The following is a 115343-nucleotide window of genomic DNA, read 5'->3' as shown; positions in this document are numbered from 1 at the left end:
CGGGCGTGCAGTACCAGACATGACGGTGTCAGCGTAGGAGCCGATCGCTGAGAAGCCGCTGAGAAGAGTGCTGACCTCGGTGTTTCCCAACGGTGCGCGGCCCTGCAGAATCGGAGGGGTGCTGTCGCCTCGCCTCCCGCACGGGGGCATCGCCGCTCGCTCGGCCGCTGTGTCGGCTGTCGTCGTGCTCTGTGCCCTTGCCCTCGCCGGCGCGGGACTGGACGCGATCCTGTACCGGTCGCTACTGGTGGGCGTCGATTATGCCGCCGCCGAAAGAGTTCGCGACCTGGCGAACGCGCTGCAGGCCGAGCTGCCGGCCGGCCTCGACAACGCCCTGTTGACCACCGACCCCAGGGTGGTCGCCGTGCAAGTGATCGCCCCCGACGGCAGGGTGGTCAAGCGGTCGCGTTCCGCACCCGCCACGCCGCTCGTTCCCGTGAGCGAGTTCGACTTCGCGCTGCGTCGCGGCCTGTCTGACGACGCGGTGGCGGGTGACGACATGCGCGTCAGCGGTCGGCGGGTCGCAACCCCGTCCGGCGATTACACGGTGCTCGTTGGCGGGGGGAGCGAGGCGGTCGAGGAGACCGCGCGGACCGTCGCCCTGCTCCTGGCGGCCGGTGCGCCCATCGTCATCGCGGGGGCGGCGGTCGCGACGTTCGTGCTGGTTCGCCGGTCGCTGCGATCGGTGGACGCGATCCGCGCGCGGGTGGCCGAGATCTCGACCTCCGACCTGGCCGAGCGGGTGCCGGTGCCCAACGGCCGCGACGAGATCGCCGCTCTGGCGGTGACCATGAACCGGATGCTGTCCCGTATCGAAGCCGGCCACCGTGCGCAACAGCGCTTTATCGGCGACGCGTCGCATGAACTGCGCAGCCCGCTGGCCACCATCATCTCCGGGCTGGAAGTCGCCGAGGCCCACCCAGACCTGCTCGACGCCGAGTTGGCGGTCAACACCCTGCTTCCCGAGGCGCAACGCATGCACGCGCTGATCGAAGACCTGCTGCTGCTGGCCCGCGCCGACGAGCAGAGCCTGGTGCGGCGCAAGGAAGTACTCGCCCTCGATGAGGTCGCCGACGTCGAGGTCGCCCGCGTGCGACGGGAGGCGCGCTGCGCAATCGACACCGACATCGGCCCGGTGCGCTGCACCGGCGACCCGATGGCCATCTCGCGAATGATCCGCAACCTGGTGGAAAACGCTGTCCGCCATGCCACTTCGCGTGTCGCCGTGGAAGTCGGCAGCGGCAACGGGACGGCCACCGTTACCGTCAGCGATGACGGCCCGGGGATCTCCCCGGCCGACCGGACCCGGGTGTTCGAGCGCTTCGTGCGTCTGGATTCCGACCGTGCCCGCAGCGGCGGGGGAGCCGGCCTGGGCCTCGCGATCGTCGCCGAGGTGGTCGCCGCTCACGGCGGCTCGGTCGCCATCGAGGACCGGGCGGGCGGCGGAACCCGGATGGTGGTGTCCCTGCCGCTACACGACCCTCAGCACAGCAGCCGGTAGCCGACGCCCCGAATCGTTTCGATGGTGTTGGTGCCGAAGGGAATATCGATCTTGCGACGCAGATATCCCACGTAAACCTCCACCACGTTGTCGGGCCCGCTGTAGTGCGCATCCCACACGTTGCGAAGTATCTCGGCCTTGGTCACGACCATGTCCTTGTTGCGCATGAGGAATTCGAGCACCCCGAATTCCCTGGGGGTCAACGTGATCGGGGCGGAGTCACGGTGGACGGTGTGCCGCGCTGGGTCCAGGCGCAGCGATCCCGCGGCCAGCACCGCGGGCCGCTCCGGCACGCCGCGGCGCATCAGGGCCCGCAGCCGCGCCACCAGCACCCGAAACGAGAACGGTTTGGTCAGGTAGTCGTCGGCTCCCAGGTCGAAAGCGTCCGTTTCGTCGTACTCACCGTCCTTGGCCGTCAGCATCAGGACCGGCGTCCAGACGTTTTGCGCCCGCATCCGGCGCAGCACCTCGTATCCGCTGTGGCCGGGCAGCATGATGTCGAGGATCACCACGTCGAAGCCGGTGTCAACCGCCTCCCGTAGGCCGTCGACGCCCGTGCCGACGGCCACGACGACGAATCCCTCCGCCTTGAGCCCCCGAGCGAGAGTGGCCGACAGCCGCGCCTCGTCCTCGACGAGAAGGACTCTCATGCCATCACGCCTCTTCGTGGGCCGCGCCGGGGTGGTGTCCCGGACGCTGCGGCAGGACGGCGATCAACGCCACGATGATCGCCGCGATCACGGCCGAGGCCAGCGGGCGGCTCAGGTTGAGGCCGCCGTCGGCGACCGGCTTGTCGATGAAGTCGCCGATCGTCGCGCCCAATGGGCGGGTCAGGATGAACGCAACCCAGAACAACGCGACCCGCGATACGGCGGTCCAGTAGTAGAGCGCGATGACGACGGCAAGGCCGGCGGCGAACACCAACGCCCCACGCTCGTAACCGAATCCGCGAGTGTCGGCGAGCCAGTCGCCCAGCGCGGTGCCCAGGGTCTGCGAGAACGTGATGGTTGCCCAATAGAAGGCCTCGACTTTCGGCGTCGAGACGGTGGTAACCGACACGGTGCCCTCCGACCACCACCACAGGCCCAAGGTGGCCAGGAGGCAACCCAGGAGCAGGAGCGACCCGCCGGTGTAACCGATGCCGAGCGATCGGTCGGCGAAGTCGGCCAGCGTCGTGCCGAACGTCGTCGACGCCACGATCGTCGTCCAGTACAGGCTCGCGTGGAAGCGTTTGGCGACGATCTGAGCGGCAACCAGCACCACCAGCGCGACGCCGAAAAGGGCGACCCCGGCCGCGTAGCCCCAGTTCAGCGTCATCGTGACGGTGTCGCCGCCCGTCTCGCCCAACGTGGTCGCCAAGATCTTGATGATCCAGAAGCCCAGGGTGACCGCCGGCACCTTGGTCAACGCTTGCCGCGAAACGTCACTCATCCACAGTCATCTTCCGGTGTCGTCGTTGATGCATTCCTAGGGTAGTCGCGCTGAGAAGACGCTGAGGGCCCGGATAAGAAACCGCTGTGTCCACACTGTGAATCGCCGTGTCGAATGGCCGTCCCACCGGGATCCCAAAAGGCCAGGCGCACAATGCAGTTCCGCACTTCGGGCCACGGGGGCCGGTGCGTGGACGCTGAGCTTTTTGTGTCAATTACCTTAGCGTTCAATAAGTTACAGCGATCTTGGCGCCAGGCGCCGGGTGAACGTCGTGCCACGATGGATTGCATGCTTTCCGGGGCCGGTAGCGCTAGCCGACTGGGCGCGGGTGCGCGCTGGTCGGTCATGATCGTCTCCTTGGGGGTGACGGCAACGTCGTTCCTGTTCATCAATGGCGTTGCGTTCCTGATCCCGTCGCTGCAGGCCCGCCGCGGCATCCCGCTTACCGAAGCCGGCCTGGTGTCGTCCATGCCGAGCTGGGGGATGGTGGTGACGCTTGTGCTCTGGGGCTGGGTGCTGGACCGCGTCGGCGAGCGGCTGGTGCTGACGGCAGGCTCGGCGCTCACGGCGGCAGCGGCCTACGCCGCGGCGTCTGCCCATTCGATGGTGGCCATCGGTGTCTTCCTCTTTCTCGGTGGGATGGCCGCGGCCAGCTGTAACACCGCCGGTGGGCGTCTGGTGTCCGCGTGGTTCCCGGTGCACCAACGGGGCCTGGCGATGGGCGTCCGCCAGGCCGCGCAGCCGTTGGGCATCGCGTTGGGCGCGTTGGTGATTCCGGAGCTGGCCGAGCGCGGCCCCCGGTCGGGGCTGATGTTCCTCGCGCTCATGTGCACGGTGGCGGCAGCGGCCAGCGCGCTGGGGATCGTCGATCCGCCGCGGAAATCACGCCAGGCAGCCACCGACACGGAACTGGCGAGTCCATATCGCGGGTCGTTCGTGCTGTGGCGGATTCACGCGGTGGGCGCCCTGCTGATGATGCCGCAAACGCTGACCGTGACGTTCATGCTCGTGTGGCTGATGAATCGCCATGGCTGGTCGGTCGCGGCGGCCGGCGGTCTGGTCACCCTGTGCCAGCTGCTGGGCGCGGTGGGCCGAATCGCGGTCGGGCGCTGGTCGGATCGCGTCGGCTCGCGGATGCGGCCGGTCCGCGCCATCGCCATCGCCGCCGCGCTGGCGCTGTTCCTGCTTGCCCTCACCGACGGCACCGGGTCGGGCTACGACGTGTTGCTCATGGTCGCCATCGCGGTGATCGCGATGCTCGACAATGGGCTCGAGGCCACCGCCATCACCGAGTTCGCCGGCCCGTTCTGGAGCGGGCGCGCCCTGGGCGTGCAGAACACCACTCAGCGGCTGATGGCCGCCGCCGGCCCGCCACTCTTCGGCGCGCTGATCGTCGCCGCCGAATACCCGCCCGCCTGGGCGCTTTGCGCGCTGTTCCCGTTGGCGGCCGTCCCGCTGGTGCCCGCCCGGCTGCGACCGTCGGGACCGGAGAACCCGAAAAGTGCTGCGCCATCACGATTTACGCTGAATCGGGAGGTGACTGCCGCTAAGTGATCGCGCTCGACGAAGCCGGGCGCTGGGCGAAGCCGGGTAGCCGGCGATCGAGTGTGCGCTGACGGCTTTCAGTGTGCGTTCACGGCGGCGACACGCCGGTGACTCCCGCCCTGGACGCACACTGGACTCAGCGCAGAATCCTGGCGTAGAGCAGGCTGTCTTGCGGCTCGGGCCCCAAGTTGGGGTAGACGGCATGGCGGGCCAGCCGGCCCTCCAACACGAAACCGGCCCGCTCCAGCAACCGCGCCGAACGCACGTTCTCCACATTGCAGGTGGCCCACACCCGATACACCGCCCGGTCGCTGTCGAGCGCGGTCAACAGCATGTCGATCACCTCGGCCATCAAACCCTTGCCCCACCACCGGCGACCCAGGCAATAACCGATTTCGACCGAGTGCGGCACCGGACGCCTGCAACTGGCCAGCCCGACGACCTCACCGCTGTGCCGCAACTCGATCGCCCAGGTCCGCTCGTCGGCCGTGGCGTTGAGCTTCTCGGTGATCACCCGCCGCGTCGCCGCCACGTCGGGATGCGGCGCCCACATCAGGTACTTGGTGACCTCGGGGTCGCGGGCGACCCGCTGGAACAGTGCCCCGGCGTCGTCGAGCACGGGCCGGCGCAACACCAGCCGGGGCCCGGTGATGCGGTCGGGTGGGTAATCGGCCACGGCGCTAGAGGCCGAGCGCTTGATAGGTGCGGCGGACGAATTTCGGCTGCGCCGATTGGAGCTTCGCCAGCGAGGTGTTACCGGCTACCGCCGCCGCCACGTCCGCGGACATGTCGGGCAGGTTCTGCACCAGATAGATCAAGACCAGGTCGGCGCTCGGATCGGCCTGCCACCACGTCCCGTAGGCACCCGGCCAGCTGAACGTCCCGAGGCCGCCCGGCCCGAACAACGGCGCGCTCTTGGCGGGGTCGGTCACCACCGACAGGTTCAGGCCGAAGCCGCGGCCCACCCAATACGGCGCCCCGAGGAAGTTGTGCCGCTTCTGTTCGTCGGTGAGCCGGTCGGTGCGCATCAGGCGGGCGGATTCGGGTGACAACACCCGCACGCCGTCGATCGTTCCTTCGCCGAGCAGCATCCGCACGAACCGCAGGTAGTCGTCGGCGGTCGACCACAGGCCGCCACCGGCGTTGGGGAAGGACGGCGGCGTGATGTGCGGCGGCCCCATCACGTCGTGGTGCAGTTGGCCCTGCCCGTCGAGCCGGTACATGGTCGCGGCGCGCCGGCGTGCCTCGGGGGACGCGAAGAACCCGGTGTCGGGCATGCCCACCGGGCCCAGCACGCGTTCGTCGAGAACCTGGTGGAACGGCTTGTCCTCGACGCGTGCCGCGATGACGCCAAGCAGGTCGATGGAGTGGCTGTAGGTAAGTCGGTCGCCGGGCTGATGCACCAGCGGCAGCTTGGCCAGCTCGGCCAGCCAGGCGTCCGGGCCCTGGTTGAACGGCAGCCGCACGTAGGCCTTGGCGATCGGCCCGGACACCGAGAATCCGTAGGCCATGCCGCTGGTGTGGGTGAGCAGATCCTCGATGAGGATGGCGCGCCGCGCCGGATGCGTCCGGTCCAGGGGGCCGTGCGGGCCGTCGAGCACCCGTACGTCGGCCAGCTCGGGCGTCCAGCGCACGATCGGGTCTTTCAGCGTCAGCTTGCCCTCGTCGACCAGGCTCATCACCGCCGCGACGGTGACCGGCTTGGTCATCGACGCGATCCGGAACAGCGTGTCGCGCTGCATCGGCAGGCCCGCGTCCACATCGCGATGACCGATTTCGTTGACCTGCAGCACTTCTCCGCGCCGCCACACCAGCGTCAGCGCACCGGCGAGCAGTCCCGTGTCGCACACTTCGCGGATGGAGGCCGCATTGGCGTCGAGATTCACCCGAATCAGGTTAGCGTCGGGCCCGGGGGAGCCGCGGCCAAGGCTTCATCCACGGTGGGGTAGAGGTCTATGAACTCGTCGAGGCCCACGATGCGCAGCGGCCGGCTGGTGGCCGAGCCGTCGGCGGCCACCCGCAATGACGTCGGGCTGTTCTCGGTCAGGCGATGCACCTCGACGAGCACGGTGATGCCGGCAGAGGACAGGAAATCGACCTCGGTGAGGTCGATGACGAGCACCGCGGGCGTGTCGGCCAGCGCAATGTCGATATGCGTGGCGAGCGAGGGCGCGGTGATGATGTCCACCACACCACTGACCTGCAACACCACCGCGTCACCGGCATCGCGGCGGTTGACCCAGAATTCCTCGCTCCTCACCATCCGAACGTACTGTCTGCCCCGCAACGGGCCATCACCCGGGCCGGCTCTTGGCCGGGAGGGTTCGGTCAGCGCCGCTGCGCGCGGACGTACCAGAACGCCATTTCGACCTGCGCGCCCTCGACCTCGCGGCGCATCGTGGCGGGCTCCAGCGACGCGATGTCCCAGCCTGCGCCGCCGAGGACGTCGCGCAGCGTGGACTCCGGGACCGCGGGTCGGGGCCACCGCTCGTCCGGGGCGTTGGCGTCGGAGAAGCAGCTGATCAGCAGCGTGGCGCGGGGCCTGGTCGCCCGGTGCACCGCGGCGGCGTAGTTGCGCTTGCCGTCGTCGTCGAGGCAGTGGAACATCCCGCTGTCGATAACGGTGTCGAACGCATCGGTATAGCCCTCCAGCTTGGTGGAGTCAGCCACCGCGAACGTCACGTCGACCCCAGCGTCATGGGCCCGGCGCTGGGCGGTGACCAGCGCGGTGGGCGAGATGTCCAGCCCGGTGACCCGGAACCCGTTCTGCGCGAGGTAGATGGCGTTGTCGCCGAGCCCGCAGCCGATGTCCAGGACGTCACCGTGGACCCAGCCGCCGGCGTGCCACGCGATGACGTTGTCCTTGGGCGCCTTGGTGTCCCACGGGGGTGTGGCCATCGGCGGGATGCCTTCGCCGGGGCTCTCGCCGCGGTAGAGCGCGTCGAAGTCCATTTGCTGCAATCTGGAGAAGCCCGAGCCCGTCATTTTCGCCAGGGTAGCGCGGCACGGTGTCGCCGTGTGTTCACACATCGCCACGTATCGCGGCCAAATTTCATGACGGTTTCGGTTGCGCAAAGGTACTGCAGCGTACCCGCGATGCAAGGGCCGGTACCGCCTCCTTGGCTTTAGTGTTGACTGCATGGCCGAACTGAACACTTACGTGAAGCGCTGGCGCACAGCGCTTCACGTATCCGTGTCGGCATTGATGGTTGCCATCCTCGGACTCGCCGGCACCCCGGTAGCTCATGCGGCTGCGGCCTCGGCGACGTTGTCGGTGGAACATGCGTGGCAGACGGGTTTCATCGCCAACTTCACCGTCACCAACTTGAGCATGGCGCCGCTAACCGATTGGCGGCTCGACTTCGACATGCCGGCGGGACAATCCGTCTTGCACACGTGGAACAGCACCGTCACCCAATCGGGCACCCACTACGTTCTCACCCCCGCGAACTGGAATCGCAGCATCGCACCGGGTGGCTCAGCCACAGGGGGCCTGAGAGGCGTGGTGAGCGGTTCCTTCTCGCCACCGTCGAATTGTCTGCTCAACGGGCAATACCCCTGCACCTAGCGGTGCCGCGCACTGAGGACGCGCCGTAGAGCGCGTCGAAGCCGCTTCGCTGCAGCGGGAGAAGCCCGAGCCCGGCGGGACACCTGGGACGGGTGGGGTGCAGCGGGCCTTCGGGGACGGCGCCACCCGTGCCTCGCGCCGTCGCGCCTTCGAAGAAGTGCTACGCTGCCGGGCAGTCGACATCCTTTAACGATCCGTCCGGCGAGGCGGAGAAGGAGGTCAAGTCTCGTATGGGTGCTTTGGGTGAGAGCGGCGTGGGCCGCGAATCCCGGGAATTGATGTCGGCGGCCGACGTGGGTCGCACCATTTCCCGTATCGCACACCAGATCATCGAAAAGACCGCTCTGGATAATCCCGACGCGCCGCGGGTGGTGCTGTTGGGCATCCCGACCCGCGGCGTGATCCTGGCCAAGCGCCTGGCCACCAACATCGCCGAGTACAGCGGTGTTCAGGTCGGCCACGGCGGGCTCGACATCACCCTCTACCGCGACGATCTGATGCAGAAGCCGCCGCGGCCGCTCGAGGCCACCTCGATTCCCGCCGGCGGCATCGACGACGCGCTGGTGATCCTCATCGACGACGTGCTGTACTCCGGGCGCTCGGTGCGCTCCGCGCTGGACGCGCTGCGCGACGTCGGCCGCCCGCGGGTGGTGCAGCTGGCGGTGCTGGTCGACCGCGGCCACCGCGAGCTGCCGCTGCGCGCCGACTACGTCGGCAAGAACGTCCCCACCTCCCGCAGCGAGAGCGTGCACGTGCTGCTGGCCGAGCAGGACGGTCGCGACGGGGTGGTGATCTCGCGATGACGCGTCACCTGCTGGCCGCCGGCGACCTGAGCCGTGACGAGGCCACCGCCATCCTCGACGACGCGGACCGGTTCGCCGAGGCGCTGGTGGGCCGCGAGATCAAGAAGCTGCCGACGCTGCGCGGCCGCACCGTGATCACGATGTTCTACGAGAACTCCACCCGTACCCGGGTGTCGTTCGAGGTGGCCGGCAAATGGATGAGCGCCGACGTGATCAACGTCAGCGCGGCCGGATCGTCGGTGGGCAAGGGGGAGTCGCTGCGCGACACGGCGCTGACGCTGCGGGCGGCCGGCGCCGACGCGCTGATCATCCGGCACCCGGCGTCCGGGGCGGCGCACCTGCTCGTCGACTGGACGTGCGCCGGCGACGACTCCGGCCCCTCGGTGATCAACGCCGGGGACGGCACCCACGAGCACCCGACGCAGGCGCTGCTGGACGCGCTCACCATCCGCCAGCGCCTGGGCGGCATCGAGGGCCGGCGCATCGTGATCGTCGGCGACATCCTGCACAGCCGGGTCGCCCGCTCCAACGTCATGCTGCTGAACACCCTGGGCGCCGAGGTGGTGCTGGTGGCGCCGCCGACGCTGTTGCCGGTCGGCGTCGACGGGTGGCCGGTCACCGTGACCAACGACTTCGACGCCGAGTTGCCCGCCGCCGACGCCGTGTTGATGCTGCGGGTGCAGGCCGAGCGGATGAACGGCGGCTTCTTCCCGTCGGTGCGCGAATACTCCTCCCGCTACGGGCTTTCCGATCGCCGCCAGGCCATGCTGCCCGCCCACGCCGCGGTGCTGCACCCTGGGCCGATGCTGCGCGGCATGGAGATCGCATCGTCGGTGGCCGACTCGTCGCAATCGGCCGTGCTGCAACAGGTTTCCAACGGCGTGCACGTGCGGATGGCGGTGCTGTTCCATGTACTGGTGGGAGCGGAATCCGCCGGAAAAGAGGGCGTGGCATGAGCGTGCTGATCCGCGGGGTCCGGTTGTACGGCGAGGGTGATCGGGTCGACGTGCTGGTCGATGACGGCCAGATCGCCGAAATCGGTGCCAAGTTGGCGATCCGCGACACCGCCGACGTCATCGACGCCACCGGCCACCTGCTGCTGCCGGGACTGGTCGACCTGCACACCCATTTGCGCGAACCGGGCCGCGAGTACGCCGAGGACATCGAAACCGGTTCGGCCGCAGCGGCGTTGGGCGGCTACACCGCGGTGTTCGCGATGGCCAACACCAACCCGGTCGCCGACAGCCCGGTGGTCACCGACCACGTGTGGCACCGCGGCCAACAGGTCGGCCTGGTCGACGTGCACCCCGTCGGCGCCGTCACCGTCGGACTGGCCGGCGCGGAGCTCACCGAGATGGGCATGATGGCGGCCGGGGCCGGCCAGGTCCGGATGTTCTCCGACGACGGCATCTGCGTGCACGACCCGCTGGTGATGCGCCGCGCCCTTGAGTACGCCACCGGCCTGGGGGTGCTCATCGCCCAGCACGCCGAGGAACCCAGGCTTACCGTCGGCGCCGTCGCCCACGAGGGACCGACCGCCGCCCGGTTGGGGCTTTCGGGATGGCCGCGGGCCGCCGAGGAATCGATCGTGGCCCGCGACGCGCTGCTGGCGCGCGACGCCGGCGCCCGCGTCCACATCTGCCACGCGTCCACCGCGGGCACCGTCGAGATCGTGAGATGGGCTAAGGACCAAGGGATTTCGATCACCGCCGAGGTCACCCCGCATCACCTGATGCTCGACGACGGCAGGCTGGCCAGCTACGACGGGGTGAATCGCGTCAACCCGCCGCTTCGCGAGGCCGCCGACGCGGTGGCGTTGCGGCAGGCCCTGGCCGACGGTGTCATCGACTGTGTGGCCACCGACCATGCCCCGCACGCCGAGCACGAGAAGTGCGTGGAGTTCGCCGCGGCCCGTCCCGGCATGCTGGGTCTGCAGACCGCGCTGTCGGTCGTGGTGCAGACGATGGTGACGCCCGGGCTGTTGACGTGGCGTGACGTCGCGCGGGTGATGAGTGAGAACCCCGCCCGCATCGTCGGCCTGCCCGATCACGGCCGCCCGCTGGAGGTGGGGGAGCCGGCCAACCTGACGGTGGTGGATCCCGACGCCACCTGGACGGTCGCCGGATCGGATCTGGCCAGCCGGTCGGCCAACACGCCATTCGAGTCGATGGTGCTGCCCGCCACCGTGACGGCGACCCTGTTGCGCGGCAAGGTCACCGCGCGAGACGGGAAGTGCCCGGCATGAATTCAGGCACGCTGGTGGGGTCGCTGATCTTCGCGGCCGTGCTGGTGGTGGTGATCGCGGTGGTGATCCAGCTGATGATGCGCAGCTGGCGGCGCCGCTCGCTGCGGCAGGCGGAGCTGATCGGCGACCTGCCCGACGTGCCCGACCAGGTGGGCGCGGCGATGGTCACCACCCGCGGCCACTATTGCGGTTCCATGATGGCGCCGGATTGGCACGAGCGGATCGCGGCCGGCGATCTGGGTTATCGAACCAAAGGGGTGCTGACCCGCTATTCCGGCGGAATCATGGTGGAACGGCTGCGGGCCCAACCGATTTGGATTCCAAAGGACTCGATCAGCGCTATCCGCATGGAGCGCAGCATGGGAGGCAGGACGCCGGCCCGGATCGGGATATTGGCGATTCGGTGGCGGCTGCCATCAGGAGTCGAGATCGACACCGGCTTTCGCGCAAACCACCGCGAAGACTACGCCGAGTGGCTGGAAGAGGAAGCAGCGTGACGAACAAGGCCCTACTGGTACTCGAGGACGGGCGGGTCTTCACCGGCACGCCGTTCGGCAAGGTCGGCGAAACGCTGGGCGAGGCCGTGTTTTCCACCGGCATGTCCGGCTACCAGGAGACGCTGACCGATCCCAGCTACCACCGGCAGATCGTGGTGGCCACCGCGCCTCAGATCGGCAACACCGGCTGGAACGCCGAGGACGGTGAGAGTCGGGGCGACAAGATCTGGGTCGCCGGCTACGCGGTGCGCGACCCGTCGCCGCGCGCGTCCAGCTGGCGCGCCACCGGCACCCTGGAGGACGAGCTGGTGCGCCAGCACATCGTCGGGATCGCCGGCATCGACACCCGGGCGGTGGTGCGCCACCTGCGCACCCGCGGATCGATGAAGGCGGGGGTATTCTCCGGTGAGGCGCTGGCCGACACCGCCGAGTTGGTCGAGCGGGTGCGGGGGCAGCAGTCCATGCTGGGTGCCGACCTCGCCGGCGAGGTCAGCACCCCGGACCGCTACATCGTGGAACCCGAAGGGCTGCAGCGCTTCACGGTGGTCGCGCTGGACCTGGGAATCAAGACCAACACCCCACGCAATTTTGCGCGCCGTGGCGTCCGCAGCCACGTGCTGCCGTCGTCGACGAGCTTCGAGCAGATCGCCGACATCAAGCCCGACGGCGTGTTCTTGTCCAACGGCCCCGGCGACCCCGCGACCGCCGACCACGTCGTCGGGCTCACCCGCGAGGTGCTGGGCGCCGGGATCCCGTTGTTCGGCATCTGTTTCGGCAACCAGATCCTGGGCCGGGCGCTGGGCCTGTCCACCTACAAGATGGTCTTCGGTCACCGCGGCATCAACATCCCGGTCATGGACCACGCCACCGGGCGGGTGGCGGTGACCGCACAGAATCACGGCTTCGCGCTGGAAGGCGAAGCGGGCCAATCCTTCGACACGCCGTTCGGGCAGGCTGTCGTAAGCCACACCTGCGCTAACGACGGGGTGGTCGAGGGCGTCAAACTCGCTGACGGGCGGGCGTTCTCGGTGCAGTACCACCCCGAGGCCGCCGCCGGTCCACACGACGCGGAATACCTGTTCGACCAATTCATCGAGCTGATGGCCGCCCAACAGAGCGAAAGGGGGCGCTAGTGCCGCGTCGCACCGACTTGCGTCACGTGCTGGTGATCGGCTCGGGGCCGATCGTCATCGGCCAGGCGGCCGAATTCGATTACTCCGGCACCCAGGCCTGCCGGGTGCTGCGAGCGGAGGGGCTGCAGGTCAGCCTGATCAACTCCAACCCGGCCACCATCATGACCGATCCGGAATACGCCGACCACACCTACGTCGAGCCCATCACCCCGGCGTTCGTGGAACGGGTGATCGCCCAGCAGGCCGAGCGCGGCAACAAGATCGACGCGCTGCTGGCCACGCTGGGCGGGCAGACCGCGCTCAACACCGCGGTCGCGCTGTACGAGAACGGGGCGCTGGAGCGCCACGGTGTCGAGCTCATCGGGGCCGACATCGACGCCATCCAGCGCGGCGAGGACCGGCAGATGTTCAAGGACATCGTCGCCAAGGTCGGCGGTGAATCCGCCCGCAGCCGAGTGTGTTTCACCATGGAAGAGGTTCGCGAGACGGTCTCCGAGCTCGGCCTGCCGGTCGTGGTGCGGCCCAGCTTCACCATGGGCGGCCTCGGCTCGGGCATGGCGCGGTCCGTCGAGGAGGTCGACCGGATGGCCGGCGCCGGTCTGGCCGAAAGCCCCAGCGCCAACGTGCTGATCGAGGAATCGATCTACGGCTGGAAGGAATTCGAGCTCGAGCTCATGCGCGACGGCAACGACAACGTGGTCGTGGTGTGCTCGATCGAAAACGTCGACCCGATGGGCGTGCACACCGGTGACTCGGTCACAGTCGCGCCGGCCATGACGCTGACCGACCGGGAATACCAGCGGATGCGCGACCTGGGCATCGCAATCCTGCGCGAGGTCGGCGTGGACACCGGCGGCTGCAACATCCAGTTCGCGATCAACCCGACCGACGGCCGGCTGATCGTCATCGAGATGAACCCCCGGGTGTCCCGGTCCAGCGCGCTCGCCTCCAAGGCGACCGGCTTCCCGATCGCCAAGATCGCGGCCAAGCTGGCCATCGGGTACAGCCTCGACGAGATCGTCAACGACATCACCAAGGAAACGCCGGCCTGCTTCGAACCCACCCTCGACTACGTCGTCGTCAAGGCGCCGCGGTTCGCGTTCGAGAAGTTCCCCGGTGCGGACCCCACCCTGACCACCACGATGAAGTCCGTCGGCGAGGCAATGTCGTTGGGCCGCAACTTCATCGAGGCGCTCGGCAAGGTGATGCGGTCGCTGGAGACCACCCGCGCGGGTTTCTGGACCAAGCCGGACCCCGACGGGGACGTCCACGAGGTGCTCGACCGGCTCCGCACCGCGACCGAGGGCCGGCTCTACGACATCGAACTGGCCCTGCGGCTGGGCGCCTCGGTCGAGCAGGTCGCCGAGGCCAGCGGCGTCGACCCGTGGTTCGTCGCCCAGATCGGCGAGCTGGGCAAGCTGCGCACCGAGCTGCTGGACGCCCCGGTGCTCGACGCCGACCTGCTGCGCCGCGCCAAGCACAACGGGCTGTCGGACCGCCAGATCGCCGCGCTGCGGCCCGAGTTGGCGGGGGAGAACGGGGTGCGCTCGCTGCGTTCGCGGCTGGGCATCCACCCGGTGTACAAGACGGTGGACACCTGCGCGGCGGAGTTCGAGGCCAGGACGCCCTACCACTACAGCAGTTACGAACTCGACCCGGCGGCCGAGACGGAGGTGGCCCCGCAGGCCGAGCGCCCCAAGGTGCTGATCCTCGGGTCCGGACCCAACCGCATCGGCCAGGGCATCGAATTCGACTACAGCTGCGTGCACGCGGCAACCACGTTGAGCCAGGCCGGTTTTGAGACCGTGATGGTCAACTGCAACCCGGAGACGGTGTCCACCGACTACGACACCGCCGATCGGCTGTACTTCGAGCCGCTGACCTTCGAGGACGTGCTGGAGGTGTTCCGCGCCGAGCAGCAGTCGGCCGGCGCGGGTCCCGGGGTGGCGGGCGTCATCGTGCAATTGGGCGGCCAGACCCCGCTCGGGCTGGCGCAGCGCCTCGCCGACGCCGGGGTCCCGATCGTGGGCACCCCGCCCGAGGCGATCGATTTGGCCGAGGACCGCGGTGCCTTCGGCGACGTGCTGCTGAGCGCCGGCCTGCCGGCGCCGAAATACGGCATGGCAACGACTTTCGCGCAGGCCCGCCGGATCGCCGACGAGATCGGTTATCCGGTGCTGGTGCGGCCGTCGTACGTGCTGGGCGGGCGCGGGATGGAGATCGTCTACGACGAGGAGACGCTGGAGGGCTACATCACCCGCGCCACCGAGCTCTCACCCGAGCACCCGGTGCTGGTCGACCGCTTCCTCGAGGACGCGGTGGAGATCGACGTCGACGCGCTGTGCGACGGCAGCGAGGTCTACATCGGCGGGATCATGGAGCACATCGAGGAGGCCGGCATCCACTCCGGCGACTCGGCATGCGCGTTGCCCCCGGTCACGTTGGGCCGCAGCGACATCGAGAAGGTGCGCCACGCGACGGAGGCCATCGCGCACGGCATCGGGGTGATCGGCCTGCTCAACGTGCAGTACGCCCTCAAGGACGACGTGCTCTACGTCCTGGAGGCCAACCCGAGAGCGAGCCGTACCGTTCCTTTCGTATCCAAGGCCACCGCAGTCCCGCTCGCCAAGGCGTGCGCCCGGATCATGTTGGGCGCCACCATTCCCCAGCTCCGCGCCGAAGGCATGCTGGCGGCTTCCGGGGACGGCGCCCACGCGGCGCAGAACGCCCCGATCGCGGTCAAGGAGGCGGTGTTGCCGTTCCACCGCTTCCGTCGCGCCGACGGGGCCGCCATCGACTCACTGCTGGGCCCCGAGATGAAATCGACCGGCGAGGTCATGGGCATCGACCGCGACTTCGGCAGCGCCTTCGCCAAGAGCCAGACCGCCGCGTACGGGTCGCTGCCGGCCGAGGGCACCATCTTCGTCTCGGTCGCCAACCGGGACAAGCGGTCGCTGGTGTTCCCGGTCAAGCGCCTTGCCGACCTGGGCTTCCGCGTCCTGGCCACCGAGGGCACGGCGGAGATGTTGCGCCGCAACGGGATTCCCTGCGACGAGGTTCGCAAGCACTTCGAGCCGGCGCAGCCGGGCCGCCCGGCCGTGTCCGCCGTCGACGCGATCAAGGCCGGCGAAATCGACATGGTGATCAACACGCCCTACGGCAATTCCGGCCCCCGCATCGACGGCTACGAGATCCGTTCGGCCGCGGTGTCGGTCAACATCCCCTGCGTCACAACGGTGCAGGGCGCGTCGGCCGCCATCCAGGGCATCGAGGCCGGCATCCGCGGCGACATCGGCGTGCGGTCCCTGCAAGAACTGCACAGCCTGATGGGGCAGGGCGCCGCGCCCGGCGAAGGCACCCGGTGACAAGGTTCGGCCTCCGGCTGGCCGAGGCCAAGGCGCAACGCGGCCCGCTGTGCGTGGGAATCGACCCGCACCCCGAGCTGCTACGCGCGTGGGATTTGCCGACCACCGCCGACGGGCTGGCCGCGTTCTGCGACATCTGCGTCGAGGCGTTCGCCGGGTTCGCCGTCGTCAAGCCCCAGGTGGCGTTCTTCGAGTCCTACGGCGCCGCCGGGTTCGCCGTGCTGGAACGCACCATCGCGGCCCTGCGGTCGGTGGGCGTGCTGGTTCTGGCCGACGCGAAGCGCGGCGACATCGGCACCACGATGGCGGCGTACGCCGCCGCCTGGGCGGGGGACTCGCCGCTGGCCGCCGACGCCGTGACGGCCTCGCCGTACCTGGGGTTCGGCTCGCTGCGGCCGCTGCTGGAGGCCGCCGCCGCGCACGATCGGGGTGTGTTCGTGCTGGCCGCCACCTCCAACCCCGAGGGGGCGACCGTCCAGCGCGCCGCGTTCGACGGCCGCACGGTCGCCCAGCTGGTCGTCGACCAGGCGGCGGTGGTGAACAAGTCCGCCACGCCGGACGGGCCCGGATACGTCGGCGTGGTGGTGGGCGCGACGGTCCTCGAGGCCCCCGACCTCGGCGCGCTGGGCGGACCGGTCCTGGTGCCGGGGCTGGGCGTGCAGGGCGGCCGGCCGGAGGCGCTCGCCGGGCTGGGCGGGGCGCATCCCGGCCAGCTGCTGCCCGCGGTGGCGCGCGAGGTGCTGCGCGCCGGGCCGGGAGTCCCCGAGCTGCGGGCGGCCGGCGAGCGGATGCTGGACGCGGTGGCCTATCTGGGAGCCCTCTAGACGCCCCGCTGGGCGCCGAGTGTGGCCCCTACGCACCGGAAACGCCACGGGGCCGCGTCCGGGGCCCCAGGCGCGCGTCAGTCCGACGCGATCGACGTGCTGGGCCGGGCGGTCTCCACGATCACCGTGGTGGCCTTGACGACCGCCACGGCGACGCTGCCGGGCCGCAGCTGCAATTCCTCGGCGGCCTCGGTGCTCATCAGCGAGACGACGGTGAACGGGCCGCACTGCATCTCCACCTGGGCCATCACCTTGTCGCTGGTGACCTTGGTGACCAGGCCGACAAAGCGGTTGCGGGCCGAGCTGCCGATGCTGAGCGGGTCCGGCGGCGGGGCGGGCGCGTTGGTCCTGGAAAACCGGGCCAGGTCCTCGCTGGCGATCACCTTGCGGCCGGCCGCGTCGTGACTGACCGACAACGATCCTTGGTTGATCCATCGCCGGACGGTGTCGTCGCTGACTCCGAGCAGCTCAGCGGCCTGACGGATCCGCAGGTTCGACACCGCTAGATGGTAACCCGGCCGGTATTAGCTGGGGCTGCTACCAGCAATCGTCACCTGGTCGAACCGCGCCGGACGGCAGCGACGCGACACGCGCGACACGCGACGAAAAATGCGTGATCCCCGGCACGAGGGGTTTTCGGCCGTCGAGACCGCCCTTCGCCGCCGCCCCGGCGACGGTGACCCCGCCACCCCGATGTGCTAAAACCGCTGGTCAGAGCGCTGATTTCGGCGCCCGACAAGGCGATGCCGCCGCGCGGAGGGCACCGGTCGCGGACGTCGTCGGCGACGTTCGGCGAACCGGATTTTCGGGCCGCGCGCGGGGCTCATGCTGGGAGTTTGCCCCCCGAACCAGGGGGTCGGGTTAGATTTCGTCAGGAGGCCTGAGTACGGTCGTCTGCGCTGGCTGAAGTGCCGGCGGAGACAAAAAGCGATCGATTGAGATTGATTGATCAGATACGGAGGAATCGTGGCCCTTCCCCAGTTGACCGACGAGCAGCGCGCGGCCGCGTTGGAGAAGGCGGCTGCCGCACGTCGAGCGAGAGCAGAGCTCAAGGACCGGCTGAAGCGCGGCGGCACCAACCTCACGCAGGTGCTCAAGGACGCCGAGACCGACGAAGTCCTGGGCAAGATGAAGGTTTCCGCGCTGCTTGAGGCGTTGCCCAAGGTGGGCAAGGTCAAAGCACAGGAAATCATGACCGAGCTGGAGATCGCCCCCACCCGCCGCCTGCGCGGCCTGGGCGATCGGCAGCGCAAGGCCCTGCTGGAAAAGTTCGGCTCCTAACCCGGCCTCGGCCAACCCGCCCTGTGGGCGCACCGGCCCAGGAGCGCCAGTGAGCGCCGGCGGGGGACCGGACGTCGAGCACGGGACGCGTCCCAAACCACCTGGCAAGGGACGCGTGGTCGTGCTGTCCGGTCCCTCCGCGGTCGGCAAGTCGACAGTGGTCCGGTGTCTGCGCGAGCGGATACCGGACCTGCATTTCAGCGTCTCTGCCACGACGCGGGCGCCGCGGCCGGGTGAGGTCGACGGCGTCGATTACCACTTCGTCAGCCCCGCCCGCTTCCAGCAGCTCATCGACGACGGCGCGCTGCTGGAGTGGGCCGACATCCACGGCGGACTGCACCGGTCGGGCACCCTGGCCGAGCCGGTGCGGACCGCCACCGCCGCCGGGATCCCGGTGCTCATCGAGGTCGACCTGGCCGGCGCCAGGGCGGTCAAGAAGGCGATGCCCGAGGCAATCGCCGTTTTCCTGGCCCCACCCAGCTGGGAAGACCTGGAGTCCAGACTCGTCGGCCGCGGCACCGAAACACCGGAGGCCATGCAGCGCCGCCTCGAGACCGCCCGCATCGAAATGGCGGCCAAGGACGACTTCGACGAGGTCGTCGTCAACAGTCAATTGGAGTCTGCGTGCGCAGAATTGGTATCCTTGCTGGTGGAAACTGCGCCGGCTCGGCATGAGGCGCCCGGCCAGACCAGTCAGACCAGATCCAATCGAGACTGAGCATCGAATTGCCAGCGGTAGTTAAGCCGTTTCGGGGCTCTGACCGCTTCGAACGTTGAGGAGATTGACCTAAGTGACCATTCCGCAGTCCGACGCCGCGTTGGCCGCCGTCCCCGATCGGTTTGACCCCTCGGCGGGAGGGCAGGGCGCCTACGACACCCCGCTGGGCATCACCAACCCGCCCATCGACGAGCTGCTGGACCGCGTGTCGAGCAAGTACGCCCTGGTGATCTACGCCGCCAAGCGGGCCCGCCAGATCAACGATTACTACAACCAGCTCGGCGAGGGCATCCTCGAATACGTTGGACCGCTGGTCGAGCCGGGGCTTCAGGAGAAGCCGCTGTCGATCGCCCTGCGCGAAATCCACGCCGACCTGCTCGAGCACACCGAGGGCGAGTAACTAGGGCAGGGCCGGGCAGGCTGTGGACCGTAAACGGATCGTCGTCGGCGTCTCCGGTGGCATCGCCGCCTACAAGGCGTGCACGGTCGTTCGTCAGCTCTCCGAGGCCGGCCACCTGGTCCGGGTCATTCCCACCGAATCCGCGCTGCGGTTCGTCGGGGCCGCCACCTTCGAGGCACTCTCCGGCCAACCGGTGCACACCGGGGTTTTCGAGAACGTCCCGGAGGTGCCGCACGTTCAGCTCGGCCAGAAGGCCGACCTGGTTCTGGTGGCGCCGGCCACCGCGGATCTGCTGGCGCGCGCGGTGCACGGCCGCGCCGACGACCTGCTGACCGCAACCCTGCTCACGGCGCGATGCCCGGTGTTGTTCGCGCCGGCGATGCACACCGAGATGTGGTTGCACCCGGCCACCGTCGACAACGTGGCGACGCTGCGGCGCCGTGGCGCGGTGGTGCTGGAACCCGCCTTCGGCCGGCTCACCGGCGCCGACAGCGGCTCGGGCCGGCTGCCCGAGGCGGAGGAGATCACCACGCTGGCCCAGCTGCTGCTGGAGCGCCACGACGCGCTTCCCTACGACCTCGCCGGATGCAAGGTGCTGGTGACCGCCGGCGGCACCCGCGAACCGATCGACCCGGTGCGCTTCATCGGCAACCGCAGCTCGGGCAAGCAGGGCTACGCGGTGGCCCGCGTCGCCGCCCAGCGGGGCGCCGAGGTCACGCTGATCGCCGGTCACACCGCCGGACTTATCGACCCCGCGGGCGTCGAGGTGGTCCACGTCAGCTCCGCGGAGCAGCTCGGTGACGCGGTGGCCAAGCACGCCCCCGCGGCCGACGTGCTGGTGATGGCGGCCGCCGTCGCCGACTTCCGGCCCGCGCAGGTTTCCGCCGCCAAGATCAAAAAGGGTGACGAAGGGCCACCGACGATCGAGCTGGTGCGCAACGACGACGTGCTGGCCGGCGCGGTGCGGGCGCGCGCAAGCGGCGAGCTGCCCAACTTGCGGGCCATCGTCGGGTTCGCCGCGGAGACGGGCGATGCCAACGGCGATGTGCTGTTTCACGCCCGCGCCAAGCTGCGCCGCAAGGGCTGCGACCTGTTGGTGGTCAACGCGGTGGGCGACGGCAGGGCGTTCGAGGTGGACAGCAACGACGGGTGGCTGCTCGCGTCCGACGGCACCGAGTCCGCACTGCAGCATGGCTCCAAGACGCTGATGGCCAGTCGTATCGTGGATGCGATCGCCACGTTCCTGCACGGCGGCGGGTAATAAGGTTCGGTTCTCCTGTGGCGCCAGGCCAGGTGCTGGCCGAAAGACGCCCGCCGATATAATTCGGTTAACTAATTATTCGGAAGGATTGAGATTGTGAGCGAAAATGGTCGCCTGTTTACCAGTGAGTCGGTGACTGAGGGACATCCCGACAAGATCTGTGACGCGATCAGCGACTCGGTTCTCGACGCCCTGCTGGCGCAGGACCCCCGCTCACGTGTCGCGGTCGAGACGCTGGTGACCACCGGCCAGGTGCACGTCGTCGGCGAGGTGACGACGACGGCGAAGGAGGCATTCGCCGACATCACCAACACGGTCCGCGAGCGCATCCTCGAGATCGGCTACGACTCGTCGGACAAGGGTTTCGACGGGGCGTCCTGCGGGGTGAACATCGGCATCGGCGCGCAGTCGCCCGACATCGCCCAGGGCGTCGACACCGCCTACGAGGCCCGGGTCGAAGGTGAGCAGGACCCGCTGGACGCGCAGGGCGCCGGTGACCAGGGGCTGATGTTCGGCTACGCGATCGCCGACACCCCCGAATTGATGCCGCTGCCCATCGCGCTGGCCCACCGCCTGTCCCGGCGGCTGACCGAGGTACGCAAGAACGGCGTGCTGCCCTATCTCCGCCCCGACGGCAAGACTCAGGTCACCATCGAATACGAGGACAACGTTCCGGTCCGGCTCGACACCGTGGTGATCTCCACCCAGCACGCGGCCGACATCGACCTGGAGCACACCCTGACCCCCGACCTCCGGGAAAAGGTGGTCAACACCGTCCTCGACGACCTGGCCCACGACACGCTGGACACCTCGTCGACGCGGTTGCTTTTCAACCCGACCGGCAAGTTCGTCCTGGGCGGCCCGATGGGCGACGCGGGGCTGACCGGCCGCAAGATCATCGTCGACACGTACGGCGGGTGGGCCCGCCACGGTGGCGGCGCCTTCTCCGGCAAGGATCCGTCCAAGGTGGACCGCTCGGCGGCCTACGCGATGCGCTGGGTGGCCAAGAACATCGTCGCCGCCGGCCTGGCGGAGCGGGTCGAGGTGCAGGTGGCCTACGCCATCGGCAAAGCGGCCCCCGTCGGCTTGTTCGTCGAGACCTTCGGCACCGCCACGGTCGACCCGGTCAAGATCGAGAAGATCGTCCCGGAGGTGTTCGACCTGCGGCCGGGCGCCATCATCCGCGACCTGGACCTGCTGCGCCCGATCTACGCGCAGACCGCCGCCTACGGCCACTTCGGCCGGACCGACATCGAGCTGCCGTGGGAGCAGCTGAACAAGGTCGACGACCTCAAGCGCGCCGTCTAGGGGATTCGACGAGAAGACACGAAATCGCGCGAATCACCAAGGCAAAAGGTGATTTTGCGTCTATTCGCGGGCACCGGCGTCAGCCGGTGAATCCATAGTCGTCGAGGTCGAACCGCCGGCTGCGCCAATAGGCTTCCACCGTGGTGGTGGGGCGCAGCGGCACGTCGCCGTTCTTGTCGAAGTAGTAGCTGTTGGCCAGCCGGCAGCTGTCCTGCCAGAAGATCTGCCGGTGCCGTCGCCGCATCATCTCGTCGAAGTACCGGTCGTTGGCTTCCTCGGTGACCTCGACCCGCGTCGCGCCCTCACGCTCGGCCCGTTTCAGGCACCGCACGATGTGGTGGGTCTGCGTCTCGATCAGCGCGAAATATGAAGAGCCGACGTAGCCGTAGGGGCCGAACACCGTGAACAGGTTGGGGAAATCGGGGACGCTGACGCCCTCGTAGGCCTGCAACCGGTGTTCGTCCCAGAACCGGCTCAGGGATTTGCCGCCGCTTCCGGTGACCGCGAACGTCGGGACGTCGTCGGGGTCCATCACTTTGAAGCCGGTGGCCAGGATCAGCACGTCGATTTCGTGGTTCTCGCCGTCGGTGGTGGCCACCGCCGACGGGGTGATCTTGTCGATCGGCTCGGTGACCAGCCGCACGTTGTCCCGGTTGAACGTGGCCAGGTACTCGTTGTGGAAACCGGGGCGCTTGCAGCCGACCGCGTAGCGCGGGGTGAGTTGATCGCGCACCGTCGGGTCGTGAACCTGTTTGCGCAGATAGGCCAGCCCCGCCGACTCCATCCTCTTGGCCAGCGGGATGACCGTGAAGTAGTGCGCGGAGATCGGGAAGGTGACTTCGACGAAGGCCTGGCTCAGTAACCGCTGCACGACCTTTCCGCCGGGGATCCGCATCGCCCAGCGGGCCGGCGCGGGTAACGCGACGTCCAGCTTGGGAAAGCACCAGATCGGGGTGCGCTGAAAAACGTCGAGTTGCTTGACAATCGGCGCGATTTCGGGAATGACCTGGACGGCCGAGGCGCCGGTGCCGATGATCGCGACGCGCTTGCCGCTCAGGTCCTGGTCGTGATCCCAGCGCGCGGTGTGCATCGTGATGCCGCCGAAGGTGTCCACGCCGTCGATGTCGGGCAGGTTGGGGACGGTGAGTACCCCGCAGGCGCTGATCAGGAATCGGGCGGTCACCGTGCCGCCGGGGTCGGTCTGCACCCGCCACAGGCAATGCTCGTCGTCGAACTCGGCGGCTTGGACCTTGGTGTTCAACCGGATTCGGGATCGGAGCCCGTATTTGTCGACGCAGTGTTCGGCATACGCCTTGAGCTCGCGGCCCCGCGCGTAGGTTCGCGACCAGTCCGGGCTCTGCTCGAAGGAGAACTGGTAGGAGAACGACGGAATGTCCACGGCGATACCGGGATAGGTGTTCCAGTGCCACGTCCCGCCGACCCCGTCGCCGGCCTCGACGACGAGATAGTTCGACAGTCCGGCGTTGTCGAGCTTGATGGCGGCACCGATTCCGGAGAAGCCGGCGCCCACGATCAGCGTGTGGTAGTCGGGAGTGCTGCTCATCGGTGTCCGCCTAGGGGTGTAGTGCCTTCTTGAGTGCGGCCAGCCCCCGCTCGGTGGCGTCGCCGGCCGCGGGTATCACCAGAGCGAAGCTGGCGTAGCCGTGCACCAGGTCCGGCTCGTTGCTCAATTCCGCGGGCACGCCGGCGCTGTCCAGCAGCTCGGCGTAGCGGGCCCCGTCGTCGCGCAGCGGATCGTGTTCGGCGGTCCCGATGTAGGCGGGCGGCAACCCGGACAGGTCCGTCGCGTTCGCCGGGGCGAGGGTGACGGGCAGCGCCGTCGGGTCGCTGATGTCGAGGTCGGGCAGATACCAGGACAGGAAGGCGTCGATCACGTCGCGGTCCAGGATGGGCGCGTTGGCGTTCTCGGTGAACGACGGCAGCGACAGGTCCGCGGTGACGACCGGGTACCACAGCAGCTGAAAGCTGAGCTCGGGTCCCGCGTTCTCGTTGGCCAGATGCGCCATCACGGCGGCCAGGTTGCCGCCGGCCGAGTCGCCGGCGACGGCGATGCGGGTGGGGTCACCGCCCAGCTCGGCGGCGTGCTCGGCGACCCACTGCAACGCCGCCCAGGAGTCGTTGACCCCGGCTGGGAACGGATGCTCGGGTGCCAGCCGGTAGTCGACGGACACCACGATGGCCTCGGCGCCGACGGCGTGCGCGCGGGCCAGGGGGTCGTGGGTGTCCAGGCCGCCGAGGCAGAAGCCGCCGCCGTGGTAGAAGACGACGACCGGCAACGCCTCCTCCGGCTCCAGGGGCGGCCAGTAGATGCGCACGGGGACGTCGGTGAGCTCTCCGTGACCGATCGTGCGGTCCTCGATGCGCAGGTCCGGCAGCATTTCGGGGGGCACCTGGAGCAGCCGCAGGCGCGAGCGCGCGACCTCCACGCCGTCGGCTGCGCTGAAGGTCATCGGGAAGGCGTCGAGCAACGCCTTGAACGTCGGATCGATGCCGGGTCGGGCGAAGGTGGGCTCCGTCATGGATTCACCGTACGCCCCACATTTACCCGCGCAGCCCGGTTCGCAGGGCCCTCAGGCCGCGTTCCATCGCGGCGGTGGCCGCGGGCACCACACCGCCGTAACCGAGGTAGCCGTGCACCAGGGTCTCGGCGTTGTGCACCTCGACCAAGACGCCCGCTTCGGCCAGCAGCTCGCCGTACCGAATGCCGTCGTCGCGCAGCGGGTCGTGACCCGCGACGGCGATGTAGGCGGGCGGCAGGTTGGACACGTCTGCGGCGCGTCCCGGCGCCATACCCGGTGGCGGGGCGGACAAGTCGACTTCGCCCGCGTACCAACGCGAAAACTCGGCGACGGCCTTGACGTCCAGGATCGGAGCGGCGGCGTTTTCGGCGAAGGACGGCAGCGAGGCGTCCCACATCGTGGAGGGATACCAGAGCAGCTGGAACGCGATGAGCGGTGCGCCGCTATCGCGCGCCCGCTGTGCCATCACGGCCGTGATGGTTCCGCCGGCTGAATCCCCGGCCAAGGCCAACCGATTCGGGTCACCGCCCAGCTCGCCGGCGTGCTCGGCGGTCCAAAGCATTGCGGCCCAAGCGTCTTCGATGGCCGCGGGGTAGGGATGCTCGGGCGCCAACCGGTAGTCGACGGACACCACGATCGAGTCGGCGCCCACCGCGTGCTGGCGGGCCGTGCCGTCATAACTGTCGAGGTCACCCACGACGAAACCGCCGCCGTGGAAGTACAGCACGACGGGCGGCGCGGTACTCCCGGTGCTCACGTCCGAATCGATTGTCGGCCAATAGATCCGGATGCCGATCGGCCCCGCCGGACCGGGGATGGCGCGGTCTTCGACGCGCAGCTCGGGATGCAGTGGCCGGCGGGGCAGGTCACGGAACCGCTGCCGCGCCGCATCAACACCGTCGTCGGTGGATAGCCGGAAGGGAACCGCATCCAGTACCTTCTGCAGGATGGGGTCGATCGCGGGCTTTTCGTCGGCTGTGTTATCCAAGCTTGGCATGGACGTACCGTACGCACCGCGTCTGGTGTTCGGCGGCTGGGTGGTGGCCGGCTGGGCGGCCCTGGGCTATGGCGTCTACCTGACGGTGTTGGCGTTGGGTTCGCCGCCGGGAACCGAGCTGACCGGGCACTGGGTGCTCCAGCCGCTGTTCAAGGCGTCGATGGCGTTGTTGCTGACCGCCGCCGCGGTCGGCCACGCCGTCGTCCGCGAGCGGCGGTGGCTGATGCCGGCGCTGCTGCTGTCGGCCACCGGCGACTGGGCGCTGGCGATCCCGTGGTGGGAGCAGTCCTTCGTCGTGGGCCTGGCCGCATTCCTGTTGGCGCACTTGTGCTTCCTGGGCGCGCTCCTGCCCTTGGCGGCGAGGCGTCCGTCGAAGCCGCGCATCGCCGCCGTGGTGGCCATGTGCCTGGCCACCATCGCGCTGCTGGCGTGGTTCTGGCCGCACCTGGACAAACTGAAGCTTCCGGTGACGGCCTACATCCTCGTGCTGACCGCGATGGTGTGCGCCGCCCTAGTGGCGCAGCTGCCGACGATCTGGACGGCGGTGGGGGCGGTGTGTTTCGCGGCGTCCGATTCGCTGATCGCCATCGGTCGCTTCATCCTGGGCAACGAGGCACTGGCGGTGCCGATCTGGTGGTCGTACGCCGCCGCGCTGATCCTGATGACGGCCGGGTTCTTCTTCGGTCGTGAGGCACCGGTCGACGCCGGCACCCCGGAACCGGCTGAAAGCTGACCCGGACGGTAAAGGCGTTGAGCACCAGCCTGTTTCGGCGCGCGGGGGTGCCGTGAGCGGCGCCGCGCGCACACCCGTGCAGGTGGAACCCATCGCCCGGGTGCTGCCGATGCTCTCGGTGCCGCATCTGGACCGTGAGTTCGACTACCTGGTATCGGCCGAGCAGTCCGACGACGCCCAGCCCGGGGCGCGGGTGCGGGTGCGGTTTCACGGCCGCCTGGTGGACGCGTTCGTGCTGGAGCGCCGCAATGACACCGACCACCAGGGCAAACTCGGCTATCTGGACCGCGTCGTGTCTGCCGAACCCGTGCTGACGCCGGAGATCCGTCGGCTGGTTGACGCGGTGGCGGCGCGTTACGCCGGGACCCGGCCGGACGTGCTGCGCCTGGCGGTGCCGGCCCGGCACGCCCGGGTGGAGCGGGAACCGACGGCGTCCCACCGGCTGCCGGTGCCCGCGCCCGTCGACCCGTCGGCGTGGGATGGGTACGCCCAGGGCGCCCAGTTCCTGGCCGCCCTGGCCGAGTCCCGGGCCGCGCGTGCCGTCTGGCAGGCGCTGCCGGGGGAATCGTGGGCGGACCGATTCGCCGAGGCCGCCGCGCAAACCATCCGCGCCGGACGGGCGGTGCTGGGGATCGTGCCCGATCAGCGGGACCTGGACGCGCTGTGGCGGGCCGCGACCGCGCGGATCGACGAGAGCGGCGTGGTGGCGCTTTCGGCCGGGCTGGGGCCGGCCGCCCGCTACCGGCGGTGGCTCGCGGCGCTGCGCGGTCAGGCGCGGCTGGTGATCGGCACTCGCAGCGCGGTTTTCGCGCCCCTTGGCGACCTGGGGCTCGTCATGGTGTGGGCCGACGCCGACGACTCACTGGCCGAGCCGCGGGCGCCCTACCCGCACGCCCGGGAGGTGGCGATGCTGCGGGCGCATCAGGCGCGCTGTGCGGCGCTGATCGGTGGCTACGCGCGCACCGCAGAAGCCCAGGCGCTGGTGCGCAGCGGGTGGGCGCACGACATCGTCGCGACCCGGGCGGTGGTGCGCGCCCGCACGCCGCGGGTGGTCGCCCTCGACGACACGGGCTACGCCGACGAACGCGACCCGGCCGCGCGCACCGCGCGCATCCCGTCGATCGCGCTGCGCGCCGCCCGCTCGTCGCTCGAGGCCCGGGCGCCGGTGCTGGTGCAGGTCCCGCGGCGCGGGTATGTCCCGTCGCTGGCCTGCGCGCGCTGCCGCACGATCGCCCGGTGCCGGCACTGCACGGGACCCTTGTCGTTGCAGGAGGGCGGCCAGGCGCTGATCTGCCGGTGGTGCGGGCGCATCGACCCGACGCGGCGGTGCGCGCGCTGCGGTTCGGACGCGGTGCGCGCCGTGGTCGTCGGGGCCCGCCGCACCGCCGAGGAGCTTGGGCGCGCGTTTCCCGGTACCGCGGTGGTCACCTCGTCGGGGGAAGGTGTCGTGCCGGAGGTCGCCGCCGGCCCGGCCCTGGTGGTGGCCACCCCGGGGGCCGAACCCGCCGCGGCGGGCGGCTATGGCGCGGCACTGCTGCTGGACACCTGGGCGCTGCTGGGGCGACAAGACCTGCGTGCGGCCGAGGACGCGCTGTGGCGCTGGATGACCGCTGCCGCGTTGGTGCGTCCCCGCGGTGACGGCGGGGTGGTGCTGGTGGTGGCCGAATCATCAATCCCCACAGTCCAATCGCTGATCCGCTGGGATCCGGTAGGTCACGCGGACGCCGACCTGGCGGCTCGGGCCGAGGTGGGCTTGCCACCGAGCGTGCACATGGCGGCGCTCGACGGCGCGGCCGATGCGGTGGCGGCACTGCTCGACGAGGCCGGGCTGCCGGACGGGGCCGACGTGCTGGGGCCGGTGGATTTGCCGGCGGGCGTGCGCCGCCCGGCGGGAACGCCGGCCGGCGTCCCGGTGACGCGGATGCTGGTGCGCGCCCGGCGAGAGCAGGGCCTGGCGCTGGCCGCGGCGCTGCGTCGCGGCGTTGGCGTGCTGTCCGCCCGCCAGACCCACGAGCCGGTCCGGGTGCAGATCGACCCCCTGCACATCGGGTGACCTCGCCAAATCCTGCCCGAGGGGATAGTATGCGTCGGAAATAATGCCTGACTACGACATTGGAAGGTTGTTACACTTCCTGATCTTTAGCCGCCGATAGCCGGAGACGGCCCGGAGAAGGGGCGACATGGCAGCGGACAACGCGACGACGGCGGACGAGTCGCTGGACGTCATCACTGACGCTTTGCTGACGGCTTCCCGCTTGCTGGTTGCCATTTCGGCGCGCTCGATCGGTCAGGTGGACGAGACGATCACGATCCCGCAATTCCGGACGCTGGTGATCCTGTCCAATCGGGGCCCGGTCAACTTGGCCACCCTGGCCGGTCTGCTCGGGGTGCAGCCATCCGCAACCGGGCGGATGGTCGACCGACTGGTCGCGGCAGGGCTGATCGATCGCCTACCGCACCCGACGTCCCGTCGCGAGCTGTTGGCCGCGCTGACCAAGCGGGGGCGGGAGGTCGTTCGTCAGGTCACCGCGTACCGGCGCAACGAAATCGCCGTCATCGTGGAGAAGATGCCGCCGCCGGAACGCCACGGCCTGGTGCGGGCCCTGACCGCGTTCACCGCCGCCGGCGGCGAGCCGGACGTGCACCTGGATGCCGAGCTCGATCTCTAGCGCTTCTCGGCGGTGACCAGCAGATACTCCCAGGCCATGGTGCCGTTGGCGAGGTAGTGCTGCGCGAGCTCGACGAGTTGGGCGTCCAGCTCGGCGGCCAGCACCCGGTTGTGGCCGATGTTCGCGTAGGCCTCGATCGTCGGACCGTAGTGGTTCTTGAAGTACGCGTGCACGGCGTCGGCGCCGTCGAACCGGTTCACTTCCAGCATTCCCCGCACCGCGTTCATCGGGCCGACGCGCTCGCCGAGCAATCCGGTGACGTAGCCCGCACGCCCCCACAGCGCGGCCGGCGGCACGGCCTGCGACAGGCTGGGCCGGTACGGCCGAATGGTGGCAAGCATGCGGCCGAAGAACCCGTCCGGCGTCCAGCTGATCACGCCGATCGTCCCGCCCGGCCGGCAGACCCGGACCAGTTCGTCGGCGGCCCGCTGCTGGTTTGGCGCGAACTGCACGCCGATCGCGGAGATGACGACGTCGAACTCGCCGTCGCCGAACGGCAGCGCGTGCGCGTTGGCCTCCCGGTAGTCGATCGTCAGGCCCTGGGCCGCGGCGCGGGCCTGCGACCGCTGCAACAGCTCGGGGGTCAGGTCACTGGAAACCACGGCGGCGCCCGTCGCGGCGGCCGGAAGCGAGATGTTGCCCGAGCCGGCCGCGACGTCGAGCACCCGCATGCCCGGCCCGATGCCGGTGGCTTTGACCAGGACCGGACCCAGCGGGGCCATCACTTCCTCCGCCATCAGGGCGTAGTCGCCGAGCGCCCATACCGCGCGATGGGGAGCGGCGTCGCTGATCGTGGTGTCGAGAGTCATCAGGCCTCCTTGAAGGTAAGGAAAGGGCTGCCCACTCGACCTCGTTGTCCCTAGCACGGCAGTGCGGTCACCGAGATAGATAGTGACCTATATCAACAGTATGGATTAGAAACAATATACATGCGCAACTTTGGGCGGGACGGCCGTCCTGGCTTTCTAGACTGTGCCGGTGCGCCTAGTCTTCGCCGGCACCCCCGAACCCGCGCTGCCCGCGCTGCGCCGCCTCATCGACTCGCCGCGTCACGAGGTGATCGCCGTGCTGACCCGGCCCGACGCGGCAGTCGGCCGGCACGGCAAGCCGCAGCCCTCGCCGGTGGCCCGCGAGGCGCTCGACCGTGGCATCCCACTGCTGCGACCGGCGCGGCCGAACGCGCCAGAGTTCGTCGCCGAGCTGTCGGAGTTGGCACCGGACTGTTGCGCGGTGGTGGCCTACGGCGCGTTGCTGCGCGACGGCCTGCTCGCGGTGCCCCCGCGCGGGTGGATCAACCTGCACTTTTCGCTGCTGCCGGCCTGGCGCGGGGCGGCCCCGGTGCAAGCGGCGATCGCGGCCGGGGACACCATCACCGGGGCGACCACCTTCCAGATCGAGCCCAGCCTGGACTCCGGCCCCGTCTACGGTGTCGTCACCGAGACGATCCGGCCCACCGACACCGCGGGTGAACTGCTTGAGCGGCTGGCCGTTTCGGGTGCGGCGCTGCTGTCGACCACGCTGGACGGCATCGCCGATCAGACGTTGACGCCACGGCCGCAACCCGCCGACGGCGTCAGCATCGCCCCGAAGATCACCGTCGAGCAGGCCCGGGTGCGCTGGGACCTGCCGGCGCTAGTCGTGGAGCGCCGGATCCGTTCGGTGACACCCAGCCCGGGCGCCTGGACGCTGGTCGGCGACCTCCGCGTCAAGCTCGGTCCGGTGCACGTCGACGCGGGCGGCCCAGAATCATTGGCGCCCGGCGCTATTCACGTCGACCGTAAAAGCGTGTGGATCGGCACCGGTTCGCAAGCCGTGCGGCTGGGCCAGATACAGCCGCCCGGAAAGAAACTCATGGATGCCGTCGACTGGGCGCGCGGCGCCCGACTCGACTCCGCTGTGCGGGCGACGTGAGCCGGCCCCGACCGCCGGATCGCGGGCGCGGCAAGCGGCGCCGGCCGCTCGACCCCGCGCGTGCCGCCGCGTTCGAGGTGCTGCGGGCGGTCAGCGAGCGCGACGCATACGCGAACCTGGCGCTGCCCGCGCTGCTCCGCGAGCGCGGGATCAGCGGCCGCGACGCCGCGTTCGCCACCGAACTGACCTACGGCACCTGCCGGAGCCGGGGCCTGCTCGACGCGGTCATCGGCGCCGCCGCCGGCCGCTCGCCGGACACCATCGACCCGATACTGCTCGACCTGCTACGACTCGGCACGTACCAGTTGCTGCGCACCCGGGTCGACAAGTACGCCGCCGTGTCCACCACGGTCGAGCAGGCCGGCATCGAATTCGATTCGGCCCGAGCGGGTTTCGTCAACGGCGTGCTGCGTGCAATCTCCGCGCGCGACGAGAAGTCCTGGGTCGAGGAACTGGCGCCCGACCCGTCGCGAGACCCGGTCGGGCATGCCGCCTTCGTGCATGCGCACCCGCGCTGGATCGCGCAGGCCTTCGCCGACGCGCTGGGAGTGGACGCCGGTGAACTCGACGCGGTGCTGGCCAGCGACGACGAACGGCCTCAGGTGCACCTGGCGGCCCGCCCCGGGGTACTGACGGCCGCGGAACTGGCCGACGCCGTGGGTGGCACGGTCGGCCGGTATTCGCCCTATGCGGTGTACCTGCCGGGCGGCGACCCCGGGCGGATGGCGCCGGTGCGCGACGGCGCCGCGCTGGTCCAGGACGAGGGCAGCCAGCTGGTGGCGCGGGCGCTGACGCTGGCGCCGGTCGAGGACGACACCGGGCGGTGGCTCGATTTGTGCGCCGGACCGGGCGGCAAGACCGCGCTGCTGGCCGCCCTGGGCGCCGGTTCCGGGGCCCGCGTCACTGCGGTGGAGCCGAACCCGCGCCGCGCCGACCTGGTGGCCGAGAACACCCGAGGGCTCCCGGTCGACGTGCTGCGGGTCGATGGGCGGCAGACCGAACTGGAGCCGACCTTCGACCGGGTGCTCGTGGACGCGCCGTGCACCGGGCTGGGCGCGTTGCGGCGCCGGCCCGAGGCGCGGTGGCGGCGGCAGCCGGCCGACGTGCCGATGCTCACGAAGCTGCAACGCGAGCTGCTGGGCGCCGCGATCGCGCTCACCCGGCCCGGCGGTGTGGTGCTCTACGCGACCTGTTCGCCCCACCTCGCCGAAACCGTCGGGGTGGTCGCCGACGCGCTGCGCCGGCACCCGGTGTGCGCGTTGGACACCCGGCCGCTGTTCGAGCCCGTCACCGGGCTGGGGGATGGGCCGCATGTCCAGCTGTGGCCGCATCGGCAGGGCACCGACGCCATGTTTGCCGCCGCGCTGCGCCGCGAAGCGTGAACCCTCCGGCGCGGCTCAGTAGTGTGGCGCACATGCCTGGTAACACCGGTAGGCCCCTGATCGCGCCGTCCATTCTGTCCGCCGATTTCTCGCGGCTGGCCGACGAAGCGGCCGCGGTGGTGGGCGCCGACTGGCTGCACGTCGACGTGATGGACAACCACTTCGTGCCCAACCTGACCATCGGCCTCCCGGTGGTCGAGAGCCTGCTGACCGCCACGGCCATCCCGATGGACTGCCATCTGATGATCGAGGACCCCGACCGATGGGCGCCCGGTTACGCCGAGGCGGGCGCCTACAACGTCACCTTCCACGCCGAGGCCACCGACCACCCGGTCGCGGTGGCGCGCGACATCCGCGCCGCGGGCGCCAAGGCGGGCATCAGCGTGAAGCCGGGAACCCCGCTGGAGCCGTACCTGGAAATCCTGCCGCAGTTCGACACCCTGCTCATCATGTCGGTCGAGCCCGGCTTCGGCGGCCAGAGCTTCATCCCCGAGGTGCTGAGCAAGGTCCGCACCGCGCGCAAGCTGATCGACGCGGGGGAGCTGACGATCCTGGTCGAGATCGACGGCGGCATCAACGACGACACCATCGAGCAGGCCGCCGAGGCCGGCGTCGACTGCTTCGTCGCCGGGTCGGCCGTCTACGGCGCGGAGGACCCGCAGGCCGCCATCGCGGCGCTGCGGAGGCAGGCCGCCGCCGCGTCGCCGCACCTGCGCCGATGAATCAACCCGCCGGCGGCCTCGACGCGGCCATGCGCCTGGCGATCGAGCAGTCCAACCACGTCAAGGGCGCCACATATCCGAATCCGCCGGTGGGCGCCGTCATCCTGGACGCCGACGGCGTGGTGGTCGGAGTCGGCGGCACCGAACCCGCCGGGGGCGACCACGCCGAGGTGTTGGCGCTGCGGCGGGCCGGCGAGCTGGCGGCCGGCGGGACCGCGGTGGTCACCCTGGAGCCTTGCAACCACCACGGCAAGACCCCACCCTGCGTGAACGCCCTGCTGGAAGCCAAGGTGGGGGCGGTGGTTTACGGCGTCGCCGACCCGAACCCGATCGCCGCCGGCGGCGCGGCCCGGCTAGCCGAAGCGGGCGTGCGGGTGACGTCCGGGGTGCTGGCCGACGAAGTGGCCGGCGGACCGCTGCGGGAGTGGTTGCACAAGCAGCGGACCGGGCTGCCGCACCTGACCTGGAAGTACGCCAGCAGCGTCGATGGCCGCAGCGCGGCCGCCGATGGCACCAGTCAGTGGATCTCCAGCGAGGCCTCCCGGTTGGACCTGCATCGCCGCCGCGCGGCCGCGGACGCGATCGTGGTGGGCACCGGCACCGTGCTGGCCGACGATCCGGCGCTGACCGCGCGGCTGCCCGACGGATCGCTGGCCAACCGGCAACCGCTGCGCGTGGTGGTGGGCATGCGCGAGATGCCGCCGGAGGCAAAGGTTCTCAACGACGATTCGCGGACCATGGTGATTCGCACGCACGATCCCATGGAGGTGATCAAGGCGCTTTCGGACCGCACCGACGTCCTGCTGGAGGGCGGCCCCACCCTCGCCGGCGCGTTCCTGCGGGCCGGGGCGGTCAACCGCATCCTGGTTTACGTCGCGCCGATGCTGCTCGGCGGCCCGGTCTCGGCGGTCAACGACGTCGGGGTGCCTACCATCGCGCGGGCGTTGCGCTGGCAATTCGACGGAGTCGACCGCGTGGGGCCGGATCTGCTGCTCAGCCTGGTGCCGCGCGGCGAGTAGGAGCGCCTAGCGCTCGCCCAATGAGATCGTCTGCGGCTCGGGCACTTCCGGTTCCTCGGCGTGTTCCTTGCGGCCACCGATCAACAGGCCCAGCAGCGCACCCACGATGCAGATGACCACGGTGGCGCTGAAGATGTCGCCGTACATCATCGCGAACGCCTTGAGGTACATCGTGCCTTGCGCGGCGATCCGCTCCAGCAGGGAGGCGTTGGGAGGTATGGCGGCCGTCAACCCGGCGACGATCTGGTTGAACCGGTAGAGGCCCCACGCGCTCAGCGCGGCCACACCGATGAGCATGCCCGTCATCCGGGCCACCACCACCGCCGCCGAGGCGATGCCGTGCTGGGCCGAGGGCACGACCCGGAGGGCGGCCGAGGTCAGCGGCCCGATCACCAGGCCGAGGCCCACACCGGCTACCAGCAGGTCGGCGTGCAGCACGGGGACGCTGAACACCCCGAAGATGTCGTGCTTCTGGCTCAGCACGTCTTGGCGCCAGTAGTGAATCAGCCAGTAGCCGTAGGCCGCGATCATCAGCCCGATGAAGGTCATCACCCGGTCGCCGACCCGGGTGGCGATCCAGCCGCCCAGCACGGCGCCGATCGGCAGCGCGATCAAAAACCACAGCAGCAACCCGGCAGCTTGCGTCTGGTCCATCTGCAGCACGCCCTGGCCGAACAGCTCCACGTCGACCAGCGTCACCATCAGCGCCGCGCCCGCGGCCAGCGACGCGCCCAGCGCGGCCAGGAACGGGCGGAAGTGCACCCCCGCCGGCTCGATCAGCCGAGTGCGCGAGAACCGTTCCCAGAGCAGGAACAGCACCGCGACGATGACCGCCCCGATGACCAGCGGCAGCCCGTAGCTCGGCAGGATCTGTTTGCCGTCGGGTTGCGGGTTGTACAGGCCGATGACCGCAAGGCCCAGGGCGACCGCGAGCAGCACACCGCCGACCAGGTCGACCTTCTCAGGGTTCTCGACCTTTTCGTGCGACGGCAGGCTGAACTGGATCATCGCCATCGCGATCAGGGTCAGCGGGACGTTGATCCAGAACACGTAGCGCCAGTCGTGGAACAAGTACACGATGAAAATTCCGTACAGCGGGCCCAGCACGCTGCCGAGCTCCTGCGCGGCGCCAATACCGCCCAGCACGCCGGCGCGGTTGCGCTGTGCCCACAGGTCGGCGCCCAGGGCGAGCGTGACCGGCAGCAGCGCGCCGCTGGCCACACCCTGGATGGTGCGGCCGGCGATCAGCAGGTGGAAATCGCCCCAGTGCCCGGCCAGCGCCGTCACCACCGACCCCACCATGAACAGGGTCAGGCTGACTTGCAGCACCAGCTTGCGGCCGAACCGGTCGGAGGCCCGCCCCAGCAGCGGCATGGCGGCGATGTAGCCCAGCAGGTACATCGTGATGATCCAGGTGATGCGCTGCAGCTGGTTGATCGGGATGTGAACGTCGCTCATGATGTCGCGCATGATCGTCACGACGACGTAGGCGTCCAGGGCGCCCAGCAGGACCGCCAGACTGCCGGCGCTGATCGCGACGCGGCGGCCGGTCTGCGAACTCATGAACTCACCGGGGGCTTGGTGACCTGAACCTGCTCGCCCCAGTTGGACAGTGTCACCTGGATGGAGTTGCCGGAACTCTTCTGCATGTTGGCCTGGACCAGCTGGTGGTCGCCGGTCTCCTGGATCCACACCGTGCTCGGCACCGGCTGTGTCGCGTTGAACTGCGGCATGATCTTGTTCACCGCATCCGCCGAGACGTTCCCGCTGACGCGAATCGTGCTCTGACCGTTGATGGTGTCGCGGCCCTCGGCCTTGGCGTTGGTGAAGTTCACCAACGCGTTGGCCAGCCCGGTGTCCGGGTTCAGCAGCACCGAAACGTCGTAGATGTCGGACGCCTTGCCGAAGTCGCTCCATTTGTTGGGCGTCAGGGTGGCGTACAGGTTGCCGTCGACGACCACGAAGTTGGCGTCGATGTCGGATCCGCCGAGGGTGATCGTGGCGTTGCCCGACGCGGCGGTGGCCGGCGCCGTGGTGAGGTCACCGGTCAGCGTTTTGATGGGCAGCCCCTGGATCTTGCCCTGAATGCTCAGCACGAGGTGCACGCTCTTCACATTCTTGGTGGCATCGGCCGACTGCTTGACCAGGGTCGTGGCGTCGGGCAGCGGGGCGCCGCTCTGCTTTGAGCCGGACGAGCAGCCGGCGATCAAGGCGGTGGCGAGGGTCAGGGATGCGAGGACGGCCGATAGACGGCGGCGGGTCTGCATACCTTGCATCGTAGAGGGTGCCCATGACCGGCTTGGGAGACGTGGGGCCGCGGTGTCGGCACGGCGCTGACGCTTTGGCCTGCTCACCAGTGCGGCTGCGGCATCTGGACGGCCGATTAACCTGATGGAATGTTCACCGGAATTGTCGAGGAGCTCGGGGAGGTGACCGGCCGCGATGTGCTCGCCGACGCCGCCCGGCTCACCATCCGCGGACCGGTCGTGACCTCCGACGCCGGGCACGGCGACTCGATCGCCGTCAACGGCGTCTGCCTGACGGTCGTCGAGCTGCTGCCGGACGGCCAGTTCACCGCCGACGTGATGGCCGAAACCCTCAACCGGTCCAACCTGGGCTCCCTGCAGGTCGGCAGCCCGGTCAACCTGGAGCGCGCCGCGGCGATCAACAGCCGGCTCGGCGGGCACATCGTGCAGGGGCACGTGGACGGTACGGGCCACGTGGTGAGCCGGGAGCCGTCCGAGCACTGGGAAGTGGTGCGGATCGAGATCCCCGCGGAGGTGGCCCGCTACGTGGTCGAGAAGGGGTCGATCACCGTCGACGGCATCTCATTGACGGTCTCCGGGCTCGGTGCCGGACCGGGGGACTGGTTCGAGGTTTCGCTGATTCCCACCACCCGCGAGCTGACCACCCTGGGCCGCGCCCCGGTCGGAACGCAGGTCAACCTCGAAGTCGACGTGATCGCGAAATACGTTGAGCGGCTGCTGACCCCGCGTTAGGCCGCGTTCGGGGAAGTGCGCCGCATGCCGGTTCGGTCAGCAGGGCTCGCCCGGCGGCGTCCAGTACGGCTCGCCGGACGGGGTGTAGCACGGCGGGGGTGCGTCGGGTGGCGGGACCGTCATCGCGCCCGCCGGAAGGACCCAGTTGCCCCAGCGCCCCGGATCCGTGCACCCGCCGACGCTCACATGCCGACCGCCGACGTCAGCGCACGCGTCGGCCGTGGCCCGTTGCGGGCAGGCGATACCCGCTGCAAGTCCGGCCGCGAACATCGAGGTCACGACCGGTACCGCCAGTCTCACTGCGATTCTCATGCCGCTCAGCGTAGATTGCTGGCGCCCGATCGGGAGCCGTTTCGCCGCGCCCATCCGCAGCGGCAGTTGGTTGCCGGCCGAAGCGCTCGGACGGACTATTGCTGGGGGACGCCCGGAGCAGGGGGCGCGGGCGTGGGCGGCCGCGTGCGGTTGCGGAATTGCCCACAGTTCAGGCCGATTATGCAGTGCGAGCCGACGGCCTGGGGTTGGACCGGATCGCAGCATTGGTCGTCCGGCGCCGAGGGCGCCGGGTCCACGGTCGGCGAAGGGTCCGCGTACGTGCGCGGGGCACCAGCGCCGCCGGGGCCGACAGCACCGACGACACCACCGAACGCCAGCGCAGCAACACCACCACACACTGCGGCAATCGACCTGGCGGTTCGATTCGCCATGAAACCCATTGTCGACCTCGCCGCGCTGGATGTACATAGCCGAACGCGGCAATGTGCCGGGGGTGGCCCGGTCCCTCGCGGACGCCGCGGCAATAACGCGGCCCGCGCGGTGGTTCATACTGAATGCAACACTTGGGCTCTTCCTGCGGACCCCTGAGACAGCAAGGTAGCGACGATGACGAGGTTGGACTCCGTCGAGAGGGCGGTTGCCGACATTGCGGCCGGAAAGGCCGTGGTCGTCATCGACGACGAGGATCGCGAGAACGAAGGCGACCTGATCTTCGCCGCCGAAAAGGCGACGCCGGAGCTGGTGGCGTTCATGGTCCGCTACACCTCGGGGTACCTGTGCGTCCCGCTGGACGGCGCGATCTGCGACCGGCTGGGGCTGCTGCCCATGTACGCGGTGAACCAGGACAAGCACGGGACGGCCTACACCGTCACCGTCGACGCGAAGAACGGTGTGGGCACCGGCATTTCGGCCTCCGATCGCGCCACTACCATGCGCCTGCTGGCCGATCCCGCCAGCATCGCCAACGATTTCACGCGCCCCGGCCACGTGGTTCCGTTGCGCGCCAAGGACGGTGGCGTGCTGCGCCGCCCCGGCCACACCGAGGCCGCCGTCGACCTGGCCCGGATGGCGGGATTGCAACCCGCGGGCGCGATCTGCGAGATCGTCAGCCAAAAGGACGAAGGCTCGATGGCGCAGACCGACGAGCTGCGGGTCTTCGCCGACGAGCACGACCTCGCGATGATCACCATCGCCGACCTGATCGAGTGGCGGCGCAAGCACGAGAAGCACATCGAGCGGATCGCCGAGGCCCGCATCCCCACCCGGCACGGCGAGTTTCGCGCCATCGGCTACGCCAGCATCTACGAGGACGTCGAACACGTGGCGCTGGTGCGCGGCGAGATCGCCGGGCCGAACGCCGACGGTGACGACGTTCTGGTGCGCGTGCACTCCGAGTGCCTGACCGGTGACGTGTTCGGTTCCCGCCGCTGCGATTGCGGGCCCCAACTCGACGCCGCGATGGCGATGGTCGCGCGGGAGGGCCGCGGCATCGTGCTCTACATGCGCGGCCACGAGGGCCGCGGTATCGGCCTGATGCACAAACTGCAGGCCTACCAGCTGCAGGACGCCGGCGAGGACACCGTCGACGCCAACCTCAAACTCGGATTACCGGCCGACGCAAGGGATTACGGAATCGGGGCGCAGATTTTGGTCGATCTTGGCGTCCGCTCGATGCGGCTGCTGACGAACAACCCGGCCAAGCGGGTCGGGCTGGACGGGTACGGCCTGCACATCATCGAGCGGGTGCCGCTGCCGGTCCGCGCCAACGCGGAGAACATCCGTTACCTGATGACCAAGCGCGACAAGATGGGCCACGACTTGGCCGGCCTCGACGACTTTCACGAATCGGTTCATCTGCCAGGCGAATTCGGCGGCGCTCTGTGACCGCCGGCGACGATGCAGAGCGAAGCGATGAGGAGGAGCGGCGCAGGTGAGCGGTAGCGGGGAGCCGGCGATCCCGGCGCTCGACGCGTCCGGTCTGCGGCTCGGCATCGTGGCGAGTACCTGGCACAGCACGATCTGCGATGCCCTGCTCGCCGGCGCCCGCAAGGTGGCTGCCGAGTCGGGCATCGACAATCCGACGGTGGTCCGCGTGCTTGGCGCGATCGAGATCCCGGTGGTGGCGCAGGAATTGGCCCGCAACCACGACGCGGTCATCGCCTTGGGCGTCGTAATACGTGGCGGAACACCACATTTCGAGTATGTCTGCGATGCGGTGACCCAGGGTTTGACCCGGGTGGCGCTGGATGCGTCGACGCCCGTTGCCAACGGGGTGCTGACCACCAACAACGAACAGCAGGCGCTCGATCGCGCCGGGCTTCCGGAGTCGGTCGAGGACAAGGGCGCCCAGGCGGCGGGGGCGGCCCTGACCGCGGCGCTGACGCTGCGTGACCTGCGCGCACGGTCGTGACTGAGCGCGACGGGTGGGACGTCGTATTGCGTCCGCACCGCACACCGATGTTCGTCTACGGCGCGGCCTTCACCATCGCCGCGGTGCACATCGCGATCGGCTTTTTGCTCAAGGTCGGATCCACCGGAGTGGTATTCCAGACGAGCGACCAGGTGGCGATGGCGCTGCTCGGCCTGGTGCTCGCGGGCGTGGTGCTGATGTTCGCCCGGCCCCGGCTGCGCGTGGGGGCGGCCGGCATATCGGTGCGTAACTTGCTGGGCGACAAATTGATCGAGTGGCCGGACGTCGCCGGTATCTCGTTCCCGGTGGGGAACCGCTGGGCGCGCATCGACCTGCCCGACGACGAGTACATACCCGTGATGGCCATCCAGGCCGTCGACAAGGAGCGCGCGGTCGACGCCATGGACACCGTGCGGTCGCTATTGGCGCGGTATCGGCCCGACCTGCACACCCACTGAGCGGGCTATCCGTGTGCGCAGGATAGCCCGTCAGGTGGATGGGTCAGAAGTTCTTACAGTCGGTCATCATCTGCTGGAAGATCGGCAAAGCCTGCTGCGCGCCCTGGTTGTGCTCGATGGCGTGCAGCAGGTTCACGCGCTGATCCGGCGATGACGCCAGGTACTGCTGCAAGAACTGCTGGTTCGGCGGCGACTGGTCGAGGTACTGAGCGGCCATCGGATTCTCCGCGTGCACCGCCCGCATCGCCTGGTCGTAGCTGCAGGTTGTGTTGATCATCGGGCCGTAATCGGGGGCAGCCGATGCGACCCCGGCGGCGGCGGTCGACGCCAATGCCAGACCGCCAACCCCGATCGCGAGCCTGGTCAACGAGCGCTTGAACATCTGTGGACTCCCTCCATTGATTGCCACCCACTGTAACGTCCAGCTACCCCCTTGGTAACCAGAACAAGGGCCGCCCAAACCGTCCACACCGTCGGTTAGTCGTCGTAACCCCAGGTCGTCGGCCCTTTTGGGAAATGGCGGATCCCTCGGCGGCCGACTTGTATATCGAACAAGCGCTCGAATGCGTTACGGGTGGCATGGGTGCGGCGCTCGAACCAGGGGTGCCGAATCCGGCGTGCCGAGCGGTGCTCCCGACGGGCCGGCACCCCCTTCGCGACTACTAGCCTGGATGGGTGCCAGATCCCGCCACGTATCGCCCCCCGCCCGGGTCCATCCCGGTCGAGCCGGGCGTCTACCGATTCCGGGACACGTACGGGAGAGTCATCTACGTCGGGAAGGCCAAGAGCCTGCGGAGCAGGCTGACGTCATACTTCGCCGACGTCGCCGGCCTGCATCCGCGAACCCGGCAGATGGTGACCACCGCCGCCAAGGTCGAGTGGACGGTGGTCAACACCGAAGTCGAGGCGTTGCAGCTCGAATACAACTGGATCAAGGAGTTCGACCCGCGCTTCAACGTCCGCTACCGCGACGACAAGTCCTACCCGGTGCTGGCCGTCACCCTCAACGAAGAATTCCCCCGCCTGATGGTCTACCGCGGCCCGCGCCGCAAGGGCGTGCGCTATTTCGGGCCCTACTCCCACGCCTGGGCGATCCGGGAGACGCTGGACCTGCTCACCCGCGTGTTCCCGGCCCGCACCTGTTCGGCCGGTGTGTTCAAGCGGCACAAGCAGATCGACCGTCCGTGCCTGCTCGGCTACATCGACAAATGCTCGGCGCCCTGCGTCGGCCGGGTCAGCGCCGAGCAGCACCGCCAGATCGTCGACGATTTCTGCGACTTCCTGTCGGGCAAGACCGATCGCTTTGCCCGCGAACTGGAACAGCAGATGAACGCCGCCTCCGAGCGACTCGACTTCGAGCGGGCCGCGCGGCTGCGTGACGACCTGTCCGCGCTCAAGCGCGCGATGGAGAAGCAGGCCGTGGTGTTCGGCGACGGGACCGACGCCGACGTGGTCGCCTTCGCCGACGACGAGCTGGAGGCGGCGGTCCAGGTGTTCCACGTCCGCGGCGGCCGGGTGCGCGGTCAGCGCGGCTGGATCGTCGAAAAGTCGGCGGAGGCGGGTGATTCCGGCGAGGAGCAGTTGGTCGAGCAGTTCCTGACGCAGTTCTACGGCGAGCAGGCCGAACTGGGCGGCGCCGCCGACGAAGCCGCCAACCCGGTGCCGCGCGAGGTGCTGGTGCCCTGCCTGCCGTCCAACTCCGATGAATTGGCCAGCTGGCTGTCCGGCCTGCGCGGTTCTCGGGTCGCGCTGCGGGTGCCGCGCCGCGGCGACAAGCGGGCGCTCGCCGAAACCGTGCAACGCAACGCCAAAGACGCGCTACAGCAACACAAGCTGAGAAGGGCCGGCGACTTCAACGCCAGATCGGCTGCGCTGCAGAACATTCAGGAAGCCCTCGGGTTGGCCGATGCGCCGCTGCGCATCGAATGCGTCGACATCAGCCACGTGCAGGGCACCGACGTGGTGGGCTCGTTGGTGGTGTTCGAGGACGGCCTGCCGCGCAAGTCCGACTACCGCCACTTCGGGATCCGCGAAGCCGCGGGGCAGGGGCGCTCCGACGACGTTGCCTCCATCGCCGAGGTGACGCGGCGCCGGTTCGCACGACACCTGAGTGAACAAAACGACCCGAATATGCTTTCGCCCGAAGGAAAGTCGCGCCGATTCGCCTATCCGCCCAACCTCTACGTCGTCGACGGCGGCGCACCTCAGGTCAACGCGGCCAGCGCCGTGCTCGAAGACCTCGGCGTCACCGACGTCGCGGTGATCGGTCTGGCCAAGCGGCTGGAAGAGATATGGGTGCCGTCCGAGCCGGATCCCGTCATCATGCCGCGCAACAGCGAAGGGCTTTATCTGTTGCAACGGATTCGCGACGAGGCGCATCGGTTCGCCATCACATACCATCGCAGCAAGCGATCCAAGCGAATGACCGCCTCGGCGCTGGATTCGGTGCCAGGATTGGGGGAGCATCGCCGCAAGGCGCTGGTAACCCATTTCGGATCCATAGCCCGCCTCAAGGAGGCCACCGTCGACCAGATCACGGCCGTTCCCGGTATCGGTGTGGCCACCGCCACCGCCGTCCTGGAGGCGTTGCGACCTGACCCGCCCGGAGAAGCCGAATGACGGGTGAATTGGCGGAGGGCCACACCAGAGATGCCCCGGCCGGCATCGATGTCGTTCTGGTGACCGGGTTATCGGGTGCCGGGCGGGGTACTGCGGCCAAGGTGCTCGAGGACTTGGGCTGGTATGTGGCCGACAACCTGCCGCCCCAGCTGATCACGCGGATGGTGGATTTCGGCATGGACGCGGGGTCGCGGATCACCCGGCTCGCGGTGGTGATGGACGTGCGGTCGCGCGGCTTCACCGGTGACCTCGATGAGGTGCGCAACGAGCTGGCCACCCGCAACATCAGGCCCCGGGTGGTGTTCATGGAGGCATCCGACGACATGCTGGTGCGCCGCTACGAGCAGAACCGCCGCAGCCATCCGCTGCAGGGCGACCAGACCCTGGCCGAGGGCATCGCCGCCGAGCGCCGGATGCTGGCCCCGGTGCGCGCCACCGCTGACCTGATCATCGACACGTCGACGCTGTCGGTGCGGGGCTTGCGGGAGAGCATCGAGCGCGCGTTCGGTGGCGAAGCCAGCACGTCGATCAGCGTCACCGTCGAATCGTTCGGCTTCAAGTACGGCCTGCCGATGGACGCCGACATGGTGATGGACGTGCGGTTCCTGCCGAACCCGCACTGGGTCGACGAGCTGCGCCCGCTCACCGGGCAGGACCCGGCCGTAAGTGAATACGTGTTGAGTCAGCCCGGCGCCGCGGAGTTTCTCGACGCCTACCATCGGTTGCTGTCTCTGGTCGTCGACGGTTACCGCCGGGAGGGCAAGCGCTACATGACGGTCGCCATCGGTTGCACCGGTGGCAAGCACCGCAGCGTTGCGATCGCCGAAGCGCTGATGCAGGTCCTCAAGGCCCATCCGGGCGAAGCCCAACTTTCGGTGCGGGTGTTGCACCGGGATCTGGGTCGCGAATGAACGCGCCGACGAATCAGGGCATCGTCGCGCTGGGCGGCGGGCACGGCCTGTACGCGACGCTGTCCGCGGCCCGCCGGCTGACGCCGCACGTCACCGCCGTGGTGACCGTCGCCGACGACGGTGGCTCCTCCGGGCGGCTGCGCAGCGAATTGGATGTGGTGCCACCGGGTGATCTGCGAATGGCGTTGGCGGCCTTGGCATCCGACAGCCCGCACGGTCGCCTTTGGGCGACCATCCTGCAGCACCGCTTCGGCGGCAATGGGGCGTTGGCCGGGCACCCGATCGGCAATCTGCTGCTCGCCGGGCTGTCGGAGGTGCTGGCCGATCCGGTGGCCGCCCTCGACGAGCTGGGCCGCATCCTCGGCGTCAAGGGCCGCGTGCTGCCGATGTGTCCGATCGCGCTGCAGATCGAGGCGGACGTGTCCGGCCTCGAGACCGATCCGCGGATATTCCGGCTGATTCGCGGCCAGGTGGCGATCGCCACCACACCGGGCAAGGTCCGGCGGGTGCGCCTGCTGCCGTCCGATCCGCCGGCGACCCGGCAGGCCGTCGACGCCATCATGGCCGCCGACCTGGTGGTGCTGGGTCCCGGCTCGTGGTTCACCAGCGTGATCCCGCACGTGCTGGTGCCTGGTCTGGCGGCGGCGCTGCGGGCCACCACCGCCCGGCGGGCGCTGGTGCTCAACCTGATGGCCGAGCCGGGGGAGACGGCCGGCTTCTCCGTCGAGCGTCATCTGCACGTGTTGGCCCAGCACGCCCCGGGGTTCACCGTGCACGACATCATCATCGACGCCGAGCGGGTGCCCAGTGAGCGGGAGCGGGAGCACCTGCGCCGCACCGCGACGCTGCTTTCCGCCGAGGTCCACTTCGCCGACGTGGCCCGACCTGGTACACCTTTACATGATCCAGGCAAACTCGCGGCGGCCCTGGACGGGGTCCGGGCGGCCCGCAAGGGTCCGGGGGCGCCTCCGGTCACGGCCACCGCGGATATTCGGGTCGACGGTGCAAGTCCACAGACCGGTGGAGATGGACCGGGCGGCAGCGGACCGAGGAGTGACGACGCGTGGCGATGACGACCGAAGTCAAGGACGAGCTCAGCCGCCTGGTCGTGAAATCGGTCAGTGCGCGTCGCGCGGAAGTCACGTCCCTGCTGAGGTTCGCCGGCGGTTTGCACATCGTCGGCGGTCGGGTGGTGGTGGAGGCCGAGGTGGACCTGGGCAACGTCGCGCGGCGACTGCGCAAGGACATCTTCGAGCTCTACGGCTATAACGCGGTCGTGCATGTGTTGTCGGCCAGCGGGATTCGCAAGACCACCCGCTACGTGCTGCGCGTGGCCAACGACGGCGAGGCGCTGGCACGCCAGACCGGACTGCTCGACAACCGCGGCCGGCCCGTGCGTGGTCTGCCCGCCCAAGTCGTGGGCGGCAGCGTCGGCGACGCCGAAGCCGCCTGGCGCGGAGCCTTCCTCGCGCACGGGTCGCTGACCGAGCCGGGACGGTCGTCGGCTCTGGAGGTCAGCTGCCCCGGCCCGGAGGCCGCGCTGGCGTTGGTGGGCGCGGCGCGCCGGCTCGGGGTCAGCGCGAAGGCCCGCGAGGTGCGTGGCGCCGATCGGGTCGTGGTGCGCGACGGGGAGGCGATCGGCGCGTTGCTGACCCGGATGGGCGCCCAGGACACCCGGCTGATCTGGGAGGAGCGCCGGATGCGCCGCGAGGTGCGGGCGACGGCCAACCGGCTCGCCAACTTCGACGACGCCAACCTGCGCCGCTCGGCGCGGGCCGCGGTCGCGGCCGCCGCCCGGGTGGAACGCGCGCTGGAGATTCTCGGCGACACCGTGCCCGACCATCTGGCCTCGGCCGGCAAGCTGCGCGTCGAGCACCGGCAGGCCTCGCTGGAGGAGCTCGGCCGGCTCGCTGACCCCCCGATGACGAAAGACGCTGTGGCGGGGCGCATTCGACGGCTGCTGTCGATGGCCGACCGCAAGGCCAAGATCGAGGGCATTCCAGACACCGAGTCGGCGGTGACGCCGGATTTGCTGGAAGACGCGTAACTGGTCGCGTCATTTGCTGTTCGCAACGAGTAGGCGGGGGCTACGGTCGGGGGATGAAGCGGCTTTCAAGCGTTGATGCGGCGTTTTGGTCGGCCGAAACTTCGGGCTGGCACATGCATGTGGGCGCACTGGCGATTTGCGACCCGAAGGAAGCGCCCGAATACAGCTTCCAGCGGCTCCGCGAACTGATCATCGAGCGGCTGCCCGAACTGCCGCAGCTGCGGTGGCGGGTCACCGGCGCGCCGCTCGGGCTGGACCGGCCGTGGTTCGTCGAAGACGAGGACCTGGACGTCGACTTCCACATCCGGCACATCGCGGTGCCCGCACCGGGCGGCCGTCGCGAGCTCGAGGAGCTGGTGGGCCGGTTGATGTCCTACAAGCTGGACCGCGCCCGGCCGCTGTGGGAGATGTGGGTGATCGAGGGCGTCGAGGGCGGCCGGATCGCGTCGCTGACCAAGATGCACCACGCCATCGTCGACGGCGTCTCGGGTGCCGGCCTAGGTGAAATTCTTTTGGATGTCACGCCGGAACCGCGGCCGCCGCAACAGGAAACGGTGGGATCGCTGGTGGGATCGAAGATTCCGGGCCTGGAGCGGCGCGCGGTGGGTGCGCTCATCAACCTCGGAGTCAAGACGCCCTTCCGCATCGCCCGGCTGATGGAGCAGACCGTGCGCCAGCAGATCGCCGCGCTGGGTGTGAGCAGCGACCGGCCCCCGCGCTACTTCGAGGCGCCCAAGACGCGGTTCAATGCGCCCGTGACGCCGCACCGGCGGATCACCGGGTGCCGCATCGAGCTGGCCCGGGCCAAGGCCGTAAAAGATGCCTACGGCGTCAAGCTCAACGACGTGGTGCTGGCGCTCGTGGCCGGCGCGGCCCGCGAGTACTTGCAGAAGCGCGGCGAGCTGCCGGCCAAGCCGCTCATCGCCCAGATCCCGGTCTCCACGCGCACCGACGACGACAAGGACGACGTCGGCAACAAGGTGAGCTCGATGACCGTGTCGCTCGCGACCGACGTCGACGATCCCGCCGAGCGGCTGCGGGCCATCCACGAGAGCACTCAGAACGCCAAGTTGATGGCCAAGGCGCTGTCGGCGCATCAGATCATGGGGCTGACGGAGACCACGCCGCCGGGGTTGCTGCAGTTGGCCGCGCGGGCCTACACGGCCAGTGGGTTGTCGCGAAACCTGGCCCCCATCAACCTGGTTGTGTCCAATGTGCCGGGTCCGCCGTTCCCGTTGTACATGGCCGGCGCCAGGCTTGATTCGCTGGTGCCGCTCGGCCCGCCCGTCATGGACGTCGCCCTGAACATCACCTGCTTCTCCTACACCGACTATCTGGACTTCGGTTTCGTGACGACGCCCGAGGTGGCCAACGACATTGACGACATGGCCGACCGCATCGAGCCGGCGCTCACCGAGCTGGAGAAGGCCGCCGCGCGGGAGTGAGTCCTCGGCGGGTCGCCGCCATCAGCCCTAGTCGCGATCGGGTGGGTTCGTCGCGTACACCCAGGACAGGAACCGCGCGACGGCCTCGGCGGATCGATGCGCCCGGGGCGAACTGAAGATGTCGAAAGCGTGCTGCGCGCTTGGTAATTCGGCGTAGGCGACGGGGGACTTCGACACCGCGCGCAGCTCCTCGATGAATTCCTGGGCCTCGCCGACGGGAATCAGCGAATCGTCGCAGCCGTGCAGCACGAAGAAAGGCGGCGCGTCGGCCCGCAGCCGCCGGATCGGCGAGGCGTCGACGTAGACGTTGCGGTGCGCGTCGTATTCCCGCTTCACCACGAACTTTTCGAGCAGGGAGACGAATTCGGGGCGGCCTTCGCCCTCGGTCGAGAACCAGTCGTAGCGACCGTAGATCGGGACGGCGGCCGCCACCGAGGTGTCGACGTCTTCGAAGCCCGGCTGGAATTGCGGGTCGTTGGGGGTCAGCGCCGCCAGTGCGCACAGGTGTCCGCCCGCGGAGCCGCCGGTGACCGCGACGAAGTCGGGGTCACCGCCGTAGTCGGCGATGTTCTCCTTGACCCACGCCAGCGCGCGTTTGACGTCGACGATGTGGTCGGGCCAGGTGTGGCGGGGGGAGACGCGATAGCCGATCGAGACACACACCCAGCCGCGGGCGGCCAGGTGGCTCATCAGCGGATAGGCCTGCGGCCGGCGCATCCCGATCATCCAGGCCCCGCCGGGCACTTGCAGCAGCACGGGCGCCTTCGCGTCCCGCGGCAGGTCGCGGCGGCGCCAGATGTCGGCGAGGTTCGCGCGGCCGTTCGGGCCGTAGGACACCACATTCGTCTTCTCGACGTAGCGCCGGCGGGCCACGGTGTTGCCCAGCGGCAGGCTGCGCCGCCCGCTGCGCGTGGGCTTGGCGTGCGGCAGCTTGCTCAGCGCCTCTTCGTAATCGTGTCCGAGCTGCTCGCGCAGCCCGGCCTCGAGCACGGGGCCGGGGGTGGTGATGGCGCGGTATCGGATCACCCCCAGGATCGCCCACGACGCGGCCGTCAGGGCCAGCGCCGCCTTGCCGCGCCGTCCCGCGAAGTGGCCGCGCCGCGCGCGCCGCAGCGCGTCCAGCAGCGAGACGGAGAAATAGACGCCGGGCACCTCCGACGTCGGCCAGCCGAACCAGAAGACCAGCACGGTGCTGTAGCCCTTGCGCGCCAGCGGCCGTAATCCGTTGGCGGCGTTGGCCAGTTCCAGTGTGGCGCGCGCCAGCGGCCGGGGGCGGACGAGGCGGCGCATCAGCCGTTGACCCGAGATTGCAGTTCGTTGCGCTGGATCTTGCCGGTGCTGCCGCGCGGGAGTTCGTCGAGGACGGCTATCTCGCGGGGGACTTTGTAGTTGGCCAGGTTTTCCCGGACATGCTGTTTGAGCGTCTCGGGCGTGGCCTGGGCGCCCGCGCTCAAGACCACGAATGCCGCCAGGCGCTGGCCGTACTGCTCATCGTCGACGCCGATGACCGCGGCCTCGGCCACGTCGGGGTGCGCCGCCAGCGTCTTCTCCACCTCGATCGGATAGACGTTCTCGCCGCCGGAGACGATCATCTCGTCGTCGCGGCCGACCACGAATAACCGGCCGGCCTCGTCGAGGTAGCCGACGTCGCCCGACGACATGAACCCCGCGTGAAAATCCTTGGTGGTGCCCGAGGTGTATCCCTCGAACTGGGTGTCGTTGCGGACGTAGATGGTGCCGACCTCACCGGTGGGCAGTTCGTTGAATTCGCTGTCCAGGATCCGGATTTCGGTCCCGCCCGCCGGGCGGCCCGCGGTGTCGGGTGCCGCGCGCAGGTCCTCCGGGGTGGCGGTGGCGATCATGCCGGCCTCGGTGGCGTTGTAGTTGTTGTAGATCACGTCGCCGAACTCGTCCATGAACGCGGTCACGACATCGGGCCGCATCCGCGAGCCGGAAGCCGCCGCGAATCGCAATGACTTGCAGCTGTACCGCTTTCGCACCTCGGGCGGCAGCTCCATGATGCGGTCGAACATCACCGGCACCACCGCCAGGCCGGTCGCCTTGTGCCGGTCGATGAGGTCCAGCGTCGCCTCCGGGTCGAACTTGCGCCGGGTGACCACCGTGCACGCCATCGACGCCGCGAAGATCAACTGCGAAAAGCCCCACGCGTGGAACATCGGCGCCACGACCACGACCGTCTCTTCGGCCCGCCATGGCGTGCGGTCCAGGATGGCCTTGAGCGTGCCGATGCCGGCGTTGCCGCCGGTTTGATTGGCGCCCTTGGGAGTTCCGGTGGTGCCGGACGTCAGCAGGATCATCCTGCCCTTGCGGCCGGTGCGCTCGGGCTGTTGGCCGGTGTGATCGGTGATGAGTTTCTCGACCGTCAGCTCGTGGTGCCCGTCGGTCCAGGCCACGATGCGGGTGGCGTCCGGTTTGTCGGCCAGCGCGCGGTCCACCGTTTCGGTGAACTCCTCGTCGTAGATGACGGCGTCGACGCCTTCGCGGTTGACCACCTCGGCGAGCGCCGGTCCGGCGAACGACGTGTTGAGCAACACCACGTCGGCGCCGATCCGGTTGGCGGCCACCACCGCTTCGACGAAGCCGCGATGGTTGCGGCACATGATCCCGACGACCTTGGGTTGGCCTGGGGGCAGGTCCTGCAGCGCCGCGCCGAGCGCGTTGATCCGCTCGTCGAGCTGGCGCCAGGTCAGCGTGCCGAGCTCGTCGACCAGGCCCGGCCGGTCCGGGCAGCGTTGCGCCGCGCCGGCGAAGCCCACGGTCATCCCCATGCCCTCGCGGCGCATGGCGGCGGCGATCTTCAGGTAGCGGTCGGGCCGCATCGGCGCGATCATGCCGGCGCGCCGCAGCGTGGTGATGAGCCCGAGGGCTTGATTGATCGGAGAGGCCACGGTTCAGCCCAGGATCGGGAAACGTCGCTTGGCGGCCAGGTCCTTGAGGGCCTGCTGCATCACCGACCGCACATGCTCGTCTACCGCGTCGACGTCCGGGTCATCGCCGAATTGCGCGGTGATGTCGATCGGCTTCAGCACCTGCGTGACGATCTTGGTCGGCAGCGGCAGGTTGGGCGGGATCACCGCACTGAAGCCGAAGGGGAAGCCGAACGACAGCGGCAGGATGGCGCTGCGCAGCAAGCGCTTCACCCCCAACCGCTCGGCCAGCCAGGTGCCGCGCGACAGGTAGAGCTGCGTCTCCTGTCCGCCGATGGACACCGCGGGCACGATGGGGACCCCGGCCTCGATGGCCGTCCTGACGTATCCCTTGCGGCCGTCGAAGTCGATGACGTTCTCCGAGAGCGTGGGCCGGTATGCGTCGTAGTCACCGCCGGGGAAGACGATGACCACCCCGCCGGACCGCAGGGCCTTGGCCGCGTTCTCCCGGCTGGCCCGGATGTATCCGGTGCGGCGGAAGAACTCGCCCGTGGGGCCCGTCATGAGGATGTCATGGCTCAGTGTGTAGATCGGCCGGTCATAGCCGAACTTCTCGTAGAAGTGGACGCTGAAGATGGGGACATCCATCGGGAACATGCCGCCGGAGTGGTTGCCGACGACCAGCGCCCCGCCGGGCGGGAACGAACCCAGGCCGTGCACCTCTGAGCGGAAGTATGTCTTCAGGGCCGGGCGCATCACGCTCATCAGGCGCTGGGTCAAGACGGGGTCGAATTTGCCGATGTCGCCGACATCGGGGTGATCGTTGTCGGTCACGTTCCTCCCTTGACGCTCCCGCGAGGCCGCTCTAGGTATGAGGAGCCGCGTCGAGTTCCTCGATGGTAGCGACCGGGGCGCGGCGGCCGTCATGGTGTTTATCTCTTTCCGCGTCTGCGGATATGGTGCCCGCCGGTTCCCGGCGCTATTGTTACGACGCCCTCAGTGAAATCTCGAGAAACGGGACCCGATGGACGTTGCCGGTTTGTCCCCCGAGCGCAACGCCCGCTCGGGTGGCGCGCGCAGGGGTAGCCCCAACGACCGGCGCTCCCGGCGGCCCCACGCCAGCGTCGTCCGCACCGAACCGGTCCGTCGCAGTCCGGGACCCTCGCCGTCCGCACCGGCCACCGAGCGCCCGGCCGGTGACGTCGATCCGGCCACCCCGGACGCGGCGGACCACCGCCAGGCCGACTACTTCGTGCGGCTGCTCTCGCAGAACCGCAGGCTCATCGAACAGCGGCTCGACGACTACCAGAAGGCGATCGTCACCGCCCAAGCCAACGGTGACGTCGATGCCGTCTGCAACCTTCGCCGCATGGCGCGGATCGAGGAACAGGACCGGGACAATCTCGACGGCATGCTCGAGAAGTTGCGCCGCAGATTCGCCCGCCGGACGCCGGGGGACCCGCAAGCCCTCTCCGCGCGGCCCCGCTCCGCGGTCCGGTAGCAATTCGCCTATCGCGCAGCGATTTTCGTTGCTCGCGCGACCGGCGAAGGGGTGCGTCGCGCCGATTCGGCCACACCCGCGCGGCGGTGCCGATACATTTGACGGGCCAACTGGTTCTTCCGACACCGAACGAGGCCGCCCATGGGATTCATGACCCCGGACCTTCCCGACGTCGATCGCAAGACCTGGCCCACACTGCCCCGGGCCACCCGGCTGCAGGTCGTGACGCGGCACTGGGCGGAACACGGCTTCGGGACACCCTATGCCGTGTATCTGCTGTACCTGATCAAGATCGCCCTGTACATCGCCGTCCCCGCCGCGATCATCTCGCTGACCCCGGGCCTCGGCGGGCTTGGCCGCATCGCCGACTGGTGGACGCAGCCGATCGTCTACCAGAAGGTCATCGTCTTCACGCTGCTGTTCGAGGTGATGGGCCTGGGTTGTGGGTCCGGCCCGCTGACCGGACGGTTCATGCCGCCCATCGGCGGAATCTTGTACTGGCTGCGGCCCAACACGATTCGGCTGCCGGCGTGGCCTGGAAAGGTGCCGTTCACCGCCGGTGACAGCCGCACCGTCGTCGACGTCGCGCTGTACGCAATCGTTTTGGCCGGCGGGGTGTGGGCGCTGCTGTCGCCCGGCCACGGCGGGCCGGTCACCGCGGTCGGCGACGTTGGCCTGATCGACCCCGTCCGCGTCATCCCGACGATCGTCGCGCTGGCGGTACTGGGCCTGCGCGACAAGACCATTTTCCTGGCCGCGCGCGGCGAGCACTACTGGCTCAAGCTGTTCGTGTTCTTCTTCCCGTTCACCGATCAGATCGCGGCATACAAGCTCATCATGCTGTTGTTGTGGTGGGGCGCCGCAACATCCAAGCTCAACCACCACTTCCCGTATGTGGTGTCGGTAATGACGAGCAATAACGCGCTGCTGCGGCCCAAACTGTTCAACCCGATCAAGCACATGCTGTACCGCGACCACATCAACGATCTGCGTCCCACCTGGTTGCCGAAGATGATGGCCCACGTCGGCGGCACCACAGCCGAATTCGTGGTTCCGACGGTGCTGGTCTTTTTCGCCGGCGATCACCCGTGGCGGTGGTTCCTGATCGGATTCATGGTGATCTTCCACCTCAACATCATTTCCAACCTCCCGATGGGAGTTCCGTTGGAGTGGAACGTCTTCTTCATCTTCTCGCTGTTCTATCTGTTCGGGCACTATGCCTCGATCCAGGCCACCGACTTGCGTTCGCCGCTGCTGTGGGCCCTCGTCATCGCCGCGGTGGCAATCGTGATCGCGGGAAACATGTTCCCCAAGAAGATTTCGTTCCTCCCCGCAATGAGGTATTACGCCGGCAACTGGGCATCCAGCGTGTGGTGCTTCCGCGCCGGCGCCGAGGAAAAGATCGACGCCGAGATCGTCAAGAGCTCCGCCCTGGTCATCAACCAGCTGGCCCGGCTTTACGACCCCGAGACCGCGGAGATCATGGCGGACAAGACCGCCGCCTTCCGGGCCATGCACGTGCACGGCCGCGCGCTCAACGCCCTGGTGCCTCGCGCCATCGACGACGAAGCCAATTACAAGATCCGCGAGGGTGAAATCGTCGCCGGGCCGCTCGTCGGCTGGAACTTCGGCGAGGGCCACCTGCACAACGAGCAGCTGCTCGAAGCCGTGCAGCGCCGTTGCCACTTCGAGGACGGCGACGTGCGGGTGATCGTCCTCGAGGGACAGCCCATCCACATCCAGAAGCAGTGGTACCGCATCCTCGACGCCAAGGCTGGACTGATCGAGGAAGGCTATGTCAACGTCGAGGACATGCTCGCCCGCCAGCCGTGGCCGGAGCCCGGTGACGAGTTGCCCGTGCATGTCATCGATGGCGGCAACCGCCCGGCTTCGCCGCGGACGATCCGGCGCAACGGCTTATGAGCAGAGCCGTGGTGGTCGGCGCCGGCCCCAACGGCCTGGCCGCGGCGATCCACCTCGCCCGTCACGGCGTCGAAGTCCAGGTGCTCGAGGCGTGCGACACCGTCGGCGGGGGAGCCCGCTCCGGCGAACTGACGATGCCCGGCGTCATCCACGACCACTGCTCGGCGTTTCACCCGCTGGGCGTCGGCTCGCCGTTCTGGAAGGAGATCGACCTGCAGCGCTACGGGCTGCGGTGGAAGTGGCCGGAAGTCGACTGCGCGCACCCGCTCGACGACGGCACCGCCGGCGTGCTCTACCAGTCGCTCGATGAGACGGTGGCCCGGATGGGGGCCGACGGCGCCCGGTGGCGACGGGCGATAGGGGACCTGGCGGCGGGATTCGATGAGCTGGCCGAGGATCTCATGGGTCCGGTGCTGGGCATCCCGCGTCACCCGCTCCGCCTGGCCGGCTTCGGCCCGCGGGCGCTGCTGCCGGCCACCACCATGGCCCGCTGGTTTCGCACCGAGCAGGCGCGCGCGCTGTTCGGCGGCGCGGCCGCGCACGTCTACACCCGGCTCGACCGGCCGCTCACCGCGTCCCTGGGGTTGATGATCCTGGCCAGCGGGCACCGCTACGGCTGGCCCGTCGCGCAAGGGGGGTCCGGGTCGATCAGCCATGCGCTTTCCGTCGCCCTGCAGGAGTACGGCGGCTCGGTGGCGACCGGGGTGACCGTCAGCAGTCGCAAAGACATCCCGGACGCCGACATCGTCATGCTCGACCTCAGCCCGGCCGCGGCGCTCGCCATCTACGGCGACGCCATGCCGGACCGGATCAGGCGGTCCTATCGGCGTTACCGCGAGGGCTCGTCGGCGTTCAAGGTCGACTTCGCCATCGAAGGCGACATCCCGTGGACCAACCCCGACTGCACCCGGGCCGGCACCGTCCACCTGGGCGGCACGTTCGCCGAGATGGCGGACACCGAACGTCAACGCGCGCAGGGAAAGATGGCCGACCGGCCCTTTGTGCTCCTCGGGCAGCAGTACCTGAGCGACCCGTCCCGCTCGGCGGGCAACGTCAACCCCATCTGGGCTTACGCGCACGTGCCGTTCGGCTACGACGGCGACGCCACGGCCGCCGTCGTCGGCCAGATCGAGCGGTTTGCGCCGGGTTTCTCCGACCGCGTCCTGGCGATGGTCAGCAAGGGGCCCGCCGAGCTGCAGGCCTACAACGCGAACTTCATCGGCGGCGACATCATCGGCGGCGCCAACGACGGGCTGCAGGTGATCTTCCGCCCCCGCATCGCCGTCGATCCCTACGCCACCGGCGTGCCCGGCGTCTACCTGTGTTCACAGTCGACGCCTCCGGGGGCGGGCATCCATGGGCTGTGCGGTTACCACGCCGCCGAGTCGGCGCTGAAGTGGCTGAAGAAGACCCGCCGCGACTGAGGTCACATCGTCCGCGGGAACCGGGGCGGCAACCGCGCATGTTGCTCATCTAGGCTGACCACGAGCGCGTATTCAGCGGACTCAGTAAAGACATCGCCAAGACAGGGAGAGATCAAGTGACGGTCCGAGTAGGCATCAACGGCTTCGGTCGAATCGGACGCAATTTCTACCGTGCCCTGCTGACCCAACAGGAGCAGGGCACCGCCGACATCGAGGTGGTGGCGGTCAACGACATCACCGACAACCACACACTGGCGCATCTGCTCAAATTCGACTCCATCCTGGGCCGGCTGCCCTACGACGTCAGCCTGGAAGGCCAGGACACCATCGTGGTGGGTCCGCACAAGATCAAGGCACTCGAGGTCAGGGAGGGCCCGGCAGCGTTGCCGTGGGGCGACCTGGGCGTCGACGTCGTCGTGGAATCCACCGGCCTGTTCACCAACGCCGCCAAGGCGAAGGGGCACCTGGACGCCGGCGCCAAGAAGGTGATCATCTCGGCGCCCGCCACCGACGAGGACATCACCATCGTCCTGGGCGTCAACGACGACAAGTACGACGGCAGCCAGAACATCATCTCCAACGCGTCGTGCACCACGAACTGCCTCGGGCCGCTGGCCAAGGTCCTCAACGACGAGTTCGGCATCGTCAAGGGGCTGATGACCACCATCCACGCCTACACCCAGGACCAGAACCTGCAGGACGGGCCGCACAAGGACCTGCGCCGGGCGCGCGCCGCCGCGCTGAACATCGTGCCGACCTCCACCGGCGCGGCCAAGGCCATCGGCCTGGTGCTGCCGGAGCTGAAGGGCAAGCTCGACGGGTACGCGTTGCGGGTGCCGATCCCCACCGGCTCGGTGACCGACCTCACCGCCGAGCTGTCCAAATCCGCCAGCGCCGAAGACATCAACGCCGCCTTCAAGGCCGCAGCGGAGGGCAAGCTGAAGGGCATCCTGAAGTACTACGACGCCCCGATCGTCTCCAGCGACATCGTCACCGACCCGCACAGCTCGATCTTCGACTCCGGTCTGACCAAGGTGATCGGCAACCAAGCCAAGGTGGTGTCCTGGTACGACAACGAGTGGGGCTACTCCAACCGCCTCATCGACCTCGTCGTACTGGTCGGCAAGTCGCTGTAAGCATGGCCGTTCCTACTCTGAAAGACCTACTGGCCGAAGGTGTTTCGGGTCGGGGCGTGCTGGTGCGTTCAGACCTGAACGTCCCTCTCGACGACGAAGGCGCCATCACCGACCCGGGCCGGATCACCGCGTCGGTGCCGACGTTGCAGGCGCTCGTCGACGCCGGCGCCAAGGTGGTGGTCGCCGCGCACCTGGGTCGGCCGAAAAACGGGTCCGACCCGAAGTTGTCGCTGGCGCCGGTGGCAGCGGCGCTCGGCGAGCAGCTCGGCCGGCACGTGCAGCTGGCCGGCGATGTCGTCGGCGGGGACGCGCTGGCCCGGGCCGAGGGGCTCACGGACGGCGACGTGCTGCTGCTGGAGAACATCCGCTTCGATTCCCGCGAAACCAGCAAGGACGACGGTGAGCGGCTCGCGCTCGCCCGCGAACTCGCCGAATTGGTTTCGCCCGGAGGGGCTTTCGTCTCCGACGGGTTCGGGGTGGTGCACCGCAAGCAGGCTTCCGTGTACGACGTGGCGACGCTGCTGCCGCATTACGCCGGCACGCTGGTGGCCGACGAGATCCGGGTGCTGGAGCAGTTGACCAGCTCGACCACCCGCCCCTACGCGGTGGTGCTCGGCGGATCGAAGGTGTCCGACAAGCTCGGCGTCATCGAGTCGCTGGCGACCAAGGCCGACAGCATCGTGATCGGCGGCGGGATGTGCTTCACCTTCCTTGCCGCACAAGGCTTTCCGGTGGGAAAGTCGCTGCTGGAAGAGGAGATGGTCGACACCTGCCGCCGGCTGCTGGACACCTACGTCGACGTGCTGCGGCTGCCCAGGGACGTCGTGGTGGCCGAGCAGTTCGCCGCCGACTCGCCGCCGCAGACGGTGGCCGCCGACGCCATCCCGGACGACATGATCGGGCTGGACATCGGCCCGGAATCGGTGAAGCGCTTCGCGGCCCTGTTGTCCAACGCCCGGACGGTCTTCTGGAACGGCCCCATGGGCGTGTTCGAGTTCCCGGCGTTCGCCACGGGCACCAGGGGCGTCGCCGAGGCCATCGCCGCGGCGACCGGCAAGGGCGCGTTCAGTGTGGTGGGCGGCGGTGACTCCGCGGCCGCGGTGCGTGCGCTGGGCATCCCGGAGGGCGACTTCTCGCACATTTCCACCGGCGGTGGCGCGTCGCTGGAATACCTCGAGGGCAAGACGCTGCCGGGCATCGAGGTTCTCGGGCGGCCGCAACCAAGTGGAGGAGACGCGTGAGCCGCAAGCCGCTGATCGCCGGCAACTGGAAGATGAATCTCAACCACTTCGAGGCGATCGCGCTGGTGCAGAAGATCGCGTTCGCGCTCCCGGACAAGTACTACGACAAGGTCGACGTCACGGTCTTGCCGCCGTTCACCGACCTGCGCAGCGTGCAAACCCTGGTCGACGGCGACAAGCTGCGGCTGACCTACGGCGGCCAGGATCTGTCTCAGCACGACTCGGGCGCCTACACCGGTGACATCAGCGGGGCCTTCCTGGCCAAGCTGGGCTGCAGCTTCGTCGTGGTCGGCCACTCCGAACGGCGCACCTACCACAACGAGGACGACGCGCTGGTGGCCGCCAAGGCCGCAGCGGCCCTCAAGCACGAGCTGACCCCGATCGTGTGCATTGGCGAGCACCTCGACGTCCGGGAGGCCGGCGGACACGTCAGCCACTGCGAGGAGCAGCTGCGCGGCTCGCTGGCCGGGCTGTCCGCCGAGCAGATCGACAAGGTGGTGGTCGCCTACGAGCCCGTTTGGGCCATCGGCACGGGCCGGGTGGCCAGTGCCGCCGACGCCCAGGAGGTGTGCGCCGCGATCCGGACGACGTTGGCGACCCTCGCCTCCTCCAAGGTCGCCGACACCGTTCGGGTGCTCTACGGCGGCTCGGTGAACGCCAAGAACATCGGTGACATCATCGCCCGCGACGACATCGACGGCGCCCTGGTCGGCGGCGCGTCCCTGGACGGTGAGCAGTTCGCGACGCTGGCGGCGATCGCCGCCGGCGGGCCCCTGCCGTGACGCCGCGGCCCCGCCGGTAGGATTTAGCGTCATGGAGCTGGCCCTGCAGATCACCCTGGTGGTCACAAGCGTGCTCGTGGTGTTGCTGGTGCTGCTGCACCGCGCCAAGGGTGGCGGCCTGTCGACGCTGTTCGGCGGCGGTGTGCAGTCCAGCCTGTCCGGTTCGACGGTGGTGGAGAAGAACCTGGACCGGTTGACGCTGTTCATCACCGGCATCTGGCTGGTTTCCATCATCGGGGTGGCCCTGCTGATCAAGTACCGGTGACCCGTCGGCGGGCGGAGCGCGTGATCCGCACCGATACTGGGACGCATGGTTGACGTTTCCGACATCGCGCTCGAACCCATCGGCGCCGTGCAACGCACGCTCGTCGGTCGCGAGGCGACAGAGCCGATGCGCGCCGACATCCGGCTGCTGGGCGCCATCCTCGGCGACACCGTGCGCGAGCAGAGCGGGGACGAGGTTTTCGACCTCGTGGAGCGCGCCCGGGTGGAGTCGTTTCGGGTGCGCCGCTCCGAGATCGAGCGGGTCGACTTGGCGCGCATGTTCGACGGAATCGACATTCACCAAGCGATCCCGGTCATCCGGGCATTCAGCCACTTCGCGCTGCTGGCCAACGTGGCCGAGGACATCCACCGGGAGCGTCGCCGCGCCATCCACGTCTCCGCAGGCGAGCCGCCGCAGGACAGCAGCCTAGCCGCGACCTACGCGAAACTCGATGGGGCCGAACTTGATTCGGCGACGGTGGCCGACGCGCTGCGAGGCGCCCTGATCTCCCCGGTGATCACCGCCCACCCCACCGAGACCCGGCGGCGCACCGTCTTCGTCACCCAGCACCGGATCACCCAGCTGATGCGGTTGCACGCCGAGGGGCACACCGAAACCGATGAGGGGCGCAACATCGAGCGTGAGTTGCGCCGCCAGGTCCTCACCCTGTGGCAGACCGCGCTGATCCGGTTGTCCCGCTTGCAGATCACCGACGAGATCGAGGTCGGGCTGCGTTATTTCGCCGCGGCGTTCTTCCAGGTCATTCCGCAGGTCAACGCCGAGGTCCGGGACGCGTTGCGGGCGCGGTGGCCCGACACCGACCTGCTCGCCGCGCCGATCCTGCGGCCCGGCTCCTGGATCGGCGGCGACCGCGACGGCAATCCGAACGTGACCGGCGACGTGGTGCGCCAGGCCACTAGCAGTGCCGCGTTCACCGCGCTGTCGCATTACCTGGAAGAGCTCACCGCCCTCGATCAGGATCTGTCGATGTCGGCGCGACTCGTCCCCGTCACCGCGGGGCTGGCGGAACTGGCCGAGGGCTGCGGGGAGAAGGCCCGTGCCGACGAGCCGTACCGGCGGGCGGTGCGGGTGATCCGCGCCCGGCTCACCGCGACGGGCGCCGAGATCCTGGACAGCCGGCCGCAGCACGAGCTGGACCTCGGCCTGGCACCGTATTCCGCCCCGGCCGAGCTGCAGGCGGACTTGGACACCATCGACGAGTCGCTGCGCGCACACGGCAGTGCACTGCTGGCCGACGACCGTCTCGCCCTGCTACGAGAAGGCGTGAGCGTCTTCGGGTTTCACTTGTCCGGGCTGGACATGCGGCAAAACTCCGACGTCCACGAAGAGGTGGTGGGGGAGCTGTTGGCGTGGGCCGGGGTGCACCCGGACTACGCCTCGCTTCCCGAGGACGAGCGGGTCGAGCTGCTGGCCGGCGAGCTGGGTACCCGCCGCCCGCTGGTCGGCGACCGCGGGGGCCTGTCCGACCTGGCCCGCAAGGAGCTCGACGTCATTGGCGCCGCGGCGTATGCCGTCGGGCGCTACGGCCCGGCCGCGGTACCCAACTACGTCATCTCCATGTGCCGCTCGGTCTCCGACGTCTTGGAGGTGGCGATCCTGCTGAAAGAGGGCGGGCTGCTGGATGCCTCCAGGCCCGAACCGTATTGCCCGGTTGCCATCTCGCCGCTCTTCGAGACGATCGACGATCTGCATAACGGCGCGGCCATCCTCGACGCGATGCTGGAGCTTCCGCTGTACCGGGCGGTCGTCGACGCGCAGGGCGGCCGTCAGGAGGTGATGCTCGGCTACTCCGACTCGAACAAGGACGGCGGTTACCTCGCCTCCAGCTGGGCGGTCTACCGAGCGGAGCTGGCGCTGGTCGAGGTGGCCCGCAAGGCCGGAATTCGCTTGCGGCTCTTCCACGGTCGCGGCGGTACCGTCGGCCGCGGGGGTGGGCCGAGCTATCAGGCCATCCTGGCGCAACCCCCGGGCGCGGTGAACGGCTCGCTGCGGCTCACCGAGCAGGGCGAGGTGATCGCCGCCAAGTACGCCGAACCGCAGGCGGCCCGGCGCAACCTGGAGAGCTTGGTGGCGGCGACGCTGGAGTCGACGCTGCTCGACGTCGAGGGCCTGGGCGATGCCGCGGAACCGGCCTACGCGGTGCTCGACGAAGTGGCCACCCTGGCGCAGCGCGCCTACGCCGAATTGGTGCATGAAACACCGGGATTCGTCGACTACTTCATGGCCTCGACGCCGGTCAGCGAGATCGGTTCGCTGAACATCGGCAGTCGCCCGACGTCACGCAAACCCACGTCGTCGATATCGGACCTGCGCGCCATCCCCTGGGTGCTGGCGTGGAGCCAGTCCCGGGTGATGCTTCCGGGCTGGTACGGCACCGGGTCGGCGTTCGAGCAGTGGATCGCGGCCGGGCCCGAAAGCGAGAGCGAACGGGTGGCGATCCTGCACGAGCTGTACGAGCGGTGGCCGTTCTTCCGCGGCGTGCTCTCCAACATGGCCCAGGTGCTCGCCAAGAGCGACCTCGGCCTGGCGGCGCACTACTCGGAGCTGGTCGAGGACGAGGAACTGCGGGACCGGGTGTTCGACAAGATCGTGGACGAGCACCGGCGGACCATCGCGATGCACAAGGTGATCACCGGTCACGACGACCTGCTCGCCGACAACCCCGCGCTGGCCCGCTCGGTGTTCAACCGCTTCCCCTACCTGGAGCCACTGAACCACCTGCAGGTGGAGCTGCTGCGCCGCTACCGCTCCGGTGACGACGACGAACTGGTGCAGCGCGGCATCCTGCTGACGATGAACGGATTGGCCAGCGCGTTACGTAACAGCGGGTAGCGGCCTTGAGTCGTTGATCACGGCTCGGTTGTCACGCCGGGCTACGCCGAGCCCGGATCAGACCGATGGTGTGCTGTCCAGATCGGCTGCCCTGCATGAGCATTCATGCTGCGGCGGGCGATCACCAAGTCTGGGCGGCGATCTGGGCGGCCAATCATCAGAAGGCGACTCCTCGAGCGGACACTGTTACACCTGGCCCAGGCAAATGCGGTCAGGCCAGTTGAAACTGTAGGGAATTCCCTGATTCATCGGACTTCTGGCAGGCATACGCTCCGCACAGGGTGAGGGGCGCGCACCGAACCCGTCCGACTCTGGACTGCGCGGCATCAGTGCTCGAAGGGGCTTGCCATGAGAAAACGAGCGACGCAACGTTTCGCAATTCTCACCGCCGCGGCCTGTCTTTTCGGTCTTGTCATCGCGACGCCGATCGTGGCGCCGACTGCCCGCGCCGACCAGTTGGGGAACGGATACGACGTGACTTGCACGCCCGTAGGTACTTCCGGGGCGACGTGCCACATCGCGGGCTGCCCGCGCGTGCAGGGCGACGAGGCCGGGGACGAAGTACACGCCAGATTCAACGCCCAGCCGCAGGAGACGATCGGGAAAGCTTGCAACGACGCGATTGAGGTCAGCACGAGCTCGATGCACCAAACCGTCGACGTCGCCTCTGGATTCACCTTCTCCATCCAAGGTTGCCGTTGGCACAAGATCGGCTCCGACGATTGCGGCGCCTGGTCGATCTACAAGTACACGCCACCTCCGGCGCCCGCGCCGGCGCCGGCGCCGGCGCCGGCGGTGTGCACATCCGGACCGGAGGCGGGAAAGACGCTTCCTCCCGGCTCGTCGTGCTGCCCCGCCGGCTCGGTGGCCTCGGTCGTCCCGGCCGGTCAGCAGTGTCAGGCAGCGCCACCCGTTAATTGCCCGGCGGGCTCGGTGTCCGCGACTGTTCCGGCCGGCCAGCAGTGTCAAGCGGCGCCGCCGCCGAAAGACGCTGTCACCTTGACATTTCAGAAGAATGGCTTCCAGATCAACGCAATCGTCGTCAACAACTCGAACATCGCGGGCCAATGTCAGTACGACGCCGTCAACACCAACGGCATCATCCCAGAGCGGATCGACAATTTTCCCATCGGAGCCAAAGCGACTGTGACACGGACGTATCTGGCTCCTCCGCCCCTGGCGAAATTCCACGCGACGGTGAAGTGCACGGGTGACTTCAACGGCACGAGTGACCAGTTCGGCAACGCTTCGACGGATGTGATCGGCTAGCAAGTGGCCTTCACGGAGCCGCTCGGCTACCTGCAAGTGGGCGGTAGCGCCGCTGCCGCTCCGGGGACGACGACGAACCGGTGCGGCATCCTGCTGACGATGAACGGATTGGCCAGCGTGTTACGGAACAGCGGATGATGGGCATTCGTAGGCCATGTCGGACAACGCGTCCCCCGTCACCGCGGCCCAGGTGGCCCAGAACGGCGTCTTCGAACGGCTCGCCCGCGTCGGGTTCGTCGTCAACGGCGTACTGCACCTGATCGTCGGCTACCTCGCCATCCGGGTCGCATGCGGCGACGGCGGCACCGCGGACCAAACCGGCGCCCTGGCGACGCTGGCCGCCAAACCGGGTGGCCCGCTCGCACTCTGGATCGCCACGGCGGCCCTGCTGGCGATGGGCCTCTGGCGGCTCGTCGAAACCGCCCTCGGCCGATCATGCGACCGGAAGTCGGAGGGCCCGTCGTCGGATGCGTTCTCGCGGGCGAAGGCCCTTGGGCTGGCGGCGGTCTACCTCGCTTTTGCCTACTCCGCATTCGGATTCGCCCGGGGCGCCGGAAGGGCGGCGGATCAACAGAATTCGAGCATCAGCGCGCGCCTCATGGAAACGACCGGCGGCACCATCGCGCTGGTTGCGGGCGGGCTGGTCATCGTCGTGGTCGGGTGTTACCACATCTACAAGGGCGCCAGCCGCAATTTCGTCGACGACCTCCGGGGCAAGTCGGGCGACTTCGTGCGCCGGCTCGGCGTGGCCGGGTATATCGGCAAGGGCGCCGTGATCACCCTGACGGGCGCGCTGGTGATCATCGCCGCGTGTCGCTCGGAACCGAAGAAGGCCACGGGGCTCGACGGGGCCCTGAAGGCACTCGGGGCTCAGCACTATGGGGCGGCGCTGTTGATCGCCGCCGGCCTCGGACTCATCACCTACGGGCTGTACAGCTTCGTGATGGCCCGGTCGACCAAGATGTAGGCCCGGACCCTACTGCGCCGTGCGGTTGCGCAGCCGGTCGAAAACACCCCGCACGGCGTGCTCGGTCATCGCGAGCGGCGTCATCATCGCCTCGCCTACCTTCACCATGTCGTCGAGCCGCCCGACGATCGCCTCAACGGGCTCGACCAGGACGATCAGTCGCCTGGCCAGATCGTCCAGCCGTGACAAGGTGCCGTCCAGGTGGTCCAGGCCGCTTTCCATGCGCTCGACCGTGGCGTTCAGGTTGGAAAGGGAAGTGTTGAGCTCTTTCATGGTCGTGCTTAGGCCGTCGAGGACGTCTTCGACCTGCTCCACCGTCTTGTCGGCGTTCAACGCAGCCTGGGTGAGGGTCTTGATCCGGCTTCGCTCTTGCCCACCGCGCACGGTTCTGTCTGCCATGACCGTCATTATCACCCGGATCAAACCGGGCGGGGGCTAGCTTGGCTGACCCGGATGAGCGGGCAATTTGGCCGCGGCCTGCTCGTCGAGCAGCCACAGCGTGGTTTCCTGCCCGATCGCCCCGGCGGCCGGCACCGAGACCGGCGGGGCGCCGCCGATGGCCGCGGCCACCGCGTCGGCCTTGGACGCCCCGGACACCATCAGCCAGACCTCGCGCGAACGCTGGATCGCGGGCAGCGTCAGGGTGATTCGTTGGGGAGGCGGCTTGGGGGAGTCCTCCACCGGGACCACCATGCGGCTCGTTTCCAGCACGGCGGGGGTGTCGGGGAACAGCGAGTTGATATGGCCCTCCGGGCCCATGCCCAACAGGTGCACGTCGAAATTCGGAATGGGCTGGCCGGGTTCGGCGTTGGCCGCCAGCAGCTGTTCGTAGGCCAGCGCGGCGGCGGCGAGGTCGGTGCCGAATTCGCCGTCACTGGCCGGCATCGTGTGCACATGGCTGGACGGAATGTCGATCCGGTCCAGCAACGCCTCCCGCGCCTGCTTGTCGTTGCGCTCTTCGTCGTCCTCGGGGACGTAGCGCTCGTCGCCCCAGAACAGGTGCACCTTGGGCCAGGCGATCTCGTGCCCCGCCAGGGACTTGAGCAATCCGATGCCGTTGCCACCGCCGGTCAGGACGACGAGCGCTCGGTCCCGGGCCGCCACGGCGTTGCGGATGTTATCGGCCAATCGGTTGGCTGCGGCCTCGACCAGCGCCTGACCTTCCGGGAAAACTTCGATGATGGTGCTCACACGTACTGCACTTTCTCAATGCCCTCTAGCGCTAACTGGTAAATCTCATCGGGATCGAGCCGCCGCAGGTCTTCGGCGAGGCACTCGCCGGTTTCCCTGCGGGCCAAGGGAAGCAGAGCCTCCGGCTTGGCGGTGCGACTCAGTGTCGCCGTCCTGCCCTCCTGGGGCCGGCTCAGGACGATGGTCTCGCTCTTGCGTACGAGTTCCACCTTGAGCTCGCCGACCGCGCGGCGCACCGGGCCATCGATGCAACTGGCCAGCCAGCCCGCGAGGATGTCAAGCGCCGGCTCGGTTTTCAAACCGGACACCAGGGCCGACTCGATCGGTTCGTGGGGCGCCAGGTCGACCGCGGAGGTCAACAGCGCCCGCCAGTAGGTGATGCGGGCCCAGGCCAGGTCGGTGTCGCCGGCCGTGTACCCGGGCAGTCGGCCCTTGATCGCCGACAGCGGATCAGTTCCGTTAGTGGCATCGGTGATGCGCCGAATCGCCAACTTGCCCAACGGATCCTGTGCCGGAACGGCCGGCGCGACGTCGGGCCACCACGCCACCACCGGGATGTCGGGGAGCAGGAACGGGGTGACGACGCTGGCGGCGTGCCCGGCGAGCGCCCCGGACAGATTCAGGATCACCACTTCGGTGGCCCCGGTGTCTCCGCCCGCGCGCAGCTGCGCGTCCAGGCGCGGCTCGTCGGCGTACGGGTCACCCCGCATCGTGACGATGATCCGGCTGGGGTGCTCGTGGCTGGCGTTGTTGGCCGCCTCGAGCGACTGTTCGAGGATGGCGTCGCTGTCGGGCGCGATGAGAAGCGTCAGTACCCGGCCCATCGTCACGGCGCCGACCTTCTCCCGCAGTTCCTCGAGCTTCTTGTTGACCGCGGTGGTGGTGGTGTCCGGCATGTCGATAATCAAATGCGCCGCTCCTCAGCATCACTTCGTTCTGCATCGTCGCCGGCGCGAATCACGGCCGCCGCCATTCCCGGCCGGTCCGGCGCAGCATCTCGAACGCGGACTCCGGACCCCAGGTGCCCGCCTCGTACGGCTCGGGCTTGCCGTCGGCCGCCCAGTTATCCAGGACGGGATCCAATATCTGCCAAGCCAATTCGACCTCTTCGTTGACCGGAAACAGGGACGGCTCGCCCAGCAGCACGTCGAGGATCAGCTGTTCGTAGGCTTCCGGCGACTCCTCGGCGAACGCCGAGCCGTAGGAGAAGTCCATGTTGACATCGCGGACCTCCATCGCGGTTCCCGGCACCTTGGAGCCGAACCGCAGCGTGATGCCCTCGTCGGGCTGCACCCGGATGACCATGGCGTTGGCGCCCAGCTCGTCGGTCATGGTGGCGTCGAACGGCAGATGCGGCGCGCGTTTGAAGACGAGCGCGATCTCGGTCACCCTGCGGCCCAGGCGTTTTCCGGTCCGCAGATAGAACGGCACACCGGCCCAGCGCCGGGTGTCGACCTCCAGCGTGATGGCGGCGAACGTCTCGGTGGTGGAGTCCTTGGCGAACCCTTCCTCGTCGAGCAGCCCGACGACCTTCTCGCCGCCCTGCCAGCCGCCGGTGTACTGGCCGCGGCTGGTGGTCTCGTCGAGCGGCTCGGCCAGCTGGGTCGCCGAGAGCACCTTGATCTTCTCGGTCTGCAACGCCGCGGGATTGAAGCTGACCGGCTCTTCCATCGCGGTGAGCGCCAGCAGCTGCATCAGGTGGTTCTGGATGACATCGCGGGCAGCACCGATACCATCGTAATAGCCTGCGCGCCCGCCCAATCCGATGTCCTCGGCCATGGTGATCTGCACATGATCGACGTAGTGCGCGTTCCAGATCGGGTCGAACAACTGATTGGCGAACCGCAGCGCCAAGATGTTGCGGACCGTCTCCTTGCCCAGATAGTGGTCGATGCGGAACACCGCCTCCTCGGGGAAGACGGCGTTGACCGCATGGTTGAGGGCCTGCGCGCTCTCCAGGTCGTGCCCGAACGGCTTCTCGATGACCACCCGGCTCCAGCGATCACCCTGCGGGCGGGCCAATCCGGACTTGTGCAGTTGTTCGCACACCACCGGGAAGGACTTCGGCGGGATGGCCAGGTAGAAGGCGTGGTTACCGCCGGTGCCGCGCTCGGCGTCGAGTTTGTCCAGGGTTTCGGCCAGCCGGGCGAACGACGCGTCGTCATCGAAAGAACCTGGCACGAAACGGAATCCCTCGGCCAGCCGCTCCCAGTTCTCCTCCCGGAAGGGCGTCCGGCAGTGATCCTTGACGGCCTGATAGACCACCTTGCGGAAATCCTGGGTCTCCCAGTCCCGACGGGCGAAGCCCACCAGGGAGAAGCTCGGCGGCAGCAGCCCGCGGTTGGCCAGGTCGTAGATGGCCGGCATCACCTTCTTGCGGGCGAGGTCCCCGGTGACGCCGAAGATCACCACGCCGCAGGGGCCGGCGATCCTCGGCAGCCGCTTGTCGCGCTTGTCCCGTAACGGGTTATGCCATTCTGTAGCGGTACGAGCCGGGCTCATTTCGAGGCGGAATCCAGCTGCTTCTGCGTCTCCTCCAGCAGCTCGGTCCACGAGTCCACGAACTTCTCCACGCCCTCGTTCTCGAGCACCACGAACACGTCGGTCAAGTCGATCCCGACCCCGGCCAGCTTGTCGAACACCTCCTGGGCGGCGGAAGCGGTGCCGGTGACGGTGTCACCCTTGATCTCGCCGTGGTCGGCCACGGCGTCAATTGTCTTCTCCGGCATGGTGTTCACCGTGTTCGGCGCGACCAGCTCGGTGACGTAGAGGGTGTCGGAGTAGTCGGGGTTCTTGACCCCGGTGGAGGCCCACAGCGGGCGCTGCACGCGGGCACCGTTGCCCTTGAGCGCCTCGTAGCGATCGCCGCCCTCGAACACCTCCTGGTAGGCGGCGTAGGCCAGCCGGGCGTTGGCGACCCCGGCCTGGCCGCGCAACGCCAGCGCCTCCTCGGAACCGATCTTCTCCAGCCGCTTGTCGACCTCTGTGTCCACCCGAGACACGAAAAACGATGCCACGGAATGGATCTTGGACACGTCGTGTCCCGCCTCGCGGGCCTTCTCCAAGCCGGCGAGGTAGGCGTCCATCACCTGGCGGTGCCGCTCGACCGAGAAGATGAGCGTGACGTTGACTGAAATCCCTTCCGCCAGCACGGCGGTGATGGCCGGAATGCCGGCCTTGGTCGCCGGGATCTTGATGTATGCGTTCGGCCGGTCGACGATCTTCCACAGCTCGACGGCCTGCGCGGTGGTCTTGTCGGTCTCCGCGGCCAGGCGCGGGTCGACCTCGATGGAGACCCGGCCGTCGACGCCGTCGGACGCTTCCCACTGCGGCCGCAGCACGTCGCACGCGTTGCGCACGTCGTCTGTGGTGACGGTGCGGATGGTGGCGTCGACGTCGGCGCCACGCTCGGCGAGCTCGGCGATCTGACCGTCGTACGTGTCGCCCTCGGCGAATGCCTTCTGGAAGATCGACGGGTTCGTGGTCACTCCGACAACGCTTTTGGTATCGATCAGCTCCTGCAGATTGCCCGACTGCAGCCGCTGGCGCGACAGGTCATCCAGCCAAACGGATACGCCCGCGGCGGACAGCGCCGCAAGGTTTGGGTTCTGAGTCATGTGAATCACCCTTTCTCAGTTGTCCACTACCTGTTCCGCGGCGGCCGCGACGGCTTCTGCGGTGAATCCGAATTCACGGAACAAAGTCTTGTAGTCGGCGGATTCGCCGTAGTGCTCGATCGACACGATCTTGCCGGTGTCGCCGACGAGCTTGTGCCAGGGCTGCGCGACGCCCGCCTCGACGGCCACCCGGGCCGACACCGACGGGGGCAGCACGCTGTCGCGGTAGTCCTCGGGCTGAGATTCGAACCATTCCACGCACGGCATGGACACCACCCGCGCGACAATGTCCTTGTCCGCCAACAGCTTCTGGGCCTCCACCGCGAGCTGAACCTCCGAGCCGGTGGCGATCAAGACGACGTCCGGCTCGTCGCCGCCGGGATCGCCAAGGACGTACCCGCCCTTGGCCACGCCCTCGACGTTGGTGCCTTCCAGTATCGGCACGCCCTGGCGGGTCAGGATCAGCCCGACCGGACCGCTGCCGTTGCCGCGGGCCAGGATGGTGCGCCAGGCGTACGCCGTCTCGTTGGCGTCGGCCGGCCGCACCACCGACAGCTTGGGGATGGCGCGCAGCGCCGCGAGGTGCTCGATCGGCTGGTGGGTCGGTCCGTCCTCGCCGAGCCCGATCGAGTCGTGCGTCCACACGTAGATGGTGTCGATGTCCATCAGTGCGGCCAGTCGCACCGCCGGGCGCATGTAGTCCGAGAACTGCAGGAAGGTGCCGCCGTAGGCCCTCGTCGGGCCGTGCAGCACGATTCCGGACAGGATGGCGCCCATCGCGTGCTCGCGCACACCGAAGTGCAGCGTGCGCCCGTACCAGTCCGCCGTGTAGTCCTTGGTCGAAATCGACGGCGGGCCAAAGGATTTGACGTTGTCCATGGTGGTGTTGTTGCTGCCCGCCAGGTCGGCCGAGCCGCCCCACAACTCGGGAAGCTTCGGACCCACTGCATTGAGCACCTTGCCGGACGCCGCGCGCGTCGCCAGCGCCTTGTCGCCGGGTTCCCAGCGCGGGATGTCGGCGTCCCAGCCGTCGGGCAATTCCTCCGCGGTCAACCGGTCCAGCAGTGCCTTGCGGTCGGGTTCGCGCTCCGCCCAGGCGTCGAAGTCCGCCTGCCACTTCTCGTGCGCTTCCTTGCCCCGGTCCACCAGCTTGCGGGTGTGGGCGATGACCTCGTCGCGCACCTCGAACTTCTTCTCGGGATCGAAGCCCAAAATCTCCTTGACGGCCGCGACTTCCTCGTCACCCAGCGCCGCGCCGTGCGCCTTGCCGGTGTTCATCAACTTCGGTGCCGGAAAGCCGATGATGGTGCGCAGCTCGATAAACGACGGCCGGTCGGTGACAGCCTTGGCGTTGGCGATGGCCTCCTCGATGCCGACGACGTTCTCGCCGCCCTCCACCCGCTGCACGTGCCATCCGTAGGCCTCGTAGCGCGCGGCGGTGTCCTCGCACAGCGCGATGTTGGTGTCGTCCTCGATCGAGATCTGGTTGTGGTCGTAGAACACGATCAGGTTGCCGAGCTGCTGCACGGCCGCCAGCGACGACGCCTCGGAGGTCACGCCCTCCTCGATGTCGCCGTCGGAGGCGATCACGAAGATGAAGTGGTCGAACGGGCTGGTGCCCGGAGCGGCGTCGGGGTCGAACAGCCCGCGCTCGTAGCGCGACGCCATCGCCATGCCCACCGCCGAGGCCAGGCCCTGGCCGAGCGGACCGGTGGTGATCTCAACGCCCTTGGTGTGCCGGAACTCCGGGTGCCCGGGCGTCTTGGATCCCCAGGTGCGCAACGACTCGATGTCGGACAGCTCCAGGCCGAACCCACCCAGGTAGAGCTGGATGTACAGCGTCAGGCTGCTGTGCCCGCAGGACAACACGAACCGGTCCCGACCCAGCCAGTAGGTGTCGCTGGGATCGTGTTTCATCGTGCGCTGGAACAGGGTGTAGGCCAGGGGAGCCAGGCTCATCGCCGTTCCGGGATGTCCGTTGCCAACCTTTTGGACCGCGTCGGCGGCCAGCACCCGAATGGTGTCGACGGCGGCCGAGTCGAGCTCGGACCAGTCGTCGGGGAGGTGCGGTTGGGTCAGCGTCGAGATCTCTTCGAGTGTGGTCACAGACTCAGTCCTTGGGGTCATCAAGCTGATCAATCCCACCCTAGTGCGGGAGGGCCGGCTCTTGCAGTGCAGGTTTTGGGTACCCGCAGCCGGCTGGTGTGAAAATTACGCGGTGGCCGTCGACCCGTAACATTCAGTTCGGAAATCTGGGAGAAGTCTGGGTGAATGGACCCTGCGGGCAGGCCATTACCGGCCCGCGGTCTACCATCGTGTGTAGTAGATGCTGCGCGCTGCTGCGACCCCAAGGAGTTATTGCGTGAGCGTTCGCGGGCGCGTCGCCCCAAGCCGAGTACCGAGCCGAGTGCTTGGCACGGTGCTCGCGTATTTGGCACTGACCAAGCCGCGGGTCATCGAGCTGCTCCTCGTCACCACCATTCCGGCCATGCTGCTCGCCCACCGGGGCACCGTGGACCCGCTGCTGATCCTCAACACGTTAATCGGTGGGATGCTGGCCGCCGGGGGAGCCAACACGCTCAACTGCGTGGCCGACGCCGACATCGACAAAGTGATGAAGCGCACGGCGCGCCGGCCGCTGGCCAGGGCCGCGGTCCCGCGCAGCCACGCGCTGGTGTTCGGGCTGGCGCTGTCGGTGGCATCGTTCTTCTGGCTGTGGCGGACGACGAACATGCTGTCGGCACACCTGGCCGGCGCCACCATCGCCTTCTACGTGCTGGTTTACACGCTGCTGCTCAAGCGGCGCACGTCGCAGAACGTCGTGTGGGGCGGCGCCGCCGGCTGCATGCCGGTGATGATCGGCTGGTCGGCCGTCACCGGCACCATCGGCTGGCCGGCGCTGGTGATGTTCGCGATCATCTTCTTCTGGACGCCGCCGCACACCTGGGCGCTGGCGATGCGTTACAAGGACGACTACAAAGCGGCCGGCGTCCCGATGCTGCCCGCCGTGGCGACCGAGCGTCAGGTCACCAAGCAGATCCTGATCTACACCTGGCTGACGGTGGCGGCGACGCTGGCGCTGGCGCTGGCCACCGGCTGGCTCTACGCGGCGGTCGCCGTGGTCGCCGGGGTGTGGTTCTTGGCGATGGCCCACCAGCTCTACGCCGGGGTTCGCGCCGGCGAGCCCGTCAAGCCGCTGCGGTTGTTCCTGCAATCGAACAACTACCTCGCGGTGGTGTTCTGCGCATTGGCGGTCGACTCGGTGATCGCACTGCCGCATTTGTTCTGACGCCTACGACCTAGCCACATCGGCCACACCGTCTCTCCGGCGGCGCGGGTGGCCCTCGAGTGCCCGCCCCAGAGCGACTGCGCGTCCGCGCGTGCACAGTCGCTCGGAGGCGGGACGATGGCAAGTTCCTCCCGCGCAGAGGCCGATGGGGCAGATGTGACCTGATTTGGGCCGCTGAGGTCTGCACCCAACCGCTCTCGGTGGACCTCTCAGTGGACCTTAGTCACATCCCAGCTGCCGAAGGGCTCGGATCGCGCACAAAGGGTTCTCGTCGTTTCACCCACACGCAACGATGAGACAACGAGCACATGTCCAGGTATTCCGCCGGTTCTCATGCCGCCGCAACGAGTTCGGGGAGGGGAATTACCACAATGAAGCCGGTCACGATCGACCCGCGCTCGCACGATGCGGTGATCTTCGGTCTCGACGGCGTGATCGGGCCGGGAACCGATGACGACGCGTTGGAGTCGACTGTTGCGCTAGCAGAGAAGCTGCGGACGGCCGGCGTCGCGACGGCTGCCTATTCCCTGGCTGCGGAGCCCGGACAGGCGATGGCAGCGGCTCGGATCGCCAAAGCGTTCACCGTCTGGTTCGACCATGCCCCAGGAGTACCCGAAGTTCCCCCGCTGCCGGACCCGACGGTTTTATTGGCGGCCGCCCGCAAGTTGGGGGTGGTCCCGCAGCGGTCGGTGGTCGTCGACGGTGCGGATTCCGGGGTGGAGGCCGCACGCGAAGGTGGCTTCGCGCTCGTCGTCGGTGTCGGCCGGGGCGGCCAAGCCGACAAGCTCCTGCGTTGCGGCGCCGACGTCGTCGTCCCCGATCTCGCTTACGTCGACGTCACAACGGGGCACAAACGCATGTCACAGCGTCCCAACGCGCTGGACTCGTACGGTCAAGTCATCGGTATTGCCGCCGGCCGACAGCCATTCATCTGCCTGGATTACGACGGCACGTTGTCGCACATCGTGCCGGACCCCGATACCGCCAATCTTGTCGAGGGCGCAGCCGAGGCGCTCGCGCATCTGGCGAAGCAGTGCCCGGTCGCGATACTGTCCGGCCGGGATCTGGCGGATATCCGCGCTCGGGTCGGGGTACCGGGAATCTGGTATGCCGGCAGCCACGGCTTTGAGTTGATGGCACCCGACGGCAGCCACCACCAATACGAAGCGGCCGGCGCCGCGGAACGTGTGCTCGGGAACGCTGCGGACGACATTCGCGGCGAACTGAGCCGGATTCCGGGAGCGCACGTCGAACACAAGCGGTTCGCAATCGCGGTGCACTACCGCAATGTCGCACCCGACCGCGTGGCCGAGGTGATCGCGGCGGTACGCCGGCGAGGTCTTCGGCCTGGGCTGAGGCTGACGACCGGTCGCAAGGTCGTCGAGCTGCGGCCGGACATCGGCTGGGACAAGGGCACCGCCCTCACCTGGATCCGCGATCGCATCTTTGACACGGAACGGGTGCTGCCCATCTATATCGGTGATGACATTACCGACGAGGATGCGTTCGATGCGGTTCGCTTCAGCGGAATCGGGATACTGATCCGGCACGACGAAGATGGCGACCGGCCGACCGCTGCCAGCTTCACGCTGAGAAGCCCCACCGAAGTCCGTGACTTCGTCCAGCGCGGCGGCAGGTGGCTGGCATATCAGCGCGAGACGCACAGTCGCGCTTGGACTCTCACGTTCGAGGGTTACGACCCTCCCAACGAAAAGCTGCGCGAAGCACTGTGCACGGTCGGTAACGGTTACTTCGCCACCCGCGGGGCCGCGCCGGAATCGAGGGCCGGCCAGATTCATTACCCGGGAACGTACGCGGGCGGCGTGTACAACCGGCTTGACGACCTGATCGGCGGAACCCGAGCAGAACACGAAAGCCTGGTGAATCTGCCCAACTGGCTTCCGCTTACCTTTCGCATCAACGATGGCGACTGGTTCGACGTCGACGCGGTGAAATTGCTGTCCTACCGACAAACCCTCGACCTCCGTAGCGCGGTGCTGATGCGCCAACTGCGTTTTCGCGACGACGCCGGCCGCACCACCTCAGTGACACAGCAGCGGTTCGTAGCGATGCACGTCGTACACGTGGCCGCGATGGAAACCACCATCGTGGCCGAGGACTGGTCGGGAACTGTCGAATTCCGGTCGACGATCGACGGAAACGTCCGCAACTCGGGGGTAGAGCGTTATCGAGACTTGGCCTGCAATCACCTGCAGGGACTGGAAAAGCGCGTGCTGTCGGAAAACTCGGTGCTGATGACCGTCGAGACCACCCAATCGAAGATCCCGGTCGCGCTGGCCGTGCGGACCAGCATCTGGCATGGCGACGCGCCGGCGCCCGCAACCTACCGACTACTCGACGAAGAATTCGAAATCGGCCATCAGATCTTCACCGATCTGCGAGAGGGTCAGGCGCTGACCGTGGAGAAGATCGTCGTTTTGGTGACCGGGCGTGATGTTGCCACATCCCATCCGGCCACTGGCGCCGAACGCAGGCTCGGCCGGCAGCCGCGGTACGCCGAGATATGTGACGCCCACAAGACCGCCTGGGCACATCTGTGGGAACGGCTGTCCTTCGAATTCGGCAACCACGCCGAGCACTTGCGCGTCCTGCGCCTACACCTGCTGCACCTGATGCAGACGGTGTCGTACAACAGCGAGGAACTCGATGTAGGGGTACCAGCCCGCGGGCTGCATGGTGAGGCATACCGCGGGCACATTTTCTGGGACGAGCTATTCATCTTCCAGGTATTGAACCTGAGAGTGCCCACGGTCACCCGATCGCTGCTGCGCTACCGATATCGCCGCCTGATGGAGGCCCGCCGCCTCGCCAAGCTGGCCGGTTACCGTGGCGCGATGTACCCGTGGCAGTCCGGCAGCGATGGGCGCGAGGAAAGTCCGGAGCGACACCTGAATCCGAAGTCCGGCCGGTGGCTGCCCGATCCCAGCCATCGTGCGCACCACATCGGCATCGCCGTCGCCTACAACGTGTGGCAGTTCTACCAAGCCACGGGCGATCTGGCGTACCTGATCGACTACGGGACCGAGATGCTGGCCGAGATAGCCCGGTTCTGGGTGAGCAGGGCCACTTACGACTCCGACCGAGATCGCTACAGCATCAACGGGGTCGTCGGACCCGACGAATTCCACGCAGGCTATCCGGACCGGCCATATGAGGGGGTAAACAACAACGCGTATACGAACGTGATGGCGGCCTGGGTGATCCTGCGGGCTATCGACGCGCTCGAGCTGATGCCGCTGCCCAACCGGTTGGATTTGCGCGAGAAGCTAGAACTGACCGACGACGAGCTGACCCAGTGGGACCACGTCAGCCGGCGCATGTTCGTCCCGTTCCACGATGGCATGATCAGCCAGTTCGAAGGATATGAGGAACTGGCGGAACTGGATTGGGATTCCTACCGGCAGCGCTACGGCAACATTCAGCGCCTCGACCGCATTCTTGAAGCCGAGGATGACGACGTCAACCGGTACCAAGCGTCCAAGCAGGCCGATGCACTGATGCTGCTCTACCTGCTGTCATCGGACGAACTGCGCGAGCTGTTAAGCCGGCTCGGCTACCACTTGGCCCCCGCCAAGATCCCGGAGATGGTGGACTACTACCTGGCCCGCACCTCAGACGGGTCGACATTGAGTGCGGTCGTCCACGCATGGGTGCTGGCCCGGGCCAATCGCGATCGCGCGCTGGAGTTCTTCCAGAAAGCGCTCGCATCCGACATCTCCGACATCCAGGGCGGCACCACTTCCGAAGGTGTTCACCTGGCCGCGATGGCCGGCAGCGTCGACTTCGTGCAGCGGTGCTTCACCGGTCTGGAGATCCGTGGTAATCGCATCGTACTGTCTCCGCAATGGCCAGAATACCTTGGGCCACTGGGCTTTCCGCTGCATTACCGAGGTAGCCACCTGCACGTGCGGGTCAGCGGTAAGGGTGCGGAGATCAGCGTCGACCCACGCGATGTCCCACCGGTCGAAGTCGAGTGCCGCGGACGAGTGGAACGGTTGATGCCGGGCAGCGTCGTTCGATTCACCTGAAAACCTATGGCACCAGCACGACCGAGCCGACGGTCTTACGCCCTTGCAGGTCGCGGTGGGCCCGGGCGGCGTCGGCCAGTGGGTAACGCCGGCTCACGGTGACGCTGATCGAGCCCGTGGCGATTGAGTCGAATAATTCCCCTGCGCGCCAAGCGAATTCTTGTTTACTACGGGTGAAGTGGCCAAGCATCGGCCGAGTCAGGTACACCGAGCCGGCGGCGTTGAGGCGCTGCGGGTCCACGGGGGGTACCGGTCCACTGGCGGCACCGAACAACGCGAGCGTCCCCCGGATGGCGAGGCTGGCCAGGCTGGCATCGAACGTGTCGGCCCCAACCCCGTCGTACACCGCTGCCACACCCACACCATCGGTTAGATCGCGGATCTGCCTGCCGAACTCGCTGGGGTCGTCGCCTGGGTAATCGAGCACGTCGGTGGCGCCGGCCTGTCGGGACAGTTCCGCCTTGGCCGGTGTGGACACCGTCGTAATCACCCGGATGCCCAGGCTGGTGGCCCACTGCGTCAAGATCAGCCCGACCCCGCCCGCGCCGGCGTGCACCAATACGGTGTCGCCGGCCTGCACCGGATACACCGACTTGAGCAGGTAATGCGCGGTCAAGCCCTTCAGCAGCACCGACGCCGCCGCGTCGGAACTCACGCCGTCCGGCACGGGTGCCGTCAAAGTCGCTGGGGCGGTGGCGTACTCGGCGTAACCGCCCGACGCCGACGCGCTGACCACCCGGTCGCCGACGCGGAAACCGTCGGCGCTGTCACCCGCAGCGGCGACGGTGCCGCACACTTCCGAACCGAGGATGAACGGCAGCTCGCGCGGGTACTGGCCCGAGCGGAAGTAGGTGTCGATGTAGTTGACGCCGATCGCCTCGGCCTTGATCAGCACCTCGCCGGGCCCGGGCGCGGGCTGTGGTGCGTCGACGTAGCGCAGCACCTCGGGGCCGCCGGTTTCGCTCACTTCGATTGCGTGCATGTGCTTATCATGCCTGGGCATGAAACTCGCCCGTCCGGACATCTTCCATCCCCGCATCGTGCTGGCGGGGCCCGGCGGTGGGGGCCGGGAAGCGGCCAGAAGTGGAGCCGGGCAATCGGGCCAGCGCCCGCGACACCCCGACGATGTCGGCCTGGTGCCCGCGTTGCGAACTCGTGGACTACACGCCCGCTGGCGGTCCTGGGACGACCGCGAGACCGTGCGCGCTGACCTGGTCATCCTGCGTGCGACCGCGGACGATCCGGACCGACGCGACGAATTCTTGGCCTGGGCGCGGCGGGTGCGCCACCTGCTCAACCCGCCCGACGCGGTCGCTTGGAACCTCGAGGAGCGGTATCTACGCGACCTGGAGAACGACGGGGTGCCGACTGTGCTTGACGGCCCGCGTGACCGGCACGTGGCGCAGTCGGCGTTGATCTTTCTCGGCGGCAAGCAATCGCACGCCTGGCCGGACGAGCCGGAGTTCGAAGCGTGGGACCTCGGCTACGCCGCGCTCGCGGCGGCCGCGGATCGCGCCGGAATCGCCGTGCGCGACCTGCTCTACGCGCGCGCCGACGTGGCCGGGGATCGGCTGGTGCGGCTCGACCTCGTCGCGCCGGCGCTGGGCTGGCGGCACCTGGACGCCGCCACCCGCGAGCGCGCCCAGCGCGAGTTCGCGCTGGCCGTGGAGTCAGCCTGCGAGCGGCTCGGGCTCGGCCCGTTCTCGCATCGACGCCCATAGCGCCGCGGTCGCCGCGGTGCACGCCGCGGCCCCGGCCACGTGCAGGGCGACCAGCGCGGCGGGCACCCCGGTGAAGTACTGGGCGGTGCCGACCGCGGCCTGTGCGCACACCAGGGCGAGCAGCACGATCAGGCGCCGCAGGATGGGCCGGGCGGCGCGCACCGCCAGCAGGCCGAAGGCCAGCCCGACCAGCAGGGCGAGGTAGGCGACCAGCAGCGAGGAGTGCGCGTGGACCAGGGTGTCGACGGCGACCTCGAGCCGCGGCACCGTGCGGGTGGGGCTGCGGTCACCCGCGTGCGGCCCGGCGGCCGTCACCAGCGTGCCGGTGACCAGCACCACGGCCAGGTCCAGGCCGATCAGCGCCGTCAGGGCGCGCAACGGCCGGGCCACGCGCCGGTGCACCACTCCGTCGTCGGGCTCGCCGATCTTGACGTAGAGCAGCACCGACAGCCACACCATCGTCATCGAGGTGAGCAGGTGGATGGCCACCGTCCACCACAGCAGCCCGGTACGCACGGTGATGCCGCCGATGACCGCCTGCACCACCGTCGACACCGGCATCAGCCACGCGTACACCAGGACTTCCCGGCGTCGGCGGGCCCGGGTCACGGCCAACACGGCCAGCGCCGCGGCGACGACCACCGCGAAGGTGATCATGCGATTGCCGAACTCGACCGCCTGGTGGACGCGCGGCACCTCGGCGTGCGCGACCGGGACGAAGCTGCCCGGAAAGCACTGCGGCCAGGTGGGACAACCCAGCCCCGACGCGGTGACCCGGACGATCGCTCCGGTGACGGCGATGCCGCCCTGGGTGAGGATGACGGCCGCGGCGATGAGGCGCTGGACGCGCACGCTCGGATTGGGGAGGAGGTCCACCAACCGCATCAGCGTTCGTCCCACGGGCATGGCCCGATGGTAGGCCAACGAAAACTACGTCCTGTAGTAAGCCCTCGCGTCGTCGAGATTGCCGTGACGGCTGTTCCGGCGGCGCCCCCCACGACCATGGCGCCAATCTCGACGCCCCGTCAGGTGAACCGAAACCAGCGCAGCGCCGCCAGCGCCGCGAGCGCCCCCCACACCGCCAGGACGACGATGCCGAACCAGTCCACCGACAGGACCATCGCCCGCGACAGGGCCTCGGTCAGCGCGCCCGACGGGGTGAGCCGGGCCGCCCACTTGACGCCGGTCGGGATCATCCCGGATTCCATCGTCAGCGCGCCGAGCCCGGCGAAGACGAACCACAGCAGGTTGGCGATCGCGAGCACGATCTCGGCCCGCAGCGTCCCGCCCAACAACAGCCCGAGGGCGGTGAAGCCCGCAGTGCCCAGCGCGATGACCGCCGCACCCAGCGCCAACGCGGCCAGGGCGGGCCGCCAGCCCAGCGCAAACCCGATGGCGCCCAACAGGATTGCCTGCAGGAACACCACGGTGACCACGGCCAGCGCCTTGCCGGCGATGATGCCCCAGACCGGCAGCGGGGTCGCCCCCAACCGCTTGAGCGCGCCGTAGCGGCGGTCGAAGGCGACCGCGATGGCCTGCCCGGTGAAGGCGGTCGAGATGACCGCGAGGGCCATGATGGCCGGGACGAAGGTGGCGGCGCGGTTGTGCCCGAAGGAGCCGAACGGCAGCAGCGTGAGCCCGATCAGGAGCGTGATCGGGATGAACATGGTCAGCAGCAGCTGCTCGCCGTTGCGCAGCAGCAGCTTGAGCTCGAGGCCGAACTGCGCGGCCAGCATCCGCGGCACCGTGCTGGGTCGCGGGTCGGGGGTGAAGGTCCCCGCGGGGAAGACGTTCGATTGGGTCACTGCCGCAACTTCCTGCCGGTGAGGTCGAGGAACACGTCCTCGAGGCTGCGCTGCTCGACGCGCATGTCGGTGGCGAGCACGTCGATCCGCGCGCACCACGCCGTCACGGTGGCCAGCACCTGCGGGTCGACCGGGCCCTCGACCAGATACTCGCCCGGCGTCACCTCGCTGGCGCGGTAATCCTCCGGCAGGGCGGCGGTCAGCAGCGACAGGTCGAGCCGCGGCGGAGCGGTGAACCGCAGCTCGTCCTTCGCGCCGGTGCGCATCAGCTCCGCCGGTGTGCCGGCGGCCACCGTCGCCCCGTGGTCGATGATGACCAGCCGATCGGCGAGCTCCTCGGCCTCCTTGAGTTGGTGGGTGGTCAGCAGCACCGTCACGCCGTCGCGGCGCAGCGCGTCGATCAGTTCCCACACCAGCAGCCGGGCGTGCGCATCCATGCCCGCGGTGGGTTCGTCGAGGAAGACCAGTTCGGGGCGGCCGACCAGCGCGCACGCGAGCGCGAGCCGCTGCTGCTGCCCGCCGGACAGCCGTCGGTAGGTGGTGCGGGCGGCATCGGTGAGGCCCAGGGTGTCCAGCAGCCACGCCGGGTCCAGCGGGTCGGCGGCGTAGGAGGCGACCAGGTTGAGCATCTCGCCCGCGCGGGCGCTGGGATAGCCGCCACCGCCCTGCAACATCACCCCGATGCGGGTGCGCAGGCGGGCGTTGTCGGCGATCGGGTCCAGCCCGAGCACCTCGATGGTGCCGGCGTCCGGGCGCACGAAGCCCTCGCACATTTCGACCGTCGTGGTCTTGCCGGCGCCGTTGGGGCCGAGCAGGGCGAGCACTTCGGCGGCGTGCACCTCGAGGTCGAGATCGGCGACGGCCGTGGTGGATCCGTAGTGCTTGCTCACCCCGCGCAGTCGCACGACTGTTTCAGGAACGTCCGAGCTCACGTGGAATCAGCGTAGGCGTCGGGCACCGCCTGGGAACGAGGGGTGGCCAGGGGGGCCTGAGCGTTCTCGGGCGCGGGCGCGGTTTCGGCGGCCGTCTCCGGCGCTTCGGCGCCCTCGGATGGGAGCCGCCGCCACGGCAAGCGGGTGTACGTCAGCGCGATGAGCCCCGCGACGATGACGGTGCTGGCCAAGGTGGCGTCCACGATCTGGAACAGCGCGAAGCGGTCCCCGTTGGCCGTCGGGCCGAAGATGCCGACGACGAGGGTGATGACGATGACCGCCACCCGGAATCCGCTGCGGGTCGCCCAGGCGGCCAGCGGAATGATCGCCCACAGCAGGTACCAGGGCTGTACGACGGGAAACAGCAGCACGGTGACGCCCAGCGCCACGCCCAGGCCACCGATCGGGTGCAACCGGCCGCGGAAGACGGCCACCAGCAGCCAGCCCACCATCACCGTGATGATCAGCACGCCGATGGCGCGGGTGAGCCCCAGCACCGCGGTGGTGTGATCGCCGAATCCCAGCAGGATCCCCACCTGCCCGGTGCCCAGGGCGAGCAGGGTGGGCGGCGACATCCAGCTGCGGACGACGTTGGCGGTGCCGAGCGTGTAGATCCAGCCGAACCCCAGGCCGCTGGCCCAGCCGACCGCCGCCATCACCGCCAGCGACAGCGTCGTCATCGCGCCGCCGGCCAGCAGCAGCGCCCGCAGGTTGCCCCCGCAGCGGTAGGCCAGCGCCATCGTGACGAACCCGAGGGCCAGCAGCGACGGCAGTTTCACCTGCGACGACAGCGTGATCAGGACGGCGCCGGCCAGCAGCATGCCCAGCGGCTCCCAATCGGGGCCGGGCCGCCAGGAGGCCGGCAACAGCCGCGGAGAATCGATGCCCCGCAGCGCGAACTCGGCGCCCGCGAGCATCAGCCCGAGCATCAGCGCCTCGTTGTGCACGCCGGCGACCAGATGCATGATCAGCAGCGGATTGGCCGCGCCCAGCCACAGCGCGCTGACCTCGGCGACGCCGCAGCGCCGGGCCAGCCGCGGGGTTGCCCACACGATCAACCCCACGCCGATCAGCTCCACCAGTCGGTGACACAGCACGGCGGCGACGATGTTCTCCCCGGTGACCGCCGAGATGCCGCGCCCGATCCACAGGAAGAGCGGGCCGTAAGGCGCCGGCGTCTCCCGCCAGAGCGTGGGGACCGACAGCGTGAAGACGTGGGACAGGCCGAGTCCGGACGCCGGCCCCACCCGGTAGGGGTCGAGCCCTTCCAAAGAGATCTGGCTCTGGGCCAGGTACGAGTAGACGTCCTTGCTGTACATCGGCGGCGCGATCAGCAGCGGCAGCGTCCACAACAGCAGGGTGCGGTCCAGGTCACCTCGGGACATTCGCCTGCTGCCCAACGCGAACCGGCCGAGCATCAGCCAGGCCAGCGCCATCATGACCGCGCCGGTCGTCGTCATCGTCAGCGACACCGTCTGGATCCGCGACGGCAGGTTGAGCAACCGCACCCCGAAGGTGGGGTCCTGCACGACGGGCCGGGCCCCGGCGCCGAGCGCGCCGATCGCCATCAGGATGGTGCCGGTGGCGCCGAACAGGCGGGTGCGCAGCAGCGCGGTGAGCTCGCTATCGTTCAGCGGCGTGCCCACCGCCTGCTCGTCGCCATGCAAGCTGGCGATCGACGAGCTCAGCACGTGGTGGCGGGCTGCCATCAGAGCAGCGTAGCCGTCGGGGCACCCCGCCCGTTGGCTCGCCGCCGCCATCACACCGGTCGGAGGCTCATTGAGGCCTCGAAGACGGTTGGTCCTTTCCTTGATGTCGGTGCTGTGCCTGGCAACTCCGACTGGGTTGGCTCGCGGCGACAACGGTGAGGTGTCCTACCGCTTCTCCTGCAGCTGGGACTCGCTGACGGCGGACTTCGCCAGCCGCGACGCGCTGCCGCAAACCGACGATCCTCCGGCCCAGTGGTACCGCACCGACGCCGAGGGCCAATACGTGAACAGGGGATGGGGACCACGGGCAAAAGCCCTGCCGCCGCCGAGCATTCCGCAAAATGCGCGTTGCGATCCCGCCGCCTGGAAGCGGGAACGGATCCTCGCGGTGGCGATGCGTTACATCTACGCGCCCGGCAATCCGCTGGGGCTGCAATACCGCCACCATCACATCCCCGGCTGGGAACCACCGGCCTCGACCTATGCCGGTGTGTCCGAAGAGAATCCCGATGCCGATGCCCCACCCGGGCCGACGGCCTGGGGTCCGGGACGAGGTCTGGACTGTTCCAATTTCACCGCTTGGACCTACAACTACGGCCTGGCCATCAAGTTCGGCGGCAATGTCCACCAACAGGCGGAGGGCACCGCCGGTCCGATGGGCCGACGCATCCCGAAAGAGGGACCGTTCCAGCCCGCGGATCTGATCTAATTGCACCCCAACGGAAGTGCCGAGGCCTCGCACGTGGTCATTTACGTCGACGACGATCACATCATCGACAGCCGGGTCAGCGCCCAGAACCTCATCGGAGTCCAGGTCCGCAATCGGGTCGGCTGGTACCGGGACGCGGTAATCGTTGCGTGGCGGCCGATCGGCTGAGACGAGTCACGGAGATCGGCGCGACGGCCGGGCTCGGCGCGGCGGCGAGGCACTGCATCCGGTTGACAAGGCCCTTCGCGCTAGCCTCGCCTTCGTGGCGATTCGCGACCATGGCGACCCAGGGGACGCACCCTCCGTGCCGCCACCCCTGCGCTCGCCGACTAACGAGGCCCGCCCGTCCGCGGCGGAGCAGGCCCGCAGCATCGCCGCCGCCACCAACGTCGCCACGCTGGCCACGTTGACCGCTGACGGCGACCCGTGGGCGTCATTGGTGGCCTATGGACTGCTGGACGGGATGCCCGTGCTGTGCGTCTCGAGCCTGGCCGAGCACGGCCGCAACCTCGCGCGGGACCCGAGGGCCAGCCTGTCGATCGTGGCGGCGAGCGGCGACACCGACCCGCTGGCCGGCAGCCGAATCACCCTGGCCGGGGTGGTCGCGAAGCCCGCGGGGTCCGAGCACGGCGACGCCCGGGCGGCATACCTGACGGCGGTCCCCGCCGCCCGGCACTACCTGGACTTCAGCGACTTCAGCCTGTGGGTGCTACGGGTTCAGCGGGTGCGCTGGGTAGGTGGATACGGTCGGATGGACTCGGCCACCGGCGATCAGTACGCGGCCGCCTCCCCGGATCCGGTTGCGCCCGCGGCCGCCCGGGCCCTCGCACATCTCAACGCCGACCACGCCGACTCGCTGGCCGCCATGGCCCGAATCTTCGGCGGCTACCCCGACACCGACACGGCACTGTGTACCGGCGTCGACCGCTACGGCCTGGACCTGCGGGTGCACACCCCCCGCGGGGTGGCCTACGCCCGGGTCGGCTTTCCCGCAAGGTTGGAATCCGCCAACGAATTGCGTTCGGCCACAGCGGCATTAGCCCGTGCCGCGAATCCGGCTATCGACGAACACGGCCCGCATGAAGGCGGTTGATCCGCATCACCGAAGGCGAGCCGGCGAAAACCCCCGCCCTGGCTACTTCTGTTCGCCGTCAGCCTTGCTCAGCGCCCGATCCGCGGTCGAGACCAGCCTGCGGTTGAACTGATACTGGGCGGCGACGAGCTTGTCGGCCAGTTCGATAGCGGCGTCGACAATCTTGGTGCGCAGCGGTTGCACGGCCTCCGGGATTGCCTCGTCAAGGGTCTTGTGGAACGCCCGAAGCGCCTCCGCCGCGGCGTGCTGGCCGGCTTTGGCCGATTCGCGTACCTCGTCGAGCAGGTCGGTCGAATACGATGCGACGGACTTCGATTCAGTCGTCTGAGCCATGTCAATTCCTTCTTTGGGAGATTTCAATACCACCGCCGACGCTATTCGGCGCGGCGGGCCGGCCACTATGGGCGAAGGTCCCAAAGTGGGCGGAGTGTGACCAGCGCAACGCCCGCTCAGGGCACCCTTGGTAGACCGATCCCCGGAATTGCGTCACACTGGTGTTGTGAAAATCCGAACCGACCTCGACGACGCTGCCGTGGGTGCAGCGGCCGCCGCGGTGCGGGACGGCCACACCCGGCGCGCCATCGTGCGCCTGCTGGTGGAATCGGGATCGATCACCGCCGGCGAGATCGGCGACCGGCTCGGGTTGACGGCCGCCGGCGTGCGGCGCCATCTCGACGCCCTGATCGAGGCGGGCGACGCCGAGGCGGTGCCCGCCGCGTCCTGGCAGCAGGTGGGTCGCGGGCGCCCCGCCAAGCGTTTCCGGCTCACCGCGGCGGGCCGCGCCAAGCTCGAGCACGCCTACGACGACCTCGCGTCGGCCGCCATGCGGCAGCTGCGGGAGATCGGCGGGGAGGATGCGGTCCGCACGTTCGCCCGGCGTCGAATCGACGCGATCCTGTCCGGCGTGCCCGCGGCGGACAGCGACGACGACGCCGAAGTCGAGGCGGCCGCCGAACGGGTGGCCGGCGCGCTGACCAAGGCCGGGTACGTCGCCACCACGACACGGGTCGGCGGCCCGATCCACGGCGTGCAGATCTGCCAGCACCACTGCCCGGTGTCCCACGTCGCCGAGGAATTCCCGGAGCTGTGTGAGGCCGAGCAGCAGGCCATGGCCGAGGTGCTCGGGACCCACGTGCAGCGGTTGGCGACCATCGTCAACGGGGACTGCGCCTGCACCACTCACGTACCTCTGACCCCGGCGCCCAGCCCGCGCCGCGCCGGCGACGATGCATCGCGAAGCGATGAGGAGGAGCGGCGCAACATGACCGACACCACGAGCATCGAAGGAGCGTCGTTATGACCCTCACGCCAGAGGCCCAAAAGGCCACTGCTGAGCCGTTGACCCAGGAGCAGGCGATCGCCTCGCTGGGCCGGTACGGCTACGGCTGGGCGGACACCGACGTCGCGGGGGCCAGCGCCCAGCGCGGGCTGTCCGAGGCGGTGGTCCGCGACATCTCGGCGAAGAAGAACGAGCCCGAATGGATGCTGCAGACGCGGCTGAAGGCGTTGCGCATCTTCGAGCGCAAGCCGATGCCGACTTGGGGTTCGGACCTCGGGGGCATCGACTTCGACAACATCAAGTACTTCGTGCGCTCGACCGAAAAGCAGGCCGCCTCTTGGGATGACCTGCCCGAGGACATCCGGAACACCTACGACAGGCTGGGCATCCCGGAGGCCGAGAAGCAGCGCCTGGTCGCCGGTGTGGCCGCCCAGTACGAGTCCGAGGTGGTTTACCACCAGATCCGCGAGGACCTGGAGGCCCAGGGCGTCATCTTCCTCGACACCGACACCGGGTTGCGGGAACGCCCCGAGCTGTTCCAGCAGTACTTCGGCACCGTGATCCCGGCCGGGGACAACAAGTTCTCCGCGCTCAACGCCGCGGTGTGGAGCGGCGGATCATTCATCTACGTCCCGCCCGGCGTGCACGTCGACATCCCGCTGCAGGCCTACTTCCGGATCAACACCGAGAACATGGGCCAGTTCGAGCGGACGCTGATCATCGTCGACGAAAATGCTTACGTGCATTACGTGGAGGGTTGCACCGCGCCCATCTACACGTCGGACTCGCTGCACTCCGCGGTGGTGGAAATCATCGTGAAGCCCGGTGGGCGTTGCCGTTACACCACCATCCAGAACTGGTCGAACAACGTCTACAACCTGGTCACGAAGCGCGCCCGCGCGGAGGCCGGCGCCACCATGGAGTGGGTCGACGGCAACATCGGGTCCAAGGTGACCATGAAATACCCGGCGGTGTGGATGACCGGGGAGCACGCCAAGGGCGAGGTCTTGTCGGTCGCCTTCGCCGGGGAGGGCCAGCACCAGGACGCCGGCGCCAAGATGCTGCACCTGGCGCCGAACACGTCGAGCAACATCGTCTCCAAGTCGGTGGCCCGCGGCGGCGGCCGCACCTCCTACCGCGGCCTGGTGCAGGTGAACAAGGGCGCACACGGGTCGCGCTCCAGCGTGAAATGCGATGCGCTGCTAGTCGATACGATCAGCCGCAGCGACACCTACCCCTACGTCGACATCCGCGAGGACGACGTCACGATGGGCCACGAGGCCACCGTCTCCAAGGTCAGCGACAACCAGCTGTTCTACCTGATGAGCCGCGGACTGACCGAGGACGAGGCGATGGCGATGGTGGTGCGCGGCTTCGTCGAGCCGATCGCCAAGGAACTGCCCATGGAGTACGCCCTGGAGCTCAACCGGCTCATCGAGTTGCAGATGGAGGGCGCGGTCGGATGACCCGCGCCAGCGACAATGCAGAGCGTAGCGATGAGGTGGGGCGGCGCGAATTGACCGCCGCTGCTGCCCTGAACAAGGGCGAGTTGTTCGCGTCCTTCGACGTGGACGCGTTCGAGGTGCCCAGCGGGCGCGACGAACTCTGGCGGTTCACCCCGCTGCGTCGGCTACGTGGACTGCACGACGGCTCGGCTCAAGCGACCGGCAAGGCGCAGATCAGCGTCAGTGAACAGCCCGGCTTGCAGGTCGAAACCGTCCGCCGCGGCGACCAACGACTCGGCCGCGGCGGCGCGCCCACCGACCGCGTTGCGGCGCAAGCATTTTCTTCGTTCAACTCCGCGACGCTGGTGAGCGTCGGGCGTGACACGCAGATCGCCGAGCCGGTCAACATCACCGTGACGGGCCCCGGCGCCGGTGCGGTGGCATACGGGCACCTGCAGATCAGCGTCGCCGAACTCGGCGAGGCGGTCGTGGTGATCGACCATCGGGGGAGCGGAACCTACGCCGACAACGTTGAATTCATCGTCGACGACGCCGCCCGGCTCACCGTCGTGTGGATCGCGGACTGGGCCGACGACATGGTTCACCTCTCCGCGCAGCACGCCCGGCTGGGCAAGGACGCGGTGCTGCGGCACGTCGCCGTCACCCTGGGCGGCGAAGTGGTGCGGATGTCGGCCAACGTGCGCTACGCCGCCCCGGGCGGAGACGCGGAACTGCTCGGGTTGTACTTCGCCGACGACGGGCAGCACCTGGAGTCGCGGCTGCTGGTCGACCACGCGCAGCCCAATTGCAAGTCCAACGTGCTCTACAAGGGTGCGCTGCAAGGGGATCCGACATCGCAGCGGCCCGACGCGCACACCGTCTGGGTGGGCGACGTGCTGATCCGCGCCGAGGCCACCGACACCGACACCTTCGAGGTGAACCGCAACCTGGTGCTCACCGACGGGGCGCGCGCCGACTCGGTGCCCAACCTGGAGATCGAGACCGGCGAAATCGTCGGCGCCGGGCACGCCAGTGCCACAGGGCGTTTCGACGACGAGCAACTGTTCTACCTGCGTGCCCGCGGCATCCCCGAAGACCAGGCGCGCCGGCTGGTGGTGCGCGGCTTCTTCGGCGAGATCATCTCGAAGATCGCCGTGCCCGACATCCGGGAGCGCCTGACCGCCGCCATCGAACACGAACTGGAAATCACGGAGAAGACAACAGCGTCATGACGACATTGGAAATCAAAGACCTGCACGTCAGCGTCGAAGACCCGAACGCGCCCGAGGGAAGCCGCGAGATCCCCATCCTCAACGGCGTCAACCTGACCGTGAATTCCGGTGAGACGCATGCGGTGATGGGGCCCAACGGCTCGGGCAAGTCCACGCTGTCCTACGCGATCGCCGGTCACCCGAAGTACCGGGTGACGTCCGGGTCGATCACGCTGGACGGCCAGAACGTCCTGGACATGAGCGTCGACGAGCGCGCCCGCGCCGGATTGTTCCTGGCCATGCAGTACCCCGTCGAGGTTCCGGGCGTGTCGATGTCGAACTTCCTGCGCAGCGCCGCGACCGCCGTCCGCGGCGAGCCGCCGAAACTGCGGCACTGGGTCAAGGAGGTCAAGGCCGCCTTGAGCGACCTCGACATCGACCCGGCGTTCGCCGAACGCAGTGTCAACGAGGGGTTTTCCGGCGGCGAGAAGAAGCGCCACGAGATCCTGCAGCTGGGCTTGCTCAAGCCCAAGATCGCCATCCTCGACGAGACCGACTCCGGTCTGGACGTGGACGCGCTGCGGGTGGTGAGTGAGGGCGTGAATCGTTACGCCGAGGCCGAGCACGGCGGCATCCTGCTCATTACCCACTACACCCGGATCCTGCGTTACATCCGGCCGCAGTTCGTGCACGTGTTCGTCGGGGGTCGGATCGTCGAATCGGGCGGGCCGGAGCTGGCCGACGAACTTGAGGAGAGCGGCTACGTGCGCTTCACCGAAGCGGCGGCCGCAGGGGCTTAAGCATGACGGGGACAGCACTGGACGTCGACGCGATTCGCGCCGACTTCCCCATCTTGAAGCGCGTGATGCGCGGCGGAAAGCAGTTGGCGTACCTGGATTCAGGCGCGACGTCCCAGCGCCCGCTGCAGGTACTCGACGCCGAGCGCGAGTTTCTGATCACCTCCAACGGCGCGGTGCATCGTGGTGCGCACCAGCTGATGGAGGAGGCGACCGACGCCTACGAGCAGGGTCGCGCGGACATCGCCGCGTTCGTCGGCGCCGATGCCGACGAGCTGGTGTTCACCCGCAACGCCACCGAGGCGCTGAACTTGGCGTCATATGTGCTGGGCGACAAGCGGTTCGACCGGGCCGTGGGCGAGGGCGACGTCATCGTCACCACCGAGCTGGAGCACCACGCCAACATCGTCCCGTGGCAGGAGCTGGCCCGCCGCAGCGGCGCCACGCTGCGCTGGTACGGGGTCACCGACGACGGGCGCATCGACCTGGACTCGCTGGAGCTTGACGGGCGCGTGAAAGTCGTTGCTTTCAGCCATCATTCGAACGTGACGGGCGCGGTGGCGCCGGTGGCCGAACTGGTCGGTCGCGCTCACGCGGTGGGCGCGGTGACGGTGCTGGACGCCTGCCAGTCGGTGCCCCACGAGCCGGTCGACCTGCACGCGCTCGGCGTCGACTTCGCCGCCTTCTCCGGGCATAAGATGTTGGCCCCCAACGGGGTCGGCGTGCTCTACGCCCGTCGCGAGGTGTTGTCGCAGCTGCCGCCGTTTCTCACCGGTGGGTCGATGATCGAGACGGTGACGATGGAGGCGTCGACCTACGCGCCCGCGCCGCAACGGTTCGAGGCCGGCACGCCGATGACCTCCCAGGTGGTCGGGTTGGGCGCGGCCGCGCGCTATCTGGACGCCATCGGCATGGACGCCGTCGAGGCGCACGAGCGCGAGCTGGTCGCCGCGGCCCTCGAGGGCCTCTCGGGCATCGACGGCGTGCGTATCGTCGGGCCGACCGCCATGGAAAACCGTTGCTCGCCCGTCTCCTTCGTCGTCGACGGCGTGCACGCGCACGACGTCGGGCAGGTGCTCGACGACGATGGCGTCGCGGTGCGCGTGGGGCATCACTGCGCGATGCCGCTGCACCGCCGGTTCGGCGTGGCGGCCACCGCCCGGGCGTCGTTCGCCGTCTACAACACCCCCGACGAGGTCGAGCGTCTGGTGGCCGGAGTGCGGCGCGCGCTCGAATTCTTTGGGAGACAATGACAGTGCGCCTGGAGCAGATGTATCAGGACGTGATCCTCGATCACTACAAGCATCCGCAGCACCGCGGGCTGCGGGAGCCGTTCGGCGCGCAGGTCCACCACGTCAATCCGGTCTGCGGTGACGAGGTGACGCTGCGGGTGGCGCTGTCCGACGACGGCCGGCGCGTCGCGGACGTCTCCTACGACGGCCAAGGCTGTTCGATCAGCCAGGCGGCCACCTCGGTGCTCACCCAGCAGGTGATCGGCCAGACGGTGCCCGAGGCGCTGCACACCATCACCGCGTTCACCGAAATGGTGTCCTCGCGCGGCACCATCGAGGGTGACGAGGAGATCCTGGGTGACGGGATCGCGTTCGCCGGAGTGGCCAAATACCCGGCCCGGGTGAAATGCGCACTGCTGGGATGGATGGCGTTCAAGGACGCATTGGCCCAGGCTTGCACTGACAGGGGCGCGGACTTCGAGGAGGAAGAAAATGAGCGAGACCGCCGCACCGGATGACGAATTCCTTGCCGACCTCGAGGAGGCGATGCGCGACGTCGTCGACCCCGAATTGGGCATCAACGTCGTCGATCTCGGACTGGTCTACGGCCTCAACGTGGAAGAGGGCGACGAGGGAACCGTCGCCCTGATCGACATGACGTTGACCTCGGCGGCCTGCCCGCTGACCGACGTCATCGAGGACCAGTCACGCAGCGCGCTCGTCAGCAGCGGGCTGGTGGACGAGCTGCGGATCAACTGGGTGTGGAACCCGCCGTGGGGGCCCGACAAGATCACCGAAGACGGGCGCGAACAGCTGCGTGCCCTCGGTTTTACCGTCTGAATCTGCACCCGCCCTAAAGCGCTAAAGGTGGAAGGGCAGATGCGGCAGGTGCAGGTGGTGGTGCGGATGCCCCATCGGCGGGCACGTCTGCAGGCTGATCGTCATCGCGTGCAGCACGCCGGCGTCCTGAATTCCCTGAGCCCCCATGCACTTACCGTTCCCGATCGCCTGGGCGTCCGACGGCGTCTGCAGCTGGTATGAGGTCGAGTTGGCGACCGTCACGGTGGTCGGGTTCGCCTGCGCGCCGATGCCGTTGACCGCGATCGTGTCACCAGCGACCGACGTGACCGTGCCGTAGAAGCCCGCCGGCGGCGGGCACTTGCCGTCGACTGCGGAGGTGATGGTCACCGCCTGCGCGGTGATCGCGCCACCGGTCGGCGCGCTCTGCGGGGTGGCCCGCACGTTGACGCAACTGCCGGGGATGACGTCGGTCAGCTTGGCCGGCGCGACCTGCACGATCCGCGTCGACGGCGCGAAGTCCACCGTCGCGCTTCCGGTTCGCGTCCTGAGCTGAATGGTGCCGCCCGATACCGACTCGATCAGCCCCTCCGCGTAGTCCTTGGGAACCGGCGGGGGTGCCGGGGGCGGGGCCGTGCTTGGCACCGCGCTGGGCGGGGCGGCCGCCGGCACCGAGGGCTTGACGGGGCTGCTGGATTTCGTGTCGCTCGAACGGCACATGGCGACGCACAGCAGGATCACCGCGACGACGGCTACGAGCGCAAGCCGGGCGAGCCGGGGTTTCACCGGGGTGGCAGGCATCGTCACATCTCCGATCGCGCGGTTAACCGTCGCCAGCGAATACCCAGGCGAGCGCGGTTATCACCACCGCGCCCGCCTGGAGTGACGGTAATCTCAGCCGGTCTCGGCCTCGGTCAGCCGCCCTGGCCGGGCTGCTTGGGCTTGCCGCATTTGCCGTCGGTGGCCTGCCGCACGTTGATGCTGGTCGCCTGGAGCGCGCCCCCGTTGTCCATCGTTCCGCGCGCCCAGAGGCACTTACCCTGCGCAATCGCATCGGCGGTCGCGGAGGCCTGCTTGCTGTACTTGGTCTTGCCATCGACCGTCACCGCGGTCTGCGTGGTGTTGCCGCTGGGGTCGGTGCCGGTGACGTTGATGGTGTTACCCGACACCGACGCCACCGAGCCGCGGACCGGGGCCGGCTTCGGGGCCGGCGCGGGTGAGCCCGGGGGCGCCGGGGTGGTGGAACTCGGTCCCGAACCCTGCCCCGCCGGCTTGGCCGGGCAGGCGCCGTTCACGGAGGGGCTGACCTTCACGGACGCCGCGGTGACGGGCTGGCCGCCCTGGGCCGGCTGGGTCGGCCGCACGGTGACGCAGCTGCCGGAGGTGACGTCGGTCAGCGCGGCGGGCGTGGTCTCGGTGACCTTGGTGGTCGAGGTGAAGTTGACCGCGGCGGTGGAATTGTCTTCCTTGGTGACCCGGATGGAGTTGCCCGCCACCGACGCGATCAGGCCGCTGACCCGGGCTTCGCCGCTGGCCGGGGCCGGCGACGTGGTCGTCGAGGTCACCACCGAGGTGGACGTCGAGGTCGACGTCGTCGGGGTTGCTTTGTTGGACGAACTGCACGCGGCGACGGACAACGCGGCGACCCCGGTGACCGCGAGGATCGCGAACCGGGTGCGCCGGGGCGTTGGACAGCTGGCAGACATCAACGTTTCTCCAATCATGGTTGGACCCAACGGAATGGTTATTACCCGTCGAAGCTGTAGCTAACCTGTGTGTGTAATGCGGGGGCGGTCAGAACGCCTGTTCCGGAACGCGCATGATCTCGCCGTCGATGGACTCGATGACTTTGCGCAGCGCTGTGAGCTTCGGAAGCATGTTCTTGGCGAAGAACGCCGCGGTCGCCACCTTGCCCCGATAGAAGGCGGCGTCGGTGCCGGCCGCGTCGGCCAACGCCGCGTGCGCGACCCCCGCCTGCACCAGCAATCGCCAGCCGATCAGCAGATCGCCGACCGCGAGCAGGTAGCGCACCGATCCGAGCCCCACCTTGTAGATCTCGCCTGCGTGCTGCGCGGCGGACATCAGGTATCCGGTCAACGCGCCTGTCATCGCCATGACCTCGTCGAGCGCGGTCTGCAGCAGTTGGGCCTGCGGCTTGAGGGCCTCGTCGCAGGCATCGATGGTCTCGGTGATCTGAGCCGTCACGAACTGCAGGGCCTCACCGCGGTCGCGAACGATCTTGCGGAAGAAGAAATCCAGCGCCTGGATCGCGGTGGTGCCCTCGTAGAGGGAATCGATCTTGGAGTCCCGGATGTACTGCTCGAGGGGATAGTCCTGCAGGAAGCCCGAACCGCCCAGCGTCTGCAGCGACTCGGTGAGGATTTCGTAGGCCCGTTCGGAGCTCACGCCCTTCACGATCGGCAGCAGTAGGTCGTCGACGCGGTGCGCCATCCCGTGGTCTGCCCCCGAAACATGTTGCGCCACAGCGTCATCCTGGTGCGCGGCGGCGTAGAGGTACAGCGCCCGCAAACCCTCGGCGTAGGCCTTCTGCGTCATCAGGCTGCGGCGCACATCGGGGTGGTGGATGATGGTGACCCGCGGCGCGGTCTTGTCGGCCATCTGCGTCAGGTCTGCGCCCTGCACCCGCTCTTTGGCGAAGGCCAGCGCGTTCAGATAGCCCGTGGACAGGGTGCCGGCGGCCTTCACGCCGATCGTCATGCGCGCGTGCTCGATCACGGTGAACATCTGCGCGATCCCGTTGTGCACGTCGCCGACCAGGTAACCGACGGCGGGCGAATCTGTTGCACCGAAGGTCAATTCGCATGTCGGGGAGGACTTGATCCCCATTTTGTGTTCCAGCCCGGTGGCGAAGACCCCGTTGCGCGCGCCGAGTTCGAACGTGTCCGGGTCGAACAGGAATTGCGGGACGTAGAAGAGGCTAAGCCCTTTGGTGCCCGGGCCGGCGCCCTCCGGCCGGGCCAGCACCAGGTGAAAGACGTTGTCGGCGGTGGTGCCCACGTCCCCGCCGGAGATGAACCGCTTGACGCCCTCGATATGCCAGGTGCCGTCGGGCTGTGCGATGGCCTTGGCCCGACCGGCGCCGACGTCGGAGCCCGCGTCGGGCTCGGTGAGCACCATGGTGGCCGCCCAGCCGCGCTCCACGCCCTCCGCCGCCCAGCGTCGCTGCTCCTCGTTGCCCTCGACGTACAGGGCCTGTGCCATCAACGGGCCGAGGCAGAAGAAGTTGGCGGAAGGGTTGGCGCAGAGGATCATTTCGTTGACCGCCCACGCCAGCGGTGGCGGTGCCGCCATGCCGCCGATCTCTTCGTCGAGCATCAGTCGCCACCAGCCGGCTTCCTTGATCACCTCCACGGTCTTGACCAACTCGTCCGGCACGGTGATCGTGTGCTCGGCGGGGTCGAAGACCGGCGGGTTGCGGTCGGCGAACGCGAAGGACTCGGCCACCGGGCCCTCCGCCAGGCGGGCGGCTTCGGCCAGGATCGTTCGCGCCGTTTCCACGTCGAGGTCGCTATAGCTTGCGGTGCCCAGCACAGCGCCCACGCCGAGCACTTCGAACAGGTTGAACTCGAGATCACGGACGTTAGCGATGTAGTGGCCCAACGCGATTTCCTCACTGGTCCCTGAGGCGGCGAATCGTCCGCATCAGTCTGTCCGACGTGGGAAAACGTACGCAACCGTAACCTACGGCGGGCCGCGGGCCGGTTACGCGTCGATGTCGTCGCGGCGAACCGGGCACGAGCCCGCATCCTTTGCGCGGCAGGCAAACCTGGGAAAGGGGTTCGGATGGCCCGGCAGGTCCGGCGTGGTCGGGTATCAGCGGCCTGGCAACCGGGGAACATCACGTCGCGTTCGGGCGTTATGGCAAATGTGACAACACTCGATCTCACCGCTGAGAAGTTCAACGAAACCATCGAGGGCAACGACATCGTGCTCGTCGATTTCTGGGCGTCCTGGTGCGGGCCGTGCCGCCAGTTCGGGCCCACATTCCAGGCGTCCGCGGAGAAGCACCCCGACATCGTGCACGCCAAGGTCGACACCGAGGCCGAGCAGCAGCTGGCCGCGGCCGCCCAGGTCCGTTCCATCCCCACGCTGATGGCCTTCAAAAAGGGCAAACTGCTGTTCAACCAGGCCGGGGCGCTGCCGCCGGCTGCTCTCGAAGACTTGGTGCAGCAAATCAAGGCGTTCGACGTCGACGCGGCCCAGGCCGGTCAAGCCGAATAGCCCCGACACCGCTGCGCGCGCAGGGCGGCGCTCGGCTACGCGCTAGGTTGCTTGGGTGAGTCTGGTACTGGTAGAGCACCCGCGGCCCGGCGTCGCGCTGATAACCCTCAATCGGCCCGAGCGGATGAACTCCATGGCTTTCGACGTCATGGTGCCGCTCAGAGAGGCCCTGGAGAAGGTCAGGTACGACAATTCGGTGCGCGTGGTCGTGCTGACCGGGGCGGGCCGCGGTTTCTCCTCGGGCGCCGACCACAAGTCCGCGGGCTCTGTGCCCCACGTCGAGGGGCTGACCCGCCCGACCTACGCGCTGCGTTCCATGGAGATCCTCGACGAGGTCATCCTGGGGCTGCGCCGCCTGCATCAGCCGGTGATCGCCGCGGTCAACGGCCCGGCCATCGGCGGCGGGTTGTGTTTGGCGCTGGCCGCCGACATCCGGGTCGCCTCGACGGGTGCGTACTTTCGCGCGGCCGGCATCAACAACGGCCTGACCGCCAGCGAACTGGGGCTGAGCTACCTGCTGCCCCGGGCCATCGGCTCGTCGCGGGCGTTCGACATCATGCTGACCGGCCGCGATGTCACCGCCGAGGAGGCCGAGCGCATCGGGCTGGTGTCGTGCCAGGTGCCCGACGAGCAGCTGCTGGACACCTGCTACGCCATCGCCGCGCGGATAGCGGCGTTCTCACGGCCGGGAATCGAGTTGACCAAGCGCACACTGTGGAGTGGACTAGACGCCGGTAGCCTGGAAGGGCACATGCAAGCCGAGGGCTTGGGTCAGCTGTTCGTTCGTCTGCTCACCGCCAACTTCGAAGAAGCGGTTGCCGCGCGCGCGGAGCGACGCCCGCCGGTATTCACCGACGACAAGTAGCCGTAGGAAAAGGGAGAAGATGTGATCACTGCCACGGACCTCGAGGTCCGCGCTGGTGCGCGCATCCTGCTCTCACCCGACGGTCCGGATCTGCGCATTCAGCCGGGCGACCGCATCGGGCTGGTCGGCCGCAACGGCGCGGGCAAGACGACGACTCTGCGCATCCTGGCGGGGGAGACCGAGCCGTATGCAGGCGCCGTCGCGCGCGCCGGTGAAATCGGTTATCTGCCACAGGATCCCAAAGAAGGCGACCTCGAGGTGCTGGCCCGCGACCGCGTCCTGTCGGCCCGCGGCCTGGATGTTCTGCTCACCGATCTGGAAAAGCAGCAGGCGTTGATGGCCGAGGTCGCCGACGACGACGCCCGGGACCGCGCCATTCGCCGCTACGGGCAGCTGGAGGAGCGGTTCGTCGCGTTGGGCGGCTACGGCGCCGAGAGCGAGGCCAGCCGCATCTGCGCCAGCCTCGGACTGCCGGACCGGGTGCTGACGCAGAAGCTGCGCACGCTGTCCGGCGGGCAGCGCCGCCGGGTGGAGCTGGCGCGCATCCTGTTCGCCGCGTCCGACACCGGGGCGGGATCGTCGACCACCCTGCTGCTCGACGAGCCGACCAACCACCTGGACGCGGATTCGGTGGGTTGGCTGCGCGATTTCCTGCGGTCGCACACCGGCGGCCTGGTCATCATCAGCCACAACGTCGAGCTGCTCGCCGATGTGGTGAACCGGGTGTGGTTCCTGGACGCCGTGCGCGGCGAGGTCGACGTCTACAACATGGGCTGGCAGAAGTACCTGGACGCCCGGGCCACCGACGAACAGCGGCGGCGTCGTGAACGCGCCAACGCCGAACGCAAGGCCGCCGCGTTGCGCACGCAGGCCGCCAAGCTGGGCGCCAAGGCCACCAAAGCCGTTGCGGCACAGAACATGTTGCGCCGCGCCGACCGGATGATGGCCGCGCTCGACGAGGAGCGGGCCGCCGACAAGGTGGCCCGGATCAAGTTCCCCACCCCGGCCCCGTGCGGGCGCACGCCGTTGGTCGCCAAGGGACTGAGCAAGTCGTACGGGTCGCTGGAGGTGTTCAGCGGTGTCGATCTGGCCATCGACCGCGGTTCTCGGGTGGTGGTGCTGGGGCTGAACGGGGCCGGCAAGACCACACTGCTGCGTCTGCTGGCCGGCACCGAGGAGCCCGACACCGGCGGGCTGGAGCCCGGACACGGTTTGCGCATGGGCTATTTCGCACAGGAGCACGACACGCTCGACAACGACGCGAGCGTCTGGGAGAACATCCGGCACGCCGCACCGGATTCGGGTGAGCAGGATCTGCGCGGCCTGCTGGGCGCGTTCATGTTCAGCGGGCCGCAACTCGACCAGCCGGCGGGCACCCTGTCGGGTGGTGAGAAAACCCGGCTCGCACTAGCGGGCCTGGTGGCGTCGACGGCGAACGTCCTGCTGCTCGACGAGCCGACGAACAACCTCGATCCCGCCTCGCGCGAACAGGTGCTGGACGCGCTGCGCAGCTACCAGGGTGCGGTGGTGCTGGTGACGCACGACCCGGGCGCCGCCGAAGCCCTCGACCCGCAGCGCGTTGTGCTGCTGCCCGACGGCACCGAGGATTTCTGGTCCGACGAATACCGGGACTTGATCGAGCTCGCCTGACTTCTGGGTGCTTTTCGGCCAATTCCGCCCGCGGCCGACGGCGGGTTCTTACTCTGGGTGCTTGTCGATCGTGTTCGGGCGCGGAGGGCATCCATGAAAAGGACACTGCAAAGGTCGAAGCAGACCCGGGAACAGTTGCTGTTCGAGCTGCGCAACGCCTACGAGGGCGGGGCCAGCATCCGCACGCTGGCCGCGTCCACCGGCAGGTCGTACGGATCGGTGCACAGCATGCTGCTCCAGGCCGGCGCCACGATGCGCGGCCGCGGCGGGCCCAACCACACCTCGCGATCCGCGCGGGTCTAGCGTCACTGCGAAATCACGTCCCCTTGTTCGCAGTGACGCTATGCCTGCGGCCCAGAGTCGTTGCGGCGCACCGAATTCTCCACCAGGTCGAGCACGGCGGATAACCGGCGCGGATCTTCGCCTGACGCCACCCGGGCCACCAGGCCGTCGAGCACCAACTCCAGGTAGCACTGCAAAACGTCGCCGGGAACGTCGTCGCGGACCCGGTGCGCCTCCTTCTGCCGGCGCAATCGATCGGTCGTCGCCGCCGCCAGTTCCGCTGACCGCTCCGCCCAACCTCGGCTGAACTCCGGATCGTTACGCAGCTTGCGTGCGATCTCCAACCTGGTCGCCAGCCAGTCGAACTGCTCCGGCGCGGTGAGCATGTCGCGCATCACCTGGATGAGGCCCGCGCGCGACGCCACGTCGGCCATCCGCTCGGCATCTTCGCGCGCCAGCGCGAAGAACAGCGCGTCCTTGTCGCGGAAGTGGTGGAAGATCGCACCGCGCGACATCCCGATCGCCTGTTCCAGCCGCCGCACCGTGGCCTTGTCATAGCCGTATTCGGCGAAGCAGCGGCGAGCACCGTCGAGGATCTGGCGGCGGCGCGCCGCCAGATGGCCCTCGCTTACCTTGGGCACGACTTGGGACTAGCCGGACTTCAGCATGTTGCGCAGCACGTACTGCAGGATGCCGCCGTTGCGGTAGTAGTCGGCCTCTCCCGGAGTGTCGATGCGCACCACCGCGTCGAACTCGACCGGGTCGCCGCCATCCTTGGTGGCTTTGACGCGCACCGTCTTTGGCGTCTTGCCGTCATTGAGCGCCTCGATGCCGGTGATGTCGAACACCTCGGTGCCGTCCAGCCCCAATTCCTTGGCGGACTTGCCCTCCGGGAACTGCAGCGGGATCACGCCCATGCCGATCAGGTTGGAGCGGTGGATGCGCTCGAACGACTCGGCGATCACCGCGCGCACGCCCAGCAGCAGCGTGCCCTTGGCCGCCCAGTCGCGTGAGGAGCCGGACCCATATTCCTTACCGCCCAGCACCACCAGCGGAATGTCCTGCGCCGCATAGTTTTGCGCGGCGTCGTAGATGAACGCCTGCGGCGCGCCGTCCTGCGTGAAGTCGCGGGTGTAGCCGCCGGAAACGTCGTCGAGCAACTGGTTGCGGAGCCGGATGTTGGCAAAGGTGCCGCGGATCATCACCTCGTGGTTGCCGCGCCGGGAGCCGAAGGAGTTGTAGTCCTTGCGATCGACGCCGTGCTCGTCGAGGTACTGCGCCGCGGGCGTCCCCGGCTTGATGGCACCGGCGGGGGAGATGTGGTCGGTGGTCACCGAGTCGCCCAGCAGCGCCAGCACCCGCGCGCCGGTGATGTCGCTGACCGGCTCCGGCTCCGCCGACATCCCCTCGAAGTACGGGGGCTTGCGCACGTAGGTCGAATCCTGGTTCCACTCAAAGGTATTGCCGCTCGGGGTGGGCAGGTTGCGCCAGCGCTCGTCGCCCTTGAACACGTCGGCGTAGTTCTTGGTGAACATCTCCTGGCTGATCGCCGAGGCGATGGTGTCCGACACGTCCTTCTGCGACGGCCAGATGTCTTTGAGGAAGACGTCGTTGCCGTCCTTGTCGGTGCCCAGCGGCTGCTGATCGAAGTCGAAGTCCATGGTCCCGGCCAACGCGTAGGCGACCACCAGCGGCGGCGACGCGAGGTAGTTCATCTTCACGTCGGGGTTGATCCGGCCCTCGAAGTTGCGGTTACCGGACAGCACCGCCGACACCGACAGGTCGTTGTCGTTGATCGCCTTGGAAATCTCCTCGGGCAGCGGGCCGGAGTTACCGATGCACGTGGTGCAGCCGTAGCCGACGAGGTAGAAGCCGAGTTTCTCCAAATACGGCCACAGGCCGGCCTTGTCGTAGTAGTCGCTGACCACCTGCGAACCGGGCGCCATCGAGGTCTTCACCCACGGTTTGGACGCCAAGCCCTTGTCGACAGCGTTACGGGCCAGCAGCGCCGCACCGAGCATCACCTCGGGGTTGGAGGTGTTGGTGCACGACGTGATGGCCGCGATCACCACCGCGCCGTGGTCGAGCTCGAACTCGCCGCGGTCCTCGGACTTCACCCGCACCGGGTTGCTGACCCGGCCCTTGGCATGTGCCGCAGCCGATTCGAACTTCGGGGCGTCGTCGGCGTGACCGTTCTCCAGCGCCCCGGGGTCGCTGGCCGGGAAGGACTCATCGACGGCCTCGTCGAGTTTGGAGTACTCCTTCTTGTCCGGGTCGTCGCCGACGTAGTCGCCGATCTGCGCGCGGAACGTGGACTTCGCGTCCGACAACGCGATTCGGTCCTGCGGGCGCTTCGGCCCGGCGATCGACGGCACCACGTCGGACAGGTTCAGTTCGAGGTATTCGGAGAAGGCCGGCTCGTGTTTGGGGTCGTGCCACATGCCCTGCTCTTTGGCGTACGCCTCGACCAGCGCCAGCTGCTCTTCGTTGCGGCCGGTGAACCGCAGGTAGGAGATGGTCTCCTCGTCGATCGGGAAAATCGCTGCGGTGGAACCGAATTCGGGGCTCATGTTGCCCAGGGTGGCGCGGTTGGCCAGCGGCACCTCGGCCACGCCCTCGCCGTAGAACTCGACGAACTTGCCGACGACGCCGTGCTTGCGCAGCATCTCGGTGACGGTCAGCACGACGTCGGTGGCGGTGACGCCCGCCTGGATCTCACCGGTCAGCTTGAACCCGACGACTCGCGGGATCAGCATCGAGACCGGCTGGCCGAGCATCGCGGCCTCGGCCTCGATGCCGCCGACGCCCCAGCCCAGGACGCCGAGGCCGTTGACCATCGTGGTGTGCGAGTCGGTGCCCACGCAGGTGTCGGGATACGCCACTCCGTCGCGCTCCATCACGACACTTGCCAGGTACTCGATGTTCACCTGGTGGACGATGCCGGTGCCCGGCGGCACCACCTTGAAGTCGCGGAAAGCGCCTTGGCCCCAACGCAAGAACTGGTAGCGCTCCCCGTTGCGCTGGTACTCGATTTCGACGTTGCGCTCGAAGGCGTCGGCGGTGCCGAACAGGTCGGCGATCACCGAGTGGTCGATCACCAGGTCGGCCGGCGCCAGCGGGTTCACCTTCTCCGCCTTGCCGCCGAGGTCGCCGATGGCCTCACGCATGGTGGCCAAGTCGACGATGCACGGCACCCCGGTGAAGTCCTGCATCACCACGCGGGCGGGCGTGTACTGGATCTCAATGCTGGGCTCCGCCTTAGGATCCCAGTTCGCGATGGCCTCGATGTGATCCTTGGTGATGTTGGCGCCGTCCTCGTTGCGCAACAGGTTCTCGGCGAGGACTTTGAGGCTGTAGGGGAGTTTCTCGGTGTTGGGGACGGCGTCGAGGCGATAGATCTGATAACTCTTGTCGCCGACTTTGAGGGTGTCGCGTGCTCCGAACGAGTTCACAGAATCTTCTTTAGTCACTTCAACTCCCGGGATTAAGTTCTCCGGCCGACGGGCCGTGTCGGCGGTGCGGTGCTACTTTAACAGTACGCTTGTCCTGCATTACGGCGGGGCGCCCGTAGGGCCAGTCTTATCGCGTAAGTCGGCGGTTTAAACCCCCCGAAATGAAGTCGCGTACGGTGCCTGTAGCGCTACGGCAGGAGGGACATCATGACCTTGCACCCGGTCCTACCCGTCTACATCCCGCAAGACGTCGACATGACCGCGGTCAAGGCCCAGGTCGCCGCCACCGGCGTCAGCGCGCCGGCGGCGGACATGCCCGGCCTGCTGCACATCGTCGACGAGGCCCATGCCAAGGGCATCAACCTCAAGATCGTGCTGCTCGACCACAACCCGCCGAACGACACCCCGCTGCGCGACATCTCCACCGTGGTCGGCGCCGACTACCACGACTCCACCGTCCTGACGCTGAGCCCGAACTACGTCGGCAGCTACAGCACCCAGTTCCCGCGGGTGACACTCGAGGCCGGCGAGGACATCGCCAAAACGGGCAACCCGGTGGTCTCGGCGCAACACTTCGTCAACGAGCTGAGCGCCCCGGAATTTCCCTGGACCGGCCTGACCATCTTCCTGTTGCTCGCCGTGCTCGCGGCGGCTGTCGGGGCCCGGATCCTGCAGGTGCGCAGCCGACGCTCAGCAACCCCGGCGGATTCGGCCGGAGCGCAGGAAGTGACGCCCACCAACACGGCCTAGCCACGCGCATCCGCCCCAGCCGGCCCCATCGGTCGGCCCCCCGGACGTCGTCGCGGCAAACACGGTAGATAACTGTTCGGTCACATTAAACGCACGTAGAGAGTGCGATTTCTGTGGAGCGTTTGCACGCCCAAAGGTGTGACGTACGGTGCAAATGATGCTGGTGTTGTCTTTGGCGCCCTTAACGAACTCTGTGGCCGGCGCCGCCCGTCGCGTTGAGCCGTAGGAGACCTGAGTCGAATGAGACGCACACGCCGGGGCTCTACTGCGCAGCCGGTCGCAAGGCTGGTCCGGCCGGTCGTGCCGTCGGTCGTGAGCGTGGCCCTGCTGCTGTGCACGCCCGGGCTCGCACACGGTGATCCCGCGGCCGACAGCTTGGCCGGGTTGATCGCCAACGTCGCCAAGGCCAACCAGCGCCTGGAAAACCTGAGCGCCGAAATTCAGACCGAACAGGAGAGCGTCAATAAGGCACTGGTCGACGTCGAGACCTCCCGCGACAACGCCGCCGCCGCCCAACACGATCTGGAGACCAGCCAGCAGTCGGTCAAAGACGCCAACGCCGCGATCGCCGCGGCGCAGCAGCGGTTCGACACGTTCGCGGCGGCCACCTATATGAATGGCCCGTCGAGCGCTTACCTGACCGCCAGCAGCCCCGACGACATCATCGCCACCGAGGCGGCCGCCAAGACTTTGTCCGCGAGTTCCCAGACGGTGATGGCCAAGCTGCAGCGGGCGCGGACCGAACAGGTGAACAACGAATCGGCGGCGCGGCTGGCCAAGCGGAAGGCCGACAAAGCCGCGGCCGACGCCAAGGGCAGTCAGGATGCCGCGGTGGCGGCGCTGACCGATTCCAAGCGTAAGTTCGACGAACAGCGCGACCAGGTCGCTCGCCTGGCCGCCGAACGTGACGAGGCTCAGGCCAAACTCGAAGCGGCCAAACGGCAATGGGCTTCCGGCCCGGGCGGTCCCGCAGCTCCGGCGTCGGGCGACCGGTGGGAGACCGGCTCGCCGGGCGCGCCGGCGCCGCACGCCGGGGCCCGCCGCTGGGACGGTGGGTGGGACCCCACCCTGCCGATGATTCCCAGCGCGAACGTCCCGGGTGACCCGATCGCGGTCATCAACCAGGTGCTGGGCATCTCGGCCACCTCGACGCAGGTCACCGCCGGGCTGGGCCGCAACTTCCTGCAGCAGATCGGCATCCTCAAGCCCGACGACACCGGCATCACCAATGCGGCGCCGGGTGGAACGTCCGGGCGGATCCCCCGGGTCTACGGGCGACAGGCCAGCGAGTACGTGATCCGGCGCGGGATGTCGCAGATCGGCGTGCCCTACTCCTGGGGCGGCGGCAACGCGGCCGGGCCGAGCAAGGGCATCGACTCCGGGGCCGGCATCACCGGCTTCGACTGTTCGGGGCTGGTCCTGTACTCCTTCGCCGGGGTGGGCATCAAGTTGCCGCACTACTCGGGCTCGCAGTACAACCTGGGCCGCAAGATCCCGTCCTCGCAGATGCGCCGCGGCGACGTGATCTTCTACGGCCCCGGCGGCAGCCAGCACGTGACGATCTACCTCGGTGACGGCCAGATGCTCGAGGCTCCCGACATCGGTCTGAAGGTCCGTGTCGCGCCAGTGCGCACCAGCGGTATGACGCCCTACGTGGTCCGCTACATCGAGTGGTGAACGAATGAGCACTGAACGGGGAGCTATGCGCCGCAAGCGGATTCGTCTGATCAACTTCGCCTGGATCACCACCGTGGTGACCGGGCTGATGTTGTCTGTCGCCGCCCCGACGCCCATCGCCGTGGGCGACCCCGGCGGGTGGGATCCCACCCTGCCGGCGACGATCAGCGCGGGCGCCCCCGGGGACCCGCTTGCCGTCGCCAACGCCTCGCTGCAGGCCACTGCGCAGGCCACCCAAACGACGATGGACCTGGGCAGGCAATTCCTCGGCGGCCTCGGAATCAACATCCTGGGCGACCCGGCTCCCACCGCGGCCAGCCCCACCAATCCCGGCGGCAAGATCCCGCGTGTCTACGGTCGGCAGGCCATCGAGTACGTGATCAAGCGGATGGGGTCGCAGATGGGCGTCCCGTACTCGTGGGGTGGTGGCTCGCTGGACGGTCCCAGCAAGGGCGTCGGCGACGGCGCCAACATCAACGGCTTCGACTGCTCGGGGCTGATGCGCTACGGCTTCGCCGGGGCCGGCGTGCTGATCCCGCGGTTCTCCGGTGACCAGTACAACGCGGGCCGGCACATCCCGCAGGACCAGGCCAGGCGCGGTGACCTCATCTTCTACGGGCCGAACGGCGGCCAGCACGTCACCATGTATCTGGGCAACGGCCAGATGCTGGAGGCGTCCAGCCTCGCCGGCAAGGTGACCGTCAGCCCGGTTCGCACGCCCGGCATGACGCCGTTCCTGACTAGGATCATCGAGTACTGATCCAGGTGTGTTCGCCCGGCGGGATCCCGGGGGCGAACCACCAGCGTCGACGGAATCCGGCGGGCCTGGAATAGTTGGACGCGGGCACGTCGCGGCCCCACGAAAGTCGTGGTGCAAGCAGTCGTGTCCGATTGAGCTGTGGAGGGTTATTGATGACAGCAGCAGGTGGGCCGCCTCCGGGCGCCAGCGGTTACTCGGGCCCGGGTGGTCCTTCCGGCTCGCCGGCCCATGACGCGCCGTCCGGCGGCGGCAACGGCCTGGCCGCCGAGGTCCACACCCTGGAGCGGGCCATCTTCGAGGTCAAGCGGATCATCGTCGGGCAGGACCAGCTCGTCGAGCGCATGCTGGTCGGTCTGCTCTCCAAGGGGCACGTGTTGCTCGAGGGTGTCCCCGGCGTGGCCAAGACGCTGGCCGTCGAGACCTTCGCCAAGGTCGTGGGCGGCACGTTCGCCCGCATCCAGTTCACGCCCGACCTGGTGCCCACCGACATCATCGGTACCCGCATCTACCGGCAGGGCAAGGAAGAGTTCGACACCGAGCTCGGCCCGGTGGTGGTGAACTTCCTGCTCGCCGACGAGATCAACCGCGCGCCCGCCAAGGTGCAGTCGGCGCTGCTGGAGGTCATGCAGGAACGCCAAGTGTCCATCGGTGGCAAGAGGTTCCCGCTGCCCAACCCGTTCCTGGTGATGGCCACCCAGAACCCGATCGAGCACGAGGGCGTGTACCCGCTCCCCGAGGCCCAGCGCGACCGCTTCCTGTTCAAGATCAACGTGGGCTACCCGTCCCCGGAAGAGGAGCGGGAGATCATCTACCGGATGGGTGTGCGGCCGCCGGAGCCGAAGCAGATCCTGAACACCGGCGACCTGTTGCGGCTGCAGGACATCGCGGCCAACGGCTTCGTCCACCACGCGCTGGTCGACTACGTGGTGCGCGTCGTCATGGCCACCCGTTATCCCGAGCAACTCGGGATGAACGACGTCAAGACGTGGATCTCGTTCGGTGCGTCCCCGCGTGCCTCGCTGGGCATCATCGCGGCATCCCGCTCGCTGGCGCTGGTGCGCGGCCGCGACTACGTGATCCCGCAAGACGTCGTGGACGTCATTCCCGACGTCCTGCGGCACCGATTGGTACTCACCTACGACGCGCTCGCCGACGAGATCTCGCCGGAGATCGTCATCAACCGGATCCTGCAGACGGTCGCCCTGCCTCAGGTGAACGCCGTTCCGCAGCAAGGGCAGTCGGTGCCCCCGGTGATGCAGGCCGCCGGCGCGGCTAGCGGTCGGTGACCGACCCCCAGCAGCCGGCGGTGCCGCATCCGCCATCGATGCAGCGCGGGCAGATCGTCGACCCGAAGCTGGCGGCGGCGCTGCGGCAGCTCGAGCTGACGGTCAAGCGCAAGCTCGACGGCGTCCTGCACGGCGACCACCTCGGCCTGATCCCCGGGCCGGGCTCGGAGCCGGGGGAGTCACGCGAGTACCAGCCCGGCGACGACGTCCGGCGGATGGACTGGGCCGTGACCGCGCGCACCATGCACCCCCACGTCCGGCAGATGATCGCCGACCGCGAGCTGGAGACCTGGATGGTGGTCGACATGTCGGCCAGCCTGGACTTCGGCACCGTCGGGTGCGAGAAGCGGGACCTGGCGGTCGCGGCCGCGGCCGCGATCACGTTCCTCAACAGCGGCGGCGGCAACCGGCTGGGCGCGCTGATCGCCAACGGCGAGACGATGGTCCGGGTCCCGGCGCGCTCCGGGCGCCAGCACGAGCAGACGCTGCTGCGCACCATCGCCACCACCCCCAGGGCGCCGGTCGGGGTGCGCGGTGACCTGGCGATGGCCATCGACGCGTTGCGCCGCCCGGAACGCCGCCGCGGCATGGCGGTGATCATCAGCGACTTCCTCGGGCCGATCAACTGGATGCGCCCGCTGCGCGCGATCGCGGCACGGCACGAGGTGCTTGCCATTGAGGTGCTCGACCCTCGCGACGTCGAACTGCCCGACATCGGCGACGTCGTGCTGCAGGACGCCGAGTCCGGCGTGACCCGCGAATTCACCATCGATGCGCAGCTGCGTGACGATTTCGCCAAGGCGGCCGCGGCGCACCGCGCCGAGGTGGCGCGCACCATCCGCAGCTGCGGGGCCCCGGTGCTGACGCTGCGCACCGACCGCGATTGGATCGCCGACATCGTCCGTTTCGTCGAGTCCCGCAGGCGCGGTGCATTGGCGGGGCGGCAGTGACATTGCCGCTTTTCGGCCCGATGTCCTTGTCGGGCTTCGAACACTCGTGGTTCTTCCTGTTCCTGCTTGTCGTCGCCGGGCTCGCCGCGATGTATGTGCTCATGCAGCTGGCGCGACAGCGGCGGATGCTGCGATTCGCCAACATGGAGCTGTTGGAAAGCGTTGCGCCCAAACGGCCTTCGCGGTGGCGGCACGTGCCGGCCATCCTGCTGGTGGCGTCGCTGGTGCTGTTCACCATCGCGATGGCCGGGCCGACGCACGACGTCCGCATTCCACGCAACCGCGCGGTGGTGATGCTGGTGATCGACGTGTCGCAGTCGATGCGGGCCACCGACGTGCAGCCCAACCGGATGGCGGCCGCACAGGAGGCGGCCAAGCAGTTCGCCGACGAGCTGACACCGGGCATCAACCTGGGGCTGATCGAGTATGCGGGGACCGCCACCGTGCTGGTGCAACCGACAACCAACCGGGAGGCGACCAAGAACGGGCTGGACAAGCTGCAGTTCGCCGACCGCACCGCCACGGGCGAGGGCATCTTCACCGCGTTGCAGGCCATCGCGACCGTGGGCGCGGTGATCGGGGGTGGCGACAAGCCGCCGCCGGCGCGCATCGTGTTGTTCTCCGACGGCAAGGAGACGATGCCGACCAACCCGGACAACCCGAAGGGCGCGTTCACCGCCGCGCGCACCGCCAAAGACCAGGGTGTGCCCATCTCGACGATTTCGTTCGGCACCCCGTATGGCTTCGTCGAGATCAACGACCAGCGCCAGCCGGTGCCCGTCGACGATTCCACGATGAAGAAGGTTGCCGAGCTCTCCGGCGGGAGCTGGTACAGCGCCGGTAGCTTGACCGAGCTGAAAAACGTGTACGCGACGCTGCAGCAGCAGATCGGCTACGAGACGATCAAAGGCGACGCCAGCGTCGGCTGGGTGCGGCTGGGTGCGCTGGTGTTGGCGTTGGCGGCCCTGGCGGCGCTGCTCATCAACCGCCGCCTGCCGACGTAGTTGCCCCCTTTGACCCCGAGCTGGGGGTACCGCCCGCTTGCGGGGGGACACGCCAGCGTGACTCGGGCTACATCCCAGGGGGACATTTCAACCACGCGGGACCCAGGCGCTAGGTTGACGGGGTGACTGACACGGCCACCGAGAACACCACCGAAAGTGCCGCCGACGGCGGCAAACCCGCATTCGTATCCCGTTCGGTCCTGGTGACGGGCGGAAACCGGGGAATCGGTCTGGCGATCGCGCGGCGGCTGGCAGCCGACGGCCACAAGGTTGCCGTCACGCACCGCGGATCCGGGGCGCCCGACGGGCTGTTCGGCGTCGTGTGTGACGTCACCGACAACGATGCGGTCGACCGCGCCTTCAAAGAGGTCGAGGAGCACCAGGGTCCGGTCGAGGTGCTGGTGTCCAACGCCGGCATCTCGAAGGACGCCTTCCTCATCCGGATGACCGAGGAGCGTTTCGAGGAGGTCATCAACGCCAACCTCACCGGGGCGTTCCGCGTGGCACAGCGGGCGTCGCGCAGCATGCAACGCAAGCGGTTCGGCCGCATCATCTTCATCGGGTCGGTGTCCGGCATGTGGGGCATCGGCAACCAGGCCAACTACGCGGCCGCCAAGGCCGGCCTGATCGGCATGTCCCGCTCGATCTCCCGCGAGCTGTCCAAGGCCGGGGTGACCGCCAACGTGGTCGCCCCCGGATACATCGACACCGAGATGACCCGCGCGCTGGACGAGCGGATCCAGGCGGGCGCACTGGAATTCATCCCGGCCAAGCGGGTCGGCACCGCCGAGGACGTCGCCGGGGCGGTCAGCTTCCTGGCGTCCGAGGATGCGGGCTACATCGCCGGCGCGGTCATCCCGGTCGACGGCGGCATGGGCATGGGCCACTGAATTCACCTAAGACACAAGGATATTAAGGACAGACATGGCAGGACTGCTCGACGGCAAACGGATTCTGGTCTCCGGGATCATCACCGACTCGTCGATCGCGTTTCACATCGCCAAGGCGGCCCAGGAAGCGGGGGCGCAGTTGGTGCTGACCGGGTTCGACCGGTTGCGCCTGATCCAGCGCATCGCCGACAGGCTGCCGGAGAAGGCCCCCCTGATCGAACTCGACGTGCAGAACGAGGAGCATCTCAACAGCCTCGCCGAGCGGGTTACCGCCGAGATCGGTGAGGGCAACAAGCTGGACGGGGTGGTGCACTCGATCGGCTTCATGCCGCAGACCGGGATGGGTATCAACCCGTTCTTCGACGCGCCCTACGAGGACGTTTCCAAGGGCATCCACATCTCCGCGTATTCGTATGCGTCGCTGGCCAAGGCGCTGCTGCCGATCATGAACCCCGGCGGGTCCATCGTCGGCATGGACTTCGACCCCAGCCGGGCCATGCCGGCCTACAACTGGATGACGGTGGCCAAGAGCGCGCTGGAATCGGTCAATCGGTTCGTCGCCCGCGAGGCAGGCAAGTTCGGGGTGCGCTCGAATCTCGTTGCGGCGGGCCCCATCCGGACGCTGGCGATGAGCGCGATCGTCGGCGGTGCGCTCGGCGAGGAGGCCGGCGCCCAGATGCAGCTGCTGGAAGAGGGCTGGGACCAGCGCGCACCGATCGGCTGGAACATGAAGGACCCCACACCGGTCGCCAAAACGGTGTGCGCCCTGCTCTCGGACTGGCTACCGGCCACCACCGGCACCATCATCTTCGCCGACGGCGGCGCCAGCACCCAATTGCTGTAAGCGCTAATGGAATTCGATGCCGTCCTGCTGCTGTCCTTCGGTGGTCCGGAGGGGCCCGAGCAGGTGCGGCCGTTCCTGGAGAACGTTACCCGCGGCCGCAACGTGCCGCCCGAACGCCTGGACGACGTCGCACAGCACTACCTGCATTTCGGTGGGGTGTCACCGATCAACGGGATCAACCGCGCCCTGATCGCCGAGCTCCAGGCGGAGCAGGACCTGCCGGTCTACTTCGGCAACCGCAACTGGGATCCCTATGTTGAAGAAACCGTAAAAAGCATGCGCGACAACGGCGTTCGGCGTGCCGCGGTGTTCACCACGTCGGCATGGAGTGGCTACTCGAGCTGCACGCAGTACACCGAAGACATCGCCCGGGCGCGCCGCGCGGCCGGACCCGACGCGCCCGAGCTGGTCAAGCTACGGCCCTACTTCGACCACCCGCTCGTCGTCGAGATGTTCGCCGACGCCGTCGCGGCGGCGGCACAGACCGTGCCCGATGGCGCGAGGCTGGTGTTCACCGCCCACTCGGTTCCGGTGGCCGCCGACCGGCGCCTGGGCCCGAGGCTGTACAGCCGTCAAGTCGCCTATGCCACAAGGCTTGTCGCGGCCGAGGCGGGATACTCCGATTTCGATCTGGCCTGGCAGTCGCGTTCGGGCCCGCCGCAGGTGCCGTGGCTGGAACCCAGTGTCGAGGACCATCTCTCCGCGCTGGCCGGGGCGGGCACCGAGGCCGTCATTGTCTGCCCGATCGGGTTTGTCGCCGACCACATCGAGGTGGTCTGGGATCTTGACGAGGAGTTGCGAGCCCAGGCCGAGGCGGCGGGGCTGGCGTTCGCCCGGGCCGCCACGCCCAACGCCGATCGCCGATTCGCCCGGCTGGCGGCCGATCTCATCGATGAGCTGCGCACCGGCCGACAGCCGGCCCGGGTGGCCGGCCCCAACCCGGTGCCCGGTTGTTTGGCCAGCGTCGACGGCGCGCCGTGCCGTCCGCCGCACTGCGTCGCCTCGGAAGCGGGCTAGCGGGGATCGCGAGCGGGCATAGCCGGGCGAAGTCCCCCGCAAGCGGGAGGTGCCCCCAGGTCGCCGCCATCAGGGCTAGTCAGCCCACGCCGAGTGCAGGATCGCGGTGACGGCGGCCATCCGCGCCGAACGCACCACCGCGGTCAGCGGCCGCAGCGCGTCGCTGGCGATGCGGGCCTCCGAAGACGATTGGGTGCCGAACGGCTCCGGGCCGGCGACGACGGGGGCGGTGAACCGCTCCGGCGAGTCGGGTGACCGACTGAGTCCGGCGCTGACCGCGACGATGGCGTCGACGTGCGCGGCATTCTCCAGCACCCGCAGCGCCCGGGTCGGCGCATGTTCGGGAACCCGGTGCTGCCGTGTGGATTCCAGCAGTTGCTCGACGAGTCCCCGCGGATCGTCGATGTCGGCCGCGGCCGTTCCCAGCCCGATGGCGCCGAGCGCGTCGGCGGCGGACCGGACTGCCGAGCGCAGCTCGTATTCGGCATCGCCGAGCTCGTAATGGTCGAGAACCGGCGCGCCCGGCAGCGAGTACACCGTCCAGCCCACCGTGCACAGATCGGCGAAGTCCTCGGGCTCGTCGTCGTAGGAGAACTCGGGGACCAGCCCGACGGCGGTGGCGGGATCGTGCGGATTGGCGACGATGATCGCCTCGCCCGCGGCCAGGGCGTCACGCTCGAACTGCGTCCCGGGGGCAAGCCCGCGCACGTCGCCGGGCACGGGCAAAAGCATATTGATCGTCCCGCGCAGCCGGCCCGGGCCATCCGGAGTGGGCGCCGACCGGCCGACCGCCGCGCGCAGTGTCTGCAGCAGAGTCACCGTTCCGGCGTCGTGCACATCGGGCCACGGCAGCCCGGTGTGACCGGCGGCGACCGCATCATACGCGGTGACCGATTGCTTTGGCGCCCATACCGATAACGCGTCCAAGACGTCGTCGGGCGCGGCCTTGCCTGCGAGCCAGGCATTGGCCCACAGGGACAGCGAGACACTGGGACACCACACGATTCCGCAGTGTAGTTGTTTTGCCCGGCAAAGGCGGATCACGCGTATTCTGGCCGCATGCACGCCGCGGTGCTTTGGCTAATATTTGCGCTGGTGCTTGCCGGTGCGGAGGCGCTCACCGGCCATATGTTTTTGGTGATGCTCGGCGGCGGTGCGCTGGCCGCGGCAATCACAAGCTGGCTGACGGATTGGCCCGGCTGGGCGGACGGGATCGTGTTCCTCGTCGTTTCGGTGCTGCTCTTGGTGCTGGTCCGCCCGGCGCTGCGGCGGCAACTGACGCCCGCGCACGTGCCGCAGATGGGTATCGAGGCGCTGGAGGGCAAGAACGCATTGGTGCTCGAGCGAATCGCCCGCGACGGGGGCCAGGTGAAGCTCGACGGCGAGGTGTGGACCGCGCGTCCGCTCAACGATGGGGATGTATACGAACCGGGGGAGTCGGTGACCGTCTTGCAGATCGACGGCGCCACGGCGGTGGTCTTCAAGAGCGGTCCATAACGGCTGCGCGAGGACGCTGCCAGAGACCCTGGTAGAGAAAGGAACTCCCGTGCAAGGTGCGGTTGCTGGTTTGGTGTTGCTGGTCGTCTTGGTGATATTCGCCATTGTCGTGGTGGCCAAGTCGGTGGCCCTGATACCGCAGGCGGAGGCCGCGGTGATCGAGCGGCTGGGTCGATATAGCCGGACGGTCAGTGGTCAGCTGACGTTGTTGGTGCCGTTCATCGACCGGGTCCGCGCGCGGGTGGACCTGCGCGAGCGGGTGGTGTCGTTCCCGCCGCAGCCGGTGATCACCGAGGACAACCTGACCCTCAACATCGACACCGTGGTCTACTTCCAGGTCACCGTGCCGCAGGCGGCCGTCTACGAGATCAGCAACTACATCGTCGGCGTGGAGCAGCTCACCACCACCACGCTGCGCAACGTGGTGGGCGGCATGACGCTCGAGCAGACACTGACGTCACGCGACCAGATCAACGGTCAATTGCGCGGCGTGCTCGACGAGGCGACCGGTCGCTGGGGCCTGCGGGTCGCCCGGGTCGAGTTGCGCAGCATCGACCCGCCGCCGTCCATCCAGGCGTCGATGGAAAAGCAGATGAAGGCCGACCGCGAGAAGCGAGCGATGATCTTGACCGCCGAAGGTAACCGGCAGGCCGCGATCACCCAGGCCGAAGGCGCGAAGCAGGCGCAGATCCTGGCCGCCGAGGGCGCCAAGCAGGCCGCGATCCTGGCCGCCGAGGCCGAACGGCAGTCCCGCATGCTGCGCGCCCAAGGTGAGCGCGCCGCGGCCTACCTGCGGGCGCAGGGGCAGGCCAAGGCCATCGAGAAGACGTTCGCCGCGATCAAGGCCGGCAGGCCCACCCCGGAGATGCTGGCCTACCAGTACCTGCAGACGCTGCCGGAGATGGCGCGCGGCGACGCCAACAAGGTGTGGGTGGTGCCGAGCGACTTCAACGCGGCGCTACAGGGATTCACCAGAATGCTGGGCACCCCGGGTCAGGACGGAGTGTTCCGGTTCGAGCCCTCCCCGGTCGACGACACACCTCAGCACGCCGCCGAATCAGACGACGCGGACATCGCCGACTGGTTCTCCACCGAGACCGACCCCGCGATCGCCCAGGCGGTGGCCAAGGCCGAAGCGAGCGCCCGCCAGCCGGTGGACGGCACGCTGCCGGGGACGCCGCCGCAGTTGGCCCAATAGGATTGCCGGATGAGCCTTTTCACTTCGCCGAAGACCTACGTGGCGCTCGGCGCCTTCCACGCCGTGGACGCCGTCTTGTGCGGTGTCCAGGTGGCACCGATCAGGAAGGTTCTCGATGACGTTGGGTTGCCGGAGAACGTTCGGCCGGTGCTGCCGGCGGTGAAGGGGGCAGCCGCCGTGGGCTTGCTGTCGGTCAGCCGGTTCCCGGTCCTGGCGCGGGTGACGACGGCGATGCTGACGGTCTATTTCGTCTTGGCGCTCGGCGCGCACATCCGCGTCCGCGACAGGGTCGTCAACGCGCTCCCGGCCGCGGTGTTCCTCGCTACGTTCGCCGTGATGACGGCGAAGGGGCCGGACCGCAACTAGTCCAGGCGCAACTCGACCAGTGGTAGCGGTGTGTCGGTTTCGGTGATCGGTACCCCGAGCGTTTCCTCCAGCACCGGCCTCATCTGTTCCCAGGCCTGGCGATGACGGCTGACGTACGCGGCGAGCGCCCGATCGGCCTCCTGTTGGTCGAGGATGCGGGCGGTAGCGCGCCTGGGCGCCTGGCTGCCCGCGTAGACACGCACCCGCGGGTTGGCCTGGATGTTGCGGAACCACTGCGCCTTTCGGCCGAATCCGGAGGCGACGATGTAAGTGTCCGGCGAGGAGTGACCGACCACCTCCAGCACCACATAGCGCGCGGCGCCGGACTTGCGGCCAACGTGCTCGAGCATCAGCAGGCGCGAGCCGAACAGCGCGCCCGCGCGGGCCTTGTAGATCCAGATCGGTGCGCGCATCAGCCGACGCGACCGCAGCACGCGTGCGCCGAGCCTGGGCAGAAAAGACGCGGGTCGCCCGGCCATTAGGCGTGTGGCCCAGGCGGCAGCGGTGACGCGGGGACGACGCCCGGCGCGGACGTGGGGGCGGGCGGCGACGGGTAGACGCACCCGCCACCCGCCTGCGACGACAGCGGCGGCGGGTAGGGCGGCGGTGGAAGCTGGACCCGGACCGTCCAGACCAACCCGGTGATCGCGAAGGCGGCGAGCGCGCCGAGCACCAGGCCGGCCAGCCCGGCGACGGCGGCGACGCCGGCCGGGAAGCGGCGGGTTCCGATGTTGTCCGAGGTCATGCGGCTCTCCACTGTCGTCGGATGTCGGTAATCCAGACGCTACTGGCGGGACAGCTGCCGCCGTCACGATTTGATGGATCGTGACGGCGGCAGGCTGGTCAGCTGTGCGGAGACGGTTGCGCCGGTGGCGGGGAGGCCTCGCCGGGAGGAGGCGGCCCGAACCCGTGCGGCGGCCCAGGCGGCCCGGGCGCGCCGGGCGGCGGCGCAAACCCGAAGCCGCCCATGGGCCAGCCCATCGGCGGGGGAGGCGGTCCGTGCTGCAGCGCCATCATCGGCGGTGGCCCAGGCGGTAGCGGCGGCCCGGGCGGCCCGGCGGTGATGATCCAGGCGAAGGCGATCGCTGCGATGGTGCCCGCCGCGCCGATCAGCGCGCCCGCCACCCCGACGCCGACCACCACTCCGGTCGAGTGGCGGCGAGGCTCACGTGGGGGATGGGCGGCCGGCGGCGGTGCGGGTGGATGGGTGTCGATGTCGTCGTTTGTGGTCATGGCACCGGACGGTAGGCGCCGGAACTGAAGTGGACCTGAAGAACTGATACCCCGTGAGTCACTTCTGTCACCAGCGAAGGTGAGCGGCGTTGTGCCCGCCTCAGAGCGACAATGCGAGGAGGCTACCCGGGGAGCGGGCTTGTCGCTCTGAGGCGGGCAATTCGTCGCATCCCTACGTTCTTGGGATTAGTGGGGCTGCGGTGACAGACGGGTCCACGCGACGCTTCAGGTTGGTTTCAGAACCGGCGCCGACAATGGGAGGCATGACGAACAGCCCCCGGGTCGCCGCCGGCCAGTTCAGCGTCGGCGCGCCCCGGGTCCTGGTGGTCGAAGACTCCGAGACGATTCGCGAAATGGTCAGCGAGGCGCTCACCGACGTCGGCTATCACACCGTCGGCCGCCGTGACGGCGACGGGCTCGAGGAGGCTCTGGACGGGCTGCGGCCGGACCTGGTGGTGCTCGACGTCATGCTGCCGGGGCGCGATGGGTTCGACCTCATCGGCGTCATCCGCGACTGGGGCGACGTCGGGATCGTCTTGATCACGGCGCGCGACGGCCTGCAAGATCGGCTGCGCGGCCTGGATGGCGGGGCCGACGATTACGTGATCAAACCGTTCGAGCTGGCCGAACTGGTCTCGCGGGTCGGCGCGGTGTTGCGCCGGCGCGGGCGGCTGCCGCAAGTCGTTCAGCTCGGCGACCTGATGCTCGACTCCGAAGCCGGCCTGGCCGCGCGCAATGGTCGTCGCCTCGACCTGACGGCAACCGAGTTGCGGCTGCTGGCCTTCCTCGTGGAGCAGCGCGGCCGCATTGTCAGCGCCAGCCAAATCCTGAACGCCGTGTGGGGGTACGACGCCTACGACCCCAACCTGGTCCAGGTGCACGTGAGCGGCTTGCGGCGCAAGCTCGAAGCCCACGGGCCGCGGATACTGCACACCGTGCGCGGCATCGGCTACCGGCTGCAACCCCAGCGATCATGACGACTCGGACTCCCTCCCTGCAGCGACGGGTGACGCTGGTGGTGGTGGCGTTGCTGGCGCTGCTGTTGATGGCGCTCGGTGTGACCATCGACTTGAGCCTGGGAGTTCTCGCCCGCAGGAATCTGCACGACCGGCTGCTCGCGGCGGCGTCGCGCGCCGAGGCGCTGGACGCCGCGCACACCTCGCCCGATCTGTTGGCCGTAAACCTCGGTGAACAGCTGGAGCTGTACCGCCGGATGTGGGTTATGCGACTGCTCGACAT

At 68.5% G+C, this 115343-nt stretch carries 111 protein-coding genes and 1 pseudogene (1 of these 112 running past the window's edge); 72 read left to right on the top strand and 40 right to left on the bottom strand.

From position 1 onward, the window contains the following. A protein-coding gene (locus A5758_RS15895; RefSeq protein ID WP_067207499.1) for a hypothetical protein crosses the window boundary here: on the bottom strand, positions 1-21 show its 5' end (the start). It extends 249 nt beyond the left edge of the window; the window shows 21 of its 270 coding nt (coding positions 1-21); it begins with the start codon at positions 19-21; its stop codon lies beyond the left edge, outside the window. A 58-nt stretch (positions 22-79) separates the two neighbouring features. Here A5758_RS15895 and A5758_RS15890 point away from each other — a divergent pair, with 58 nt between their 5' ends. Continuing rightward, positions 80-1501 (top strand): HAMP domain-containing sensor histidine kinase, encoded by a 1422-nt coding sequence (locus A5758_RS15890; RefSeq protein WP_067207502.1) that lies wholly within the window; start codon positions 80-82, stop codon positions 1499-1501. Here A5758_RS15890 and A5758_RS15885 read toward each other — a convergent pair. Both A5758_RS15885 and A5758_RS15880 read right to left on the bottom strand, forming a co-directional pair. After that, positions 1483-2151: a response regulator transcription factor gene (locus A5758_RS15885; protein ID WP_067741696.1), complete on the bottom strand. Its 669-nt coding sequence runs from the start codon at positions 2149-2151 to the stop codon at positions 1483-1485. The genes A5758_RS15890 and A5758_RS15885 overlap by 19 nt on opposite strands. 4 nt (positions 2152-2155) lie before the next feature. Further along, positions 2156-2932 (bottom strand): hypothetical protein, encoded by a 777-nt coding sequence (locus tag A5758_RS15880; protein WP_067741693.1) that lies wholly within the window; start codon positions 2930-2932, stop codon positions 2156-2158. A 288-nt stretch (positions 2933-3220) separates the two neighbouring features. Here A5758_RS15880 and A5758_RS15875 point away from each other — a divergent pair, with 288 nt between their 5' ends. After that, a complete protein-coding gene (locus A5758_RS15875) occupies positions 3221-4486 on the top strand; it encodes an MFS transporter (RefSeq protein WP_067741841.1) in 1266 nt (421 codons plus the stop codon). 127 nt (positions 4487-4613) lie between these two features. On the opposite strand, the gene A5758_RS15870 is transcribed toward A5758_RS15875, so the two are convergent. From A5758_RS15870 to A5758_RS15855, 4 genes are all read right to left on the bottom strand, one after another. Continuing rightward, entirely contained in the window at positions 4614-5153 is a 540-nt protein-coding gene (locus A5758_RS15870; RefSeq protein ID WP_067741690.1) for a GNAT family N-acetyltransferase, read from the bottom strand. 4 nt (positions 5154-5157) lie between these two features. After that, complete coding sequence (locus A5758_RS15865) at positions 5158-6363, bottom strand: serine hydrolase (protein ID WP_067741687.1); 1206 nt, start codon at positions 6361-6363, stop codon at positions 5158-5160. A gap of 5 nt (positions 6364-6368) precedes the next feature. Then, entirely contained in the window at positions 6369-6740 is a 372-nt protein-coding gene (locus tag A5758_RS15860; protein WP_067207353.1) for an STAS domain-containing protein, read from the bottom strand. 65 nt (positions 6741-6805) lie between these two features. Continuing rightward, positions 6806-7438, bottom strand: a complete 633-nt coding sequence (locus A5758_RS15855; RefSeq protein ID WP_156622661.1) for a class I SAM-dependent methyltransferase — start codon at positions 7436-7438, stop codon at positions 6806-6808. Between the two features lie 178 nt (positions 7439-7616). Here A5758_RS15855 and A5758_RS15850 point away from each other — a divergent pair, with 178 nt between their 5' ends. From A5758_RS15850 to pyrF, 8 genes are all read left to right on the top strand, one after another. Then, entirely contained in the window at positions 7617-8045 is a 429-nt protein-coding gene (locus tag A5758_RS15850) for a cellulose-binding domain-containing protein (protein WP_067741684.1), read from the top strand. Positions 8046-8275: 230 nt separating this feature from the next. Beyond that, the gene (gene pyrR / locus A5758_RS15845) at positions 8276-8848 is read left to right on the top strand and encodes a bifunctional pyr operon transcriptional regulator/uracil phosphoribosyltransferase PyrR (protein ID WP_067741681.1); all 573 of its coding nucleotides are present in this window, start codon (positions 8276-8278) and stop codon (positions 8846-8848) included. Then, positions 8845-9804: an aspartate carbamoyltransferase catalytic subunit gene (locus A5758_RS15840; protein ID WP_067741678.1), complete on the top strand. Its 960-nt coding sequence runs from the start codon at positions 8845-8847 to the stop codon at positions 9802-9804. The genes pyrR and A5758_RS15840 overlap by 4 nt, the downstream gene beginning before the upstream one ends. Further along, positions 9801-11093: a dihydroorotase gene (locus A5758_RS15835; protein WP_067741669.1), complete on the top strand. Its 1293-nt coding sequence runs from the start codon at positions 9801-9803 to the stop codon at positions 11091-11093. The genes A5758_RS15840 and A5758_RS15835 overlap by 4 nt, the downstream gene beginning before the upstream one ends. Next, complete coding sequence (locus A5758_RS15830; RefSeq protein WP_067741838.1) at positions 11090-11590, top strand: transporter; 501 nt, start codon at positions 11090-11092, stop codon at positions 11588-11590. Before A5758_RS15835 ends, A5758_RS15830 begins: the two co-directional genes overlap by 4 nt. Beyond that, positions 11587-12723, top strand: coding sequence for a glutamine-hydrolyzing carbamoyl-phosphate synthase small subunit (gene carA / locus A5758_RS15825; RefSeq protein WP_067741666.1), 1137 nt, complete (start codon positions 11587-11589; stop codon positions 12721-12723). Before A5758_RS15830 ends, carA begins: the two co-directional genes overlap by 4 nt. Then, the gene (gene carB, locus A5758_RS15820) at positions 12723-16088 is read left to right on the top strand and encodes a carbamoyl-phosphate synthase large subunit (RefSeq protein ID WP_067741663.1); all 3366 of its coding nucleotides are present in this window, start codon (positions 12723-12725) and stop codon (positions 16086-16088) included. Before carA ends, carB begins: the two co-directional genes overlap by 1 nt. Next, positions 16085-16912 carry an orotidine-5'-phosphate decarboxylase gene (gene pyrF / locus A5758_RS15815; RefSeq protein WP_067207377.1) on the top strand — a complete coding sequence of 276 codons (828 nt, stop codon included), beginning with the start codon at positions 16085-16087 and terminating at the stop codon, positions 16910-16912. The genes carB and pyrF overlap by 4 nt, the downstream gene beginning before the upstream one ends. A gap of 77 nt (positions 16913-16989) precedes the next feature. Here the strand turns inward: pyrF and A5758_RS15810 are convergent, their stop codons facing one another. Further along, positions 16990-17412: a molybdopterin-binding protein gene (locus A5758_RS15810; protein ID WP_066945151.1), complete on the bottom strand. Its 423-nt coding sequence runs from the start codon at positions 17410-17412 to the stop codon at positions 16990-16992. A gap of 466 nt (positions 17413-17878) precedes the next feature. On the opposite strand from A5758_RS15810, the gene mihF reads away from it, so the two are divergent. The 5 genes from mihF (at position 17879) to metK (ending at position 21880) form a co-directional block, all read left to right on the top strand. Then, on the top strand, positions 17879-18193 hold the full coding sequence (gene mihF, locus A5758_RS15805; protein WP_007171927.1) for an integration host factor, actinobacterial type: 315 nt from the start codon (positions 17879-17881) through the stop codon (positions 18191-18193). A gap of 49 nt (positions 18194-18242) precedes the next feature. After that, positions 18243-18911 carry a guanylate kinase gene (gmk, locus tag A5758_RS15800; RefSeq protein WP_082939358.1) on the top strand — a complete coding sequence of 223 codons (669 nt, stop codon included), beginning with the start codon at positions 18243-18245 and terminating at the stop codon, positions 18909-18911. 73 nt (positions 18912-18984) lie between these two features. After that, complete coding sequence (gene rpoZ, locus A5758_RS15795; RefSeq protein ID WP_055403752.1) at positions 18985-19311, top strand: DNA-directed RNA polymerase subunit omega; 327 nt, start codon at positions 18985-18987, stop codon at positions 19309-19311. Between the two features lie 22 nt (positions 19312-19333). Then, positions 19334-20572 carry a bifunctional phosphopantothenoylcysteine decarboxylase/phosphopantothenate--cysteine ligase CoaBC gene (gene coaBC / locus A5758_RS15790; RefSeq protein WP_067741660.1) on the top strand — a complete coding sequence of 413 codons (1239 nt, stop codon included), beginning with the start codon at positions 19334-19336 and terminating at the stop codon, positions 20570-20572. Between the two features lie 96 nt (positions 20573-20668). Further along, positions 20669-21880 carry a methionine adenosyltransferase gene (gene metK, locus A5758_RS15785; RefSeq protein WP_066945137.1) on the top strand — a complete coding sequence of 404 codons (1212 nt, stop codon included), beginning with the start codon at positions 20669-20671 and terminating at the stop codon, positions 21878-21880. A gap of 79 nt (positions 21881-21959) precedes the next feature. Here the strand turns inward: metK and A5758_RS15780 are convergent, their stop codons facing one another. The 3 genes from A5758_RS15780 to A5758_RS15770 are packed head-to-tail and all read right to left on the bottom strand — an operon-like array spanning position 21960 to position 25417. Beyond that, on the bottom strand, positions 21960-23444 hold the full coding sequence (locus A5758_RS15780; protein WP_067741659.1) for an NAD(P)/FAD-dependent oxidoreductase: 1485 nt from the start codon (positions 23442-23444) through the stop codon (positions 21960-21962). 10 nt (positions 23445-23454) lie between these two features. Next, positions 23455-24420: an alpha/beta hydrolase gene (locus A5758_RS15775; protein ID WP_067207387.1), complete on the bottom strand. Its 966-nt coding sequence runs from the start codon at positions 24418-24420 to the stop codon at positions 23455-23457. A gap of 22 nt (positions 24421-24442) precedes the next feature. Next, complete coding sequence (locus A5758_RS15770; protein WP_067207391.1) at positions 24443-25417, bottom strand: alpha/beta hydrolase; 975 nt, start codon at positions 25415-25417, stop codon at positions 24443-24445. On the opposite strand from A5758_RS15770, the gene A5758_RS15765 reads away from it, so the two are divergent. The 3 genes from A5758_RS15765 (at position 25416) to A5758_RS15755 (ending at position 28819) form a co-directional block, all read left to right on the top strand. Next, positions 25416-26150, top strand: a complete 735-nt coding sequence (locus A5758_RS15765; RefSeq protein ID WP_067207394.1) for a lysoplasmalogenase — start codon at positions 25416-25418, stop codon at positions 26148-26150. The two genes, A5758_RS15770 and A5758_RS15765, sit on opposite strands and share 2 nt — an antisense overlap. Positions 26151-26259: 109 nt before the next feature. After that, positions 26260-28203 (top strand): primosomal protein N', encoded by a 1944-nt coding sequence (locus tag A5758_RS15760; protein ID WP_067741835.1) that lies wholly within the window; start codon positions 26260-26262, stop codon positions 28201-28203. A gap of 127 nt (positions 28204-28330) precedes the next feature. Then, on the top strand, positions 28331-28819 hold the full coding sequence (locus A5758_RS15755) for a MarR family winged helix-turn-helix transcriptional regulator (protein WP_067207397.1): 489 nt from the start codon (positions 28331-28333) through the stop codon (positions 28817-28819). Here the strand turns inward: A5758_RS15755 and A5758_RS15750 are convergent. Then, positions 28816-29628, bottom strand: coding sequence for a class I SAM-dependent methyltransferase (locus A5758_RS15750; RefSeq protein WP_067741656.1), 813 nt, complete (start codon positions 29626-29628; stop codon positions 28816-28818). The two genes, A5758_RS15755 and A5758_RS15750, sit on opposite strands and share 4 nt — an antisense overlap. 169 nt (positions 29629-29797) lie before the next feature. Between A5758_RS15750 and fmt the strand changes: the two genes are divergently transcribed. The 4 genes from fmt to ribD are packed head-to-tail and all read left to right on the top strand — an operon-like array spanning position 29798 to position 33853. Next, a complete protein-coding gene (gene fmt, locus A5758_RS15745; RefSeq protein ID WP_067741832.1) occupies positions 29798-30730 on the top strand; it encodes a methionyl-tRNA formyltransferase in 933 nt (310 codons plus the stop codon). After that, on the top strand, positions 30727-32112 hold the full coding sequence (locus tag A5758_RS15740) for an RsmB/NOP family class I SAM-dependent RNA methyltransferase (protein ID WP_067207406.1): 1386 nt from the start codon (positions 30727-30729) through the stop codon (positions 32110-32112). The genes fmt and A5758_RS15740 overlap by 4 nt, the downstream gene beginning before the upstream one ends. Before the next feature lie 32 nt (positions 32113-32144). Continuing rightward, on the top strand, positions 32145-32834 hold the full coding sequence (rpe, locus tag A5758_RS15735; protein WP_067207411.1) for a ribulose-phosphate 3-epimerase: 690 nt from the start codon (positions 32145-32147) through the stop codon (positions 32832-32834). Next, positions 32831-33853: a bifunctional diaminohydroxyphosphoribosylaminopyrimidine deaminase/5-amino-6-(5-phosphoribosylamino)uracil reductase RibD gene (ribD, locus tag A5758_RS15730; RefSeq protein WP_067207415.1), complete on the top strand. Its 1023-nt coding sequence runs from the start codon at positions 32831-32833 to the stop codon at positions 33851-33853. Before rpe ends, ribD begins: the two co-directional genes overlap by 4 nt. A 6-nt stretch (positions 33854-33859) precedes the next feature. On the opposite strand, the gene A5758_RS15725 is transcribed toward ribD, so the two are convergent. Together A5758_RS15725 and A5758_RS15720 are read right to left on the bottom strand one after the other, a co-directional pair. Then, positions 33860-35416, bottom strand: coding sequence for an MFS transporter (locus A5758_RS15725; RefSeq protein WP_067207419.1), 1557 nt, complete (start codon positions 35414-35416; stop codon positions 33860-33862). After that, positions 35413-36120: an LppX_LprAFG lipoprotein gene (locus A5758_RS15720; protein WP_067207422.1), complete on the bottom strand. Its 708-nt coding sequence runs from the start codon at positions 36118-36120 to the stop codon at positions 35413-35415. The genes A5758_RS15725 and A5758_RS15720 overlap by 4 nt, the downstream gene beginning before the upstream one ends. A gap of 129 nt (positions 36121-36249) precedes the next feature. On the opposite strand from A5758_RS15720, the gene A5758_RS15715 reads away from it, so the two are divergent. Then, entirely contained in the window at positions 36250-36852 is a 603-nt protein-coding gene (locus A5758_RS15715; RefSeq protein WP_067741654.1) for a riboflavin synthase, read from the top strand. Positions 36853-36888: 36 nt separating this feature from the next. Here the strand turns inward: A5758_RS15715 and A5758_RS25295 are convergent, their stop codons facing one another. Further along, entirely contained in the window at positions 36889-37164 is a 276-nt protein-coding gene (locus tag A5758_RS25295) for a hypothetical protein (RefSeq protein ID WP_231987333.1), read from the bottom strand. A gap of 567 nt (positions 37165-37731) precedes the next feature. Here A5758_RS25295 and A5758_RS15710 point away from each other — a divergent pair. Genes A5758_RS15710 through A5758_RS15700 form a run of 3 tightly spaced genes read left to right on the top strand, consistent with a single transcriptional unit; the run spans position 37732 to position 39993 of the window. Beyond that, positions 37732-39009, top strand: a complete 1278-nt coding sequence (locus tag A5758_RS15710) for a bifunctional 3,4-dihydroxy-2-butanone-4-phosphate synthase/GTP cyclohydrolase II (RefSeq protein ID WP_066945094.1) — start codon at positions 37732-37734, stop codon at positions 39007-39009. A gap of 46 nt (positions 39010-39055) precedes the next feature. Beyond that, positions 39056-39535 (top strand): 6,7-dimethyl-8-ribityllumazine synthase, encoded by a 480-nt coding sequence (ribH, locus tag A5758_RS15705; RefSeq protein ID WP_067207430.1) that lies wholly within the window; start codon positions 39056-39058, stop codon positions 39533-39535. Between the two features lie 47 nt (positions 39536-39582). Beyond that, positions 39583-39993, top strand: a complete 411-nt coding sequence (locus tag A5758_RS15700; protein ID WP_067741650.1) for a PH domain-containing protein — start codon at positions 39583-39585, stop codon at positions 39991-39993. 43 nt (positions 39994-40036) lie between these two features. On the opposite strand, the gene A5758_RS15695 is transcribed toward A5758_RS15700, so the two are convergent. After that, positions 40037-40375, bottom strand: coding sequence for a hemophore-related protein (locus A5758_RS15695; RefSeq protein ID WP_066945085.1), 339 nt, complete (start codon positions 40373-40375; stop codon positions 40037-40039). Positions 40376-40668: 293 nt separating this feature from the next. Between A5758_RS15695 and uvrC the strand changes: the two genes are divergently transcribed. Genes uvrC through A5758_RS15670 form a run of 5 tightly spaced genes read left to right on the top strand, consistent with a single transcriptional unit; the run spans position 40669 to position 47015 of the window. Next, on the top strand, positions 40669-42612 hold the full coding sequence (gene uvrC / locus A5758_RS15690) for an excinuclease ABC subunit UvrC (protein WP_067207437.1): 1944 nt from the start codon (positions 40669-40671) through the stop codon (positions 42610-42612). Next, a complete protein-coding gene (gene rapZ / locus A5758_RS15685; protein ID WP_067207440.1) occupies positions 42609-43523 on the top strand; it encodes an RNase adapter RapZ in 915 nt (304 codons plus the stop codon). The genes uvrC and rapZ overlap by 4 nt, the downstream gene beginning before the upstream one ends. Further along, a complete protein-coding gene (yvcK, locus tag A5758_RS15680) occupies positions 43520-44596 on the top strand; it encodes a uridine diphosphate-N-acetylglucosamine-binding protein YvcK (protein ID WP_067741647.1) in 1077 nt (358 codons plus the stop codon). The genes rapZ and yvcK overlap by 4 nt, the downstream gene beginning before the upstream one ends. Then, on the top strand, positions 44593-45570 hold the full coding sequence (gene whiA, locus A5758_RS15675) for a DNA-binding protein WhiA (RefSeq protein ID WP_040624208.1): 978 nt from the start codon (positions 44593-44595) through the stop codon (positions 45568-45570). Before yvcK ends, whiA begins: the two co-directional genes overlap by 4 nt. Before the next feature lie 53 nt (positions 45571-45623). After that, entirely contained in the window at positions 45624-47015 is a 1392-nt protein-coding gene (locus tag A5758_RS15670) for a wax ester/triacylglycerol synthase family O-acyltransferase (protein ID WP_067207445.1), read from the top strand. 27 nt (positions 47016-47042) lie between these two features. Here A5758_RS15670 and A5758_RS15665 read toward each other — a convergent pair whose 3' ends face one another. From A5758_RS15665 to A5758_RS15655, 3 genes are read right to left on the bottom strand one after another with little or no spacing between them, the layout of a single operon-like run. Then, positions 47043-48305 carry an alpha/beta hydrolase gene (locus A5758_RS15665; protein ID WP_067741644.1) on the bottom strand — a complete coding sequence of 421 codons (1263 nt, stop codon included), beginning with the start codon at positions 48303-48305 and terminating at the stop codon, positions 47043-47045. After that, the gene (gene fadD12 / locus A5758_RS15660; RefSeq protein ID WP_156622660.1) at positions 48305-49912 is read right to left on the bottom strand and encodes an acyl-CoA ligase FadD12; all 1608 of its coding nucleotides are present in this window, start codon (positions 49910-49912) and stop codon (positions 48305-48307) included. Before fadD12 ends, A5758_RS15665 begins: the two co-directional genes overlap by 1 nt. A 15-nt stretch (positions 49913-49927) precedes the next feature. Then, positions 49928-50668 (bottom strand): lysophospholipid acyltransferase family protein, encoded by a 741-nt coding sequence (locus A5758_RS15655; protein ID WP_231987335.1) that lies wholly within the window; start codon positions 50666-50668, stop codon positions 49928-49930. Between the two features lie 259 nt (positions 50669-50927). On the opposite strand from A5758_RS15655, the gene A5758_RS15650 reads away from it, so the two are divergent. The 10 genes from A5758_RS15650 to A5758_RS15605 all read left to right on the top strand — a co-directional run bounded on the left by A5758_RS15650 (position 50928) and on the right by A5758_RS15605 (position 63264). Then, positions 50928-51404, top strand: a complete 477-nt coding sequence (locus A5758_RS15650) for a hypothetical protein (protein ID WP_067741638.1) — start codon at positions 50928-50930, stop codon at positions 51402-51404. A 141-nt stretch (positions 51405-51545) separates the two neighbouring features. Continuing rightward, on the top strand, positions 51546-53327 hold the full coding sequence (locus A5758_RS15645) for a DUF3556 domain-containing protein (RefSeq protein WP_067741635.1): 1782 nt from the start codon (positions 51546-51548) through the stop codon (positions 53325-53327). Further along, complete coding sequence (locus A5758_RS15640) at positions 53324-54751, top strand: NAD(P)/FAD-dependent oxidoreductase (RefSeq protein ID WP_067741632.1); 1428 nt, start codon at positions 53324-53326, stop codon at positions 54749-54751. Before A5758_RS15645 ends, A5758_RS15640 begins: the two co-directional genes overlap by 4 nt. A gap of 116 nt (positions 54752-54867) precedes the next feature. After that, positions 54868-55887, top strand: coding sequence for a type I glyceraldehyde-3-phosphate dehydrogenase (gene gap / locus A5758_RS15635; RefSeq protein ID WP_067741629.1), 1020 nt, complete (start codon positions 54868-54870; stop codon positions 55885-55887). A gap of 2 nt (positions 55888-55889) precedes the next feature. Further along, complete coding sequence (gene pgk, locus A5758_RS15630; protein WP_067207469.1) at positions 55890-57128, top strand: phosphoglycerate kinase; 1239 nt, start codon at positions 55890-55892, stop codon at positions 57126-57128. After that, positions 57125-57910, top strand: a complete 786-nt coding sequence (gene tpiA / locus A5758_RS15625) for a triose-phosphate isomerase (RefSeq protein WP_067207473.1) — start codon at positions 57125-57127, stop codon at positions 57908-57910. The genes pgk and tpiA overlap by 4 nt, the downstream gene beginning before the upstream one ends. Before the next feature lie 31 nt (positions 57911-57941). After that, a complete protein-coding gene (gene secG / locus A5758_RS15620; protein ID WP_040624202.1) occupies positions 57942-58175 on the top strand; it encodes a preprotein translocase subunit SecG in 234 nt (77 codons plus the stop codon). 45 nt (positions 58176-58220) lie between these two features. Continuing rightward, entirely contained in the window at positions 58221-61028 is a 2808-nt protein-coding gene (gene ppc / locus A5758_RS15615; protein ID WP_067741627.1) for a phosphoenolpyruvate carboxylase, read from the top strand. Positions 61029-61376: 348 nt separating this feature from the next. Then, positions 61377-62297 (top strand): hypothetical protein, encoded by a 921-nt coding sequence (locus tag A5758_RS15610; RefSeq protein WP_156622653.1) that lies wholly within the window; start codon positions 61377-61379, stop codon positions 62295-62297. A 154-nt stretch (positions 62298-62451) separates the two neighbouring features. After that, positions 62452-63264: a DUF1206 domain-containing protein gene (locus A5758_RS15605; RefSeq protein ID WP_067741621.1), complete on the top strand. Its 813-nt coding sequence runs from the start codon at positions 62452-62454 to the stop codon at positions 63262-63264. Between the two features lie 9 nt (positions 63265-63273). Here A5758_RS15605 and A5758_RS15600 read toward each other — a convergent pair whose 3' ends face one another. From A5758_RS15600 to tkt, 6 genes are read right to left on the bottom strand one after another with little or no spacing between them, the layout of a single operon-like run. Further along, positions 63274-63672: an ATPase gene (locus tag A5758_RS15600; protein WP_067741618.1), complete on the bottom strand. Its 399-nt coding sequence runs from the start codon at positions 63670-63672 to the stop codon at positions 63274-63276. Positions 63673-63699: 27 nt separating this feature from the next. After that, positions 63700-64455 (bottom strand): 6-phosphogluconolactonase, encoded by a 756-nt coding sequence (pgl, locus tag A5758_RS15595; protein WP_067741615.1) that lies wholly within the window; start codon positions 64453-64455, stop codon positions 63700-63702. Then, positions 64452-65363, bottom strand: coding sequence for a glucose-6-phosphate dehydrogenase assembly protein OpcA (gene opcA / locus A5758_RS15590; RefSeq protein WP_067741612.1), 912 nt, complete (start codon positions 65361-65363; stop codon positions 64452-64454). The genes pgl and opcA overlap by 4 nt, the downstream gene beginning before the upstream one ends. A gap of 49 nt (positions 65364-65412) precedes the next feature. Further along, complete coding sequence (gene zwf / locus A5758_RS15585; protein ID WP_067741609.1) at positions 65413-66957, bottom strand: glucose-6-phosphate dehydrogenase; 1545 nt, start codon at positions 66955-66957, stop codon at positions 65413-65415. Beyond that, the gene (tal, locus tag A5758_RS15580; protein ID WP_067741606.1) at positions 66954-68072 is read right to left on the bottom strand and encodes a transaldolase; all 1119 of its coding nucleotides are present in this window, start codon (positions 68070-68072) and stop codon (positions 66954-66956) included. The genes zwf and tal overlap by 4 nt, the downstream gene beginning before the upstream one ends. 15 nt (positions 68073-68087) lie before the next feature. Then, the gene (gene tkt, locus A5758_RS15575) at positions 68088-70178 is read right to left on the bottom strand and encodes a transketolase (RefSeq protein ID WP_067741603.1); all 2091 of its coding nucleotides are present in this window, start codon (positions 70176-70178) and stop codon (positions 68088-68090) included. Positions 70179-70434: 256 nt separating this feature from the next. Between tkt and A5758_RS15570 the strand changes: the two genes are divergently transcribed. Continuing rightward, complete coding sequence (locus A5758_RS15570; protein WP_067199914.1) at positions 70435-71361, top strand: heme o synthase; 927 nt, start codon at positions 70435-70437, stop codon at positions 71359-71361. Between the two features lie 371 nt (positions 71362-71732). Further along, complete coding sequence (gene otsB / locus A5758_RS15565; RefSeq protein ID WP_067741600.1) at positions 71733-75410, top strand: trehalose-phosphatase; 3678 nt, start codon at positions 71733-71735, stop codon at positions 75408-75410. Between the two features lie 4 nt (positions 75411-75414). On the opposite strand, the gene A5758_RS15560 is transcribed toward otsB, so the two are convergent. Further along, positions 75415-76392, bottom strand: coding sequence for a quinone oxidoreductase (locus tag A5758_RS15560; RefSeq protein WP_067741597.1), 978 nt, complete (start codon positions 76390-76392; stop codon positions 75415-75417). Between the two features lie 19 nt (positions 76393-76411). Between A5758_RS15560 and A5758_RS15555 the strand changes: the two genes are divergently transcribed. After that, positions 76412-77131, top strand: a complete 720-nt coding sequence (locus A5758_RS15555) for a hypothetical protein (protein ID WP_067741594.1) — start codon at positions 76412-76414, stop codon at positions 77129-77131. On the opposite strand, the gene A5758_RS15550 is transcribed toward A5758_RS15555, so the two are convergent. From A5758_RS15550 to mptB, 4 genes are all read right to left on the bottom strand, one after another. Continuing rightward, a complete protein-coding gene (locus A5758_RS15550) occupies positions 77081-78016 on the bottom strand; it encodes a heme A synthase (protein WP_197503958.1) in 936 nt (311 codons plus the stop codon). The genes A5758_RS15555 and A5758_RS15550 overlap by 51 nt on opposite strands. A 140-nt stretch (positions 78017-78156) precedes the next feature. Then, a complete protein-coding gene (locus A5758_RS15545; protein ID WP_067741588.1) occupies positions 78157-78936 on the bottom strand; it encodes an ABC transporter permease in 780 nt (259 codons plus the stop codon). Beyond that, positions 78933-79868: an ABC transporter ATP-binding protein gene (locus tag A5758_RS15540; protein ID WP_156622652.1), complete on the bottom strand. Its 936-nt coding sequence runs from the start codon at positions 79866-79868 to the stop codon at positions 78933-78935. Before A5758_RS15540 ends, A5758_RS15545 begins: the two co-directional genes overlap by 4 nt. Next, positions 79865-81577: a polyprenol phosphomannose-dependent alpha 1,6 mannosyltransferase MptB gene (gene mptB, locus A5758_RS15535; RefSeq protein ID WP_067741829.1), complete on the bottom strand. Its 1713-nt coding sequence runs from the start codon at positions 81575-81577 to the stop codon at positions 79865-79867. The genes A5758_RS15540 and mptB overlap by 4 nt, the downstream gene beginning before the upstream one ends. Positions 81578-81680: 103 nt before the next feature. Here mptB and A5758_RS15530 point away from each other — a divergent pair, with 103 nt between their 5' ends. The 3 genes from A5758_RS15530 (at position 81681) to A5758_RS15525 (ending at position 83379) form a co-directional block, all read left to right on the top strand. After that, positions 81681-82286: a hypothetical protein gene (locus A5758_RS15530; protein ID WP_067741585.1), complete on the top strand. Its 606-nt coding sequence runs from the start codon at positions 81681-81683 to the stop codon at positions 82284-82286. A gap of 33 nt (positions 82287-82319) precedes the next feature. Next, positions 82320-82454, top strand: coding sequence for a hypothetical protein (locus tag A5758_RS26395; protein ID WP_255377742.1), 135 nt, complete (start codon positions 82320-82322; stop codon positions 82452-82454). A 94-nt stretch (positions 82455-82548) separates the two neighbouring features. Beyond that, positions 82549-83379 (top strand): HugZ family protein, encoded by an 831-nt coding sequence (locus A5758_RS15525; protein WP_067741582.1) that lies wholly within the window; start codon positions 82549-82551, stop codon positions 83377-83379. A 42-nt stretch (positions 83380-83421) separates the two neighbouring features. Here the strand turns inward: A5758_RS15525 and A5758_RS15520 are convergent, their stop codons facing one another. Next, positions 83422-83712: a hypothetical protein gene (locus A5758_RS15520; RefSeq protein ID WP_067199886.1), complete on the bottom strand. Its 291-nt coding sequence runs from the start codon at positions 83710-83712 to the stop codon at positions 83422-83424. A 127-nt stretch (positions 83713-83839) separates the two neighbouring features. Between A5758_RS15520 and A5758_RS15515 the strand changes: the two genes are divergently transcribed. From A5758_RS15515 to A5758_RS15485, 7 genes are read left to right on the top strand one after another with little or no spacing between them, the layout of a single operon-like run. Then, positions 83840-84679, top strand: a complete 840-nt coding sequence (locus A5758_RS15515; protein WP_231987332.1) for a metalloregulator ArsR/SmtB family transcription factor — start codon at positions 83840-83842, stop codon at positions 84677-84679. Beyond that, the gene (sufB, locus tag A5758_RS15510) at positions 84676-86124 is read left to right on the top strand and encodes a Fe-S cluster assembly protein SufB (protein ID WP_067199882.1); all 1449 of its coding nucleotides are present in this window, start codon (positions 84676-84678) and stop codon (positions 86122-86124) included. Before A5758_RS15515 ends, sufB begins: the two co-directional genes overlap by 4 nt. Further along, positions 86121-87335, top strand: a complete 1215-nt coding sequence (gene sufD, locus A5758_RS15505) for a Fe-S cluster assembly protein SufD (protein WP_067741579.1) — start codon at positions 86121-86123, stop codon at positions 87333-87335. The genes sufB and sufD overlap by 4 nt, the downstream gene beginning before the upstream one ends. Continuing rightward, positions 87332-88114, top strand: a complete 783-nt coding sequence (gene sufC / locus A5758_RS15500) for a Fe-S cluster assembly ATPase SufC (protein WP_067741576.1) — start codon at positions 87332-87334, stop codon at positions 88112-88114. Before sufD ends, sufC begins: the two co-directional genes overlap by 4 nt. Positions 88115-88116: 2 nt before the next feature. Beyond that, positions 88117-89364, top strand: a complete 1248-nt coding sequence (locus A5758_RS15495; RefSeq protein WP_067741567.1) for a cysteine desulfurase — start codon at positions 88117-88119, stop codon at positions 89362-89364. Then, on the top strand, positions 89361-89861 hold the full coding sequence (gene sufU / locus A5758_RS15490) for a Fe-S cluster assembly sulfur transfer protein SufU (RefSeq protein ID WP_067741563.1): 501 nt from the start codon (positions 89361-89363) through the stop codon (positions 89859-89861). The genes A5758_RS15495 and sufU overlap by 4 nt, the downstream gene beginning before the upstream one ends. Then, complete coding sequence (locus A5758_RS15485; RefSeq protein ID WP_066958214.1) at positions 89836-90183, top strand: metal-sulfur cluster assembly factor; 348 nt, start codon at positions 89836-89838, stop codon at positions 90181-90183. The genes sufU and A5758_RS15485 overlap by 26 nt, the downstream gene beginning before the upstream one ends. 21 nt (positions 90184-90204) lie before the next feature. Here A5758_RS15485 and A5758_RS15480 read toward each other — a convergent pair whose 3' ends face one another. From A5758_RS15480 to A5758_RS15465, 3 genes are all read right to left on the bottom strand, one after another. After that, on the bottom strand, positions 90205-90942 hold the full coding sequence (locus A5758_RS15480) for a DUF5666 domain-containing protein (RefSeq protein ID WP_197503956.1): 738 nt from the start codon (positions 90940-90942) through the stop codon (positions 90205-90207). 113 nt (positions 90943-91055) lie between these two features. Then, positions 91056-91847, bottom strand: coding sequence for a DUF5666 domain-containing protein (locus A5758_RS15475; RefSeq protein WP_197503955.1), 792 nt, complete (start codon positions 91845-91847; stop codon positions 91056-91058). An 88-nt stretch (positions 91848-91935) separates the two neighbouring features. After that, positions 91936-93762, bottom strand: coding sequence for an acyl-CoA dehydrogenase (locus A5758_RS15465; RefSeq protein ID WP_067741560.1), 1827 nt, complete (start codon positions 93760-93762; stop codon positions 91936-91938). A gap of 267 nt (positions 93763-94029) precedes the next feature. Here A5758_RS15465 and trxA point away from each other — a divergent pair, with 267 nt between their 5' ends. Genes trxA through A5758_RS15445 form a run of 4 tightly spaced genes read left to right on the top strand, consistent with a single transcriptional unit; the run spans position 94030 to position 97201 of the window. After that, positions 94030-94383 carry a thioredoxin gene (trxA, locus tag A5758_RS15460; RefSeq protein WP_067741558.1) on the top strand — a complete coding sequence of 118 codons (354 nt, stop codon included), beginning with the start codon at positions 94030-94032 and terminating at the stop codon, positions 94381-94383. Between the two features lie 55 nt (positions 94384-94438). Beyond that, positions 94439-95248 carry an enoyl-CoA hydratase gene (locus A5758_RS15455; protein ID WP_067741556.1) on the top strand — a complete coding sequence of 270 codons (810 nt, stop codon included), beginning with the start codon at positions 94439-94441 and terminating at the stop codon, positions 95246-95248. Positions 95249-95269: 21 nt separating this feature from the next. Beyond that, positions 95270-96898 carry an ABC-F family ATP-binding cassette domain-containing protein gene (locus A5758_RS15450; protein ID WP_067741550.1) on the top strand — a complete coding sequence of 543 codons (1629 nt, stop codon included), beginning with the start codon at positions 95270-95272 and terminating at the stop codon, positions 96896-96898. Positions 96899-96955: 57 nt separating this feature from the next. After that, positions 96956-97201 (top strand): helix-turn-helix domain-containing protein, encoded by a 246-nt coding sequence (locus tag A5758_RS15445; protein WP_255360803.1) that lies wholly within the window; start codon positions 96956-96958, stop codon positions 97199-97201. Positions 97202-97239: 38 nt separating this feature from the next. On the opposite strand, the gene A5758_RS15440 is transcribed toward A5758_RS15445, so the two are convergent. Together A5758_RS15440 and A5758_RS15435 are read right to left on the bottom strand one after the other, a co-directional pair. Beyond that, a complete protein-coding gene (locus A5758_RS15440; protein WP_067741547.1) occupies positions 97240-97821 on the bottom strand; it encodes a TetR/AcrR family transcriptional regulator in 582 nt (193 codons plus the stop codon). Positions 97822-97830: 9 nt separating this feature from the next. Further along, positions 97831-100650, bottom strand: a complete 2820-nt coding sequence (locus A5758_RS15435; RefSeq protein ID WP_197503954.1) for an aconitate hydratase — start codon at positions 100648-100650, stop codon at positions 97831-97833. Between the two features lie 189 nt (positions 100651-100839). On the opposite strand from A5758_RS15435, the gene A5758_RS15430 reads away from it, so the two are divergent. The 9 genes from A5758_RS15430 (at position 100840) to A5758_RS15390 (ending at position 109810) form a co-directional block, all read left to right on the top strand. Then, positions 100840-101382, top strand: a complete 543-nt coding sequence (locus tag A5758_RS15430; protein WP_067202374.1) for a DUF6676 family protein — start codon at positions 100840-100842, stop codon at positions 101380-101382. A 240-nt stretch (positions 101383-101622) separates the two neighbouring features. After that, positions 101623-103059 carry an NlpC/P60 family peptidoglycan endopeptidase RipA gene (gene ripA / locus A5758_RS15425; protein WP_067741513.1) on the top strand — a complete coding sequence of 479 codons (1437 nt, stop codon included), beginning with the start codon at positions 101623-101625 and terminating at the stop codon, positions 103057-103059. A 25-nt stretch (positions 103060-103084) separates the two neighbouring features. After that, positions 103085-103819 (top strand): NlpC/P60 family peptidoglycan endopeptidase RipB, encoded by a 735-nt coding sequence (ripB, locus tag A5758_RS15420; protein WP_067741510.1) that lies wholly within the window; start codon positions 103085-103087, stop codon positions 103817-103819. Between the two features lie 152 nt (positions 103820-103971). Then, on the top strand, positions 103972-105105 hold the full coding sequence (locus tag A5758_RS15415; RefSeq protein ID WP_067741508.1) for a MoxR family ATPase: 1134 nt from the start codon (positions 103972-103974) through the stop codon (positions 105103-105105). A gap of 38 nt (positions 105106-105143) precedes the next feature. Further along, entirely contained in the window at positions 105144-106055 is a 912-nt protein-coding gene (locus tag A5758_RS15410; RefSeq protein ID WP_067741820.1) for a DUF58 domain-containing protein, read from the top strand. Then, complete coding sequence (locus tag A5758_RS15405) at positions 106052-107059, top strand: VWA domain-containing protein (RefSeq protein ID WP_067202390.1); 1008 nt, start codon at positions 106052-106054, stop codon at positions 107057-107059. The genes A5758_RS15410 and A5758_RS15405 overlap by 4 nt, the downstream gene beginning before the upstream one ends. Positions 107060-107181: 122 nt before the next feature. Beyond that, positions 107182-107949: a 3-oxoacyl-ACP reductase FabG1 gene (gene fabG1 / locus A5758_RS15400; RefSeq protein WP_067202393.1), complete on the top strand. Its 768-nt coding sequence runs from the start codon at positions 107182-107184 to the stop codon at positions 107947-107949. Positions 107950-107983: 34 nt separating this feature from the next. After that, on the top strand, positions 107984-108793 hold the full coding sequence (inhA, locus tag A5758_RS15395; protein WP_066958259.1) for an NADH-dependent enoyl-ACP reductase InhA: 810 nt from the start codon (positions 107984-107986) through the stop codon (positions 108791-108793). Between the two features lie 6 nt (positions 108794-108799). Then, positions 108800-109810, top strand: a complete 1011-nt coding sequence (locus A5758_RS15390) for a ferrochelatase (protein WP_067741504.1) — start codon at positions 108800-108802, stop codon at positions 109808-109810. Positions 109811-109885: 75 nt separating this feature from the next. On the opposite strand, the gene A5758_RS15385 is transcribed toward A5758_RS15390, so the two are convergent. Continuing rightward, positions 109886-110812, bottom strand: coding sequence for a hypothetical protein (locus A5758_RS15385; protein ID WP_067202400.1), 927 nt, complete (start codon positions 110810-110812; stop codon positions 109886-109888). A gap of 57 nt (positions 110813-110869) precedes the next feature. Between A5758_RS15385 and A5758_RS15380 the strand changes: the two genes are divergently transcribed. Genes A5758_RS15380 through A5758_RS15370 form a run of 3 tightly spaced genes read left to right on the top strand, consistent with a single transcriptional unit; the run spans position 110870 to position 112871 of the window. Then, positions 110870-111307 (top strand): NfeD family protein, encoded by a 438-nt coding sequence (locus tag A5758_RS15380; RefSeq protein ID WP_066958268.1) that lies wholly within the window; start codon positions 110870-110872, stop codon positions 111305-111307. Between the two features lie 49 nt (positions 111308-111356). After that, positions 111357-112505, top strand: a complete 1149-nt coding sequence (locus A5758_RS15375) for an SPFH domain-containing protein (RefSeq protein ID WP_067741501.1) — start codon at positions 111357-111359, stop codon at positions 112503-112505. A gap of 9 nt (positions 112506-112514) precedes the next feature. Beyond that, positions 112515-112871 carry a DoxX family protein gene (locus A5758_RS15370; protein ID WP_067741498.1) on the top strand — a complete coding sequence of 119 codons (357 nt, stop codon included), beginning with the start codon at positions 112515-112517 and terminating at the stop codon, positions 112869-112871. Here the strand turns inward: A5758_RS15370 and A5758_RS15365 are convergent. The 3 genes from A5758_RS15365 to A5758_RS15355 form a co-directional block, all read right to left on the bottom strand. Next, positions 112868-113284 (bottom strand): nitroreductase family deazaflavin-dependent oxidoreductase, encoded by a 417-nt coding sequence (locus A5758_RS15365; protein WP_231987331.1) that lies wholly within the window; start codon positions 113282-113284, stop codon positions 112868-112870. The genes A5758_RS15370 and A5758_RS15365 overlap by 4 nt on opposite strands. 65 nt (positions 113285-113349) lie before the next feature. Further along, the gene (locus A5758_RS15360) at positions 113350-113616 is read right to left on the bottom strand and encodes a hypothetical protein (RefSeq protein WP_067741486.1); all 267 of its coding nucleotides are present in this window, start codon (positions 113614-113616) and stop codon (positions 113350-113352) included. Between the two features lie 98 nt (positions 113617-113714). Then, positions 113715-114104, bottom strand: a complete 390-nt coding sequence (locus tag A5758_RS15355; RefSeq protein ID WP_067741483.1) for a hypothetical protein — start codon at positions 114102-114104, stop codon at positions 113715-113717. 263 nt (positions 114105-114367) lie between these two features. Here A5758_RS15355 and A5758_RS15350 point away from each other — a divergent pair, with 263 nt between their 5' ends. Next, on the top strand, positions 114368-115081 hold the full coding sequence (locus tag A5758_RS15350; RefSeq protein ID WP_369816447.1) for a response regulator transcription factor: 714 nt from the start codon (positions 114368-114370) through the stop codon (positions 115079-115081). Next, a pseudogene (locus A5758_RS15345) lies at positions 115078-115343 on the top strand (hypothetical protein); the annotation flags it as partial. The gene A5758_RS15350 and the pseudogene A5758_RS15345, both read left to right, overlap by 4 nt.

The organism is Mycobacterium sp. 852014-50255_SCH5639931 (genome assembly GCF_001665605.1).
Taxonomy (GTDB): Bacteria; Actinomycetota; Actinomycetes; order Mycobacteriales; family Mycobacteriaceae; genus Mycobacterium; species Mycobacterium paraffinicum.
This window is presented reverse-complemented; position numbering and strand designations above follow the sequence as displayed.

Excerpts from the sequence above, each read along its gene's own strand:
- A5758_RS15885 (WP_067741696.1), bottom strand. The coding sequence starts at position 2,151 with ATGAGAGTCCTTCTCGTCGAGGACGAGGCGCGGCTGTCGGCCACTCTC.
- A5758_RS15880 (WP_067741693.1), bottom strand. The coding sequence starts at position 2,932 with ATGAGTGACGTTTCGCGGCAAGCGTTGACCAAGGTGCCGGCGGTCACC.
- A5758_RS15875 (WP_067741841.1), top strand. The coding sequence starts at position 3,221 with ATGCTTTCCGGGGCCGGTAGCGCTAGCCGACTGGGCGCGGGTGCGCGC.
- A5758_RS15860 (WP_067207353.1), bottom strand. The coding sequence starts at position 6,740 with ATGGTGAGGAGCGAGGAATTCTGGGTCAACCGCCGCGATGCCGGTGAC.
- A5758_RS15850 (WP_067741684.1), top strand. The coding sequence starts at position 7,617 with ATGGCCGAACTGAACACTTACGTGAAGCGCTGGCGCACAGCGCTTCAC.
- pyrR (WP_067741681.1), top strand. The coding sequence starts at position 8,276 with ATGGGTGCTTTGGGTGAGAGCGGCGTGGGCCGCGAATCCCGGGAATTG.
- A5758_RS15840 (WP_067741678.1), top strand. The coding sequence starts at position 8,845 with ATGACGCGTCACCTGCTGGCCGCCGGCGACCTGAGCCGTGACGAGGCC.
- A5758_RS15835 (WP_067741669.1), top strand. The coding sequence starts at position 9,801 with ATGAGCGTGCTGATCCGCGGGGTCCGGTTGTACGGCGAGGGTGATCGG.
- A5758_RS15830 (WP_067741838.1), top strand. The coding sequence starts at position 11,090 with ATGAATTCAGGCACGCTGGTGGGGTCGCTGATCTTCGCGGCCGTGCTG.
- A5758_RS15780 (WP_067741659.1), bottom strand. The coding sequence starts at position 23,444 with ATGAGCAGCACTCCCGACTACCACACGCTGATCGTGGGCGCCGGCTTC.
- A5758_RS15775 (WP_067207387.1), bottom strand. The coding sequence starts at position 24,420 with ATGACGGAGCCCACCTTCGCCCGACCCGGCATCGATCCGACGTTCAAG.
- A5758_RS15765 (WP_067207394.1), top strand. The coding sequence starts at position 25,416 with ATGGACGTACCGTACGCACCGCGTCTGGTGTTCGGCGGCTGGGTGGTG.
- A5758_RS15770 (WP_067207391.1), bottom strand. The coding sequence starts at position 25,417 with ATGCCAAGCTTGGATAACACAGCCGACGAAAAGCCCGCGATCGACCCC.
- A5758_RS15760 (WP_067741835.1), top strand. The coding sequence starts at position 26,260 with ATGCTCTCGGTGCCGCATCTGGACCGTGAGTTCGACTACCTGGTATCG.
- A5758_RS15755 (WP_067207397.1), top strand. The coding sequence starts at position 28,331 with ATGGCAGCGGACAACGCGACGACGGCGGACGAGTCGCTGGACGTCATC.
- A5758_RS15750 (WP_067741656.1), bottom strand. The coding sequence starts at position 29,628 with ATGACTCTCGACACCACGATCAGCGACGCCGCTCCCCATCGCGCGGTA.
- rpe (WP_067207411.1), top strand. The coding sequence starts at position 32,145 with ATGCCTGGTAACACCGGTAGGCCCCTGATCGCGCCGTCCATTCTGTCC.
- ribD (WP_067207415.1), top strand. The coding sequence starts at position 32,831 with ATGAATCAACCCGCCGGCGGCCTCGACGCGGCCATGCGCCTGGCGATC.
- A5758_RS15725 (WP_067207419.1), bottom strand. The coding sequence starts at position 35,416 with ATGAGTTCGCAGACCGGCCGCCGCGTCGCGATCAGCGCCGGCAGTCTG.
- A5758_RS15720 (WP_067207422.1), bottom strand. The coding sequence starts at position 36,120 with ATGCAGACCCGCCGCCGTCTATCGGCCGTCCTCGCATCCCTGACCCTC.
- A5758_RS15715 (WP_067741654.1), top strand. The coding sequence starts at position 36,250 with ATGTTCACCGGAATTGTCGAGGAGCTCGGGGAGGTGACCGGCCGCGAT.
- A5758_RS25295 (WP_231987333.1), bottom strand. The coding sequence starts at position 37,164 with ATGAGAATCGCAGTGAGACTGGCGGTACCGGTCGTGACCTCGATGTTC.
- A5758_RS15710 (WP_066945094.1), top strand. The coding sequence starts at position 37,732 with ATGACGAGGTTGGACTCCGTCGAGAGGGCGGTTGCCGACATTGCGGCC.
- A5758_RS15700 (WP_067741650.1), top strand. The coding sequence starts at position 39,583 with ATGTTCGTCTACGGCGCGGCCTTCACCATCGCCGCGGTGCACATCGCG.
- A5758_RS15695 (WP_066945085.1), bottom strand. The coding sequence starts at position 40,375 with ATGTTCAAGCGCTCGTTGACCAGGCTCGCGATCGGGGTTGGCGGTCTG.
- rapZ (WP_067207440.1), top strand. The coding sequence starts at position 42,609 with ATGACGGGTGAATTGGCGGAGGGCCACACCAGAGATGCCCCGGCCGGC.
- yvcK (WP_067741647.1), top strand. The coding sequence starts at position 43,520 with ATGAACGCGCCGACGAATCAGGGCATCGTCGCGCTGGGCGGCGGGCAC.
- whiA (WP_040624208.1), top strand. The coding sequence starts at position 44,593 with ATGACGACCGAAGTCAAGGACGAGCTCAGCCGCCTGGTCGTGAAATCG.
- A5758_RS15670 (WP_067207445.1), top strand. The coding sequence starts at position 45,624 with ATGAAGCGGCTTTCAAGCGTTGATGCGGCGTTTTGGTCGGCCGAAACT.
- A5758_RS15665 (WP_067741644.1), bottom strand. The coding sequence starts at position 48,305 with ATGCGCCGCCTCGTCCGCCCCCGGCCGCTGGCGCGCGCCACACTGGAA.
- A5758_RS15655 (WP_231987335.1), bottom strand. The coding sequence starts at position 50,668 with ATGAGCGTGATGCGCCCGGCCCTGAAGACATACTTCCGCTCAGAGGTG.
- A5758_RS15650 (WP_067741638.1), top strand. The coding sequence starts at position 50,928 with ATGGACGTTGCCGGTTTGTCCCCCGAGCGCAACGCCCGCTCGGGTGGC.
- A5758_RS15645 (WP_067741635.1), top strand. The coding sequence starts at position 51,546 with ATGGGATTCATGACCCCGGACCTTCCCGACGTCGATCGCAAGACCTGG.
- A5758_RS15640 (WP_067741632.1), top strand. The coding sequence starts at position 53,324 with ATGAGCAGAGCCGTGGTGGTCGGCGCCGGCCCCAACGGCCTGGCCGCG.
- pgk (WP_067207469.1), top strand. The coding sequence starts at position 55,890 with ATGGCCGTTCCTACTCTGAAAGACCTACTGGCCGAAGGTGTTTCGGGT.
- secG (WP_040624202.1), top strand. The coding sequence starts at position 57,942 with ATGGAGCTGGCCCTGCAGATCACCCTGGTGGTCACAAGCGTGCTCGTG.
- ppc (WP_067741627.1), top strand. The coding sequence starts at position 58,221 with ATGGTTGACGTTTCCGACATCGCGCTCGAACCCATCGGCGCCGTGCAA.
- A5758_RS15610 (WP_156622653.1), top strand. The coding sequence starts at position 61,377 with ATGAGAAAACGAGCGACGCAACGTTTCGCAATTCTCACCGCCGCGGCC.
- A5758_RS15605 (WP_067741621.1), top strand. The coding sequence starts at position 62,452 with ATGTCGGACAACGCGTCCCCCGTCACCGCGGCCCAGGTGGCCCAGAAC.
- A5758_RS15600 (WP_067741618.1), bottom strand. The coding sequence starts at position 63,672 with ATGACGGTCATGGCAGACAGAACCGTGCGCGGTGGGCAAGAGCGAAGC.
- zwf (WP_067741609.1), bottom strand. The coding sequence starts at position 66,957 with ATGAGCCCGGCTCGTACCGCTACAGAATGGCATAACCCGTTACGGGAC.
- tal (WP_067741606.1), bottom strand. The coding sequence starts at position 68,072 with ATGACTCAGAACCCAAACCTTGCGGCGCTGTCCGCCGCGGGCGTATCC.
- otsB (WP_067741600.1), top strand. The coding sequence starts at position 71,733 with ATGAAGCCGGTCACGATCGACCCGCGCTCGCACGATGCGGTGATCTTC.
- A5758_RS15560 (WP_067741597.1), bottom strand. The coding sequence starts at position 76,392 with ATGCACGCAATCGAAGTGAGCGAAACCGGCGGCCCCGAGGTGCTGCGC.
- A5758_RS15555 (WP_067741594.1), top strand. The coding sequence starts at position 76,412 with ATGAAACTCGCCCGTCCGGACATCTTCCATCCCCGCATCGTGCTGGCG.
- A5758_RS15550 (WP_197503958.1), bottom strand. The coding sequence starts at position 78,016 with ATGCGGTTGGTGGACCTCCTCCCCAATCCGAGCGTGCGCGTCCAGCGC.
- mptB (WP_067741829.1), bottom strand. The coding sequence starts at position 81,577 with ATGGCAGCCCGCCACCACGTGCTGAGCTCGTCGATCGCCAGCTTGCAT.
- A5758_RS15530 (WP_067741585.1), top strand. The coding sequence starts at position 81,681 with ATGTCGGTGCTGTGCCTGGCAACTCCGACTGGGTTGGCTCGCGGCGAC.
- A5758_RS15520 (WP_067199886.1), bottom strand. The coding sequence starts at position 83,712 with ATGGCTCAGACGACTGAATCGAAGTCCGTCGCATCGTATTCGACCGAC.
- sufB (WP_067199882.1), top strand. The coding sequence starts at position 84,676 with ATGACCCTCACGCCAGAGGCCCAAAAGGCCACTGCTGAGCCGTTGACC.
- sufD (WP_067741579.1), top strand. The coding sequence starts at position 86,121 with ATGACCCGCGCCAGCGACAATGCAGAGCGTAGCGATGAGGTGGGGCGG.
- sufC (WP_067741576.1), top strand. The coding sequence starts at position 87,332 with ATGACGACATTGGAAATCAAAGACCTGCACGTCAGCGTCGAAGACCCG.
- A5758_RS15495 (WP_067741567.1), top strand. The coding sequence starts at position 88,117 with ATGACGGGGACAGCACTGGACGTCGACGCGATTCGCGCCGACTTCCCC.
- sufU (WP_067741563.1), top strand. The coding sequence starts at position 89,361 with ATGACAGTGCGCCTGGAGCAGATGTATCAGGACGTGATCCTCGATCAC.
- A5758_RS15485 (WP_066958214.1), top strand. The coding sequence starts at position 89,836 with ATGAGCGAGACCGCCGCACCGGATGACGAATTCCTTGCCGACCTCGAG.
- A5758_RS15480 (WP_197503956.1), bottom strand. The coding sequence starts at position 90,942 with ATGCCTGCCACCCCGGTGAAACCCCGGCTCGCCCGGCTTGCGCTCGTA.
- A5758_RS15475 (WP_197503955.1), bottom strand. The coding sequence starts at position 91,847 with ATGTCTGCCAGCTGTCCAACGCCCCGGCGCACCCGGTTCGCGATCCTC.
- A5758_RS15430 (WP_067202374.1), top strand. The coding sequence starts at position 100,840 with ATGACCTTGCACCCGGTCCTACCCGTCTACATCCCGCAAGACGTCGAC.
- ripA (WP_067741513.1), top strand. The coding sequence starts at position 101,623 with ATGAGACGCACACGCCGGGGCTCTACTGCGCAGCCGGTCGCAAGGCTG.
- ripB (WP_067741510.1), top strand. The coding sequence starts at position 103,085 with ATGCGCCGCAAGCGGATTCGTCTGATCAACTTCGCCTGGATCACCACC.
- A5758_RS15415 (WP_067741508.1), top strand. The coding sequence starts at position 103,972 with ATGACAGCAGCAGGTGGGCCGCCTCCGGGCGCCAGCGGTTACTCGGGC.
- A5758_RS15410 (WP_067741820.1), top strand. The coding sequence starts at position 105,144 with ATGCAGCGCGGGCAGATCGTCGACCCGAAGCTGGCGGCGGCGCTGCGG.
- inhA (WP_066958259.1), top strand. The coding sequence starts at position 107,984 with ATGGCAGGACTGCTCGACGGCAAACGGATTCTGGTCTCCGGGATCATC.
- A5758_RS15390 (WP_067741504.1), top strand. The coding sequence starts at position 108,800 with ATGGAATTCGATGCCGTCCTGCTGCTGTCCTTCGGTGGTCCGGAGGGG.
- A5758_RS15380 (WP_066958268.1), top strand. The coding sequence starts at position 110,870 with ATGCACGCCGCGGTGCTTTGGCTAATATTTGCGCTGGTGCTTGCCGGT.
- A5758_RS15370 (WP_067741498.1), top strand. The coding sequence starts at position 112,515 with ATGAGCCTTTTCACTTCGCCGAAGACCTACGTGGCGCTCGGCGCCTTC.
- A5758_RS15365 (WP_231987331.1), bottom strand. The coding sequence starts at position 113,284 with ATGCGCGCACCGATCTGGATCTACAAGGCCCGCGCGGGCGCGCTGTTC.
- A5758_RS15360 (WP_067741486.1), bottom strand. The coding sequence starts at position 113,616 with ATGACCTCGGACAACATCGGAACCCGCCGCTTCCCGGCCGGCGTCGCC.
- A5758_RS15355 (WP_067741483.1), bottom strand. The coding sequence starts at position 114,104 with ATGACCACAAACGACGACATCGACACCCATCCACCCGCACCGCCGCCG.
- A5758_RS15350 (WP_369816447.1), top strand. The coding sequence starts at position 114,368 with ATGACGAACAGCCCCCGGGTCGCCGCCGGCCAGTTCAGCGTCGGCGCG.